General features: G+C 73.3%; 86 protein-coding genes, 1 other RNA gene and 1 riboswitch (2 of these 88 running past the window's edge). Of the genes, 36 read left to right on the forward strand and 51 right to left on the reverse strand.

What is annotated here, in order from left to right; translation table 11 throughout:
* A protein-coding gene (locus tag WMF29_RS31430; protein WP_437323818.1) for an FG-GAP-like repeat-containing protein crosses the window boundary here: on the forward strand, positions 1 to 1,035 show its final stretch. The gene continues 2,601 nt to the left of window position 1, outside the view; 1,035 of the gene's 3,636 nt are visible here — the last part of the coding sequence; its start codon lies off the left edge, out of view; its stop codon occupies positions 1,033 to 1,035.
* 41 nt (positions 1,036 to 1,076) lie between these two features.
* Here the strand turns inward: WMF29_RS31430 and WMF29_RS31435 are convergent, their stop codons facing one another.
* Positions 1,077 to 3,488, reverse strand: coding sequence for a protein kinase domain-containing protein (locus WMF29_RS31435; protein WP_437323819.1), 2,412 nt, complete (start codon positions 3,486 to 3,488; stop codon positions 1,077 to 1,079).
* A 227-nt stretch (positions 3,489 to 3,715) separates the two neighbouring features.
* Here WMF29_RS31435 and WMF29_RS31440 point away from each other — a divergent pair, with 227 nt between their 5' ends.
* The 3 genes from WMF29_RS31440 (at position 3,716) to WMF29_RS31450 (ending at position 7,741) form a co-directional block, all read left to right on the forward strand.
* Positions 3,716 to 6,433, forward strand: coding sequence for a vWA domain-containing protein (locus WMF29_RS31440; RefSeq protein WP_437323820.1), 2,718 nt, complete (start codon positions 3,716 to 3,718; stop codon positions 6,431 to 6,433).
* 154 nt (positions 6,434 to 6,587) lie between these two features.
* Entirely contained in the window at positions 6,588 to 6,830 is a 243-nt protein-coding gene (locus tag WMF29_RS31445; RefSeq protein ID WP_231864310.1) for a hypothetical protein, read from the forward strand.
* 158 nt (positions 6,831 to 6,988) lie between these two features.
* On the forward strand, positions 6,989 to 7,741 hold the full coding sequence (locus WMF29_RS31450) for a high-affinity nickel-transport family protein (protein WP_437323821.1): 753 nt from the start codon (positions 6,989 to 6,991) through the stop codon (positions 7,739 to 7,741).
* 46 nt (positions 7,742 to 7,787) lie between these two features.
* On the opposite strand, the gene WMF29_RS31455 is transcribed toward WMF29_RS31450, so the two are convergent.
* Genes WMF29_RS31455 through WMF29_RS31475 form a run of 5 tightly spaced genes read right to left on the reverse strand, consistent with a single transcriptional unit; the run spans position 7,788 to position 12,749 of the window.
* The gene (locus WMF29_RS31455) at positions 7,788 to 8,546 is read right to left on the reverse strand and encodes a response regulator (RefSeq protein ID WP_437323822.1); all 759 of its coding nucleotides are present in this window, start codon (positions 8,544 to 8,546) and stop codon (positions 7,788 to 7,790) included.
* A 4-nt stretch (positions 8,547 to 8,550) separates the two neighbouring features.
* Entirely contained in the window at positions 8,551 to 9,702 is a 1,152-nt protein-coding gene (locus tag WMF29_RS31460; RefSeq protein ID WP_437323823.1) for an ATP-binding protein, read from the reverse strand.
* On the reverse strand, positions 9,702 to 10,223 hold the full coding sequence (locus WMF29_RS31465; protein ID WP_437323824.1) for a Rab family GTPase: 522 nt from the start codon (positions 10,221 to 10,223) through the stop codon (positions 9,702 to 9,704). Before WMF29_RS31465 ends, WMF29_RS31460 begins: the two co-directional genes overlap by 1 nt.
* Positions 10,224 to 10,226: 3 nt before the next feature.
* Positions 10,227 to 12,005, reverse strand: a complete 1,779-nt coding sequence (locus WMF29_RS31470; protein WP_437323825.1) for an OmpA family protein — start codon at positions 12,003 to 12,005, stop codon at positions 10,227 to 10,229.
* 54 nt (positions 12,006 to 12,059) lie between these two features.
* A complete protein-coding gene (locus WMF29_RS31475) occupies positions 12,060 to 12,749 on the reverse strand; it encodes a hypothetical protein (protein ID WP_437323826.1) in 690 nt (229 codons plus the stop codon).
* A gap of 207 nt (positions 12,750 to 12,956) precedes the next feature.
* On the opposite strand from WMF29_RS31475, the gene WMF29_RS31480 reads away from it, so the two are divergent.
* Positions 12,957 to 13,940 (forward strand): hypothetical protein, encoded by a 984-nt coding sequence (locus tag WMF29_RS31480; RefSeq protein ID WP_437323827.1) that lies wholly within the window; start codon positions 12,957 to 12,959, stop codon positions 13,938 to 13,940.
* 42 nt (positions 13,941 to 13,982) lie between these two features.
* On the opposite strand, the gene WMF29_RS31485 is transcribed toward WMF29_RS31480, so the two are convergent.
* Genes WMF29_RS31485 through WMF29_RS31495 form a run of 3 tightly spaced genes read right to left on the reverse strand, consistent with a single transcriptional unit; the run spans position 13,983 to position 16,935 of the window.
* A complete protein-coding gene (locus WMF29_RS31485) occupies positions 13,983 to 14,678 on the reverse strand; it encodes a hypothetical protein (RefSeq protein ID WP_437323828.1) in 696 nt (231 codons plus the stop codon).
* Positions 14,675 to 15,943 (reverse strand): MbnH family di-heme enzyme, encoded by a 1,269-nt coding sequence (locus tag WMF29_RS31490; RefSeq protein ID WP_437323829.1) that lies wholly within the window; start codon positions 15,941 to 15,943, stop codon positions 14,675 to 14,677. Before WMF29_RS31490 ends, WMF29_RS31485 begins: the two co-directional genes overlap by 4 nt.
* Positions 15,944 to 15,948: 5 nt before the next feature.
* Positions 15,949 to 16,935 (reverse strand): MbnP family copper-binding protein, encoded by a 987-nt coding sequence (locus WMF29_RS31495; protein ID WP_437323830.1) that lies wholly within the window; start codon positions 16,933 to 16,935, stop codon positions 15,949 to 15,951.
* A 332-nt stretch (positions 16,936 to 17,267) separates the two neighbouring features.
* Between WMF29_RS31495 and WMF29_RS31500 the strand changes: the two genes are divergently transcribed.
* Genes WMF29_RS31500 through WMF29_RS31510 form a run of 3 tightly spaced genes read left to right on the forward strand, consistent with a single transcriptional unit; the run spans position 17,268 to position 21,222 of the window.
* Positions 17,268 to 19,463 (forward strand): TonB-dependent receptor, encoded by a 2,196-nt coding sequence (locus WMF29_RS31500; protein ID WP_437323831.1) that lies wholly within the window; start codon positions 17,268 to 17,270, stop codon positions 19,461 to 19,463.
* Positions 19,464 to 19,471: 8 nt separating this feature from the next.
* Positions 19,472 to 20,356, forward strand: coding sequence for a hypothetical protein (locus WMF29_RS31505; protein ID WP_437323832.1), 885 nt, complete (start codon positions 19,472 to 19,474; stop codon positions 20,354 to 20,356).
* Positions 20,357 to 20,358: 2 nt separating this feature from the next.
* Positions 20,359 to 21,222 carry a hypothetical protein gene (locus tag WMF29_RS31510; RefSeq protein ID WP_437323833.1) on the forward strand — a complete coding sequence of 288 codons (864 nt, stop codon included), beginning with the start codon at positions 20,359 to 20,361 and terminating at the stop codon, positions 21,220 to 21,222.
* A 30-nt stretch (positions 21,223 to 21,252) separates the two neighbouring features.
* On the opposite strand, the gene WMF29_RS31515 is transcribed toward WMF29_RS31510, so the two are convergent.
* The 9 genes from WMF29_RS31515 to WMF29_RS31555 form a co-directional block, all read right to left on the reverse strand.
* A complete protein-coding gene (locus WMF29_RS31515; RefSeq protein ID WP_437323834.1) occupies positions 21,253 to 23,031 on the reverse strand; it encodes a protein kinase domain-containing protein in 1,779 nt (592 codons plus the stop codon).
* A 113-nt stretch (positions 23,032 to 23,144) separates the two neighbouring features.
* Entirely contained in the window at positions 23,145 to 24,395 is a 1,251-nt protein-coding gene (locus WMF29_RS31520; protein ID WP_437323835.1) for an NAD(P)/FAD-dependent oxidoreductase, read from the reverse strand.
* Between the two features lie 48 nt (positions 24,396 to 24,443).
* Complete coding sequence (locus WMF29_RS31525) at positions 24,444 to 25,208, reverse strand: class I SAM-dependent methyltransferase (RefSeq protein WP_437323836.1); 765 nt, start codon at positions 25,206 to 25,208, stop codon at positions 24,444 to 24,446.
* Positions 25,209 to 25,288: 80 nt separating this feature from the next.
* Positions 25,289 to 26,314, reverse strand: coding sequence for a dipeptidase (locus WMF29_RS31530; protein WP_437323837.1), 1,026 nt, complete (start codon positions 26,312 to 26,314; stop codon positions 25,289 to 25,291).
* Between the two features lie 54 nt (positions 26,315 to 26,368).
* Positions 26,369 to 26,686, reverse strand: a complete 318-nt coding sequence (gene sugE / locus WMF29_RS31535) for a quaternary ammonium compound efflux SMR transporter SugE (RefSeq protein WP_272094762.1) — start codon at positions 26,684 to 26,686, stop codon at positions 26,369 to 26,371.
* A 21-nt stretch (positions 26,687 to 26,707) separates the two neighbouring features.
* Positions 26,708 to 26,773: riboswitch (guanidine-III (ykkC-III) riboswitch) on the reverse strand.
* A gap of 161 nt (positions 26,774 to 26,934) precedes the next feature.
* Positions 26,935 to 28,278, reverse strand: coding sequence for a pectate lyase family protein (locus tag WMF29_RS31540; RefSeq protein ID WP_437323838.1), 1,344 nt, complete (start codon positions 28,276 to 28,278; stop codon positions 26,935 to 26,937).
* Positions 28,279 to 28,920: 642 nt separating this feature from the next.
* Positions 28,921 to 29,055, reverse strand: coding sequence for a hypothetical protein (locus WMF29_RS31545; protein WP_437323839.1), 135 nt, complete (start codon positions 29,053 to 29,055; stop codon positions 28,921 to 28,923).
* 109 nt (positions 29,056 to 29,164) lie between these two features.
* A complete protein-coding gene (locus WMF29_RS31550; protein WP_272094764.1) occupies positions 29,165 to 29,902 on the reverse strand; it encodes a pyridoxine 5'-phosphate synthase in 738 nt (245 codons plus the stop codon).
* Between the two features lie 199 nt (positions 29,903 to 30,101).
* The gene (locus WMF29_RS31555; RefSeq protein ID WP_437323840.1) at positions 30,102 to 30,431 is read right to left on the reverse strand and encodes an SPW repeat domain-containing protein; all 330 of its coding nucleotides are present in this window, start codon (positions 30,429 to 30,431) and stop codon (positions 30,102 to 30,104) included.
* Positions 30,432 to 30,753: 322 nt separating this feature from the next.
* Between WMF29_RS31555 and WMF29_RS31560 the strand changes: the two genes are divergently transcribed.
* The gene (locus WMF29_RS31560) at positions 30,754 to 31,863 is read left to right on the forward strand and encodes a THUMP domain-containing class I SAM-dependent RNA methyltransferase (RefSeq protein ID WP_437323841.1); all 1,110 of its coding nucleotides are present in this window, start codon (positions 30,754 to 30,756) and stop codon (positions 31,861 to 31,863) included.
* A gap of 69 nt (positions 31,864 to 31,932) precedes the next feature.
* Here the strand turns inward: WMF29_RS31560 and WMF29_RS31565 are convergent, their stop codons facing one another.
* Positions 31,933 to 34,005: a protein kinase domain-containing protein gene (locus WMF29_RS31565; RefSeq protein ID WP_437323842.1), complete on the reverse strand. Its 2,073-nt coding sequence runs from the start codon at positions 34,003 to 34,005 to the stop codon at positions 31,933 to 31,935.
* Positions 34,006 to 34,527: 522 nt separating this feature from the next.
* Here WMF29_RS31565 and WMF29_RS31570 point away from each other — a divergent pair.
* The 4 genes from WMF29_RS31570 (at position 34,528) to WMF29_RS31585 (ending at position 41,940) form a co-directional block, all read left to right on the forward strand.
* Positions 34,528 to 39,498, forward strand: coding sequence for a zinc-dependent metalloprotease (locus WMF29_RS31570; protein ID WP_437323843.1), 4,971 nt, complete (start codon positions 34,528 to 34,530; stop codon positions 39,496 to 39,498).
* Positions 39,499 to 39,642: 144 nt separating this feature from the next.
* On the forward strand, positions 39,643 to 39,963 hold the full coding sequence (locus tag WMF29_RS31575; protein ID WP_437323844.1) for a hypothetical protein: 321 nt from the start codon (positions 39,643 to 39,645) through the stop codon (positions 39,961 to 39,963).
* Complete coding sequence (locus tag WMF29_RS31580) at positions 39,960 to 40,550, forward strand: N-acetyltransferase family protein (protein WP_437323845.1); 591 nt, start codon at positions 39,960 to 39,962, stop codon at positions 40,548 to 40,550. Before WMF29_RS31575 ends, WMF29_RS31580 begins: the two co-directional genes overlap by 4 nt.
* A 190-nt stretch (positions 40,551 to 40,740) precedes the next feature.
* Entirely contained in the window at positions 40,741 to 41,940 is a 1,200-nt protein-coding gene (locus WMF29_RS31585) for an MFS transporter (protein ID WP_437323846.1), read from the forward strand.
* Between the two features lie 181 nt (positions 41,941 to 42,121).
* Here the strand turns inward: WMF29_RS31585 and WMF29_RS31590 are convergent, their stop codons facing one another.
* Entirely contained in the window at positions 42,122 to 43,363 is a 1,242-nt protein-coding gene (locus WMF29_RS31590) for a M14 family metallopeptidase (RefSeq protein WP_437323847.1), read from the reverse strand.
* Between the two features lie 108 nt (positions 43,364 to 43,471).
* Here WMF29_RS31590 and WMF29_RS31595 point away from each other — a divergent pair, with 108 nt between their 5' ends.
* Complete coding sequence (locus WMF29_RS31595) at positions 43,472 to 44,023, forward strand: hypothetical protein (protein ID WP_437323848.1); 552 nt, start codon at positions 43,472 to 43,474, stop codon at positions 44,021 to 44,023.
* An 88-nt stretch (positions 44,024 to 44,111) separates the two neighbouring features.
* Here WMF29_RS31595 and WMF29_RS31600 read toward each other — a convergent pair whose 3' ends face one another.
* From WMF29_RS31600 to WMF29_RS31610, 3 genes are read right to left on the reverse strand one after another with little or no spacing between them, the layout of a single operon-like run.
* On the reverse strand, positions 44,112 to 44,993 hold the full coding sequence (locus WMF29_RS31600; protein ID WP_272094776.1) for an ABC transporter permease: 882 nt from the start codon (positions 44,991 to 44,993) through the stop codon (positions 44,112 to 44,114).
* On the reverse strand, positions 44,990 to 46,072 hold the full coding sequence (locus tag WMF29_RS31605) for an ABC transporter permease (RefSeq protein WP_437323849.1): 1,083 nt from the start codon (positions 46,070 to 46,072) through the stop codon (positions 44,990 to 44,992). The genes WMF29_RS31600 and WMF29_RS31605 overlap by 4 nt, the downstream gene beginning before the upstream one ends.
* Positions 46,069 to 47,670: an ABC transporter ATP-binding protein gene (locus WMF29_RS31610; RefSeq protein ID WP_437323850.1), complete on the reverse strand. Its 1,602-nt coding sequence runs from the start codon at positions 47,668 to 47,670 to the stop codon at positions 46,069 to 46,071. Before WMF29_RS31610 ends, WMF29_RS31605 begins: the two co-directional genes overlap by 4 nt.
* A 245-nt stretch (positions 47,671 to 47,915) precedes the next feature.
* On the opposite strand from WMF29_RS31610, the gene WMF29_RS31615 reads away from it, so the two are divergent.
* Positions 47,916 to 50,357: a fused MFS/spermidine synthase gene (locus WMF29_RS31615; RefSeq protein ID WP_437323851.1), complete on the forward strand. Its 2,442-nt coding sequence runs from the start codon at positions 47,916 to 47,918 to the stop codon at positions 50,355 to 50,357.
* Positions 50,358 to 50,465: 108 nt separating this feature from the next.
* Here WMF29_RS31615 and WMF29_RS31620 read toward each other — a convergent pair whose 3' ends face one another.
* Entirely contained in the window at positions 50,466 to 51,290 is an 825-nt protein-coding gene (locus WMF29_RS31620) for an OmpA family protein (RefSeq protein WP_437323852.1), read from the reverse strand.
* A 103-nt stretch (positions 51,291 to 51,393) separates the two neighbouring features.
* Here WMF29_RS31620 and larE point away from each other — a divergent pair, with 103 nt between their 5' ends.
* Complete coding sequence (gene larE / locus WMF29_RS31625; RefSeq protein ID WP_437323853.1) at positions 51,394 to 52,254, forward strand: ATP-dependent sacrificial sulfur transferase LarE; 861 nt, start codon at positions 51,394 to 51,396, stop codon at positions 52,252 to 52,254.
* 21 nt (positions 52,255 to 52,275) lie between these two features.
* Here the strand turns inward: larE and WMF29_RS31630 are convergent, their stop codons facing one another.
* The 3 genes from WMF29_RS31630 to WMF29_RS31640 form a co-directional block, all read right to left on the reverse strand.
* Positions 52,276 to 53,142, reverse strand: a complete 867-nt coding sequence (locus WMF29_RS31630) for a pyruvate, water dikinase regulatory protein (RefSeq protein WP_437323854.1) — start codon at positions 53,140 to 53,142, stop codon at positions 52,276 to 52,278.
* Positions 53,143 to 53,222: 80 nt separating this feature from the next.
* Entirely contained in the window at positions 53,223 to 54,323 is a 1,101-nt protein-coding gene (dnaJ, locus tag WMF29_RS31635; protein ID WP_437323855.1) for a molecular chaperone DnaJ, read from the reverse strand.
* A gap of 52 nt (positions 54,324 to 54,375) precedes the next feature.
* The gene (locus WMF29_RS31640) at positions 54,376 to 56,133 is read right to left on the reverse strand and encodes a class I adenylate-forming enzyme family protein (RefSeq protein WP_437323856.1); all 1,758 of its coding nucleotides are present in this window, start codon (positions 56,131 to 56,133) and stop codon (positions 54,376 to 54,378) included.
* Between the two features lie 49 nt (positions 56,134 to 56,182).
* On the opposite strand from WMF29_RS31640, the gene WMF29_RS31645 reads away from it, so the two are divergent.
* The 3 genes from WMF29_RS31645 to WMF29_RS31655 all read left to right on the forward strand — a co-directional run bounded on the left by WMF29_RS31645 (position 56,183) and on the right by WMF29_RS31655 (position 59,634).
* Positions 56,183 to 56,587 carry a PilZ domain-containing protein gene (locus WMF29_RS31645; protein ID WP_437323857.1) on the forward strand — a complete coding sequence of 135 codons (405 nt, stop codon included), beginning with the start codon at positions 56,183 to 56,185 and terminating at the stop codon, positions 56,585 to 56,587.
* A 64-nt stretch (positions 56,588 to 56,651) separates the two neighbouring features.
* Positions 56,652 to 58,895 carry a hypothetical protein gene (locus WMF29_RS31650; RefSeq protein WP_437323858.1) on the forward strand — a complete coding sequence of 748 codons (2,244 nt, stop codon included), beginning with the start codon at positions 56,652 to 56,654 and terminating at the stop codon, positions 58,893 to 58,895.
* A 175-nt stretch (positions 58,896 to 59,070) separates the two neighbouring features.
* Positions 59,071 to 59,634, forward strand: a complete 564-nt coding sequence (locus WMF29_RS31655; protein ID WP_437323859.1) for a hemerythrin domain-containing protein — start codon at positions 59,071 to 59,073, stop codon at positions 59,632 to 59,634.
* Between the two features lie 62 nt (positions 59,635 to 59,696).
* Here the strand turns inward: WMF29_RS31655 and WMF29_RS31660 are convergent, their stop codons facing one another.
* Entirely contained in the window at positions 59,697 to 60,677 is a 981-nt protein-coding gene (locus WMF29_RS31660) for a hypothetical protein (protein WP_437323860.1), read from the reverse strand.
* A gap of 286 nt (positions 60,678 to 60,963) precedes the next feature.
* Here WMF29_RS31660 and WMF29_RS31665 point away from each other — a divergent pair, with 286 nt between their 5' ends.
* Positions 60,964 to 61,269, forward strand: coding sequence for a PilZ domain-containing protein (locus tag WMF29_RS31665; protein ID WP_272094789.1), 306 nt, complete (start codon positions 60,964 to 60,966; stop codon positions 61,267 to 61,269).
* Positions 61,270 to 61,421: 152 nt separating this feature from the next.
* On the opposite strand, the gene WMF29_RS31670 is transcribed toward WMF29_RS31665, so the two are convergent.
* From WMF29_RS31670 to WMF29_RS31680, 3 genes are all read right to left on the reverse strand, one after another.
* Entirely contained in the window at positions 61,422 to 62,696 is a 1,275-nt protein-coding gene (locus WMF29_RS31670; protein ID WP_437323861.1) for a FecR domain-containing protein, read from the reverse strand.
* Complete coding sequence (locus WMF29_RS31675; RefSeq protein WP_437323862.1) at positions 62,693 to 63,628, reverse strand: RNA polymerase sigma factor; 936 nt, start codon at positions 63,626 to 63,628, stop codon at positions 62,693 to 62,695. Before WMF29_RS31675 ends, WMF29_RS31670 begins: the two co-directional genes overlap by 4 nt.
* Before the next feature lie 335 nt (positions 63,629 to 63,963).
* Positions 63,964 to 64,401, reverse strand: a complete 438-nt coding sequence (locus WMF29_RS31680; protein WP_437323863.1) for a hypothetical protein — start codon at positions 64,399 to 64,401, stop codon at positions 63,964 to 63,966.
* A gap of 58 nt (positions 64,402 to 64,459) precedes the next feature.
* Here WMF29_RS31680 and WMF29_RS31685 point away from each other — a divergent pair, with 58 nt between their 5' ends.
* Positions 64,460 to 65,311: a purine-nucleoside phosphorylase gene (locus WMF29_RS31685; protein ID WP_437323864.1), complete on the forward strand. Its 852-nt coding sequence runs from the start codon at positions 64,460 to 64,462 to the stop codon at positions 65,309 to 65,311.
* The gene (locus tag WMF29_RS31690) at positions 65,308 to 65,784 is read left to right on the forward strand and encodes a cytidine deaminase (RefSeq protein ID WP_437323865.1); all 477 of its coding nucleotides are present in this window, start codon (positions 65,308 to 65,310) and stop codon (positions 65,782 to 65,784) included. Before WMF29_RS31685 ends, WMF29_RS31690 begins: the two co-directional genes overlap by 4 nt.
* Positions 65,785 to 65,817: 33 nt before the next feature.
* On the opposite strand, the gene WMF29_RS31695 is transcribed toward WMF29_RS31690, so the two are convergent.
* Together WMF29_RS31695 and WMF29_RS31700 are read right to left on the reverse strand one after the other, a co-directional pair.
* Positions 65,818 to 69,084, reverse strand: coding sequence for a response regulator (locus WMF29_RS31695; protein WP_437323866.1), 3,267 nt, complete (start codon positions 69,082 to 69,084; stop codon positions 65,818 to 65,820).
* Positions 69,085 to 69,314: 230 nt separating this feature from the next.
* A complete protein-coding gene (locus WMF29_RS31700; RefSeq protein ID WP_437323867.1) occupies positions 69,315 to 70,439 on the reverse strand; it encodes a 6-phosphofructokinase in 1,125 nt (374 codons plus the stop codon).
* A gap of 329 nt (positions 70,440 to 70,768) precedes the next feature.
* Between WMF29_RS31700 and WMF29_RS31705 the strand changes: the two genes are divergently transcribed.
* A complete protein-coding gene (locus WMF29_RS31705; RefSeq protein ID WP_437323868.1) occupies positions 70,769 to 71,998 on the forward strand; it encodes a lysylphosphatidylglycerol synthase transmembrane domain-containing protein in 1,230 nt (409 codons plus the stop codon).
* Between the two features lie 72 nt (positions 71,999 to 72,070).
* On the opposite strand, the gene WMF29_RS31710 is transcribed toward WMF29_RS31705, so the two are convergent.
* On the reverse strand, positions 72,071 to 73,555 hold the full coding sequence (locus tag WMF29_RS31710; protein ID WP_437323869.1) for a Do family serine endopeptidase: 1,485 nt from the start codon (positions 73,553 to 73,555) through the stop codon (positions 72,071 to 72,073).
* 273 nt (positions 73,556 to 73,828) lie between these two features.
* Here WMF29_RS31710 and proC point away from each other — a divergent pair, with 273 nt between their 5' ends.
* Together proC and rnpB are read left to right on the forward strand one after the other, a co-directional pair.
* Positions 73,829 to 74,686 carry a pyrroline-5-carboxylate reductase gene (gene proC / locus WMF29_RS31715; protein ID WP_437323870.1) on the forward strand — a complete coding sequence of 286 codons (858 nt, stop codon included), beginning with the start codon at positions 73,829 to 73,831 and terminating at the stop codon, positions 74,684 to 74,686.
* 594 nt (positions 74,687 to 75,280) lie between these two features.
* Positions 75,281 to 75,745, forward strand: an RNA gene (rnpB, locus tag WMF29_RS31720) — RNase P RNA component class A.
* Positions 75,746 to 75,811: 66 nt separating this feature from the next.
* On the opposite strand, the gene WMF29_RS31725 is transcribed toward rnpB, so the two are convergent.
* Positions 75,812 to 76,663 (reverse strand): sigma-70 family RNA polymerase sigma factor, encoded by an 852-nt coding sequence (locus WMF29_RS31725; RefSeq protein ID WP_012238497.1) that lies wholly within the window; start codon positions 76,661 to 76,663, stop codon positions 75,812 to 75,814.
* 446 nt (positions 76,664 to 77,109) lie between these two features.
* Positions 77,110 to 77,433 (reverse strand): iron-sulfur cluster insertion protein ErpA, encoded by a 324-nt coding sequence (gene erpA, locus WMF29_RS31730; protein ID WP_272094801.1) that lies wholly within the window; start codon positions 77,431 to 77,433, stop codon positions 77,110 to 77,112.
* Positions 77,434 to 78,018: 585 nt separating this feature from the next.
* Here erpA and metH point away from each other — a divergent pair.
* Both metH and WMF29_RS31740 read left to right on the forward strand, forming a co-directional pair.
* The gene (gene metH / locus WMF29_RS31735; RefSeq protein ID WP_437323871.1) at positions 78,019 to 81,786 is read left to right on the forward strand and encodes a methionine synthase; all 3,768 of its coding nucleotides are present in this window, start codon (positions 78,019 to 78,021) and stop codon (positions 81,784 to 81,786) included.
* A 117-nt stretch (positions 81,787 to 81,903) separates the two neighbouring features.
* Positions 81,904 to 82,710 (forward strand): class I SAM-dependent methyltransferase, encoded by an 807-nt coding sequence (locus tag WMF29_RS31740; protein ID WP_437323872.1) that lies wholly within the window; start codon positions 81,904 to 81,906, stop codon positions 82,708 to 82,710.
* A 16-nt stretch (positions 82,711 to 82,726) separates the two neighbouring features.
* Here the strand turns inward: WMF29_RS31740 and WMF29_RS31745 are convergent, their stop codons facing one another.
* A complete protein-coding gene (locus WMF29_RS31745) occupies positions 82,727 to 83,431 on the reverse strand; it encodes a glutathione S-transferase N-terminal domain-containing protein (protein WP_437323873.1) in 705 nt (234 codons plus the stop codon).
* A gap of 94 nt (positions 83,432 to 83,525) precedes the next feature.
* A complete protein-coding gene (locus WMF29_RS31750; RefSeq protein ID WP_437323874.1) occupies positions 83,526 to 84,347 on the reverse strand; it encodes a DUF3025 domain-containing protein in 822 nt (273 codons plus the stop codon).
* A gap of 361 nt (positions 84,348 to 84,708) precedes the next feature.
* On the opposite strand from WMF29_RS31750, the gene WMF29_RS31755 reads away from it, so the two are divergent.
* From WMF29_RS31755 to WMF29_RS31765, 3 genes are all read left to right on the forward strand, one after another.
* Positions 84,709 to 85,590 (forward strand): MBL fold metallo-hydrolase, encoded by an 882-nt coding sequence (locus WMF29_RS31755; RefSeq protein ID WP_437323875.1) that lies wholly within the window; start codon positions 84,709 to 84,711, stop codon positions 85,588 to 85,590.
* Positions 85,591 to 85,664: 74 nt separating this feature from the next.
* Entirely contained in the window at positions 85,665 to 87,020 is a 1,356-nt protein-coding gene (gene allB, locus WMF29_RS31760) for an allantoinase AllB (protein WP_437323876.1), read from the forward strand.
* Positions 86,999 to 88,552, forward strand: a complete 1,554-nt coding sequence (locus WMF29_RS31765; protein WP_437323877.1) for an allantoicase — start codon at positions 86,999 to 87,001, stop codon at positions 88,550 to 88,552. The genes allB and WMF29_RS31765 overlap by 22 nt, the downstream gene beginning before the upstream one ends.
* A 96-nt stretch (positions 88,553 to 88,648) precedes the next feature.
* On the opposite strand, the gene WMF29_RS31770 is transcribed toward WMF29_RS31765, so the two are convergent.
* From WMF29_RS31770 to WMF29_RS31785, 4 genes are all read right to left on the reverse strand, one after another.
* A complete protein-coding gene (locus WMF29_RS31770; RefSeq protein ID WP_437323878.1) occupies positions 88,649 to 89,086 on the reverse strand; it encodes a CHRD domain-containing protein in 438 nt (145 codons plus the stop codon).
* 602 nt (positions 89,087 to 89,688) lie between these two features.
* Entirely contained in the window at positions 89,689 to 90,906 is a 1,218-nt protein-coding gene (locus WMF29_RS31775; protein ID WP_437323879.1) for a formylglycine-generating enzyme family protein, read from the reverse strand.
* A gap of 241 nt (positions 90,907 to 91,147) precedes the next feature.
* Positions 91,148 to 91,489, reverse strand: a complete 342-nt coding sequence (uraH, locus tag WMF29_RS31780) for a hydroxyisourate hydrolase (RefSeq protein ID WP_437323880.1) — start codon at positions 91,487 to 91,489, stop codon at positions 91,148 to 91,150.
* Positions 91,490 to 91,545: 56 nt separating this feature from the next.
* Positions 91,546 to 92,979: a DUF6986 family protein gene (locus WMF29_RS31785; protein ID WP_437323881.1), complete on the reverse strand. Its 1,434-nt coding sequence runs from the start codon at positions 92,977 to 92,979 to the stop codon at positions 91,546 to 91,548.
* Between the two features lie 230 nt (positions 92,980 to 93,209).
* Here WMF29_RS31785 and WMF29_RS31790 point away from each other — a divergent pair, with 230 nt between their 5' ends.
* Positions 93,210 to 95,453, forward strand: a complete 2,244-nt coding sequence (locus tag WMF29_RS31790; protein ID WP_437323882.1) for an alkaline phosphatase D family protein — start codon at positions 93,210 to 93,212, stop codon at positions 95,451 to 95,453.
* 91 nt (positions 95,454 to 95,544) lie between these two features.
* Here WMF29_RS31790 and WMF29_RS31795 read toward each other — a convergent pair whose 3' ends face one another.
* Both WMF29_RS31795 and WMF29_RS31800 read right to left on the reverse strand, forming a co-directional pair.
* Positions 95,545 to 96,810 (reverse strand): hypothetical protein, encoded by a 1,266-nt coding sequence (locus tag WMF29_RS31795; RefSeq protein ID WP_437323883.1) that lies wholly within the window; start codon positions 96,808 to 96,810, stop codon positions 95,545 to 95,547.
* Complete coding sequence (locus tag WMF29_RS31800) at positions 96,807 to 98,813, reverse strand: zinc-ribbon domain-containing protein (RefSeq protein ID WP_437323884.1); 2,007 nt, start codon at positions 98,811 to 98,813, stop codon at positions 96,807 to 96,809. The genes WMF29_RS31795 and WMF29_RS31800 overlap by 4 nt, the downstream gene beginning before the upstream one ends.
* A gap of 181 nt (positions 98,814 to 98,994) precedes the next feature.
* On the opposite strand from WMF29_RS31800, the gene hisF reads away from it, so the two are divergent.
* The 4 genes from hisF (at position 98,995) to WMF29_RS31820 (ending at position 103,509) form a co-directional block, all read left to right on the forward strand.
* Positions 98,995 to 99,807: an imidazole glycerol phosphate synthase subunit HisF gene (hisF, locus tag WMF29_RS31805; RefSeq protein ID WP_272094815.1), complete on the forward strand. Its 813-nt coding sequence runs from the start codon at positions 98,995 to 98,997 to the stop codon at positions 99,805 to 99,807.
* The gene (locus tag WMF29_RS31810) at positions 99,804 to 102,518 is read left to right on the forward strand and encodes a hypothetical protein (protein ID WP_437323885.1); all 2,715 of its coding nucleotides are present in this window, start codon (positions 99,804 to 99,806) and stop codon (positions 102,516 to 102,518) included. Before hisF ends, WMF29_RS31810 begins: the two co-directional genes overlap by 4 nt.
* Before the next feature lie 170 nt (positions 102,519 to 102,688).
* A complete protein-coding gene (locus tag WMF29_RS31815) occupies positions 102,689 to 103,072 on the forward strand; it encodes a DUF533 domain-containing protein (protein ID WP_437323886.1) in 384 nt (127 codons plus the stop codon).
* Positions 103,073 to 103,305: 233 nt separating this feature from the next.
* Positions 103,306 to 103,509 (forward strand): hypothetical protein, encoded by a 204-nt coding sequence (locus WMF29_RS31820; protein ID WP_437323887.1) that lies wholly within the window; start codon positions 103,306 to 103,308, stop codon positions 103,507 to 103,509.
* On the opposite strand, the gene WMF29_RS31825 is transcribed toward WMF29_RS31820, so the two are convergent.
* The 5 genes from WMF29_RS31825 to WMF29_RS31845 all read right to left on the reverse strand — a co-directional run bounded on the left by WMF29_RS31825 (position 103,510) and on the right by WMF29_RS31845 (position 108,919).
* Positions 103,510 to 104,418: an FAD binding domain-containing protein gene (locus WMF29_RS31825; protein WP_437323888.1), complete on the reverse strand. Its 909-nt coding sequence runs from the start codon at positions 104,416 to 104,418 to the stop codon at positions 103,510 to 103,512.
* Positions 104,415 to 104,897: a (2Fe-2S)-binding protein gene (locus WMF29_RS31830; protein ID WP_272094821.1), complete on the reverse strand. Its 483-nt coding sequence runs from the start codon at positions 104,895 to 104,897 to the stop codon at positions 104,415 to 104,417. The genes WMF29_RS31825 and WMF29_RS31830 overlap by 4 nt, the downstream gene beginning before the upstream one ends.
* Complete coding sequence (locus WMF29_RS31835) at positions 104,894 to 107,224, reverse strand: xanthine dehydrogenase family protein molybdopterin-binding subunit (RefSeq protein WP_437323889.1); 2,331 nt, start codon at positions 107,222 to 107,224, stop codon at positions 104,894 to 104,896. Before WMF29_RS31835 ends, WMF29_RS31830 begins: the two co-directional genes overlap by 4 nt.
* 112 nt (positions 107,225 to 107,336) lie before the next feature.
* Positions 107,337 to 107,975, reverse strand: coding sequence for a nucleotidyltransferase family protein (locus tag WMF29_RS31840; protein WP_437323890.1), 639 nt, complete (start codon positions 107,973 to 107,975; stop codon positions 107,337 to 107,339).
* On the reverse strand, positions 107,972 to 108,919 hold the full coding sequence (locus WMF29_RS31845; protein ID WP_437323891.1) for an XdhC family protein: 948 nt from the start codon (positions 108,917 to 108,919) through the stop codon (positions 107,972 to 107,974). The genes WMF29_RS31840 and WMF29_RS31845 overlap by 4 nt, the downstream gene beginning before the upstream one ends.
* A gap of 188 nt (positions 108,920 to 109,107) precedes the next feature.
* Here WMF29_RS31845 and WMF29_RS31850 point away from each other — a divergent pair, with 188 nt between their 5' ends.
* Entirely contained in the window at positions 109,108 to 111,024 is a 1,917-nt protein-coding gene (locus tag WMF29_RS31850) for a HEAT repeat domain-containing protein (RefSeq protein WP_437323892.1), read from the forward strand.
* A gap of 1,727 nt (positions 111,025 to 112,751) precedes the next feature.
* On the opposite strand, the gene WMF29_RS31855 is transcribed toward WMF29_RS31850, so the two are convergent.
* Positions 112,752 to 114,065 (reverse strand): hemolysin family protein, encoded by a 1,314-nt coding sequence (locus WMF29_RS31855; protein ID WP_437323893.1) that lies wholly within the window; start codon positions 114,063 to 114,065, stop codon positions 112,752 to 112,754.
* Between the two features lie 63 nt (positions 114,066 to 114,128).
* Positions 114,129 to 115,343 carry the 3' portion of a glutamate--cysteine ligase gene (locus WMF29_RS31860; protein ID WP_437323894.1) on the reverse strand. The gene runs 117 nt beyond the window's last position, so 1,215 of the gene's 1,332 nt are visible here — the last part of the coding sequence; the start codon falls outside the window, past its right edge; its stop codon occupies positions 114,129 to 114,131.

Below are 115,343 nucleotides of genomic sequence, written 5' to 3' on the forward strand. Positions count from 1 at the left end.
TCCGGGCCCGTGCTCGCGGGGTGGCCCGTCACGGTGCCGTCGCTCTCGCTCGACCCGCTCGCCGCGGAGGGGATCACGGCCTCGGGCGTCGTCGGGCGGTTCGACGGCGCGCTGGCGGGCGTCGTCCAGGGCAACGGCGCGCCGCCGCTCGTCCTACCGGCCTCGCCCGGCGAGCAGCTCGAGCTCCTGGCGACGCCGGCGGGCGCGCTGCCGCGGGCGAGCGACGGCTCACAGGCCGGGCTCGACCCGACGTTCGGGCCCCTGTCGCCCGCCGCCGGCGCCCGGACGATGATCCCGTTGCTGTCGCAGCCCGCGCTCGGCGACATCGATCAGGACGGCACCCCCGACGTCATCGCCGCGGGCGCGTCGAACGCGGCCGCGCTCGCCCTCACGGGCGCGCAGGGGGCGGCGCAGCCGGGGCCTCACCTGCTCGCCATCTGGAGCGGCAGGTCGGGCGCGATGCTGCCTCGCGCCCCGTTCGTGCTCGAGGACTACGCGATCTCGGGCAGCCAGGCGGTCGTCGATCTGAACGGCGACGGCTACCCCGAGGTGCTGAGCGGATCGAGCGGCTACTTCCTTCACGCCTTCGACGGGTGCGGCCGGGAGCCGCGCGGGTTCCCGAAGTTCACCGGCCAGTCGATCACCACGACGCCCGCCGTGGGCGACCTCGACGGCGACGGCACGCTCGAGATCGCGGTGGGCACGCGCGACGGCTGGCTCTTCGCCTGGCACACCGAGGCGACGACAGGCGCGCTCATCGCCTGGGAGAGCCTCCATCACGACAACCAGAACACGGGCAACCTCGACACGCCGCTCAAGCAAGGGAGCGCGCGGAGGGCGCCGCGGCCGCTCACGGTGGACCTGTGCGAAGGCCCGCAGCAGGCGCCGCTCATCCTCCAGCTGGGCGGAGGCTGCGGGTGCGAGGCCGCGGGCGCCGAGCCGCGGCACGGGTCCGGCGCTCGCGGCGCGGGCGCGGCGCTGGGCGCGGCGCTGGTCGGGGCGATGGCGCTGAGGGGGAGGCGGCGGAGGGCGTAGGCCGTGAAGGAACCGCGCACCGCCGCGCGGCTCAGCGCCGCTCAGCGCCACCCGACCTGCAGCACGCACGCCCCCGAGCTGCCGGCCCCGCAGCGCAGCTCGAGGAGGCGCGCGGTGGACCCTGACGTGGACGTTGCGAGCAGCGCCCGCAGGAAGCCGCTCACGTAGCGGCACATCACCGGCGCGAGCCCGTCGGGCAGCCAGAGATCGACCTTCGCGCTGTGGGTCGACGTGCGCTCGACCTGGACGCGCCCCCACGCGTGGAACCGGCGGAGCAGCGGCCCCGCCACCTCCAGCAGCGCCTCCGGCGTCCGCGCGACCTGGAGCCTGCGCAGCATCTCGGGGAGCGCCGCGCTCGCGAGCGCGCCGCCGGCCGCCTCCACGGTCCCGGGGGCCTCGTCGCCGAGCGCGCGCAGGTAGGCCACGAGGGGCGCCACCGGGTAGAGCGCGGCGTCGTCGGTCGCCGCGGCGATGGCGTCGCGGTCCGCCGGATCGAGGCCGCTCCACACGCGCGCCTCGCCCCCTTCACCGAGCCGCCGCGCCGCCTCGGCCCTGCAGAGCCGGAAGGCCAGGCCGCGGCTCAGCGGCGCGCCGTCGTGCTGCGCCGGGATCGGGGCCTGCGTGCGCTCGCCTGGGCCCGAGAGGAGCGGGCTCGAGAGGAGCGCGGCGGCGAGCGCGTCGGAGAAGGCGACAGGCGAAGCGATGCGCCGGGACGGCTCCGGCTCGAGCGCCCGCGCGAAGAGGGCGTCGACGCTCGGGGAGAGCCCCGGCCGCGCGCGCGAGGGAGGCGTGATCTCCCCGCGCTGCTGCATCGCGACGATGCCGTAGGTGCCCGCGGCCTCGAACGGGGCCCTGCCCGTCAGCATGGCGTAGGTGACCGCCGCGAGGGCATACGTGTCGAGCGCCGGCTGCGGGTCGGCTGCCCCGGGGATCAGCTGCTCCGGCGCCGCGAAGCCGCGCGTCCCGCCGACGAGATGAGGCCGCTCGCTGCCCAGCCGGGCCCCGAGCCCGAAGTCGATGAGCACCGCCCGCTCGATCCGCGTGTCGAGGAGGATGTTGCCCGGCTTGACGTCCGCGTGCACGTAGCCCTCGGCGTGCATGCTCGCGAGCGCGCCCGCGATCTGACGGACGACGCAGAGGACCTGGTGGAGGGGCATGAACCCGCCCTGCGGCGCGCGGTCGACGATGTGGCGGTGGATCGTCTCTCCCTCGACGTACTCGAGGAGGAGGTACATGCGCGCGCCGTCGAGCCGCCCCCAGCCGTACAGCTGGACGATGCTCGGGTGCCTCAGCCGCACGAGCGCCTCGGCCTCGCGGAGCAGCGCGCTGTCGTCCGGCTCCGTGACCACCTTGAGCGCGACGAGCTGGCCGAGGAGCTTCTCGCGCGCGAGGTAGACCTGCGACTGGCCGCCCTCGCCCAGGATCGCGGTGATCCAGTACTTGTCGTCCACGAGATCGCCGGGGGCGAGCCGCACGGGCAGCTCGCTCGCGTCGCCCCGGGCGGGCGGCGCGGGTGCGCCGGCGCTCTCCGGCGCAGGCTGCGACGTGGGCCGCTCGTTCGACTCGGTCACGTTCGGCGAGAGGCCGGAGCGCCGCGCGAGCTGCTCGCTCACCAGCCTGGCCGCGAGCTGGAGGGTCGCGATGCTCCCCGCGTCGAACTGCCGGGGCTCGCTGGACACCGCGCACACGCTCCCGACAGCCCCGACCCCCTCGAGGACGACCGGGAACCCGGCGTACGCGCGGACCAGGTTCATGGCCACGAGCGGGTTCTCGGACAGCACGGGGTGCGCCTGGGCGTCCTCGACGACGAGCGGGGCGTTGTCGCGCGCGACGTGCTCGCAGAACGACCACGAGCGCAGCGTCCCTCCGGCGATCGACAGGTCGCGGGGGAGGCCGGTCGCGCCGATGAAGATCTGCCTCGACGAGTCGATGATCGTGACGACGCTGGCCGACGTGCCCACGCCCCGCGCGACGAGCTCGGCGACGACGACGAGCTCGGGGTCGGGCGTCGTGCTGCGCAGGCCCCGCCGCTCGAGCTCGGCGTCGCGCGCGGGGTCGTCGAGGGGGTCGGCGGCGCCGGCCGCCGGCCCGTGGCTCAGGGTGGGACCGTGGCCCAGCGACGGGAGCAGCGCCCCGAGGAGCGCCTCCGCGGTGACCGGCTTGTGGACGACCGCCGCGACCTGCTCGTAGCCGCGGATCCGATGGAGGAAGCCGCGGAACCGCGACGTGACGATCAACCGCGCGGGCGGCGGCGTCCGATCGCCCGCTCGGACCCAGCCCTCGACCGCGGCGCGGTCCAGATCCGCGATGATGGCATCGGCGGCCGCGCACTCCTCGGGCGTGGGACGCGCGCCGGGGGGCGTGCAGACGGACCATCCGGCTCCCCGCAGCACCTCGGCCATGTAGTCGCGCTCCGTGGCGATGGGCTCCAGCAGCAGGACGTTGCGCGTCATCGAGCGGCGAGAGTACCTCGCCGGGGACGGGAGGAGCACGGGCGCTGCCGCGGCGCGTGAGGTTCGCGCCCCGGAACCTCCCCGCGCCGCCGCTGTCATTCCGCAGGCACGACGGACAGCCGGCCAGCGCGGCCGAGCGCCCGCCTGAAGGACGCGGATCCGCGCGTCCTCCGCGCGGTTCCCGAGGACGTGAGCGCGCCGCTCCGCGCGGCGCACAGGGGAGATCTATGCCCAGCGCGAACACGACGGACGCCGGGGATGGCGGCGCCGCAACCGATCCGAACCTCACCGCCGCGAGGCAGCCCGACGCGGCGAGCGCCGGCGAGGCCGAAGGCCCGGTGCGCTCCGTGGAGATCGTCATCTCCTGGGGCGCGACCGTGCTCTTCGTCCGGCACCTGACGCCGCCGCGCGCGTTCGACGTCGGCGAGGGGCGCGGCGACGGGCGCCCGTGCGACTGCTTCCTCCCCGAGCGCGTGCTCGGCGCGCGCCGCGCGCCGCTCCTCGAGGTCGACGGCGCCGGGCGCGTCGGCTTCGTCCTGCCGGGCGCCGCGACGGGGACGCTCACGCTCACCCCCGGCGGCGCGCCGCTGTCCGCGGCCGCGGCGCGGGAGCTGCATGTCGGCGTGGCGCGCGCGGCGATCCCCGGGGCCACGCTCGTGCCCCTCCCCGCGCAAGGCCGCGTGGACGTCGAGATCGCGGGCGTGCGGATCCAGATCCGCGCCGATGCCGCGGCGGGCGAGCGCGTGGGCCGCTCGCTCGTGAGCCGGAAGAGCCTCGCCCTCCACGCCGTCTCGGCGGCCCTGCACCTCGGGCTCCTCGGCGCCCTCGCGCGCTGGGCGCCGCCCCTCGTCGACCCGTCCGCCGGCATGAGCGCGGATCGGATCGCGCTCGTGCAGCAGTACCTCGCGTCCGCGGACGAGCGCGAGATGCTCGAGCGCGAGGGCGAGCGCGCCGCGGAGCCCTCCGCCGACGCGAAGGAGGGCGGCACAGGGACGAGGGCGAGAGGCGAGGAAGGGTCGATGGGCCACCCATCGTCGTCCACGCCGCGCGCGGGGGCGACGGGGAACAGGTGGGGGGTCCAGGGCCCGAGCGACAGCCCCGATCCGCACGTGGCGCAGCAGCAGGCGCTGCGCGACGCGGCCGAGTTCGGGATGATCGGGCTGCTCAACGCCGGGGGCGGCGGCGATCCGAGCGCGCCCACGGCGGCGTGGGGGCTCGACGGCGCCGCGTCTTCCGCAGGCGGCGCGGGCCTCCCCCTCCTCGGCTACGGAGGTCCCGCCGGCGACGGCGCGGCGCTCGGGGGCGGATCCATCGGGACGATCGGGCACGGCGCGGGCGCCGGATCGGGCCAGGGGTTCGGGAGCGGCCACGGGCGCGCCGGCGCCTCCTCGCCGCCGGTCTCGGCGCGGAGCGCGGCCGCCTACGCGCCGGAGCCCGAGGTCGCCCTCGATCCGAACGGCCGCTTCGCCACCACGTACCGGCCCGGGGGCGGTCACCTCGCGGCGTTCGAGGCCGCCCTCGCGCGCGGCGTCGTGCCCGCGGCGGAGCGCGAGCTCGTCGGCGACGTCGCCGCCCGCTACGCCCCGGAGGTCCCGCTCGCCCCCGACAAGGCGCTCGGCCTGCGCACCGACCTGGAGCGCGCCGCGCTCGGCCCGGGCGGCGGCGCCTTCCACCTGCGCCTCGCGCTCCGCTCCGCGGCGGCGGCGGCGCCCGCGCGGCCGCACCTCTCCGTGCACCTCGTCCTCGACACGAGCGGATCGATGGCCGGCGCGCCGATCGACAGCGCCCGCCGCGCCGCGCAGGCGCTCGTCGATCGGCTCGCGCCGACCGACGACTTCTCGCTCACCACCTTCTCGAGCGACGCCGAGGAGGTGATCGAGGACGGCCCTGTCGGCCCGCGCCGCGCGGCGATCCGCCGCGCCATCGAGGGGCTCCGCGAGGGCGGCGGCACCAACATCGGCGCGGGGCTCTCGCTGGGCTACGCGCAGGCGAGCCGGCCGGGCATCCCCGAGGACGCCGTGCGCGTGGTGCTGCTCGTCTCCGACGGTCGGGCGACGAGCGGCCTCACCCACGGCGAGCGCCTGGCGCGGCTCGCCCTCGACGCCTTCCAGCGCGGCATCCAGACGAGCGCGCTCGGGCTCGGCGACGACTTCGATGGCGAGCTCATGAGCTCGATCGCGAGCGACGGGGCCGGCGGCTACTACTACCTGCGACACCCGGAGCAGATCGCGCCCGCGCTGTCGACAGAGCTCGACAAGCGCCTCGACCCGGTCGCGACAGCGGTCGAGGTGCGCGTGCGCCTGAAGGCGGGCGTCGATCTGCTCCGCGTCTACGGCTCGCGCCGGCTGGACGAAGCCGAGGCCTCCCGCGTCCGCGCCCAGGAGATCGCGGCCGACGTCGCCGCCCTGTCGCGGGACCGGATCGCGGCCGACCGACGCGACGACGCCGACGGCGGCATGCGCTTCTTCATGCCCGTGTTCGCCCGCGATGATCGGCACGCGCTGCTGTTCAAGCTGAGCGCCGGCCCCGGCGCGGGGAAGCGAGCCATCGCGACCGTCGAGCTCAAGTACAAAGATCGGCTCTCCAGAAAGAACGTGATCGAGGAGATCCCCATTGAGGTGCGCTACGCGGACAGCGACGCCGCCAGCGCGGCGTCCGCCGACCCGTCGATGGCGCGCACGCTCCAGGGCTTCGCCGCGGGCGAGTCGCTCGCGGAGGCCGCTGCCCGCGTGGCGCGCGGCGATCGCGCCGGCGCCGCAGCGCTCCTCTCCGAGCGCGAGGGCATCCTGCGCGAGGCTGCGACCCGGCTGAACGAGCCGCTGTTCCTGGAGGACGCGGCGCGCCTGTCGCGCCTCCGCGCGCACATGGGCGCAGAGCAAGGCCTCGGCGATCCGCTCGTGCTCGCGATGTTGCTGGAGACGGCGGGGCGATCCCGCCTGCGCTGACGCGCAATCGCAGCGCGCTCACGGGCGGAGGTGTCGCCCAGGTGGTAGGCTGAGCGCGGCCATGACAGACAGAGTCTCATCGACCGGACGCGCTGCGCTGCGAGAGTCGCTGCTCCAGTTCTCCGCTTTCGCCGACGCGCTCGAGTCCCGATCCATGCGCGAGGCCATCGATGCCTGCATCACCGTCCTGGACGCACCAGGGCCGCTCGACAAGCGCGACCTTGCCCCATGGCTCAAGGTCGTCCACGAGCGCGCGGCCGATGTCTTTCGACGGGGCATCCGTCAGACCACGGGTGTGCTGCGCCAGCAGATGATGCATGGCCTGAAGCAAGCGGAAGAAGACGCGGTCTGGATGCAGCAGGCCATCGACGCGCTCAGTCGAGACCGCGCGAACTGACATGCTGGACTGAAACAGCGCTCGTCGCCCCGTGGACCGGTGGGCGTCTCCTGGCGGCCAGGAGAGCACGAGCCACGCTGGCGAGCCGGCCGGGAGACGGAGCAGGCGGCCGTGCACGGCGTGGCACGACGCTCGCCGTTCGTGCTACGAGACGGGGCATGTTCGCCTCGGCGTTTCCGCTGCTGCTCCTCGGCTTCTCTCTGGGAATGCGCCACGCGACCGACGCGGACCATGTAATCGCGGTGGCGACCGTCGTGAGTCGGGTGCGGAGCCTCGGGACGGCGCTGATGATCGGCGCGATGTGGGGTGTCGGCCACACGCTCACGCTGATGGTGATCGGCGGCGCCATCCTGCTCTTCGGGCTCGTGGTGCCGCCGCACGTCGGCCTGGCCATGGAGCTCACCGTCGCCCTGATGCTGATCGGGCTCGGGGTGTTCCACCTGGCGCGGCTCTACCGGGCGGTCCGCCGGGGCGAGCCGCCGGCCCACGACGTTGCTCCGGTGAAGCATGTCGCTCACCACGACGGCCACCGGCACGACCTCGGCTGGGCGGATCGCGTGTTCGGCGGCTCGCGCGTCTATGCGAGCCTGCGGCCGCTGGTCATCGGCGTGGTGCACGGCCTCGCGGGCTCGGCCGCGGTGGCGCTCCTCGTGCTCACCACGGTGCGCGACCCGCGGTGGGGCATCGGCTACATCGCGCTGTTCGGCGTGGGCACCATCGCCGGAATGACGCTCATCACCGGGGTGCTCGCGCTGCCGTTCGCCTATGCGCGCGCTCGCACCAGCGGGATCCACAACGCCTTCGGCGCCGCCGCCAGCCTCCTCAGCGTGGGCTTCGGCCTGTTCCTGGCCTACGACATCAGCTTCGGGTCCGGGCTGTTCACTGCCCACCCGCAGTGGACGCCAGGCTGACGGCGCCCTGGCGAGCCGCGCTCTCCGCCGGAGCGACGCCCGGCGCTCACCGGCTCGCGGTCGACCAGGCGCGCTCGGCCTCGCGCGACGACGCCGGCGCGAGGTGCGCGTCGATCTGGGTCATGAGCCAGTCGAGGAACTCGTCCTTCAGGATCGTTTGCGCCACGTGCAGATCGGTCCAGACGGGCGCGCGCGCGGCCGCCCGATCGCTCGTCTGCACCACGACCGGGATGGTGCAGAACCTCGCGTCGTCGCGCATCGCGCGGATGAACTCCACCCCGTTCATGACGGGCATGTGGACGTCCACGATGGCCAGCGCCACGGGCTCGCGCGCGAGCAGATCGAGGGCGTCGCGCCCGTTCTCGGCCTCGAGCACGCTGAAGCGCGGCTCGAGGATCAGCCGGTAGCACTCGCGGATGTCCGCGTCGTCGTCCACGACGAGGATGGCGACCCCCTCGACGGCGCCGAGCACGCGCTCGACGGCGGCGCGGAGCTCCCCCGCGGTGACGGGCTTGCGCACGTAGCCGGCGACCCCTCGCAGGATCGCCTCTGCCGGCTTGTTCACGACGGAGACGAGCATCACGGGCACCCGCTCGCGCGACTGCACGAGCCGGTTGAAGGCGAAGCCATCCATCTCGGGCATCAGGAAGTCGGCCAGGATGAGGTCCGGCGTCCACGTCCGGAGCAGCTCCAGCGCCGCGCTCCCGCCACGCACGGTCCGGACGTCGTACGCCGCGCCTTGCAGCGCCTCGGCCATCCACGCGAGCGTCCCCGAATCATCGTCGACCAGCATGAGCTTGGCCATGGCATCACTCCCCTTGCGCCCCGCCGCCGCCCGCCTCGCCCGCCTCGCCCGCGGCGCCGACGCGCCGCAACCGGAGCCAGAACCTCGCCCCTCCTTCCGGCCGCGCCTCGTACCCGATCGCCCCGCCCCACCGCTCCACCGCGATCCGGGCGCCGTAGAGCCCGAGGCCGCTGCCCGCGCCGGGGTCGCCGCCGTGCGCGAACTTCTGGAACAGGCGCGGCGCGATGGCAGGCGAGACGCCGGGCCCGTCGTCCTCCACCGTCACGCGAGCCCAGCTGGCATCGTCGTGCACGGCGACCCGCACCGACGCGCGCGCGGGCGTGAAGCGGAGCGCGTTCTCGACGAGGTTGGAGACCACGCGCGCGAGCCTGCGCTCCTCACCGACGACGGTGCACGACTGCGCGCGGCCGATCTCCGGCGGCGCCTCCAGGCGCACCCCCCGGCTGCGCGCCATGGGCAGGAGCGCCTCGACGACCCGAGCCACGGTGCCGCGCACGTCGACCACCGCGGCGAGGTCGCCGCTGGAGGCGTCGGACGCCATGCCCTCGGCGGTGAACACGTCGAGGATCTCCCGGATCAGCTCGCGCTGCCGCAGGGCGGCCTTCAACGCGACCGCGGCGAGCGCGCCGCTCTTCTCCGGGAGCGGCTGTTCGCCCAGCAGGGACAGCGCGCCGAGGAGGCTGTTCAGCGGGCCGGAGAGGTCGTGAACGATGCAGTGGACGAGGACGTCCTTGCGCTCGACCTCGCGCGACAGCGCCTCGTGCACGAGGCGGAGCTCGCGCGCCCGCTGGAGGACGCGGCGGCGCTCCTGGAACAGCGCGTCGTTCCGGGTGATCACGAGCAGCCGCGACGAGCCCACGCGGAGCGCCGTCGCCTCGAGGTGGAGCGCCTCGTCGTCGCCGATCATCTGCGTCCAAAAGTCGGATTGCACGCTCGGCGCTCCTTCCACGGACCAGGCCCGCTCCGCCTCGGCGAGGAACACCTCCAGAAAGGGCAGCGCGCGATCGATCGGGAGCGGCGAGTCGCGCCACGGCGGCGCGAACCCGAGCCGGCGGAACCACGGCGGCGGCTCGCCGCGGATGACGAAGGTCCCATCGTGCAACCGCTCGAGGACGAGCTTGTCCAGCGCCGCGAGGAGCCACGTGTCCACGTCCATCAACCCCGCAACGAAGGCGCTTCGCTCGCCAGCATGGCGCGCGTCAGCGCGTTGAACGCGCCCTCGACCCCGGCGCCGGTCTTGGCGCTCGCCCTCGTGATCCAGAGGCCCGCCCTCCTCAGCCTGGCCTCGATGGCGTCGTCGATCTCCCACGCCGCGGTGAGATCGGCCTTGTTCAGGACGACGACGGCCGGGACCTCTCCGACGATCGTCCGCGCAGCGGTGTAGAGGCGGAGCCCGGTCTCCGCCGTCAGGCGCCGCGTGCCGTCGATGACGAGGAGCCAGCCCGCGGAGCCGCGCAGGTACGACGTCTGGACGGCCTGGAACTCGTCCTCTCCGCTCAGGTCCCAGAGGATGAGGTCGAGCTCGCCTTCATCGCATTTCACGCGCCGTGTCTCGATCGTCACACCGATGGTCGTCCGGTAAGACTCGGAGAAGATGCTGCGCACGAAGCGGGCGACGAGGCTTGTCTTGCCGACCCCCGTCGCGCCCAGCACGCAGACCTTGCGCCTCTCCGCCATGACTCAGTCCTTGCTCTCGGCGCGCAGGTCCACAAGGAAGATCACGCTGCGCGCGCGGCGCTCGTCCGCGCCGGCGAGGCACCTGGCCCCGGCCGCGCCGCCGGAGCAGGACGGGGGCAGGACCTCACGCCGCAGTCCGCCGCCGCTCGCTCGCAGGCGATCCGCCGGGATGCCCCGCGCAACGAGCTCGGCCGCGACGTGCTCCGCGCGCGCCTGGCTGAGCGCTCGATTCGACGCCTCCGATCCGGCGGAGTCCGCGTAGCCGATCTCGCGGATGTCGGCGGTCATGCGGGCCTCGCGCGCGCGCGCGATCAGCCGCAGCGCCGCGGCCGCGATGGCGTCGATGCGCGCGGCCTGCTCGCCGGAGAGCCGCGCGGCGCCGCGGCGGAAGAGGAGCTCCATCGCCTCGAGGGCCCGCGCCGCCGCGCGCGCGCGGTCGATCGACTCCTGGGCCGTCAGGCGCTCGCCGTCGAACCCCGAGACGCCCGGGAGCACCGCCGCCGACCAGCGCGCGCGCTCGATCCAGCGCTCGGGCGCGACCCCGCTGGCCACGACGACGCCGCCGCGCAGCGCCAAGGCGACCCCGGGCGGCGGCTCCAGCATGCGCGCCACCCTGCGCTCGACGATCTCCGGGTGGAGCGAATAGAAGGGCGCGAAGCGCAGGGTGACCGCCGGGGGCACGGGGCCGCCGCGCTCGAGCACGGCCCTCGGGTCCGCGGCGAGCGGATCGCGGAGCCCCGTGAAGGCGATCTGGCCGGCGCGCCGCTCCGCCGCGGTGACCAGCAGGCCGGGCTCGCGCTGCAGCGCCTCGTCCCAGCCCTCGAAGCGGCGCTGATCCTCCTGCGAGGCGCGCACCCGGAAGGCGAGCGCGATCGCGACGACCCCGGCCAGCACCGCGGCCGCCGCGAGCAAGGCCCGAGCTCGGCGCGGGACCGGCTGGCGCTGCTGCTGGAGGCAGCGCGAGAGCAGCTCGCGAGCGCCCGAGAACGGCGTCCGATCGCCGCGGAAGCCGGCGAGCTCACCGCCGTACGCGAGGTGGACGCGCTCCAGCGTCTCGCACAGGACGAGCCCGTACGCGGGCGGCGCCACGCCGCGCACGATGGACACGAGGAGCGCCGACGGGCCGTGCTCGACCCACCCTGTCAGATCGCCGACGCGGAAGCGCTCCAGCCGCGCGTCGGTCCGGAACGCGTCGTGGGCGAACGCGTCGATGGCGGTGAGCATCGCCGTGACCTGATCGGGATCCCTGTAGGGGATCTCGTCGGCGCTGAGGTGCTCGAGGACGAGCCCCGTCCCGCGGTGGACGAGGAAGAGCTGCTCGGTCCGGTAGACCATCGAGCGGAGAAGCACCACCTCCGCGAAGGGACGCCCCGTGCGGCGCGCCTCGACGCGCCAGCGCATGCTCCGCCAGGACAGGCCGAGGGCGGCCGCCTCGTTGAGGCGCTGGATCATCGCCCGGAGAGCGCAGCGCACGGCCTTGCGGATGGCCGGCCCCATGGCGGGGGAGATCGCGTCCGCGAACGATCCCGGGTCCCGGCGCACGCGCTCCTCGATCGCGCCGGTGAGGAGCGGCTCCAGCGCCCACGAGAGCGCCTCGCCCTTCTTGCGGCTCTCGATCACCGCCTCGGGCAGCGCCCCCGCGACCATCTCGACCATCGACTGGTCGAGCCGCTCCTCGATCCGCTGGATCCGGTGCTGCTCGGGGCCCACGAGCAGGGGGCGGAGGTCTTCGAGTGTCTGTTTCGGCGGAGGCGCCCCGCGGCCCGCTCTCGGCTCTCGCATCGTTCTTCTCCGCACGGCCGCGCTCGCTCCGCCGGCCGGAGCGGCGCGACCGCCTCACGCGGCCTCGTCCGAGCGGCGCTCCGCCTTCTGGTACCGCTCCGATTCCGCGGCCGCCTCGCGCGGCGCCGGCGCGATCACGTCGGCGCCGTCGGCCCACACGGCGGCCAGCTCGCGCTCGAGCATCGCGCTGAGCTCGCTCCGCGTGCGCCGCGTCTCGTCGAGGAACGCTTTGGACTGATCCAGCAGCTGCTGCCGGAGCTCGCGCTGCGTGCGCGCCACGAGCTCCTCCAGGCGCTGGACCCGCTGCACGATCAGCTCGAGCGCCTCCCGCGACTCGCGCGCGACGCTGCCGAGCGCGCCATCGGCGGCCACGCGCTGGGCCTCGATCGAGGCGTTGAGCGCCTCGATCTCCCTGCGCATGTGCGCCTCCAGCACGTCCAGACGCCGTCGCGCTTCGCTCCGCAGCTCCTCCGCCTGGGCGGCGACCTGAGCGTCGGTGTGCGAGAGCCGGCGAGCGAGCTCGCGGAACTGGGCGCCGCACAGGATGTCGCGCACCTGCTCCAGGCTGTTGGTGATCGCGGACTCTGCGTGTCCTGCGGCGGCTTCTTGCTCCGCCCGCCCGCTCGTCCTCATGGTCATGATGAAGCTCCCCTCTCCGTGCGTGCCCCGCGTGTCGCGTTCTGCGGGCCGAGCTCGCTCGTCATCGCGCTCTCGTAACGCTTCGTCGCGCTCGCGACGCCTCACCGAGCTCGCTCCCCCGGGTTTCCTCTTCCGTCTGGACACGATGCCCCTCGCTCATCACGTCACGCGCTGCGGAACATGGGTCAGCACCGTGGGTGCGGGTAGCCCTCGGGAGGGCGCCGGGGCGGCCGCGGCTCGGCCGGGGAGCCGCTCGGCTGCTCCGAGGCGCCGCGCCGAACAGGAGCTCTCGGAGCCCGCTAAGATGCTCCCATGCGATCTCCGCGAACCTCCCTGGTGGCCGCGGCCTTCCTCGCCGCCTGCGGCGCTCCTTCCGCGAGCGCTCCGGCCGGCGGCGCTCCTTCCGCGAGCGCTCCGGCCGGCGGCGCTCCTTCCGCGAGCGCCGCCGCCTCGGGTTCCAGCTCGCCCCCGGCCGCCCCGCCGCCCGCCGCGCAGGCCACCGCCCCCGCGGCCGCGGCCTCCCCTGCGCCGGCGCCCTGCGGCGCGCTGGGCTGCCTCGCCTTCGATACGCCGGCCCAGGCGTTCGCCCACGCCCTCGAGAGCGGCCCGCGCGTGCTCGCGGTGGGCGAGGCGCACGCACAGCGAGGCTCGGAGGGCATCCCCTCGACGACCCGGCGCTTCACGGAGCTCTTCCTGCCGGCGCTCGCCGGCCGCGCATCCGACCTGATCGTCGAGCTCTGGGCCGTGGATCCGCGCTGCAAGAAGGAGCAGGTGGCGCGGGTCGAGGCGGAGCAGCGGACGGTCACGCAGGGCCAGGCGGCGCAGAACCAGGACGAGTTCCTCGCGCTCGGCCACGCGGCGAAGCGGCTCGGCATCCGGCCCCACCAGCTCACGCCCTCCTGCCAGGAGGTCGACGCCATCGTGCGCGCGGGGCCGGACGCGGTGACGGCCATGCTCGAGATGATCGCGCGCCAGACGGCCGCCGAGGCGAAGGCGCTGCTCGGCCGCGAGGACGCCGCGGGAAAGATGGTGATCGCCTACGGCGGGGCGCTGCACAACGACGTCGCCCCGCGCCCTGGGCGCGAGCGCTGGAGCTTCGGACCGGAGCTCTCCGCGATCACCGGCGGGAAGTACGTGGAGCTCGATCTCATCGTCCGCGAGTTCATCAAGGAGTCGGAGTCCTGGCGAGCGCTGCCGTGGTATCCCCACTTCGACAGGGAGAAGCAGCCGGACAAGGCGGTGCTCTTCAACCCCGCGCCGGGCTCGTACACGCTCATCTTCCCCCGCTCGTCCTGAGCCGGCACCGCCGCGCCGCGCGCCGAGCGCCGCGCGACGGCCTCAGGGCAGGATGGTGAAGGTGACCGGCTCGCCCGTGAAGGGACCGCCGCCCTGCACGATGCGGTTGTTCTCGAACAGCGCGCTGATCACGCTGACCGTGATCGGTACGCCGGCAGCGCGGAGCTTGTCCCAGGCCGCCGCGTCCGGCGTGTAGCTCAGCTTGGTCGTGAACACCCGGAGCAGCAGCTCGCGCTCCGCCGTCGTGAAGACCAGGAAGTAAGCGCGCCCGTTGATGGGCGTCCCGTGAGCCCAGGCGGCGCGCGCCGGCCCAAGGAGCGCCCCGAGCTCCGCGGCGATCGACGCCCCCGGCGCGGCGAGCTCCCGCGCCCCCGGCGCAGCGGCCGCCGCGAGCTGCAGATCCGGCGCGGCCCAAGGCGTCGTCCGCTGCGCCGCGCCCGCCACATGGAAGGTCAGCTCCGGCGCGGCGTCGCCGGGGATCATCGCGCCGTCCTCGGGCGCGTCGAACACCGTGCCCTGCGAGGGCTCGTCCTTCGGGTCCACCGCGAGCAGCTCCTCCAGGGCCTCGTCGGTCGCGCCGCCCTCGAAGATGACGTCATCCAGGCTCGAGTCCGACGACGTCCCGCTCGACGTGTGGTCGTGGCTGTGGCCACACGCCCCGGTGTACATCGCGGCCGATACGAGCGCCGCCAGCACGGGCACGAGGAGCGCCCGGCTCAGGAAGGGCCTTCGGCTCACGGCGCCTCCGTCCAGGGATCCGCGAAGCGCGGGTCCTTCAGAAACTCGTCGTCCGTCAGGGTTTGCAAGAAGGCGATCACGTCCGCTCTCTCCTCTTCTGTGAGATCGAACCCGCTGATGAGCTCGCTCTTGAACTTGTTCTCGCTGCCCACGCCGGCGTTGGGGCCATCCTCGATCGTGCGCCCTCCGGCGGCGTAATGGTCGAGCACCCCCTCGAGCGTCTCGATGCTGCCGTCGTGCATGTACGGCGCCGTGAGGGCGATGTTCCGCAGCGTGGGCGCGCGGAACCGGCCCATGTCCGCCTCTTTGTGGGAGATCTCGTAGACTCCCCCGTTGCCCTCCGGGTAAGCGCCGTTGCCGTCGATGTTGTAGAGCCCCGTGTTGTGGAACATCACCTCCGTGAAGGTGGTCCCGTCGTGCTCCACCGAGTCCGACAGGTTGAAGCCGCCGTGGCAATGGAAGCACTCCAGCTTCTCGGAGAAGAAGAGATCCATCCCGCGCAGCGCCGCGTCGGACATCCCGGAGGGGTCGCCGCCGTACCGGTAACGGTCGTAAGGCGCGCGGTAGGAGAGCAGCGATCGCTCGAACGCCGCGATCGCCTTCGTGATGTTCGCGAGGCGGAGGGGCTCGTCGTCGCCGGGGAAGGCCTCGGGAAAGAGATCCTGGTAGACCGGCTCGCCCTGCAGCCGCTCCAGCAGCTCGTCCTCCATGCCGGCGAGCCCGAGCTCGACAGGCGTCTCGCCGAACATCGGGAGGAGCGCCTGCTCCTCGAGCGCGTCGACGAGCGGATTCGCCCAGGTCAGCGTCGTGAGGTAAGCGACGTTGGCCAGGCTCATCGAGCTTCGCGAGTGCAGCTGGCCGGTCGAGCCCTCGGCGTTCGCGCGGTGGTCGGTGAACGCGAGCTCCTGGCGATGGCACGAGGCGCACGAGTACGTGAGGTTGCCGGACAGGCGCACGTCGTAGAATAGCCGCCTGCCGAGCTCGACCTTCACCGACGACATCGGGTTGTCCTCGGGGACCTTGGGCACCGGAAAGCCCGTCGGCAGCCCCCACGCGTAGGCGCTCGCGCCGCCTCCCCCGTCGCCGCCGCCGCCCTGGCCGCCGGCGCCCTCCCCCGTCGACCCACCGGCGCCCTCCCCCGTCGACCCACTGACGCCTTGCAGCCGATCGCCGTCGCCGCAGGCACAGCAGAGGGCCGCGAGCGCGGCGAGGGCAGAGGAGATCGCAGAGCGGCGGAGAGCGGTCATCGGAGCCAATATCGCCATGGCGCCTATTCTATCCTGAAGAACGACTGCTGGTCGGGCCGCGGCGAGCCGTCGGTGCTGTCGATGCCGAGATGGGTGAAGAGCGGCAGACACTCCGAATCCGACGGATCCGACATGCAGCCGGGGATGTCGTCGGCGCTCGCCGACAGGTCGCTGTCCGAGACGAGCGCCGCATAGTCGACGAGCACCTTCGTCGTGAGCGGGTCGATGTCCTGGAAGGCGATCTCGGCGATGTTGGGGTGATCGCACGCGGTCACCTTGCCGCCCGCATCGGCGACGCAGCCAGTGCTCCCGATGTGCACGAGGAACGGTTTGTCGTCTGCCGTGGAGACGCTGTCGAGGCGCAGGAACTTGTACCCGTCGTTCCAGCTCCAGAACAGCCCCGTCAGGTTGAGCGGCGACGGCGCGACCGACGCGTCGCCGTGGTTCAGGTCGAACGGGACGCCCAGCTTGAACGACAGCCCCTCGTAGTCCCCGACCGGGACCGTCCCGCGCACCACGCCGTTCGTCTCCTCCGTCCCGTTGGCGCAGGTGCCCGATCGGTCCTCGAAATCAAGCAGCGCGACGTCCTGGACCTGCCACAGCCCGTCCTGTTCGAGCGAGAGCGGCACCTCCTCGCCGTCCGCGCGGCGCAGGCGCACGTCGTGGATGTAGAGGCGGAAATCGTTCAGCCCCACCTCCGTCGCGGCGCTGCCGACAGCGTACGTCTCGCTGCAAGAGAACACCTCGTCGCGGACGCGGCCTTCGAACTGCAGCTCGACAGCGATCGTCTCGGCGCCGCCGCTCCCTCCGCCGCCGTCAGCCCCGCCGCTCGCTCCGCCGCCACCGCCAGCCCCGCCGTCACCGCCGCTCCCACCGCCGCCACCGACGCCCGTCGAGGCCGACGCGCCGTCGAGAGGGTTCACCACATCATCGTCGCCGCACGCCATGAGCGCGAGCACCGCCCCGACCAGCGGGAACCAGAGCCGTGATGCACGAAGACCGGATTCCATGAGCGTCCTCCCGAGGAACGATGCGCGCCACGATAGGCCGCGTCGCCCCTCGTTTGAATGCGACATGTTGTCGCTATCGCGATCCGCCCGAGAGCGCGAGTCGATCCAGCGTCGGAAGAGGGCTCGCGGACGGCCCCGGAGCAATCTTCGACGGCCAGCAGACAACGACGCCGACGACGACCGCACGACCGCACGACCGCACGACCGCACGACCGCACGACCGCGTTCGCCGCCTGCGACGTCGACCAAACCGCCGGCGCGCCCACCAGGCGAGCGTACGCATCCGCACGATAACACGAATTGAGAAAATCGTGCTACTGACCGGCCCACCTGTGGTCCGTTCCCTGAGCACGGCGTTCCCGCTGCTTCTTCTCATCGTGTCCGCCGCGCCTGCACGCGCCGGCGACAGCGCGGCGCCTGCACGCGCCGGCGCCGCGGCTCCGCCCGCGGCCGAAGCGGCAACCTCGGTGGGCGGCGATGCCTCCGGCAGCGCCGGCGCAGCGGCGCCCGTCTCCGGCGCAGCGGGCGGAGCGGCGCCCGTGCCCGACGCCGCGCCCATCACGGTCGTGGTGCAGGGCGCCGCGCCGCCGCGCAGCGCCTCGGAGTCGGTGCGCGGGCAGGCGGAGATCCGGGCCGCGCCCCACCGGACGGCGAGCGACGTGCTGCAGCTCGTGCCGGGCGTGTTCACCTCCCAGCACAGCGGCGAGTGCAAGGCGCACCAGATCTTCTTCCGCGGCTTCGACGCGGTCCACGGGCAGGACCTCGAGGTCTGGGTCGCGGGCGCGCCGGTCAACGAGGTCTCGAACGTCCACGGCCAGGGCTACACCGATCTCCATTTCGTGATGCCGGAGGTGATCGGCGAGCTCCGCGCGCAGCCGGGGTCGTACGACCCGCGCCAGGGCGACTTCGCGGTCGCCGGGACGATGCGCTTCGATCTCGCGTACGGCGAGCCGGGGATCACCGCCACCGCCTCCGCGGGCTCCTTCGGCGCGCGCCGGCTCTTCCTCGCCTACCACCCCGAGGACGCGGACGACGCCACGTTCGCGGCCTTCGAGGCGTACGGGACCGACGGCTTCGGGCCCGCCCGCGCCGCCGGCCGGGCGTCGCTCGTCGCGCAGGCCGTCTACCGGCCGCTCGCCGGCGTCTCCGCCCGGGTGATGGCGTCGGCGTTCGCCTCCCGCTGCGGCTCCGCCGGCGTCCTGCGCCTCTGCGACATCGAGTCGGGCAAGGTCGACCGCTTCGCCTCGTACGATCCCGATCAGGGCGGCGACTCGTCGCGCGCGCAGCTCGTCGTCGATCTGCGCGGCTCGGGCGACGGCGCCGCCCGCGGGGAGGGCCTCTCGCTCACGCCGTTCGTCGTGCTGCGCTCGCTCCGGCTGCGCTCGAACTTCACCGGGTACCTCGCGGATCCCACGAACGGCGACGCCACCCAGCAGCTCAACGAGACGATCACGGCGGGCGCCACCGCGTCGTACAGGCTCACCTTCCCGCTGCTCTCCGACCGCGACACGTTCGAGGCGGGCGTCGTCGCGCGCACCGACTGGATCGAGCAGTCGCAGCGGCGCCTCGCGGCCGTCGACGACAGGCCGACCGCCACGCTCGTCGACGCGGAGGTCCGCGCGACCAACATCGCCGGCTACCTCGACGCGTCGATCCGGCCGGCGCGGCGGATCACGCTGCGCGGCGGGCTGCGCGCCGACGGCCTCGCGTACCAGGTCGTCGACGACATCGGCCAGGGCGCGCAGGCGCGCAGCGCGCTGGGCGTCCACGTGGGCGGCAAGGGCACGGTCGACGTGGCGCTGCTCCCCGGGCTCCGCGCGCTCGCCAGCGTGGGCCAGGGGTTCCGCTCGCCCCAGGCGCGCAGCCTCGGCGACGGCGAGCGGACCCCCTTCACGCGCGTGCTCTCCGCCGAGGCCGGGCTCCGCTACGCCGACGAGCGTGTGCGGGCGTCGGCGGCGCTGTTCCACACGCGCCTCAGCGACGATCTCGTCTTCGACGAGGCGACCGCCCGCAACGAGCCCGTGCCCGCCACGGCCCGCACCGGGGTGGCCATCGACGCGGTGGCGCACCCGGCGCCGTGGCTCGTGTCGAGCGTCGGCCTGACGTACACCCGGGCCGCCTTCACGGCGTCCGGCGGGCGCTACGCGGCGGGCGATCTCCTCCCCTTCGTGCCCCAGGTCGTCGCCCGCGCCGATCTCGCGGTGACGCCGCGCCTCGGCGCGCTCTTCGGCCGGCGCCTCGAGGCCCGCGCCGGCGCGGGCGTGACGCTGCTCCACGGCCGCCCCCTGCCGTTCGGAGAGGTCGGCCACGACGCGCTCGTCACCGACGTGACGGCGCACGTCCGCTACCACCGCGTCGAGCTCGGGCTCGACGTCTACAACCTCCTCGACGCGTCGTGGTTCGACGGCGAGTTCGTCTACCCCTCGAGCTTCACCCGCGGCGCGGCGCCCGACCTCCTCCCCGCGCGGCACGTGACGGTCGGCGCCCCGCGCAGCTTCCTCGCTTTGCTCTCCCTCTACATCGGCTGAGGTCCTCGATGACATCCACCACCGCACAGACCCGATCCCGCCGGCGCGCCGCCCTCGCCGCGGCGGGGCGCCTCGCCGCGGCGCTCGCGGCGGGCGCGCTCGCCGCCGGCTGCGGCGCCGGAGGCGACGCCGCGACCTCCGGCAAGCGCCTGACCCTCGCGACGCAGATCGCGCCCGACGCGGCGTCGGTCGCGCCGTTCACGAACGCGCTCGGCTGGACCATCACGCTGTCGAAGGCGCACCTGGCGATCGGGTCGCTCCACTACTTCGAGGGCGCCCCGTTCACGGCGCGGCGGCCTTCGCCGGCCGGCGGCCCCTCGCTGCTCGAGCGGCTCGCCCGGTGGGCCGTGCCCGAGGCGCACGCGCACCCGGGCCACTACCAGGCCGGCGAGGCGAGGGGCCAGATGACGCAGCCGACGTCGGTCGACCTGCTGCAGGGGACGACGGCGCTCGCGGACGCGGACGCCGTGAGCGGCGTCGTGCGATCCGCGCGCTTCACGTTCGGCGCGCCGCCCTCAGGCCCGCTCGCCGCGGCGCTCGACGGGCACGTCGTCGCCGTGGAGGGCCGCGCCGAGAAGGGCGAGCTCGCGCGGGTGTTCCGCGCGCGCGCGCTGGCCGCCGACGTCCTCGACGACGCGACCGGCGAGCCGTCGGTGGAGGGGTGCGTCTTCGAGGAGGTCTTCCTCGACGGGCCCGGCGTCGTCACGCTCGTCGTGAAGCCGACGGTCTGGCTCGATCAGGTCGACTTCGAGGCCGTCGCCGCGAGCGACGACGGCGCGCCGGTCGACCTGGAGCCCGAGAGCGAGGCCCAGCGCGGCTTCACGCGCGGCCTCAAGAAGGGGACGGCCTACGCGCTCTCGTTCGCGCCCGGCTCCGCGGAGGAGAAAGAATGAGGATGAGGACCACGAGACGAATGGGGGTGGCGGCGGCGCTCGCCGCGGCGGCGCTCGCCGGCTGCGGCGAAGGCGAGCCTGGGGCCGGGAGCGTGACGTTCTCGACGTGGGGAGAGGACTACATCGAGCAGGAGATCCCGGCCGCGGATCTCGCGGACGGCTGGAGCATCCAGTACGAGAAGTTCCTGTTCGTCGTCCGGAACGTCACCGTCGCCGATCGCGAGGGGAACGTCGGAGCGCGCATGCAGGGCTCGATCCTGTTCGACCACACGAAGGCCGGCGCGAAGCCCGTGGTGACCTTCGACGACCTCGAGGCGAAGCCCTGGGAGGCCGTCTCCTACGAGATCGGGCCGGTGGACGCTGACACCGCGCTCGAGGGCGCGACGGCGGAGGACAAGGCGCTCATGCTCGCGGCGGGGGCGTCCGTGCACATCGAGGCGATCGCGCGGAAGAGCGGTGACGGCGGCGAGGTCGAGAAGCGCCTCGACTGGACCTTCTCGCTCGCGACGCGCTACGCCGACTGCAAGGGCGACAAGGCCGGCAAGGAGACCGAGGGCGTCCTCGTCACGAACGGCGGCACCGACGACGTGGAGCTCACCATCCACGGCGACCACTTCTTCTACGACGACCTGCAGGCCGCGACCGCCGCGCGCCGGTTCGCGCCCATCGCCGCCGCGGACGCCGACGACGACGGGGCCGTCACCCTGGAGGAGCTCGCCGCGGTGCGCCTCGTCGCGATCGAGGAGGGCACCTACGGGACGGGCAGCGCCGGAGACATCAATGATCTCGGCGCGTTCGTCGCGGCGCTCTCGCGCACGATCGGGCACTACCGCGGCGAGGGCGAGTGCGTCTCCGAAGGCCCCTGACGGGTCCGGCCGCGCGCTCGCCCGCGGCGATCACTCGATCCCGACCGTCGTCGTGACGTCCTGGAGCTCGCTCCCGGCGAACGCCGGCACCCGCGCGGAGCCGAGCAGCATCTGCACGCAGCCCCCGGCCGGGGTCATCGCGACCTGCGGCTCGATCGAGATGCGCTGCACTGCGCCCGCGGGGTTGAAGAACACCCGCGCCGTCACCGCCTTCGGCCCCGCCTTGCCCTTGCAGTGGATCCGCGCGGTGTCGGCCTTCGCTTGCAGCGCCGCGTGGGCCGCGCCGCGATCGAACGGCCTCGCCGCGATCGCCGTCGCCGCCGGCGTGGTGCCGCCTTCGCGCATGGGGCGCGGAGACCTCTGCGCGGGCGCCGGCACCGGAGCGTCGCGAGGGCCCGGCGACGGCTGCCGCTCGCTCGCGTCGCCCGCCAGCGCCGGTGAGCGCGCGTCGCCGCGGCCCGGGTTGACCACCGTCGGGTGCGCCGGCACCGGCAGGCGCTGCACCATCCGGACGTCGCTCTGCGCGCGGCCGGCGTAAAAGGCGATCGCCGCCATCGCGAAGGCGCCGGCCAGGCCGCACGCGAGGAGCATCGGCCCCCGCCGCGCAGGCCTGGGAGGGGCCTCCACCGGCCCGCTGCTCGCCAGGACGGGCGCGGGCGTCGACGGGGGGCGCGCGCTGACGGGTGCCGACGATGCGCCCGCACCGGCGGGTGCCGACGATGCGCCCGCGCCGGCGGGTGCCGACGATGCGCCCGCACCGGCGGGCGACGACGGCGCGCGCCGCGCGTCCGAGGCCACCTCGGTCGGTCCCGTCATCGACAGGCGCGAGGCAGACCCCGCCGAGGTGATCGCCGCCGCGGCGCCGAGCGGCACCACCGAGATCGCGGCGCCGGCGGCGCGCACGCTGCGCGGGTCGACGAAGAGCGCCGGGCCGAGCGCGTCGAAGGCCTCCTGCGCCGTCTGGAAGCGCTGCGACGGCTCCCGGGCGACGCAGCGCGCGAACCAGGCGTCGAACGGGTGCACGATACAGCCGGCGCGCCCGAGCGCGGTCGCGCGCACCGACGCCGGGTCGATCGGCTCGAAGAGGATCTCGCGGAGCAGCACCGGCATCGCGGTGCCCATCGGGTCGTTCGCGGCGCGCCAGTACATGCGCCCGGTGAGCAGGGCGAACGCGATCAGCCCGAGCGCCCACACGTCGGTCGCCGGCGAGATCTGCCCGCGCGCGTCGGTCTGCTCGGGCGCCATCCAGAGGGGCGTGCCGAGCGACGCGGTCGCCATCGTGCTCGCCTCCGCGGCGATCTTCGCGATGCCGAAGTCGAGGACCTTGACCGACCAGCGCGCCGTCGCGCTCTGCGTCTTCGCGAGGAACACGTTCTGCGGCTTCATGTCCCGGTGGACGACGCCCGCCCGGTGGGCGGCGCCGAGCGCGTGGCAGAGCTGCCGGAAGATCTCGTGAACGTCCTGCGCCGGGAGCAGCCCGCTGCGCCTCATGCGCTGCGAGAGGTCCTCCCCCTCGAGCAGCTCCATCGCGAGCCAGGGCACGCCGCTGGCCGCGTCCACGCCGGCGCCGATCACCTGCACGACGTGATCGCTCTCCACCAGCGCGCCGACGCGCGCCTCCTGCTCGAAGCGCTCGCGCAGCCGGGCGTCCGCGCAGAGCTGCGGGTGCATGAGCTTGAGGGCCCGCAGCTTGCCAGTGCTCGCCTGCTCGGCGATGTACACGGCCCCCATGCCCCCGGCGCTGAGGGGCCGAACGATCCGGAACTCTCCGAAGAGCATCCCGACCGCCGGCTGGAACGGCGCGACCATGGAGGGCGATGCTAGCATGGTGGCCGTCGCGGGGGTGTCGGGGCTCACGGGCGCGGCGCGCGGCGCGCACGGCCCGCCTCGCTGTCTCGCTGTCTCGCTGTCTCGCTGTCTCGTCAGGCGCGCGCGCCGTCGCCGCTGCCGGCGCTGCGCGCGCGCGGCGGGAGCGACGCGACGAGGCGCTCGATCCCGATCCGGCCCGCGACAAGCGCGCCCGTCGCCGCGGCGCGGAGCGCGTCGCGCGCCGGCTGGGCTCTGCCGGCGAAGTGCCGGACGCCGAAGCGCAGGAACGACGGCTCGCCGAGGAGGTAACGCTCGACGCGCTCCCGCGGCGCGCCGTAGAAGGCGCGCATCACCCGGCGCCGGAAGCGCAGATCGAGGCCCAGCAGCGATCGCTCGACGCGCCGGCCCCAGTCGTGGAACCCGAGATCGCGGGCCTCGAGCTTCTCGGCGAGGTACTCGCCCGCGAGGGCCCCGTACGCGATCGCCTGGGCGATCCCCTCTCCCAGCATCGGATCGATGCCCGCGGCCTCGCCGACGAGCAGGGCGGCGGGCCGCGCGATCACGGCCCGCTGGTCGAGGCCTCGCTCGGCGAAGCGCTTTCGCCGGTAGCGGTCCGGGTCGAGGCCGAGCGCCTCGAGCCTGCTCCGGAGCACGCGCTCGGCGTCGGGCGCGGGGCGCGCCATGCCGAGCGCGCCCTCGTGCAGCACGTAGGCCCCCCGGCAGACGAGCTCGCGCCCGTCGACGATTGTGGGGAAGTCCCACAGGTAGCCGGCGAACGAGCGATCCCGCATCTCGAAGTGCAGGAGATCGCGCGCCCGGTCCCTGGCGACGGGCTCGGTGTCGACCTCGACGGCCTGCGCGCGCAGCCTGCCGAACGGCAGCCCCATCGCGCGGCGGACGACGCTGCCGACGCCGTCCGCGCCGACGACGACGCGGCCGTCGAAGACCCCGGCCGAGCTCTCGACGCGGGCGCCGCGCTCGCTCAGCGTGGCGCCGGTCACCCGCGCCCCCTCGACGATGCGCACGCCCCGCGCCCGCGCGGCGAGCGCGAGCGCGCGATCGAACTCGACGCGCCGGACGACGCGGCCGATGTTCCCCTCGCGGAGCGCGACCTCGCCGGCCTGGAAGGCCGCGCTGATGCCGTGCACCACCACCGAGGGCACGTCGATCGTCACCCCGATCGCCGACAGCGCCCTGTCCGCTCGCTCGCCGAGGCCGCCCGCGCAGGACTTGTCCCGCGGGTAGCGCTCTTTTTCGAGCACCACGATCCTGTCGGCGAGGGCCGGGCGATGGTGGGCGAGGAAGAGCGCCGTGCTCACGCCCGCCGGCCCGCCTCCGACGATCACGACTTCATGCGCCGCCATGCGGGGGCCGCTCTAGCACGGCGCCCCCGTCGGCGGGCTCGCGGACGCTCAGCGCCGCTCGTACAGGGGCACCAGCGTCCGGTAGGGGAAGAGATACACGCTCTTCCCCGCGAGGTCCGGGTGGGTCGCGGCCAGCTCCCGGATCTCGTTCAGGACCGCATACCGCTCCTGCAGCGGGAGCGCCGAGATGTAGCTGATCGACGCGACGCGCTCGAGCAGCCCGTCGAGGTCGAGCTCCTGCGTATGGGTGAACTCGTGCTCTCCGAGCGGCGCGAAGAGGCGAGAGTCGGAGAACGTCCGGCGCCAGGCGCCGAACCTGTGTATCGGGGCATCCCGGCCGTGGCGGTCGAGGACGTGGGAGATGCGGGCGACCCAGTCGACGCGCTCGTCGCGCAGGTTGAAGAGCAGGGAGAGGCGCCCTCTCGGCCGGAGCACGCGGTGGATCTCGGCGAGCGCGAGATCGCCGTGAAACCAGTGGAACGACTGCGCGGCGACCGCGGCGTCGACCGATGTCTCGGGCAAGGGGATGGCCTCGGCGACCCCATCGAGCGCGATGGCGGACGGGACCATCTGACCCAGCTTGCGGCGCATCCCCTCGACCGGCTCGAGCGCGAGCAGCCGCGCGCCCGTGGGCACCAGGAGGCGCGTGAGCTTGCCGGTGCCGGCGCCGAGATCGAGCACCGTGCTCGTCGCGTCGATGCGGAGCGTGTCGCGCAGGAGCTCGATCGCGCCGCGCGGGTAGTCCGGGCGCCCCTTCTCATAAGCATCCGCTGCAGTCGCGTAGCCCTGTGCAGCGAGGCGATGGAGAGTCATGGCCTGCATCCGCTCCGCGTTAAGGAGGATCTCGCGCAGCGCCGGAGGGACCACCCACCCCGACGGCCCGTCGAGAGAGGCTACGCAACCGGGAGCCGTGTTGGAAGCGGGTTGTCGCTCAAAATGCGCATCACGTTCTCTCGAAGCACCTTGGCGATCACACGCTCGCTCAAGCCAGCTCGCAGCAGCGCATCCGTCAAGAGCGGAAGATGGGCCGCATCACGCAGCTCGCGTGTGGGAATGATGAAACCGTCCCAATCGGATCCGAGCGCGGGCGTGTCCTCGCCGGCAACGTTGATGATGTGCACGAGGTGCTTGACGACGGGCGCGAGCCCGTTTCCGCCGAGATAAAGCGGACAAAAGATGATCCCGGCGCACCCGCCGCGGTCGGCGAGGGCGCGGAGCTGGTCGTCATCGATGTTGCGCCAGTGCTCGAACGCGCCGGCGATACCCGTGTGGCTGACCATGGGTGGCCGGCGGGCGAGCGCGCATGCGTCGAGGAAGCCAGCCCGGTTGATGTGCGCGAGATCGACGATGACGCCGAGGTCCTCGGCGAGGCGCACGACCTCACGGCCGAAGGCGGTGAGGCCTTCACCATCCCTCCGGCCGCTGCCGTAGGCGGGATAACACGCTTCGTTGGCGCTGAAGTGGCAGAGCCCGAGGTAGCGCACGCCGCGCCGCGCGAAGCGAGCGAGGGTGTCGAGGTCGCCTTCGAGCGCGTGCGCCCCCTCGACGCCGAGCAGCGCCGCAACGGCGCCGCCGGCCCTCGCCGCCTCGATGTCCTCGGCCGTGAGCGCCTTCACGAGGCGGCCGGGCCGCGCGCGGACGGCCTGCTCCAGGAGATCGATCTGCTCCTCGACGACGGCGGCGAGCCCGCGCCGCTGCCCGATGGGCAACGAGACCAGCCCGAAGAACTGCGCGCCGACGCCGCCCTCGCGGAGCCGCGGGACGTCGACGTGCCCGCCGAGGGCCGCGAGCGGCAGCGGCGGCTCGTGCCGCTCCTGCAGATCGTAACCGACCCAGCGCGCCCACATGAGGCTGTCGGCGTGGAGATCGATGGCGGGGTACTGCGCGTGCAGGGCTCGGGCTTCCGGGGTTCCGTGCATGGAGGGAAGGCTAGTCGACCCGAGGCGTCCGGTCGCGCGCCGGGCGACGAGGGCTCAGGGGCTCGCCAGCTTGAGGCCGAGGATGGACACGACGAGCAGCGCGAGGAAACCGAGCCTCGCGGCCGTTGCGGGCTCGCCGAACAGGAGGATGCCCGCGATCGCCGCCCCGAACGCGCCGATGCCGACCCAGACGGCGTACGCCGTGCCGATGGGCAAGGTCCGCGAGGCGGTCTCGAGGAGCGCGATGCTCGTGATGATCGCGCCCACCGTGAGCGCCGTCGGCAACGGGCGCGTGAAGCCGTGTGTGTACTTAAGACCGATAGCCCAGCAGACCTCGAGCAGGCCTGCCAGGAGCAACGCCAGCCAGGACATGACGACTCTCCTCGTGATGCGGCTGCGTCGTCTTATCCTGACCGGGTACGGCGCGTCTCGTCCGGGACGCTCTGTCTGAACGAGCGCCGCGGGGAACCTAGCAGGGGCGACGGCCTACGCAACAGGCAGGCCGGCGCCGCGCCGCGTCGCGAGGCCGCACCGTCGCCGCCGCTCCCGCTTCGCTGGGCGGAGCGGCGCGGTACGCTGGACCAGGCCGCGGCCTCGCGATCGCGCGCTGCTGGGGCTCGCTACTCGATCTGCTCCTCGATTTCCCCCTCGTCCGGGAGCATCGCGGAGCTGCCCGCTGCCTTGTTGATCAGCGCGGCGGCGAGCTCGTTGATGTACTCCTCGATCGCTGTGTACCCGGACGGCATCACCTTGGTGTGGTCGTTCGCGTTCGACGAGCTGAGGCCGTGCGCCCGCTCCCACGCGTCCGCCATCCCGTCGCGATCGGCGTCCGCGGGGGCCGTCCCCGGGCTGAGCCCGTCCATCAGGTTGTTCACGTAGCGGGCGCCCCACGAGCCGTCGCGGCGCTCCATGTTCTTGAAGACGCCCTTCGTCACCACGTCGCGCGGCAGCGCGCCCGCCTGCGCGACGACGAGCCGATACGCGTCCTGCGCGCGCTGCGTCGTCACCGGGATGTACCCCGGGACCTCCCGCGTGAAATTGAACTGCGTCGCCGAGCGGTACGACTCCGGCTTGTTGAGCTTGCTGAAGCTCGGGTGGAGGTACGGCTGCTTCCAGGGGTTCTCGACGGTGCCCGTGAACTTCCCGGGATCATCGATGTAGTTGTCGCCGAGGAAGTACTTGAGCCCCGCGCCGGCGCTGTCGTCGAAGTAGAACGGGATCAGCTGATCGCTCGGCCCCTTGATGTACGTGTTGCCCACGATGTTGAAGTGGCCGGTCGCCGGGTTGTGGTGCACGAACCCGTGCCTCACGTTGTAGGCCACGTTGTTGAGGATGTCGGCCGGGCCGTTCGCGACCGCGGGGCAACGCGCCTTGTGGTGGGCGAACAGGTTGTGGTGGAGCGTGATCCGGTGGCCATCAGGGCCGTTGATGAGACCATAATTATGCATCCCCTCTGGATGCCCCGTGGTCGACGACGACTCGATGGTCGACCACTGGACCGTGACGTCATCTGCCTCATAGAGGTCCAGGGTCTCGTCGACGCCCCAGGAGATCGACATGTGATCGAGCATCACCTTCGAGTTCCGCGAGATCTGCGTCGCGTCGAACTGCTCTCCGGCCGAGCCGTCGTACACGGGCCGGACACGCAAGAACCGTGCGACGATGTTGTTGACCGCGGTGGAGTACTTCGCGGTCAAACGACCGTGGATGGTGATGCCCGCGCCTGGCGCCGTCTGGCCCGCGATCGTCACATCGCCGTTCCGGATGAGGACATCCCCTTCGATCACGCCGCTCACGTCGAAGACGATGATGCGAGGCCCGCTCGCGTCGAGGGCCGCCTGGAGGCTCCCCGACCCGCTCGTGCGCAGGTTGGTGACCTTGATGACGCGCCCGCCGCGCCCGCCGGTCGCGACGGCGCCAAAGCCCTCTGCCCCCGGAAACGACGGGAGCGCGCTGGCTGGCATCGATATCGCAGTGAACGCAGAAAACGCAGAAACCGCGGCGATCGCGCAGCCGAAGCGGCGAATCACCTGTGCGCCAATGGAAGAACAAGTGGGAAGGTATGCCATGTGTCTCGTTCCCCTTTCGTACGTATCAGGCGCCGAACAAGACCGGATCGAACAAGGAAGCCCAGGGTGGGCGCGGCGCTGGGCGCGACGATGTGCCCTGATGAAGCAGGGCGACGCGGAGCAGCGACGCGATGGGCCCGCCCTCGGCTGCCTGGCGCAGGAGGTCTCGACCGGCGCTCTCAACCGCAAGCCGTACTGTGATGACCCTACAGGACTCGATTCATCGATGGCAATCGCCAATTGCCAACCTGTGCGACAGGGCACATCAAAATCGACCTGGAAATTCCATGTCGCCAGACGAAGCGAGGTTGGTTATCCTGCACGAGCAGCGCACGAGCGGGCTCATGAAACGCCGAAGCGCCCCCCGCGACCTGAATCATCGCCTCGAATTGGTCGGAACAATTCACAGGGAGACGGGGAGATGGGGAGATGGAGCGATGGGGAGATGGAGCGATGGGTGGAATTGAACTCCCCGTCTCCTTGTCTCCCTGTTCAATTTCCCGCCAAACCTGCCTCGGTCGATTGAACGGCGCTCGCTCAGCGCGCCACGGGGTCTCCTGCCCGGCGCGGCGCGACCGCGCAGGCCGTCTCGTAGTGCACGACGAGGCCGGTCACATCGACGGCGTGGTCGACAGCGAGCGACGCCGTGTCGATGACAGGCTGGCCGTCCACGAGGGGCTCGAAGACCTGAGTTTCGCTCGAGCTGCCGCTGGCCGGCGACGACCGATGACGCGCCCTGCCGGCGCTTCGCTTCGGACGATGGGCGAGGCGCCTCGCCCCGCTACTGCGCCGGCGCGGGGCGCCCCTCGACGGCCGCGAGGTAGTCGCGCACGGACTGCTTCATCCCGACCTCGAGCGCATGCGCCACGAGGTGGTGACCGATCGACACCTCTTGAATCTGCGGCGCCTCGCGGACGAGCGGCGCGAGGTTCTCCACGGTGAGGTCGTGCCCCGCGTTGATCCCGACCCCGGCCGCCACGGCGGCCCTCACGGTCGCGACGATCTTGTCGAGCTCCGCGCGGTGATCGCCGCGATCGAACGCCTGGGCGTAAGGCCCCGTGTAGATCTCGATGCGATCAGCCCCCATCTCCGCGACCGCCGGCACCACCGCCGGATCCGCCTCGACGAAGAGGCTTGTCCGGATCCCCTCCTCCTTGAGCCGCTTCACCACCGGCTGGAGGACGAAGCGCCATTTCGCGACGTCCCAGCCGCGGTGCGAGGTGAGCTCGCCCGGCGTGACCGGGACCAGCGTGCACTGCGTCGGCCTGAGCTCGAGCGTGAGGTCCAGGAACTCCTCGCGGAGATCGCCCTCGAAGTTCGTCTCCACCGTGGTGATGTGGCGAGTCACCGCCCGCGCGTCGTCGGGCGTGATGTGCCGTCGGTCCGCCCTCGGATGGATGGTGATGCCATGAGCTCCGTAGTCCACGATCTTCCGGGCGAAGGAGAGGACATTCGGGGCATCGTGTCCCCGCGAGTTCCGCAGGAGCGCGATCTTGTTCACGTTGACGCTGAGCTTCATGGGACATCCTCTCGCCGGCTCGTGCGCGGCGCGCGCGACGCCGCTATACACGATCGACGCCGCGAGGCGAACACGCCGCGCGCCGGCGCGCAGCCGGGGGAGCGCCGCCGGCCCGCAGCTGGGGGAGCGCCGTTGGCGCTGCCGGCGCCGGCCCTCGGGCCGCGCGCGGCGCTCCCCGCGCTGCGCGGCCCTTCGCCGCCTACACGCGCGGCGCGGTCCGCGAGCCCCGCACCGCGGCCTCGGTCGCGAGGAGCGACACGACGAGGATGGCGACGGCGACGAGCGCGTTGTTCCACACCGTCGCCATCAGCAGCGCCGGGATCGTCCAGGCGCTGACGAACAGCCAGACCGCCAGGATCGCGATGGCGTAACGCGCCCTGGGCGCCCAGAGCGCGATCAGGGCGAGGGCGACGCTCAGCGCGCCCACCACCCAGGTGTTGGTGAACTCGTCCCGGCCGTGGCGCCAGAGGAACGCGGAGATGAACAACCAGATCCCGAGCGCGATGTTGATGCCACGCAAAGCCGCCATCCGATGCTCCATTGGCTTTCCTCCCTCGCGGATCGCCGTGCCGGCGCCTCCGCCGCGCGACGCCCTGGCTCCCTCGCTCTGCCCGCTCGCCAAGGCCTCGGGCCAGGCGTCCTGCCCCGAGCGGCCTCTGCGCGTCGAGCGCGGAGCCCGCTCACCCCACTTGCCGAGCGCCGGCGTCCCTGCGCCCGGTCCACACACCCGAGAGCTCGGCGAACGCCGTGCGAATCCAGTGCCACGCGCCTCACCCCGGGAGCGGCCGCGCGGCCAGAGGCCGCGTTCGTGAGGGCCGCCGCGCGGCGGTTCGGCTAGAAGCCCCGTCGCCATGGACTTCTTCGCGACCGCCGCCAAAGGAACCGAGCCCGCCCTCCGCGACGAGCTCCGCGAGCACCGGTTCCGCGGCGTCCGCGCGGATCGCGGCGGCGTCCACTTTTCCGGCCCGCCGGACGAGGGCTTCCGCGCGTGCATCGAGCTCCGCACCGCCGTGCGCGTGCTCGTCGAGCTCGCCTCCTTCGACGCGCCCAGCGGGGACGCGCTCTACGAGGGCGTCTCGCGCGTCGACTGGGCCCCTTACCTGAGCCCGGTCCACACGCTGGCCGTGCGCGCCTCCTGCCGCTCGAGCGCCCTGACCCACACCCAGTTCATCGCCCAGCGGACCAAGGACGCCATCGTCGACCAGATCCGGCGCCGCGTCGGCGCCCGCCCGTCGGTCGACCTCGAGGACCCGGATCTGGCCCTCTTCCTCCACGTCGTCCGCGACAGCGCGACGCTCTACGCCGACCTCGGCGGCGCCGCGCTCCACCGCCGCGGCTACCGCACGCACATCGGCGGCGCGCCGCTCAAGGAGACGCTCGCCGCCGCGCTGCTCCGCCTCTCCGGCTGGGACCGCGCCCGCCCGCTCGTCGACCCGATGTGCGGCGCCGGCACCATCGCCCTCGAGGCGGCGCTCTGGGCGCGGGACATCGCCCCGGGCCTGCGCGCGCAGCGCTTCGGCTTCGAGCGGTGGGCCTGCCACGATCAGGCCGCCGCGCGGCGCACGACCGAGCTCCGCGACGCCGCCCGCGCGCGGATCCGGCCCGAGGGCCCCGCGATCGTCGCCGCCGACATCGACCCCCGCGCCGCCGAGATCACCCGCGGCAACGCCCGGATGGCCGGCGTGCAGATCGAGGTCCGCTGTCAATCCATCACCGCGCTCGCCCCGACCGCGCCGCCGGGCCACGTCCTGACCAACCCGCCATACGGCGAGCGCCTCCCGGGCACGATGGCCCTCTACCGCGACATGGCGGCGGCGCTGTCCCGGCTCGCGGGCCACCGCGTCGCCATCCTCGCCGGCACCGAGGACATCGAGCACGCCATGCGCCGGAGGCCGGAGCGGTCGCTCGTCGTGTTCAACGGCCCTATCGAGTGCCGGCTGCTGACGTACGACATCCCCTGAAGCGGCGCGCGGCGCGCGGCGTCGGAGACGCGCGCCGCGCGAGAGGGCGCGTGCGAGACGTGCGAGACCTCAAGAGAGCAGGCGCATCACGAGGAACATGGCCAGCGCCGTGAGGAGCATCCCGGCGACGAAGCCGATGATGAGCCCCCGCTTGCCGGCGAGCCAGCTCGGCTCCCGCGCCGGCGGAGGCGCTGGCGCAGGCGGCGCCTGGGGCGCGACGACGTGATCGGGCATCGTCGCGCGGCGCTCCAGCGCCGTGCGCTGCTCTGCGATGGTCGCGGCGAGCTCGAACGGCACCGACGCCGCCGGGGTCGCCGGCGAGGCGTCGTCGGCCGCGGCCGGCGCTCGCTGTACGACCGCCGCCGGGGAGTCCCCGGCGGTCTCTGCGCTCGCCGGGCCGAACCCCATCGCCCCGAACCCCTGCGGGCTCGCCGCCTGGAGCTCGCCGGGGGTCACCGTGGGCATCTGGCTCTCGGCCGGGGGGTGGGACGAGACCAGCCGGAGCGTGTTGGCGACGCGCGGCGATCTCCTGTCCCACGCCCCCGCCGCGCCCCCGTCGAGCGGGCTCTGCGGCGTCGCCGGGACAGGCACCGAATCGACGCGCACAAGGCCGACCTCGGCCCGCCTCTCGGGTGTGCCCAGCCCGAAGTCCTCGGCGGAGCGGAGCGTCGCCTTCACATCGCGGCCAGGAGGCGTGATGTCGAGCTCGTCGCCCTCGTCATAGGCCGCCGTGTGGACTCGCACCTTCGCCGGAGCGAGGAGCTCGTCGCGACGGACCATGGTGAGCGTGCTGTCGTCGTCCCCGCTCACGTCGTCGTACGCGCCCGGCTCGGCCAGGCCGTTCCCCGAGAGCAGCGCCTCGCTGGGGCCGTGGGACCAGGACGGAAGCTGCAGCGAGATCTCCGGCACCGACTCCCCTGCCCAGCGCTGCGGCTCGGCGCCCGCCCCCGGCGGAACCGCCTGCGGATCGAGCGTCTGTGGGAGCTCCGAGGGGGGCGGCGCGTGGTGGAGCAGCACCGGCGGCGGAGGCGCGACCTCGGTCCCGCCCCCTCCGGACACGAGCGTCCGGGCCGATTCGATCGAGAGCTCCGACCTCGGCGCCGGGCCCGAGAGCGGCCCCGACGTCGAGCTCGGCAGCGACGTCAACGGCGGGAGCGACATCGGCCCCCGCTGCAGCGACGCGTCCCGCGAGAACAGCGAGCTCGGCTGCCTGCGCGAGATCGGCCCGAGCCCCACGGCCGTGTCAGGCAGCTCGGCCAGCAGGCAGTGCAGCGTGTACCCGAGCTCACGCGCCGTCTGATACCTGTCCGCCGGCTGCTTGGCGAGCGCCTTCACGATCAGCGCCTCGAGGCGCGGGTGGATCCCCGGCGCGCAGCTGCTCGGCGCCGGCACCGGCGCATGGATGTGGAGCGTCGCCGTGTGGAGCGGCGTCTCGCCCTCGAACGGCAGCCGCCCCGTGACGAGCTGGAACAAGAGGACCCCGCACGTGTACAGATCGGCCCGCTGATCCACCGGAAGCAGCCCGCACTGCTCCGGAGCCATGTAGGCAGGCGTGCCGACGAACGTGCCCGCGCGCGTCACGACGGACAGCGGGTCGGCGAGGAGCTCGGGCGCTTCGCCGGACGAGCCGGTGTCGAGGACCTTGGCGATCCCGAAATCGAGCACCTTCACCCGCTCGCCGTGAGGGTGCGTGGGGTCGGGGACCACCATGATGTTCTCGGGCTTCAGATCGCGGTGCACGACGCCCATCTCGTGGGCGACCGCGAGCGCCTCGCACACCTCCGAGAGGATGCGGACCGCCCGCGCCTGACCGATCGCGCCATGGCGCTCGAGGAGGACGTAGAGGTCGTCCCCCGAGAGCAGCTCCATCACGATGTAGCTGAGGGCGCCCTCGACCCCGTACTCGAAGATCTTGACGGAGTTCGGGTGCTTCACCCGCGCCGCGGCCTTCGCCTCGCGCTGGAAGCGCCGGATGAACGCGCGGTCCGCGGTGAACTCCGGGTTCATGATCTTGATCGCCACCCGGCGGGGCTCGGCGTCGCGCTCGGCGATGAAGACGCTGGCCATGCCGCCCTCCCCGAGGAAGCGGGTGATCGTGAACCGCCCGGCCACCTTGCGGCCGAGGAGCGCCTCATGCCTCATGCGCCCGGCACCTGCCGGCGTCTGCCCCGCTCGCCCGCTTCCGGGCGACCGCGCCGCGTGCCCGCCCCAGGGCGGCCCTGCCCCTCGCGCAGGAGAGCGCTGCGCCCATGGCCGTCCGCGCGCCCGCGCGACCCGCGCGTCCGATGCGAGGGAGAGTGCACGCGGCGACCATACCAAAGAACTCGACAGCCGACGACTTGTCGGCCCCCGGCGGCGTGCGGTTGAGGGCGCGCCGCGCGCGCCGCGAGCCCACGCGCGCGCGCCACGGACCGTCCCGAGTACCGCTCCCGGCCGCCGTCACCCCCGAGACGGGCGCCGGCCGCAGGCTCGTCCGGCAACAGTTAACTCTTTAACGCCACCCCCGGTGCGCATGTGCGACAGGTGCTTAACTTATCGAAAGAGCTCGCCTTCGAGGGTTGGCAACGTTCTTGCCTGAAGGGGACTGCCTCGCGCTGCGCCCTGTGCGCCGTGAAGGGTCAGCTTGTGCGTCGATCTCGACAGGCAGCTTCCGGAGGATCGTTGATGAATCGAATTTTTAGGCGCGCGGTGCTCCTCGGCACCGTCGCGCTGACCGTCGTGGGGGCGGGCTGCGCCGAGGAGCGGCCGTCCATCAGAAGGGTGCAGAGCGATGCGCTCGCCAAGTCCTTCTTCGTTGGAGGGAACCTGAAAGACATCGTCGATGACCCCGAGTTCTACATGCGGGGTACGGTCGTCGACGTCGGGTACGGCGCAGCCCAAGATGGCCTCTTCACGTCGACCTATGCTCAGCCCGTCTCCCGGATCAAGTGGGAGATCACCGAGCACCAGCTCAACGCTCGGCTCGCTTACGAGCGCATCGAGGGGACCGACGGCAAGGGCAACAGCTACAACGGGCTCGCCAAGAAGACGACGAACGACGGCCAGATCGTCGCGAGCTACGCGATCGAGTCGCATTTCGACATCGTCCGCGAGTACAACCCGTCGACCGGCGAGGAGTCCAACGTCATCTCCGAGAACACGAGCGACCGGCTCTGGTACGAGCGCGAGTACTTCCGCGTCGACTGGTCGCGCAACCTGGCCACCGACGCCTACAACTTCGACACCCTGTCGCAGGTCGGCCTCTACGGAGGTGTCGAGTACGAGCCGCTCGCCTATTACGTCAGCGACCCCGCGTCCGCCGACGCTCCGCGGTTCGACGGCGAGAACGGCTACTTCGACGTCACGACGAAGGCGTTCGCCACGCCTGTCCTGCTCGACCTCTCGAGCCTCGGCTGGGGCATCGACAAGTTCCCGGCCTGCATGCTCCCGGGCGACTTCGCCGGCGGCACCGACCCGTACGGCAACTGCAACCCGGTCGAGATCACGATCCGGCAGTCGTTCAAGAAGGTGGTCGACAGCGACTACGAGCCGGTCGACGTCGACGGCGTGAGGTTCCAGGCGTTCGGCATCTTCACCGCCGATTCCCGCTACGGCTACGAGCGCAACTACGGGATCGTGGACAACCAGTGGCGGCGCTTCGCGGCCCGCTACAACCTCTGGGAGCGCAGCCACTTCTACGAGGACCCCGAGGCGATGGAGGGCGCGATCGCCTGCGCGACCTCGGAGGCGGCCCAGGCCGCCGATCCGAACCTCGACGAGGACGGGGACGGTACCGCGGACGCGTGCGCCGCGGCCGGCGCGGGCTCGCAGTGCGACGTGTTCAAGCAGAAGTGCACGCTGCCCTACGGGGAGCGCAAGGCCGTCGTCATCCCCTGGTACGTCGGCGGCAACACGTCGGAGGACATCTTCGAGGCGACCGAGTGGGCCACCGAGGAGTGGGATCTCGCGATGAAGACCGCGATCCAGACCTCGCGCCTCGTCGAGTGCCGGAAGACGGGCGGCCAGGACTGCGAGGCGAAGTTCCCGATGTGGAAGGGCCAGCAGGACGACATCGACGAGGCCGTCGCGCTCTCGCGCGCGCTGAACGCGTGCCGCCGCGAGCAGGGCTGGGACGCGCCGGCGTGCGACGCCCAGGTCAAGCAGGCCGTGGAGCAGCTCGCTCAGCGGCGCGGCGGCGACCCGGCGACGCTCGCGATCGGGAGCGTCGTCACGCAGCCTTCGGTGATCGTGCTCTGCCACAACCCCATCGTGGAGGGCGATCACCCCGCCTGCGGCGACACGAGCGTTCCTCTCGAGGAGCGCGTCGCCCCGCGGCTCGGCGACCTCCGCTACAACAGCGTGCTCATCGTCGAGAAGCCGCAGACCCCGTCGCCCTGGGGCATCATGGTCGACGCCGACGACCCGCTGACGGGCGAGAAGGTGGCCGCCAGCATCAACATCTGGAGCCACGTCACCGACTCCGCGGCGCAGCAGCTCGTCGACATCGTCCGCTACATCAACGGCGAGATCCCGACCGCCGATATCACCGACGGCAAGTACGTCCGCGACTGGGCGCAGGCGAGCCGCATGTCCGGCGGCGGCCAGGGGCCCACGATGACGAAGCAGGAGGTCACGTCGCGGCTCGCGAGCGCCACGAAGCTCGACGCCGAGGCGTACGCGGGCCTCGTCGCGCAGGGCGTCTCCCCCCAGCTCAAGGCGCTCATCGAGCCGATGAAGGCGAAGGTCGCCGACATCGCGGTGCGGGGCGACATCCCCTCCCCGCAGCAGGCGGTCGTGGGCGCCCGCATGAAGGCCGCCCGGGGCAGCCTCGCCGAGTCGGAGCTCATGAACCCGGCGATGCTGAAGCGCGCGGGCGTCCCCGCCGGCCTGCCCATCGACGGCCCGCTCGCGGACGCGGCGTCGCCGTTCGCGATGAACAACCCGAAGATGCACTCCCAGCTCCGCCGCATGCACGACAACGCGCTCGCGGAGCGCGGCGCCTGCATCCTGCACGAGGCCCCCGAGGCCTCGGCGATGACGGGCCTCGCGGAGGCGCTCCGCGAGAAGTTCCCCGTCGGCGACGGCGAGACGGCCGACGAGAGGCGGGGGCGCTACGAGAAGATGTTCAAGTACATCCAGCGCCGCTACCAGTACGCGGTCATCGCGCACGAGATGGGGCACTCCATCGGCCTCCGGCACAACTTCGTGAGCAGCTACGCCTCGCTCTTCTTCCGGCCCCAGTACTGGCAGCTCAGGACGAAGAACGGAAAGGTCAAGGCGGAGTGCAAGGGTGAGGCGGACGAGAGCCCGGAGGCGTGCGTCGGCCCCCGCTACTTCGACGCGATCACGGACGAAGAGCAGAAGAACATGATCTGGATGTTCCAGCACTCCACGGTCATGGACTACCCGGGCGACGTCTCGCAGGACCTGGTGGGCCTGGGCGTCTACGACTTCGCCGCCGCGCGCTTCTTCTACGGCGACAACGTGAGCGTCTACGACAACGGCGACAGCAAATACCTCGCCGGCGGCAGGGTCGGCGGCGGGCTCCTCGCCGCGACCGACAACTTCGGCGGGCTGGCCGGCATCAAGTACGGCACGTTCGCGAAGGGCAACGCCACGACCGCGCCCAGCGTCAACGACTTCCACTACTCCCAGCTGCAGTCGCAGTACCAGGTCATCCGCGACTGCTACGACGTGGAGACGACCCCGCCCGCGACGTGGAACGAGCAGCTCGACGGCAAGTGGCACCCGCTCCTCGACGGCGGCATCGTCACGGTCGGCGGGGAGACGAAGCGCTGCCGCCAGCAGCCGGTCGACTACGTCGGCTGGACGCAGCTGCGCAAGCCGCAGGACAACGAGACATCGATCGGCGCCTTCCGGGGCGGTCCGGCGGTCGACGCCAAGAGCCGCGTCCGCGTGCCGTACGGGTTCGCGACCGACAACTGGGCCGACACCGGCAACGTCTCGGTCTTCCGTCACGACAACGGCGCCGATCCGTACGAGCAGCTGATGTTCCTGATCACCACCCAGGAGAACAGGCACATCCTCGACAACTTCCGGCGCAACCGCACGACGTTCAGCGTCCGCGCCGCGGCGGATCGGTCCTACAGCCGCTACAACGAGAAGATGCTCGGCATCGCCGGCGGCATCGGGTTCTACGGCACGATCTACCAGGATCTCGCGACGAACCAGGGCCTGTCGTTCGACACGCTGTGGCCGCTCCTCATCGAGGGCAGCCTGCAGGAGAACGTCGTGGCCGCGACGGTGGCCTTCGATCACTTCGCGAGGCAGCTCGCCCGCCCGGAGGAGGGGCCGCACTACCTGCGCGATCCGCTGTTCAACGACCCGGTCCTCCGCTCGAACCTCGACGGCGACGACTACGGCGCCGGCGAGGACTTCGGCGGCTTCGGCGGCACGACCAACAGCCCGGTGCTGGTGCAGATCCCAAACGGCTCGACCGGCTACCTGAAGGACGTCGGGTTCGGCGGTCACCCGCTCGAGAACAGGAACTCGGAGGACCACGGCGACTTCGACACCGACTACTCGTTCAACGCGGGCAGCTACTACGACAAGATCCACACGGCCATCCTGCTCTCCGAGTCGGAGGACCGGTTCGTGAGCCAGTCCCGCCGCGACTTCTACGACGCGCGCTTCCGCGCGGTCGGCATGGCCGACGTGCTTCCCGAGGGCTACCGCCGCGTGCTCGCCAACGCCCTCACCGGCGACCGCTCGCTCCTGGCGCCTCGCCTCGAGGCCGGCGAGGACGGCCTCCCGTTGCTCGACACGGAGAGCAAGGATCCCGACCCGCTGGCGAAGGAGTTCCCGGCGCGCGCGATGGGCTGGGTCAGCTGGTGGCCGAACGAGGGGCCGAAGGTCTGCTTCCCGACCGACGGGAAGAACCTTTGCACGAACTACACCGGCGGCGACTTCGACCCGGCCGTCGTGGACCGGACCATCGCGGTCGATCCGCAGATCGGCTGGGAGGTGCAGAAGTTCCTGATCGCGTGGACGCTCGCGAACATCCCCGCGAACGGCAAGACGAACTGGCTCGACATGATGCGCATCTACCGGCTCGGCAACGACGCGGACCCGGGCATCGAGCAGCGCATCGAGTGGCAGGACCCGACGTCCGGGCAGATCTACTACGCCCGCACGTACGGAATGGAGTGCCTCTTCGGGGCCGGCAAGAACAGGGCGGCCTGCGAGGACTCCGGTGGCAGGTGGGTGCAGAAGGGCATCGCGGCCCGCGTGCTCGAGTACGCCAACGCCCTCACCGCGAAGGGCTACCAGCTCGACCCGAGGCACGAGGCGCAGCCGGGCAACCCGGCGGACAGCATCCCCGCGGATCCCGCGTACGTCGGCGACTACGGCCCCGGCTTCAACAAGTACGGTCGCGCGATGATCACGTACCACCCGGACGGCACCGCGATCATCATCCCGGACCCGGCCATCAAGGACGTGCCCCCGGTCGGCGAGCTCAAGGACGTGCCGGCGTGTGATCAGAACATCAACCCGAACTGCACCCAGCTCACCATCTACAAGAACCACTACGCGTACGAGCTGAAGGGCTACAAGTCGGTGCCTGACTACCTGCTCAAGATGATGGCCCAGTTCGGCCTCGCCGACCCGGAGCAGCTGGGCATCTTCCCCGACTGATCCGCGCCTCCCCACGCCGGGGCCCCGCGCCGGGGCCCCGCGCTCCTCTCTTCTTCGCCTCTCCCCCTCCCTCTCCCCTCCTAGGCGTTAACCAAGCTTCGCGCCGCGTTCTCCTACCATCCGAACGTTTACGTGGTCGTAGTCGTGAACGTTTACGTGGTCGTAGTCGTGAACGTTTACGTGGTCGTAGTCGTGAACGTTTACGTGGTCGTAGTCGTGAACGTTTACGTGGTCGTGGTCGTTCACGGCCGAACGTTGACGACCACGACCACGACCACGACCACGACCACGACCACGACCACGATTACGGAAACGTTCACGTTGGTGACGCCCTGCGCGGCGCCGGACGGCCGCGACCCTCCGGCCCGAGATCGCCTTGCCGAGCCCGCCCTGCTGCCGTTGGAGGTCGCGCGGGCGCCAGGGCGGCACTACGCTCTCCATGGCGCCGCGCGCGCCGCGGCATGATCCCTTCCCCCGCCCTCCACGCCATCGCCCCGGCCCAGCGCTCGGACGCGCGGGCCTTCGCCATCTACCTCATCGAGCATGTGGCCGAGTCCGGCCGGCGCGGAGTGCCCCATTTCGCCGTCGCCACGTCGCTCAGCCGCGACGAGGTCGAGCACAGCGCGCGCGACCGCTGGGGCAAGGCGCTCGACGAGCCGCTCTGGGGGCGGGCCTGGCTGCTCCGGTCGAGCGAGCCCCGGGCGCGCGTCATCGGGCACATCGAGCTGCGCGGCGGCCGCGTCTGGTCCGAGGGCCACCGCGCCGTCGTCGCGATGGGCATCCTCGGCCCCCACACAGGGCAGGGCCACGGCCGGCGCCTGCTCGAGACCGCGATCGCCTGGGCCCGCGACGAGGCAGGCCTCGAGTACCTCGACCTCGGCGTCTTCGCCAACAACCAGCGCGCCAGGCGGCTCTACGCGGGGATGGGGTTCGTCCCGATCGGCACCCGGGAAGACGCGTTCCGGGTCGACGGCGCCATCCTCGATGACATCCAGATGACCCTCGCGCTCCGCTCTCCCGACCCGCGCGCGGTCGCCCCGCCGGAGCGCTGAGCCGCGGCCCGGGCGGCCCGCGGGCCGGCCCGTGCCCCGCACGAGCGCTGGACGCGCGCTGGAGGGTACCCGCCGCGGCGCAGATGCGTCATGAGGACAACGCCGTCCAGGCGCCCGTCCAGAGGCCCGGCCATCGCCGGCCCGGATCGCCGGCGGCCGTCACCGCAGTCCATCGCCACCGAAAGCCACCATGCTCCGCTCGCCGCTCTTGCCGATCTTCCTGACCGTCTTCGTCGACGTCCTCGGCCTCACGCTCGTCCTCCCCCTCCTCCCGTTCTACGCCGAGCACTTCGGCGCCAGCGAGCTCGTGGTCGGCGTGCTCGCGGCGAGCTACGCGGTCTGCCAGCTCGTCTCCGGGCCGATCCTCGGCCGGATCTCCGACCGGGTGGGCCGCAAGCCGACGCTGCTCGCGAGCCAGACCGGCACGTTCATCGGGTTCCTGGTGATCGGCTCGGCGAGCTCGCTCTGGATGCTCTTCCTCGGGAGGATCATCGACGGGCTCACGGCCGGGAACCTGACGATCGCGCAGGCGTACATCAGCGACGTGACCCGGCCCGAGGAGCGCACCAAGGCGTTCGGCCTGATCGGCATCGCCTTCGGCTCCGGGTTCCTCCTCGGCCCGGCCATCACGGGGGAGCTCGCGAGCCGCTTCGGCTACGGCGCGCCGGCGTACGGCGCGGCCGTGCTGTCGCTCCTGTCGGTCCTCCTCACGGCCACGCTGCTCCCGGCGAAGCCGCCCTTGCCCGCGGCCCAGGAAGGGGCGGCCGCCGGGGCCGCCCGGCCGGCGTCGATGCGCCGCGGGGACGCCTTCCGCCGGTACTTCGACCGGCCGCTCCCGCGCCGCCGGCTGCTCGAGTTCTTCGCCTTCTCCCTCTCCTTCTCGACGCTCATCGGCGGCCTCGCGCTCTTCCTCGAGCGGCGCTTCGCGTTCGGCGTCAAGGAGACGGGCTACCTCTACGCCTTCTCCGGGCTCATCGGCGGCAGCATCCAGGGCGGCCTGATCGGCCGGCTGGCGAAGCGGTACGGCGAGGAGCGGCTCGCGCTGCTCGGCTTCGGCACGATGGTCGTCGGCTACGGCCTGCTCGGCGTCGCGTACACCCTGCCCGTGCTGCTCACGCTCGTGGGGATCGCCGCGTTCGGCGCGGCGGTCGTGCGTCCGGCCGTCACAACGCTCCTCACGAAGAGCGTCGGCCGCGACGAGCAGGGCGCGGCGCTCGGCGTGAGCCAGTCGCTCGCGAGCATCTCGCAGATCATCGGCCCCATCGGCGCCGGCTGGCTGATCGAGCACCGCGCGCTCGCGGCGTACGGCCTGATGGCGGCGAGCTTCGCCGCCCTAGGCGTCCTCCTAGGCCTCCAGAAGATCCCCGTCAGCGAGCCCATCGAGCTCTGAGCCTGGTTCCCCGCGGAACCACACCGGCCTCCGCCCCCCTCTGCTACCTGCACAGCAGAGCGGCGGTCACCCGCACAGGAGACGGGCCCAGATCGGCGTTTTCGGCGCGCAAGCGCACTCCGGTGCGCTGAGCACCGAAAACGTCGAGGTGGGCCCGTATCCGAAGCGGGTGACCGTCGCTCTAGGCGCGGGCGCCTTTTACGAAGGGGAGCAGGGCGTCGACGAGCGGCGGCGTGGCGTCGTCGAGCCGGCGGGGGTTGTGCCAGGCGAACGGCTCGACGAGGCGCGACGGCCGGAGGCCGAGCTTGCCGCGCGAGCACTCCACGAGGAGCGACAGCGCCCCGTGGCGATCGTGGAGCCAGTCGATCTCCAGGCCCGCCTTGCGGACGCCCCAGGCGAAGCGGACGTAAGACATGGCGCGGTACGGCTTGCGGTCCGCGGCGCGCGCGACGCGCAGCGCGAAGGCGCGGTGCTCGGCGGCGTCGGCCACGGGCCAGAGGCTGTGCGCCGGCGGGTACAGCACGGCGCCGCCGGCGCTGTGCAGCGACAGGGCGCGGTCGATCCGGCGCGAAGACAGCGCATGCGCGATGGCCTCCACCTCCGGCTCGCTGGCGGGGCGGCTGCCGGGCGAGAAGAGGAGCCCGATGAAGCGCTGGATGAGGCCGCGCTCGTACCATCCGGCGTCGAAGTTCCGGTTCAGGTCGACGCCCCGGGCATTGCCCCGCACGTAGCGGTGTCGCCCGGCGCGGAGGTTCATCTCGACGCGGAGGAGCCCGTCCGGGTTCACGATCGGGACGGCGAGGATCGACCGGCCGCCGAGGTCCTGGGTCGCGAGGCGATCGAGCAGCGCGAGGTGGGCCTCGATGCCGATCCACTCGAGGGGGTGGATCCCGGACAGGATCACCGTCGTCCGCACGCGCTCGCGCGACCCGGCTCCCGTCGAGGGGCGCAGGCTGGCGCGCTCGGCCAGCGAAGCAATGGCGGCGTCGCTCGCCGCCGGATCGTCCGCGCCGCCCGGCGCGCGGCTGCCCTCGGCATCCGCATTGGCATCCGGCGTGCCACTGAGATTGAGATCGGGATCGAGCGGGCGGAGCGAGATGCCGTTCGCGGCGCTCCGTCCTCCGTGGCCGCTCGGCGCCAGGCGGCCCGCGGCTTGCTTCTCGCCGCGCGCAGCGGGCAGGCTGGCTGCGCCGAGGTGAACGGCGAGCAGCGGCTCGCCCCGGATCGAGCGCCCGATCAGCGTGACCTGCGCTCCGCGGTCGGCGAGCCGGTCGATCGCTTCCAGGAGCTCGCCGTACCCGCGGTAGGGACCGAGCCCTCGGCGAGCGAGCAGACGGGAGAGCGGCGCGCGTCGGTGTACAAAGAGGGCCGCCCTCAGGGCAGCCAGGCCTTGCTCTTCCGACGCCTGATCGGACTTCGGCATGCAGGGCTCACCTTTACCCTAGATGGCACGAACTATAGACCACCGGCCGCGCATTCGTGCGATCCGGACCAGGTCAAACCAGGGATTACCGTGGCAGCGGGCGCGCGTATGGAATTCGACGGCAGCGGGTGGGCGGAAGGACGTATCGAGCTGCTCCCTCCGAGCGAGGGATGGTCGCTGCTCTCGCCGGAGCCCGAGGCGAGGATCGACGAGCACCGCTGGGCGCATCAGGCGCGCGTCTTCTTCGGAGCGGAGCTCACGCTCGTGCAGAAGAAGGCGTACCCGTCGGGGACCACGCCGATGGCCGACGCCGTCGAGGTGGACATCGCGCGCACCTCCTCTTCTTCGTCTTCCACGCCGCGCGCGGCGAGCCGCGTGCTCGTCATGACGGTGCCGCTGGATCGTGCGCCGCTCGTGCGAGCGGCGGCCGCGGCGGGGGTGCGGGCGATCGGCGGGCGCGGGTTCGACGCGCTGCTCGCGCGGGCGCGGCGGGTCTGGCAGGTGCGAGAGCCGCCGAGCGCAGGCGACGACGCTCGAGCGCCGCTGGTCGTCACCGCGGTGCTCGCGGCGGTGCTGCTCGCGCCCGTCGTGCCGCCCGGCGAAGAGACGATCTTCGGGGTGAAGGGGGCCAGGGAGCGGCTGCAGCGGCTCGGCTGGTGACGGGGCGGCGCGGCGCTCGTTCGACCCGGTGCGCCCGAGGGCCGGGCGGGCGCATGCGAGGCGGCGAGGCGATCACGGCTCCGCGCGCTCACCGCGCGGCGCGGCGGGCCGCGAGCCCGAGCGCGACGAGCGTCGCGACGTACGGCAGGAGCTGCACCAGATCGCCCGCGCGCGACGCGCCCCGCGCCGCGGACTGGAGCGCGATCTGCAGCGCCTCCAGCGCGCCGAACAGGAGGCACGCGAGCGCCGCGCGGCCGGCGCGGAGGCCGCTCACGACGACGGCCGCGAGCGCGATGAAGCCGCGGCCGTTCGACATGCCGGAGTCGAAGCGGCGCTGGTCGTACGCGAGGTGCGCGCCGCCGATCGCGCAGATCGCGCCGGACAGCGCGAGCGCGGCGCAGCGGACGCGGGTCACGGGCACGCCCGCCGCCGCGGCCGCGGCCGGGTTCTCGCCCGCGGCGCGCACCCGGAGCCCGAAGCGGGTGCGGGCGATCCAGAGCGGCGTCGCCGCGATCGCGAGCGCCGCCGCGATCGAGACCGGATCGAGGAGCACGCGCGCGAGCAGCGCCGCGCCGCTCTTCCCGGTCGGGCCGGCGCGGAAGCCCTCGATCGAGGGGGAGCTCGAGGCGCTGTCGTACAGCCCGCGCAGGAGGAGGCGCGTCCCGGCGTAGGCGAGCAGGTTCATCGCGATGCCGCTGACGACGGGGTCCACGCGGGCGCGCTCGACGAGCAGGGCGTGGCCGAGCGAGAGGGCGGCGCCCGCGGCGATCGCGGCAGCGAGGCCCGTGGCCGCGCTTCCGGTCGCGTGGGCGACCGCCACCGAGGTGAACGCGGCGGCGAGCAGCACCCCCTCCAGGCCGATCTGGACGATGCCCGAGCGCTCCGCCCAGATGCCGCCGATCGCCGCGCAGGCGTACGGCGCGGCGATCCGCAGCGTCTCGGCGAACATCACCAGGGCGGAGGCGCTCACGCGGGCGCCTCCCCGGAGCGGCCCCCGCGCGCCGTGGCGGAGGCGATGAGGACGATGGCCAGCGCCTCCAGCACGTCCATCGCCTCCTTCGGCACGCGCGCGTTGATGGCGAGGCCGGCCTGATCGAGGGTGCCGAAGAGCACGGCGGCGAGGACGAGCCCGAGCGGCGTCCCGCGGCCGAGCAGCGCGACCGGGATGCCGGCGTAGCCCGCGCCCGCGCCGAGGCCGACCTCGTAGTACCCCTTGTAACCGAGCGTCGTCGCGGTCATGGCGGCGCCCGCCACGGCGCCGGCGGCGAGCATCGCCTCGAGGCGCCGGCGCGGCACGTCGATGCCCTCCGCGCGCGCGACCTCGGCGCCCTGCCCCACGAAGCGCATCTCGCGGCCCGCGCGGCTCCGCGACAGCGCGCGGTGCGCCGCGAACACGAGCGCCACCGCGAGGAGGAAGGCGACGCTCGCGGCGCTGCCGTGCAGCGCGGGGACGAGGCGCTCGAGCCGAGGCAGCCTCGCCGCGGGGATCGCGTCCGCGGTGCGCATCGCGGCCCTGCTGAAGACCGACGCGAGCAGCCACGGCGCGAGCACGTCGGCGACGCGGTTCATCATGATCCCGCTGATGATCTCGTGGGCCCCGAGGCGCGCGCGCAGGACCGCCGGGACGAGCGCGACGGCGGCGCCCGTGGCCACGGCGCACGCGATCGACGCCGGGACGGCCACGAGCCACGGCGTGCGCGCAGGGAGCTCGGCCGCGACCACGGCGCCCGCGAGGCTCGCCATCGTCACCTGCCCCTCGGCGCCGATGTTGAAGAGGCCCGCGCGGAGCGCGATCGAGAAGGAGAGCCCGGTGAAGAGGAGCGGGGTCGCCTTGAAGAGCACCTGGCCGACGCCGTACGGGGTGCCCCACGTGCCCTCGAAGGCCCGGCGCAGCGTCGACACGGGCGCCTCGCCGAAGCCGAACGAGATGAGGTTCAGGGCGAGGAGGATGCCCCCGAGCACGAGCGCTGCGGGGAGGGCGGCCCCCTGGAGGTCGCGCAGGCGGCGCCGCCAGCGCGCGGGCCCGGGCCGCTCGCCGGCCGGGCTCACGCCGCCTCCACGCCGAGCATCGCGCGCCCGATCTGCTCGTCGGAGCACGCGGGCGGGAGCGTCGCGACGATCCTGCCCTTGCGCATCACGAAGATCCGGTGGCAGAGCCGCCGGAGCTCGCCGAGATCCGCGCTGATCACGAGGACCGCGAGCCCCGCCCTGGCGGCCTCGGCGATGGCCGCGTGGATCACGGCGGCGGCGCCGACGTCGACGCCCCGGGTCGGCTGGGCGAGGATCGCGGCCGCGCGCCGCGGCGCCCGGGTGGCCTCGCCCGGGCCGGACGCGGCCGGCGCGACGCGATCGAGCGCCCGCGCGACAACGATCTTCTGCTGGTTGCCGCCGGAGAGCTCGCCCGCGAGGCGGGACGGATCGGGCGGCACGACGCCGAAGCGGACGATGCGGCGCGCGATGAGGGCGGCCTCGGCGTCGCGCCCCCGGGCGCCGCGCGGCAGCGCGGCGAGGTCGCCGAGGACGAGGTTGTCGCCGACCGACGCGTCGAGGAGCAGCCCCTCGGCGTGGCGATCCTCGTGGACCACGCCGAGGCAGGCCCGGCGCGCGGCGATGCCCCACGAGGAGAGCTCGACCCCGCCGACGGTGACGCGGCCGGCCGCGCGCGGCTCCATCCCGGCGAGGGCGCGCACGAGCTCGCGCTGGCCGTTGCCCTCGACGCCCGCAACGCCGGCGATCTCCCCTGCGCGCACCGTGAGGGTCACGCCGTCGAGCCGGCGCTGGCCGCCGGCGCCGGCCACGGTCAGCCCCGCGATCTCGAGCGCCGCGGGCGCGTCTTCTGGCAGCGGCGGCCGCTCGACCCGAGGCGGCGGCTCGCCGCCCATGATCGCGCGGGTGAGCTCTCCCTCGGCGTCCGCGGACCAGCCGATCGCGGGCCGCGACAGCGCGACCTGCCCGCGGCGCATCACGGTGACGTGGTCCGCGAACCGGATCACCTCGTCGAGCCGGTGGGTCACGACCGCGACCGCGCGGCCCTCGCGCGCGAGGCGCCGGAGGGTCGCGTACAGCGCGTCGGCCTCCAGCGGGGAGAGCACGGCCGTCGGCTCGTCGAGCAGGATCGCCCGGGCGCCGCGGTAGAGCACCCGCAGGATCTCGAGCTTCTGCCGTTCGCCCACGGTGAGCGACGAGGTGATGGCGCCGAGCGGGATCTCGAGCCCCGCGGCCTGCATGACCGCGCCGGCGCGGGCGCGGGCGCCGGCGAGGTCGAGCCGCCCGCCTCGGAGCACGGGCTCGCAGCCGAGCACGACGTTCTCGAGGGCAAGGAAGCTCCCGACGAGCATGAAGTGCTGGTGGACCATGCCCACGCCGCGGCGGGCGGCCTCGGTGGGCGTCGCCGGCCGGAGCGCGGCGCCGTCGACGCGGACGACGCCAGCGTCGGGCGCGAGCACGCCGGCCGCGAGCTTGAGGAGCGTGGACTTGCCGGCGCCGTTCTCGCCGATGATCGCGTGGAGCGCGCCGGGCGCGAGGCGGAGCGAGGCGGCGCGCACGGCGATCTGCGCGCCGAAGCTGCGGCTCACGCGGTCGAGCTCGATCGCCGCGCCGCCGTGGGCGGGGGGCGCGGGCATCCCGGGGGCCGGCTGCGCCGTCATGAAGCGGGGCTCCGCGGCGAGGGCGGTCGAGCGAGGGCGGGGCGGCGCTGGGCGACCACGCCGGGGATCAAGCGGCCCGACCTGTCGTGGCGCCAGTCGCGCCGGCGCTCCTTGGGCGTCCGGGCTCGCCGGAGGGGCGCCGCCGAGGACGGCGCGGCGCCCGCCCTCGGCCGCCTGGCCAGGGAGATCTCGCGCGGCGCTCTGAGGTGCCTGCTCGTCGGGCGCCTGTACTAGCGTGCGCGCCCGTGCGCTCCCGCTTCCCGCTCGTGGCCGCCCTGTTCTTCGTCTCCGGCGCGACCGGCCTCCTCTACGAGGTCGCCTTCTCCAAGCTGCTCGCCTACGTCTTCGGCGCCACCGCGTATGCCGTGAGCACGGTCCTCGCCGCCTTCATGGGCGGCCTCGCCCTCGGCGCGCACCTCGGCGGCCGCCACGCCGCGTCCGCGCGCCGCCCGCTCGTCGTCTACGGCGCGCTCGAGGCGATCGTCGGCGCGATCTGCGCCGTCTCGCCGTTCCTGTTCGAGGCGCTGACCTCGGCCTACGTCGCCGTCGCCCGCGCCGCGCCCGACTCGCTCGCGCTGCTCACCGCGGCGCGCGCCGCGCTGACCGCGCTCGTGGTCGTCGTCCCCACGGTCGCGATGGGCGCCACGCTCCCGGTGCTCTCGCGCATCCTCCGCGCCGGCGCCGCGGCGGACGGCGGCGCGCCCCCCGCCGAGCACGACGCCGCGCGCCGCCTGGCTTCGCTCTACGCCATCAACACGGCGGGCGGCGCGGCCGGCGCGCTCTCCGGCGCCTACGTGGTCCTCCCGCACCTCGGCATCCGGGGCGCGCTCTGGTCCGCGGCGATCGCCAACGTCGCCCTCGGCATCGTCGCGATCTCCGCCGGGCTGCGCGGCCCGGCGCCCGCTGCCGCCCCCGAGGCGCGCTTCCCCGAGGCGCGTTCCCCCGAGGCTCCCGTGGCGCGTTCCCCCGAGATCTCCGAGGCCCGCTCCGCGGACGCCCCGCTCGCCGCCTCCACCGACCGGGCCGAACCGCCGTTCCTGCTCGTGCTCGCGTTCGCGTCGGGCTTCCTGGTCTTCGCCGCCGAGGTGGTCCAGACGCACCTGCTCGCGCTGCTCATCGGCAACAGCGCCTACGCCTTCGGGCTGATGCTCGCCGTCTTTCTCGTCTGCCTCGCGGCCGGCGCCGCGCGCTCGCCTGCCCTCGCGCGCCGCCACGGCGAGGGCGCGCTCTCGCGGGGGCTCGCCGCCGCCGCGCTCTCGCTCGCCGCCACCGTCCCGCTCTGGGACCAGCTCCCGCGGCTCTTCGCCTTCGCCGGCAAGCACGTCGACGGGTGGGCCGGCCGCGAGGCGTGCCGCGCGCTCGCCGCCCTCGCGATCCTCGCGCTGCCCACGCTCTGCATGGGCACCACCTTCCCCCTGCTCCTCGCGCGCGCCGCCGCGCACGCCGACGTCGCCGCGCGCGTCGGCAGGCTGACCTCCGCGAACACCCTGGGCACGATCGCCGGCTCCATCGTCACCGGCTACTTCATCCTGCCCGCGCTCGGCTCCGAGCGCGCGCTCCTGGCGATCGCGCTCGCCTTCGCCCTCACGGCCGTCCTCGCCGCCGCGCGCGCCGGCGCGGAGCTCCCCCGCGCCCTCGCGCTGGCAGCCGCGGCGGGGGCCCTCGCAGTGCTCGCGCCCCGCTGGGACATGGCCCGCCTCACGAGCGGCGCGAACGTCTATTTCGCCATGGGGCCGCGCCCCGAGCGCATCGACTTCGTGCGCGAGGACGTGCACGGCGGCGTCACCACGGTCGCGCACCTCGCCGGCGTCACGACGATGTACACGAACGGCAAGTTCCAGGGCGACGACGGCCCCGAGATGACGGCGCAGCGGCGGTTCGCGCACTTCCCGTCGCTCTTCCTCCGCGACACGCGCGCCGCGCTCGTCATCGGCCTGGGCACCGGCACGACGACCGGCACCATCGCGGCCTACCCCTTCGAGCGCATCGACGTCGCCGAGATCTCGCCCGCGATCGTCGAGGCGTCGCGGCGCTTCTTCGCCGGCCCGAGCCTCCGCGCGCTCGACGATCCCCGCGTCCGCCTCTCGCTCAACGACGGCAGGAACGAGCTGCTCGTCGCCGCCCCGGGCCGCTACGATCTCATCGCCATCGAGCTCACCAGCGTCTGGTTCGCGGGCGCCGCGAGCCTCTACAGCCACGAGTTCTACGAGCTCGCCCGGTCCCGGCTCACCGAGGGCGGCGTCCTGCAGCAATGGGTGCAGCTCCACCACATCCGGCGGCGCGAGCTCGCCGTCGTCGTGCGGACGATGCGCAGCGCGTTCCCGCACGTCGCGCTGTTCGTGGGCGGCGCGCAGGGCATCCTCGTCGCGAGCGGCGCGCCGCTCGTCGCCTCGGGGGCGCGCCTCGCCGGGCTCGACGCGCGCCCGTCGCTCCAGGCGACGCTCGCCGGCGCGCGGCTCGAGGACCTCCTCGACGCCCTCGTGGCCTCGGACGACGATCTCGACCGCCTCGTCGCCGATGCGGCCGAGGACGGCGGGCCGATCGTGTCCACGGACGACAACCTCTACCTCGAGTACGCCACGCCGAAGGGGAACGTGCTCCCGTACGGCGCGTCACTCGACGCGACGCTCGCGCTCCTCGAGCGTTACCGGACGCGGTCGCCGCGCGCGCGGCACCTCGCGCCCTGAGGTCGCTCAGCCCCCCGCAGGCGCCTCGCCCGGAGGTCGCTCAGCCCCCCGCAGGCGCCTCGCCCGGAGGTCGCTCAGCCCCCCGCGGGCGCCTCGCCCGGAGGTCGCTCAGCCCCCGCCCGCGGGCGCCGCGCCGCCGCCGTCGCGTGGCGGCGCGCTCTCCTTGGCCGGCGCGCTCGGCGCCGGGGGCTCGCCCTCCTGCGCTTCCGACGTGGCCCGCGGCTTGACCGGCACCGGCTTGATCTCGTCGCCCGTCGCCACGAAGCCCTTGCGGGGCGGGGGCGCCTTGAGCTGCGCGGCCTGCTCCGCGCGCTGCTTGCGCTGCTCGAGGCTCAGCACCTCCAGCGCCAGGCCGCCCCTGTACGGGTCCTGCCCCAGGAAGGGGCGCCCGTTCACCTCGGCCACGTGGAACTCGACCCGCCGGTTCTCGCTGCGGCCTGCCGCGATCTCGTTCGGCCCGAGCGGGCGCGACTCGCCGAAGCCCACCGCGATCAGCCGATCGCTCTCGACGTCGTGATCGACCAGCCAGTCGGCGACCGCGAGGGCGCGCCGCGCGCTGAGCGACTGGTTGAGCTCCTCGCTCGACTGCGCGTCCGTGTGCCCCTCGATCCGCAGCCGCGTCACCTCGGGGTGCTCCTTGATGAACTGGAGCAGCGTCTCCAGCGTCTTCTCGCTGCCCGGCCGGATGGTCGCCTTGTTCGTGTCGAAGACGATCTTGCCCTCGATGTAGACCTGGCTCTCCCCGCCCTGCTCCGACCAGGGCTTCTCCGGGTACCATCGCGGGAGCGCGCGCTGCTCCTCGGCGCGCGGCAGCTCCCGCGGCGGCAGCCGGTTGTCGCTGCACCCCTGGCCGGCGAACGCGGCGGCCGCAAGCGCCGCCGCGAGCGCGAACGGCAGGGAGGTGCGGGCGGCCTGCTTCCTCTTCGGGTCCATCTCGCTCTGCAGCGTGTCAGAACCGGCGCTCGGACCGCAAGTAACCTGGCGGACGCCGGGCCGGCCGGCGCGGAACGCGGCTTGTGGTAAAGGGAGGATCGCCATGTCCGCGCTGTCGTCCACGCCCGAGGGCTCGCCGATCGATCCCAAGCTCGCCGGGCTGCGCGCCCGGCTCCGGGAGCTCGGCTCGGTCCTCGTCTGCTACTCCGGCGGGGTCGACAGCGCCTTCGTCCTCGCGGTCGCGCACCAGGAGCTCGGCCCGAGGGCCGTCGGGATGACCGCGGTCTCCCCGAGCCTCGCGCCGGCCGAGAAGGAAGAGGCCACCTCGATCGCCCGGCTGATCGGCGCCGACCACCGGCTCGTCGAGTCGTCCGAGATCGACGATCCGCGCTACATCGCGAACAACCCGGATCGCTGCTTCCACTGCAAGAGCGAGCTCTACCGGATCGCCGCGCGAAAGCGATCCGAGTGGGCGATCGCGGCGATCGTGAACGGCACCAACACCGACGACCTCGGCGACTACCGCCCCGGGCTGGAGGCGGCGCGGGAGGCGGGCGTGCTGAGCCCCCTCGTCGAGCTCGGCTTCAGCAAGGCCGACGTGCGCGCCGGCGCGGCGCGCGTCGGCCTGCCGATCTGGGACAAGCCGGCCGCGGCCTGCCTCTCCAGCCGCATCCCTTACGGGACCAGCGTCACGCGCGAGCGGCTCGCGCAGATCGGCGGCTTCGAGGCGGCGCTGCGCGGCCTCGGCTTCCGCCAGGTCCGCGTCCGCTACCACGACGACCTCGCGCGCATCGAGCTCGACGCGGGCGAGCTCGCGCGCGCCGCCGAGCCGCCCGTGCGCGCCGAGATCGTGGCCGCCGGCAAGCGGCACGGCTTCCGTTACGTGACGCTCGACCTCGGCGGGTACCGGACCGGCAGCCACAACGAGGTCCTCGTCGGCCGCGCCCTCAAGATCGTGAGCTGACCCCGCTGGAGCCGCGCGGCCTCACACGAGCGACGAGCGCGCGACCTTGGCGCGCTCGTCGCGCTCCTTCAGGTGCTCCAGGATGATCACCGCCGTCTCCTCGATGGCCCGCCGGGTGACGTCGACCACCGGCCACTCCGGGTGCGCGGCGAAGAGACGGTTCGCGAAGTCCAGCTCCTGCCGGACGTGCTCGCGCATCGCGTAGTTGGTCTCGGAGGGCATCCCGAGCTGGCGCAGCCGCGCCTGCCGGATCTCGCAGAGCTGATCGATCCCGATGGTCAGGCCGATGACCCGATCCTGCGGAGCCTCCATCAGCTCGAGCGGCGGCGGGACGCCGAGCACCAGGGGCAGGTTCGCGACCTTGAGGCCGCGCTGCGCGAGCAGCGTCGACAGCGGCGTCTTCGATGTGCGCGAGACGCCGACGAGGACGATGTCGGCCCTCCTGAAGTTCCGCGGCTCCTTGCCGTCGTCGCTCTTCACCGCGAACTCCACCGCCTCGATGCGCCGGAAGTACTCCTCGCTCAGCGGGAGCATCGCGCTCGGCAGGTTGATCGGCTCCCGGTCGAGGAAGGTGCCGAGCCGGACGATGAGCGAGCCGATCAGATCGATCGCCTCGATGTTCAGCTCGGCGGTGGACGCATGCACGAACTCGCGCAGCTCGGGGCTGACCACGGTGAACACGACGAGCGCGCCCTCCCGGGCCGCGCGCTCGAGCACCGGCCGCGCGACCTCCGGCGTGCGCACCCGGGTGTGGAGGCGGATCTGCACCCCCGCGTCCGGGTACTGGAGGAGCGCGGCGCGCACGGCCTTCTCCGCCGTCTCTCCGGTGGAGTCGCTCAGGACGTCGATGAACTTCGCCTTGTCCATGTCCCATCCCTCCGTCGCCATGTCGGCTCAGGCGCTCGAGGCAGGGCTCGTGCCTCGGCGTTCAGCACAGCGCGGAGGATCGCGCGCGGCCGCGCGCCAGGTCAACCAAACAGCCCCTTCAGCTTCTCCATGAAGGTGGCCTGCTGAGGCTGCACGTTCTCGCCGAGCTCCTTCGCGAGCTGCGCGATGAGCTCCCGCTGCGGCGCGGTGAGCTGCGTCGGCACCTCGACGCTCACCTCGACGAGCTGGTCGCCGCGCCCGCCCACGACGCGACGCGGTATGCCCTTGCCCTTGATCCGGAGCACCGCGCCCGGCTGCGTGCCCGGGGGGATGCGCAGCCGGCCCTTCCCCTCCAAGGTCGGGATCTCCAGCTCGCCGCCGAGCGCCGCGCGCGCGAACGAGATCGGCACGGAGCACACAACGTCGTCGCCGACGCGGCGGAAGAGCTCGTGCGGCGAGACGCGGATGGTGAGCTCCAGATCGCCCGGCCCCCGGTCGGAGCGGACGGCGTTGCCGCCGCGCTCCACGAGCCGGGTCGCGCCGTTCTCCACGCCCGGAGGGATCGTCACCTCGATGGTCTTCTGCTTCGCAGCGAGGCCGGCGCCGCGGCACGTCCTGCACGGGTCGGTCACGATCCGCCCCGTGCCACGGCACCGCCCGCAGGGGCGCTCGATCGCGATGGGGAACATCCCCTGCTGCATCCGGACGCGGCCGCGGCCCGAGCACGCCGAGCAGCGCTCGGTCGACGCGCCCGGCGCGGAGCCCGAGCCGGCGCAGTCGCCGCACGGCTCGACGCGATCGTAGGCGATCTCCTTCGCGCAGCCGAACGCCGCCTCCTCGAAGGTGATCCGAACCTCCTTCTGCAGCGTCCCGCGGTCGCCGACCCGGATGCCCAGGGCGCCGAGGAGATCGCCGAAGATGGCGTCCAGGTTGAGGTCCTGCATGTCGAAGGGCACGCCCGGGACCCCCGAGCCGGCGGAGGCGCCGACGGCGGCGGGGCCGAACCGATCGAACGCAGCGCGCTTCTGCGGATCGCTCAGGATCTGGTAGGCCGCGTTCAGCTCCTTGAAGCGGACGTGCGCGCCCTGATCCCCCGGGTTCTTGTCGGGATGGTGCTGGCCGGCGAGCCGCCGGAAGGCGCTCTTGATTTCATCCTGCGTCGAGGAACGCTCGACGCCCAATACTTCGTACGGATCCCGCACGACGTGCGAAATAGCATCGATCGCCCTCCCGGGACAGCGGCTACCGGGCCGCCTAATCCGCTGATTTCCCTTCAGGCCCGGCGAGTTCGCGCTTCATCACCTTGCCCGTCGGGTTGCGCGGCAGCGCGCCGACGAAGACGACCTCGCGCGGGACCTTCGGGCCCGCGAGCCGCGCGCGGCAGTGCGCCCTGATGTCGCCCTCGCTCGCGGCCGCGCCGGGGCGCAGGGCGACGACCGCGCGCACGCGCTCCCCGAAGTCGCGATCCGGGACGCCCACCACGGCGGCCTCGGCGACCGCCGGGTGCTCGTGGAGGACCGACTCCACCTCGGCGGGGTACACGTTCTCGCCCCCCGAGATGATGAGGTCCCGCTTGCGGCCCTCGAGGTGGTAGCAGCCGCGCGCGTCGCGGCGGGCGAGGTCGCCGACAGAGAAGTAGCCGCCGCGCGTCGACTCGCGCGTGGCGCCGGGATCCCCGTGGTAGCCGGAGACCAGCAACGAGCTCCTCACGTAAAGCTCGCCCACCTCGCCGTCCCGGCACGGCGTCCCGTCCTCGCGCAGGAGCAGCAGCTCGCTGCCGGCGACGGGGCGCCCGATGGTGCCCGGCGAGGCGCGCAGATCCTCGGGGCCCGCGATCGTCACGATGCCCGTCTCGGTCGCGCCGTAGAAGTTGAAGAGCCGGTCGCCGAACGCCGCCATCACCTCCGCCGCGAGCGTCGGCGAGAGCGGCGCGCCCCCCACGAAGATCGCGGTGAGCGACGACGTGTCGTAGGCGCGGAGCCGCGCCTCGCCGAGCTCGAGGACGCGGTGGAGCATCGTCGGGACGACCGCGGTGGTGGTCACGCGGTACCGCTGGATCGCCTCGAGGAAGAGCTCGGGCTGGAACTCCGGGAGGATCACGATCGTGGCGCCGACGATGAGCGACAGGTTGACGAAGCCGAGCGCCGTCAGGTGGTAGAGCGGGCACACGGCGAGGTGCACGTCCCCCGCGCGCATCGGGGTCGCGCCGATGGCCCCGAGCGCCGGCAGGACGATGCCGCCGCCGAAGCCGCGCACCGCGCCCTTCGGCTTGCCGGTGGTGCCGGACGTGTACATCACCACCGCGGCGCGCTCGCTCCGATCCGGCGAGGCGCCCCGCTCGGCGGCGAGATCGTCGAACGCGGCGAGGAGGTCGTCGAGGTGCGAGAAGCCCGGGACGCGCTCGCCGATCGCGATCATCTCCTCGGGCGGGATCCCCTCGAGCCGCGGCGCGGCCTCGCGGATCACGCCGGCGATGTCCGAGTCGAACAGGAGCAGGCGCGCCCCGGAGTGGCCGGCGAGGTAGGCGAGCTCCGCGGGGGCCGATCGCCACGAGGCCGTCACCACGGACGCGCCGACGCGGGCCAGCGCGACCTGGCACATCAGGAACTCGGGGCGGTTCTTGAGCGCGAGCAGCGCGGTGACGCCAGGGCCGACGCCGCGCCGGTCGAGCGCGCAGCCCAGCCGATCGATGGCCTCGTTCAGCGCGAAGAAGGAGTAGACCCGATCCTCGGCCGGCGGCCCCGCGCCTCGCTCCTCCGCGCGGGACGCCAGGCTTGCGAGGCTCAGCGGCTCGATCACGGCGATCCGGTGCGGGCTGTTCTCGGCGTGGAAGCGGAACAGGAGCGACGGGTTCGCCTTGCCCCTCGCGAGCTCGCGCGCGAGCACCCTGAGCCCCGGCCAACGCAGCGCGGCGAGGAGCCCCGCCTGCGTCACCGCCCGGCCGGCGGCGAGCGTCGCGCCGATCGTGCTTCGCCCGGCCGCCAGCGCGGCCCTGACCCCACCGAGTCCCATGGCCGGCGACTTTACTCTGGCCCGCATGCGCCGTGGTAGGGTGGGTCCCGTGACGGATGCTGACCGCCGCTCAGCCCAGCGCGCCGCGATCGAGCTGAGCGTAGAGTACAAACGGCTCAACACGTTCTTCGCCGACTACACGCGCAACATCTCGAAAGGCGGGACGTTCATCCGGACGGATCGCCCGCTCGCGATCGGCACCGAGTTCGTGTTCGCCCTCTCGATCCGGAACTTGACCGAGCCGCTCCGCCTTCGCGGGCGGGTGAAGTGGATCGTCACGTCCGCCGAGGCGACGGAGTCGGCTCCGGCGGGGATGGGGATCGAGTTCCAGTACGCGAGCGACGCGGAGCGCGCCGGCACCGAGGCGGTGGTCGAGCAGCTGATGATGAGCGAGCTCGGCGAGACGCTCGCCTCCAAGCTGCTCGGCCGCAAGCTCGGCGACGGCCCGCGGTAGCGCCGGAGACGGAGCGGCCCCCGAGGGGATGCGCTCACGCTTCCCCCGTGTACACTGGCTCGCAATGTCGCTGCCGCCCCTGTTCCCTCGGCGCCGTCTCGCTCGGGGTCTCGCCGCGCTCGCCCTCGCGCTCTCTCCCGTCGCCTGCGCGGCCTCTGGCTCGCCGGGGGCGAAGGGGCCGCCAGGCGCCGAGGGCCGCGTCGCTGCCGTCGAGGTCCGCGACGCCGATTTCTCCGCCAGCCTGTACACGATCGTGCGCGACGGCAAGCAGAGCCCGCAGCGCACCGGCCTGCTCATCGGCGTGGTCCGCAGGCAGCTCGCGCACGCCGCGGGGCGCTTCAACGCAGGGCAGCCCGACCGGGCCGTCGACAGCGTCCTCGGCGCGCTCTCCCTCGTCCGTCCAGGCGAGGGGCGCGCCGAGATGATCGACGCCGTGGGCGAGCGCGCCATCGCCGGCGCGATCGAGCGGCTGAGCCCGCGCGGCGACGAGGGGCGGGTGCGGGCCCTCATGGAGCTCCGCTCCGCCGCGCTGCCGAGCGGGAGCCGGGCCCGCGCCGAGAGCGACGAGCACCTCGCCGCGCTCGAGCAATGGATGAAGGAGACGCGCACCGGCGGGCCGCTCGAGCAGCTCGGCGCGGATCAGCGCGCGGCCGTCTCGCGCGCCCTCGTCGACGGCCGCGCGGAGTCCATCCAGCGCGCGGCCGCCGCCACCGTGGCGTGGATCGATCGGGCGATCGAGTTCAACATCGAGTACCGGCAAGGCGGCGCGAGGCCGGAGCGCGAGGAGGCGGTCGAGGCGGCGCGCGCGCTGGAGTCGGGCGGCGCGAGCCTGGCGGCGCTGTTCCTCCGCTTCGGGGACGCCAAAGGCGCGATCGACCAGATCGACCGCACGAGCGTCCGCCGGGTGATCCCGCCGGGCCTCTACCAGCGGCTCAAGGCCGCCGCCACCGACGACGACGCGGTCTCGTGGCAGGCGCTCGCCGCCGCCTTCGCGCAGCACGAGGCGCAGGAGCGCGACGCCGAGACCGGGATGCGGCAGGATCTGCTCGACGGGGCGATCTGGGGCGCGGCCCTCGAGGCCTACCGGCGCGACCCGCTGAACTACGACAGCGCCACGCTCCTCTCCCAGGTGATGATCCGCCTCGGCATGTCCGAGGCGACGCCGCTCGTGATCGCCGGCGCGCTCGGCGATCGGCCGAGCCCCGGCGCGCTCGGGGCCGCGCTCGGGCTCGTGCTGAGCGCGCTCTCGGAGGAGGCGTCGAACGACGATTTCGAGGCGGCCCGGCGCACCTACAACGCGGCGGGGCCGCTGCTCGTGCTCGCCGATCGGGCGGCGCGCGGCGGCGGCGCGCTCGATCCGTCGGGCGCGCGCGTCCGCTCCCTCATGGCGTCGGTCGAGCTGCGCGCCGGCAACCTCGTGGCCGCGCTGCCGCTGCTCCGCGCGGCGACGGCGGCCGAGCCGACGGTCAACGGGCTCACGCTGCTCGCGATGGCCGAGCGGCAGTCGGGCGAGCCCCAGGCCGCGCTCGAGGACGTGCGGCGGGCGCTGGGCGCGCCGGACGCGCGCAGCGCGCCGCTCGAGATCATCCAGGCGCACCTGCTCGCGTTCGAGCTCCACCGCGACGCTGGCACGCAGGACCGGGCGAAGGAGTCGCTCGACGCGGCGCTCGCCGCCGCGCTCGACACCCGGCAGCGCGCCCGGGATCCCGGCGCCAAGGCGCGGACGGAGCGGCTGCTCGGGCGCATCCTCGACGGCTATGGCGACGAGAAGGGCGCGACCCGGGCGTACGACCGGGCGTTCGCCCTGGTGGCGGCCGAGCCGCCGCAGCTCGGCGCCACGATGCTCGACGCCGTGGGGCGCGCGCTCGTGGAGCGCGATCTCCCCGCCGCGCGGCGCGCGCTGAAGCGCGGCCTCGAGGCGAACGTGGACGAGGAGGATCTCGTCTACGGCGGGCTCTGGGTCCTGCTGCTGGAGCGCGCCCTCGGCGTCGCGACCGACGGCACGGCGGGCCGCGCGCTGGACAGCGCGACGAGCCGCGCGTCCTGGACGGGAAAGCTCGCGGCCTGGGCGAACGGTGGGCTCAACGACGCGGATCTCGGCAGGCTCGCCCGGAGCGCGGCGCAGCGGGTGGAAGCGCAATTTTACACGGCGATGGCGAGGAAGGCGGCGGGGGATGCCGGCGCGGACGAGCGGCTCCGCGCGGTGTCGAAGAGCCCCGTGATCGACCTGCTCGAGGTGCACCTCGCGCGCGAGATGCTTGCGCCCGTGCTGCACCTCGATCTGCCCCGCAACGCGGGCCTTCCGTAGAACGCGCCAGCGATCCCGCGCGGGATGACCGGCGCCGGATGTGCGATGGGGTCTCCGCTGGTCAGGTGGCGAGTTGGTCGGATGACCAGCGCGGAGCGCGCGACGCTGCGCGCCAACAGCGCGCGGAAAAATAAAGGGCTTCCACGCGTGCGCCTTGTCGTTCGATCATCGATGAATGTCCGATGACCGGAACGATCCGCTCGAGAAGCTCACCGCCGCTCACCGGAGCCTGGAAGAGAACCTGAACGATCTCGCGCGCGCCGCGCGGGCGCTCAGCGATCCGCGCGGGCGCGCCGCCGCGCTCGAGGGTCTCTCCAGCGTGGTGGCCTACTTCGAGCGGTCGATGAGCCGGCATCGCGAGGACGAGGAGCGCTCGCTGTACCCGCGGCTCGCGGTGCTCGAGGCCATCGCGCCGACCCTCGAGCGCCTCCGGCAGGAGCACAAGGCGCAACAGCGCGCGATCGATGCGCTGCGCGCCGCGATCGACAGAGACGGCGGCCCCGAGGCCGTGGAGACGATCCCCCAGCTCATCGAGGACCTGCGCGCCGCGCACCATCGCCACGTCGAGTGCGAGGAGCAGGAGGTATTTCCGGCCGCTCGCCGGTTCCTGCAGGCCTCGGCCAAGCAGGGGATCTGGAACGAGATGGAGACGCGCCGAGGGCGCGGCGGGCAGGGCAACCCGGCCAAGGGCATCAGCGGGCGACCCTACCGCCCGGGCGGGATGCGCAGGGGCCCGTAGCACCGGCCCCGGGGGATGCGTCGCGGCCGCGATCGCTCGGCGCGGTCGACAGGAGCCCATTCCTAGAACTGCTCCTCGCGCGCGCGCTCGAGCGCGGCGCGCAGGTAGTTCTGCGCTCGAAGCGTGTACGCCCCGTCGGGGTGCTGGTCCAGGTGGCTGCGGAACGCCTCCGCCGATTGCATGAAGCTCCCCAGCCGATAGAGGGTGACGCCGCGGGCGAGGTGCCTGGGATAGGAGGGGTCGAGCGCGGCGATCTCGTCGATCTTCTTCAGGCGGTACTGCTCCTCGGCGCGCCGCGCCTCCGCTGCGCGGAGCGCCGCCGCGGGCGCGCGCGGCCCCGAACCGCCCGCCTGCTCAAGGCGCGCCGCCGTCTCCTCGTCGGGAGGAGCAGGAAGGGCCTGCGCGCTCCTCGCGGCGACGGTCGGGTGCGCGAGCAAGAACTTGAACAGCGCGCGCTCCTCGTCGAGCGCCGGGGCGAACGGCTCTCGCTGGACGCCGACGATGGCGCTCCAGCGCTTCTTGAAGAGCACGCCGAGCACGACGCCATCCATGGCGACGCGGCGGGCCCCCTCCCCGCCGCCGCGCTGCGCCGCCCCCTGCTCCAGCCAGGCGTTTCGGCGGAGCAGCCCGACGAAGTCGCCGCCGAGCTCGCGCAGCTCGTCGGACGCCTCGCCTGTCGCCTCGAAGCGGCGCACCTCGCGCACGAACGCTCTCAGCTGGTAGGCGCGCAGCCGGAGCACCGCCTCGTCCCCCTGGGCGAGGGCGGGACCGACGGCGCCGCTCACCCGCGCGCGCGCGGCCAGGAGCTCGGCCTCGGTATGATCCGCGTCGGCGTCCACGAGCCCGAACGCGCGGACGGCGGAGCCGAGCTCGCGCACCTCGGTGTCGAGCCCGAGCTCCTCGGCCTCGCGAGCGCGGGTGGTGTCCGCGTCTCGCACGCGCGCGAGGGCTCGCGCGTCCGCGAGCGGCAGCGGCAGCTCGGCCGGCTCGACCGACCGCGGCACGGCGAGGACCGCCGCGGAGCCCGCGATGAACACGGCCACGAGCCCCGGCTCCCAGCCCTCGAGGTGCCGCTTCCAGCCGCGGCGCGCCCCCGCGTCGGCCCTCGTGGACGACGCGACCGCGGGGGTGCTGCCGCTGCCGCTGTTGCTCGGGCGACTCGAGCGACTCGAGCGACTCGAGCGACTCGAGCGACTCGAAGAAGAACTCGAGCGCGGCTCCCGGCGCTTGACAGCGACGCTCTCGGCTCGCGACATTGATCGTCTCCTCTGCGCTCCAGAATACCCCACGCGGCGCGCCTCAGCGCCGCGCAGCTAGCCAGCGAGGAACGTGCGAGATCACCGGAAGCACCCGCGCAAGCAAATCGAGCTCTCGATCGCGTTCCGGATCGGCGACGGCCCGCGCGTCGACGCGATATGCCGCGACCTAAGCCTGGGCGGGATGTTCATCGAGACGAGCTCGCCGGCTCCCTTCGGCGCGACCGTCGAGGTGCTGCTGTCCCTGCAAGGACTGAAGCAGGCCGCCGTGATCCCGTCGGTTGTGCGGTGGACCACCCCCGAGGGGATGGGAGTGCAGTTCGGCGTGATGGGCGCGAGAGAAACCTACGCGCTCACCCAGCTCTTAGGCTCGCTCTAGAGCGGCCGTCTAGAGCTAGGCTCGCTCTAGAGCGGCGGTCACCCGCACAGGAGACGGGCCCAGATCGGCGTTTTCGGCGCGCAGGCGCACTCGAGTGCGCCGAGCACCGAAAACGTCGAGATGGGCCCGTATCCGAAGCGGGTGGCCGCCGCTCAGTCGTCGATGGTCAGGGGGATGTCGAGCTGCCTCGAGCCTCCGGCGAAGCGACCTCGGTAGAGGCCCTCGGCGCAGGACTGCAGCGCCGGGCGGAGCGGCGGGTTGAAGCGCAGGGCGGCGACGCTGCCGTCGGGGCGCACGGAGACGTGCAGCGTCGAGACGATCGAGCGGCGGACCGAGGACCTGCTGCCCGCGCTCTCCCGCGCGAAGCAGATCGAGAGCAGCGACTGCACGGAGGCCGGCGTGAGCGCCGGCGGGCTAGGTGCTTCCTGCGCCTCCGGGACCGGCGGCGCGAGGGCAGGCGCGGGCTCGGTCGTCAGCGGCGATAGCGGCTCATTCGGCTCGGCGACCGACGGGGCGGCGGGCTCCTCCGCGCGAGCCACGACCGCCGGGGCCAGAGCGGCTCCGCCCGGCGGACGCGCGCCGATGGCCGGCTGGGGCGGAGCAGGTGCAGGCGCCGGCTCCGGCGGCGCGACCTCGGCGGCGCCGTCCTGCGGCGCGGGGCGATCGAGGAGGCGCGCCTCGCGGCCGCCGTCGAGCGAGAAGGTGCCGCGCGACGGGCCGACGAGGAGGTGCGCGGTGGTGGCGCCGCGGTACGCCGCGGGGCCGACCGCGACGGTGCCGTGCTCCACGTCGACCTCCACGCGGCCCTCCAGCCGGGTCACGGTGAAGAGCGTGCCGTGCACCGCGACGCGGGTGCCGTCCACCTCGACGGCGAACGCCTCGACGAGCCCCTCCTCGGGCGCGCGCGTGACGACGTCGGCGCGCACCGAGCCCCGCTCGAGCGAGATCACGTGGCCGACCCCCGCCGCGCCCACGGCGCGCACGACGGCGCGGCTGTCCGGCAGGAGCGTCCAGCGCACCGAGCCGACGTCGACGAAGGAGACCGCGTGGTCAGCGGTCTCGATGGAGTCGCCAGGCCGGAGGGCGCGGAAGTCCAGGTCGCCGGACGCCAGGTCGCCGCCGGCTGCCGCGGGGACCTCGGCGAGATCGCGGGCGCGCGGCGGCGCCGACGTCGCCGTGACGGGCGGGGCGGAGCGCCCGGCCGCGAGGACCGCGAACGCGATGGCCGCCGCCGCCGCCGCGAACCCGAGCGCGCGCCCGAGCGGCGAGCGCCGCGGCGGCGCGGCGCGGTGGACAGGAGCGGCCCGCTCGATCCGCGCGAACAGCTCGCGCTCGATGGTCTCCCAGCGCGGCTCGGGCGGCTCCTCGGCGCGGAGCAACCGCTCCATGTGCTCGCGTGCCCGATCGTAGTGCTTTGCGCCGCTCATGCGTCCTCCGCGTCGACAGCCGATGGATCCGCCGCGGTATATCCCACGGCGGCGCCCCCCACGGAAACGCGCGTGCGCGCCGCTGCCGGAGCAGCGCCGTCCGTCTTGTCCGCGCCGCCCTCGGCCAGCTCGGCGGCGAGCTGGGCGAGCGCGGGCTCGGCGCGCATCATCGCCTCGATCTCGCGGCGCGCATAGAACAGGCGCGTCCGCACCGTCAGGACCGGCGCGCCGACGATCTCGGCGATCTCGGTCGGCGGGATCCCCTCGAGCTCGTGCAGGACGTAGACGACCCGCTTCTTCTCGGGCAGGCGCTCCAGCACCCGCCGAAAGGCGTCGATCCTGCGAGCGCGCGCGGCGTCCTCGTCCGGGAGCATGCCGCGGTCCACCTCGATATCGACGCCGAGCTCGCCCACGAACACAGGCCGGCAGCGGGCAGCGCGCCGCGCCATCAGCACGGCATTGACCGTCACCCGGTGGAGCCACGTCGTGAACTTCGATTGCCCCCGGAAGTCGCCCAGGCTCCGGTGCACCTGGATGAACACCTCCTGGATGACGTCCTCGACGTCGGCGGTCGGCCCGAGCATCCTGAAGACGAGCCGCGCGACGTCGCGGCGGTAGCGGCGGAAGATCTCCGCGAACGCCGTCGGGTCACCGCTCTGGAAGCGGCGGATCCACTCGCCCCCGTCGTCGGGCTCGGTCACCTGCGGAAGCCTACCCGCCCCCTCGGCGCTCATGGAGCTCGACGGAGAGACGACGAGCGCCGGAGCGCGGTCACCGCCCGCGAACGCGACGTCGAGCGCCGCGTGGGCGTCTCTGGCAGCGCACTCGGGCAGGTCGTCGCCACGGCCGTCCGGCGCAGCGGTGTCACCAGGGAAGAACGACCGCGAGAGGTGCACCCACAGCGCCCCCGTCTCGATCGCCACGGTATGCACGGAGGGCTCTGATGCGCCGAGCCGCCGGATCATTCATGGCGCCGCACGGTCGCTCCCCCAGGGGCGGCGGTTACGCCGAACGCAGAAAAGTTGTTCCTTGAGCCACATTGGCGCGACCTTCCGGCGCATGATCTTCATCGCCGTATCGCTGACCGTGGCCCTCGTCGCCGCCGACCTGCTCGATCTCGGCTCCCGCCGCCGCGATCGCGTGTAGCGAGCGCCTTCAGCCCCTGACAAAAAAGCCCGGCTGGAGCCCGCGCCGGCCTCAGGCCAACGAGCGCTCCAGCCGGGTGAGTCGAGAGATCACGGCGCCGTCCGGGTCGTCCCCGTCGGCTTCAGCCCGCGGCCTCGGCCCCCGCCGCGCCGCCCTTCTTCGGCAGGTCGAAGAGCGCCGACAGCTCGACCTTCTCCTGCTTCTTCTGCTCGAGGAGCCGGTTGACCGCGCGAAGCACGCGCGTCTTCGCGGGGCCGCTGATCGGCTTGCCCTGCAGCGCGGCGCTCAGCGTGCGGTCGGTCACGGGACGACCGCTGCGCGGCTTCTTGGTCCCGGCCGCCTCCTTCTTCTTGGCGGCGTCCTCGCTGCCACGCGCCAGCCGCTTGGTCAGGCGAATCGCCCGATCCTCCGGCTGCAGCCGCTCGATCTTCGCCGACGCCGCGATGATGCGGCGGGGGTCGATCTTCTTTTCCTTCAAGAAATCTTCGATCTTGGTACCCATCGTCGTCACTTGCCCCGAAAGGGCGGCGACCCTATCACGCGCGGCGCCGCCGTGCATCTGCGACGTTTACGCTGCGACGTTTACGCTTCGCGCGGCCCTGGGGTAGCTTGTCGGGGTGACCCTCCTGCCTGAGCTCGACGAAGCCGCGCGCGTCATTCGTGAACGAATTCCAGTGCCTCCGCGCGTCGGTGTGGTGCTGGGATCAGGGCTCGGCGGCTGGGGCGACGAGCTCGCCGAGCTCGTGAAGGTGCCCTACGCGGACATCCCCGGCATGCCCCGGCCGGCCGTCGCCGGGCACCCCGGCTTCCTCTGCGCCGGCCGCGTCGGGGACGTACCGGTCGCCTGCCTGCAGGGGCGCGCGCACCTCTACGAGGGGCACCCGCTGGCGAAGGTGGTGTTCGGCGTGCGGGTGCTCGCCCGGCTCGGCTGTCGCGCCGTGCTGCTGACCAACGCGGCCGGCGGCATCAACCTGGGGTTCGCCGCCGGCGACCTGATGCTGCTCACCGATCACCTGAACCTGATGGGAGCAAACCCGCTGGTCGGGCCGAACGACGAGGCGCTCGGCAAGCGCTTCCCCGACATGACCTACGCGCACGATCCGCGGCTGATCGAGCTCGCCAGGGCGGCGGCGGACGACGCGGGCGTCGCCCTGCGCGAGGGGGTCTACGCCGCGCTGCTCGGGCCGACGTACGAGACGCCCGCCGAGATCCGGATGCTGCGCACGCTCGGGGCCGATGCGGTCGGGATGAGCACGGTCCCGGAGATCATCGCGCTCAGGCACATGGGCGTGCCGGCCGCGGCCATCTCGTGCGTCACGAACCTCGCCGCGGGGCTGACCAAGCGCGAGCTCGACCACAAGGAGGTCGAGGAGACGGCCCGGGAGGCGCGCGCCCGGTTCACGGCGCTGCTCTCGGCGTGGGTCCGCCGCGTAGGCGCCGACGTCGCGGCCGGGAGCTCGGCGTCGTGAGCCGCGCTCCGCACGACGCACGCCACGACGCCAGCGACGCGCCCGCCTCCACCGAGGCGGCGCAGGCGATCGACTGGGACGCGCTCGACCGGGCCGCCCTCGCCGTCCGGACGCGGGCGCACGCGCCGTACTCCAGTTACCGGGTGGGCGCGGCGATCGTCGTGCGATCCGGCCGCGTGTTCACCGGCTGCAACGTCGAGAACGCCTCGTACGGGCTCACCATCTGCGCAGAGCGCTCCGCCATCGTGCAGATGGTCGCGGCCGGCGAGCGCGATCCGATCGCGCTCACCGTCGCCACCAGCGGGCCCGTGCTCGGGAGCCCGTGCGGCATGTGCCGGCAAACCCTCGCGGAGTTCGCGGTGGATCTCCCGATCCGCCTCATCGCCGCCGAGGCCGACGGCGTGCCGGCGCGGACCACCTCGCTGTCGGCGCTGCTCCCCGAGGCGTTCGGGGCGGCCGCGCTCTCGCGCTGATCGCCCCGAGCGCCCTCCAGGAGCGCCGAGGGCTCACTCGATCGAGAGCGCCTCGGCTTGATCGATCTGCGACAGCGCCGAGGCGAGCGCCTCCCGCGCGCGCTCGAGCGAGACGCGGTCCTCGCCCCACTTCGAGCGTGCCTTCTGCAGGCGGGCGCGCTCGACGGCGAGCTGCTCGGTGAGCTGCTCGCCGTGCGCCCGCAGGGTGTCGCGCTCCTCGGTCCGCTGCGAGAGCTGAGCGCCGAGCTCGCTCCCGCGCCGATCGGCCTCGGCGAGCCGGCCCTGGAGCGCCTCGATGGATTGCGCCCGCTCGGCGAGCTCGCCCTGCAAGCGCTCGCGCTCCGCGGCGGCCGCGGAGAGCTCGCCCGCGCGCTGCTCCAGCTGCTGATCGAGCTCCTGCGTCCGGGCCTCGAGGTTCGCGATCTGGCTGCGCGCTTGCCCGAGCTCGGTGGAGAGCCCGCGGGCGACCTCGTCCAGCTCGCTCCGCTGCGCCGCCCAGGCGGCCTCCCGCTCGGCGGTCTCGGCCTGGTGCGCCGCGCGCGTGTCGGCGAGCGCCTGCGCGTGCGCGGCCTCGAGCTGCGCCTGCCGCTCGGCGGCGCGCTCCTCGAGCTCGGCCACACGCTTCGCGTGGGCCTGCTCGGCGTCGCGGACGGCCTGCTCGCGCTCCTCGATGAGCTCGCGCTCCCGCGCCGCGAGCTGCGCTGCGAAGCTCTCTCGCGCGGCCGCGAGCGCCCGCGCGTGCTCCTCCGTCTGCTGAGCGATCGCCCGCGCGTGCTCCTCGGCCTGCCCCTCGAGGGCGCGCGCGTGCTCGGTCTGGAGGCGTTGCAGCGCGCTCGCGTGCTCGCGATCCCGCCGTCCGATCTCGTCCGCGTGCTCGCTCCGGAGCGCCTCGACGGCGCTCGCGTGCTCGCCACGCAGCGACTCCAGCGCGGACGCGTGCTCGCCACGCAGCGACTCCAGCGCGGACGCGTGCTCGCCCCGCAGCGACTCCAGCTCGGACGCGTGCCCAGCCTGCTGCTTCTCGAGCGCGGCGGCGTGCTCGGCGCGGACCCCCTGGAGCGCGGCGGCGTGCTCCGCCTGCGCGCGCTCCAGCGCAGCGGCGTGCTCGCTGCGCGCCGTGTCCAGCGCAGCGGCGTGCTCGCTGCGCGCCGTGTCCAGCGCGGCGGCGTGCTCCCGGTCGCGCCGCTCCGTCGCGGCTTCGTGCTCGCGCCGCAGCGCCTCGACGGCGGCCTCGTGCTCGCGCCTCGACGCGTCGAGCGCCCCGGCGTGCTCGGAGCGCAGCCCCTCCATGGCAGCGGCGTGCTCGCTCTTCGCCCCCTCCGCCGCCGCCGCATGCTCGGCCCGGAGGCGGTCCAGCGCCGCGGCGTGCTCGCCGGCCAGCTTCTCGGTGGCGGCGGCGTGCTCGCCGGTCAGCTTCTCGGTGGCGGCGCGATGCTCGGCAGCCTGCTGCTCGCGCCGGGCGGCGTGCTCGGCGTTGAGCCGCTCGATCTCCGCCCGGTGCCCCGCGGCCGCCTGCTCGAAGCGCTCGCGCTCCGCCTGCGCGCTCTCCTCGAGCTCGCGCTGCGCCGAGGCCTCGACGGCGGCGATCGCTTGCGCCTTCTCGTCCGCCGCCGCGCGCAGCGCCTCCGTGTGCGCCGCCTCCGCGTCCATCAGCGCCTGCCGGGCCGCCGAGAGATCCGCGTCGCGGGCGGCGATCTGCCCCTGCAGCTTCTCCGCGCGCGCCTTGAAGTCGTCGGCGCGCTTCGCGGCGAGCTCCTTGTCCGCGCGGAGCGACGCGACCTGCCCGTCGAGGTCCTCGCTCGCGCGCTCGAGCTCCAGGATCCTGTCGACCTGATCGGCCTTCTCCCGCTCGAGCGACAGCGACTGATCCCGGAGCTCCAGCAGCTCCTTGTCCTTGCGCGACATCTGGTCGCGAAGCGCGAGGATCTCCTTGTCCTTCTTGTTCAGCGCCTCGCGCAGATCCAGGAACTCGCGGCTCGACACGCCGCCGGGCCTGGAGCCGGCGCCGCCGCCGGCCGCGAGCTTCACCTTGAGCTCGTCGAGCTCGCGCCGCAGGCGGGCCGCCTCCTGGCTGCCGTCGTTCGCCGAGGAGAGCTCGCCCTCGAGGCGGAGCGAGGTCGCGCGCGCGGCCGCGACTTCCTTGGTGAGGCGGACGATCTCGCCCTTGGATCTGTCCAGCTCGCCACGCAGGCGCTCGATCTCGGCCGGGTCGGCGTCGGAGCGAGGCGGCGCGGGCGGCGCAGGGGTCAGCCGCCCGCGCTCGGAGATCGGCGCCCGGTACGCGGCCCCGCGCTCGGAGACCGGAGCCCGGTACGCGGCCCCGCGCTCGGAGACCGGCGCCCGGTACGCGGCCACCGGCGACGAGCTCACGGGCGGCGGCGCCGAGGCTGGTACGGGCGTCTTCGTGGGCGCCAGCGTCCGCGTCGACGGCGCGACCGAGGGCCTGACGTCGGTCCGCTCCTCCTCCTCGTCGCGGATCAGCCGGGTGAACGCGCCGCCGATGAACTCCTCGATGTCCTCGTCCGGCTTGCGGACGTCGGACCGCGGCGCGGCGCCCTGCGGGGGCCTCGGCGGAGCTGACGCCCGGGCGCGCTCCTGCGCAGCGGCGACAGGGGGTGCCGACGGTATGGCGGCAGGCGGCGGCGCCGCGGACGGCGGCCTCGGCGCCGCGGACGGCGGCCTCGGCGCGGCGGGCGGCGGCACCACGGACGGGGCGGCGGCGGGCGGCGGCGGCGCCGCGGACGGCGGCCTCGGCACCGGCGGCGGGACCGACGGCGCAGCAGCGGGCGGAGGCGCGACGCTCGCGGGCGTACCGTTCGAGGCCACGGCGGCCGTGATGATCGTGGGATCGCCCGAGTCCTCGTCGATGTCGGCCTCGAGCACCTCGGCCTCGTCGATCATGATCGGATCGGCCTCCGCGTCGTCCCCGTCGATCGGGACATAGTTGCGGATGTGCTCGAGGAGCTCGCCGAACGCGATCGGCTTGTGAATGTAGTCCTCCGCGCGCGTCCTGAGCTTCCGGTGCTGCTCGAACGTCTCTTCGCTCGACTCGCTCGACATGATGACGAGCGGGACGTCCTTGAGCTGCACGTCCTTCTTGAGCTTGTTGCAGACCGAGAAGCCGTTCATGCGCGGCAGCTCGATCGACAGCAGGATGAGGTCGGGGCGCTCGGCCGCAGCCGCCTGCAGGCCGACGTTGCCGTCGTCGACCACCTGAACGGTGCAGCCGAGGCGGCCCAATTCCGTGCGGAGCTCCCCGGCAAACGCCGGATCGCTCTCAAATACGAGGACTTTCGTCATGTTCCGGGGTGTGCGCGGGTTCGGAGGGGAAACCAAGATATCGGCCCCATTCGACGAGTGTCAAACACGAGGCTGGCGGCGCAGCTCAGGTCGCGCGGTCGCCGTCCGCCTGCCAATCCTGTCGACGGCGCGCCGAGCGGAAATCGCCCGGCCGGGCGCGATACCGCACAATCCTACATGGCCCTTGCCGGGAAGGGGGGAAGACCGCGGAAGAACCGCCCGCTCGCCGATCAGGGCGCGACGAAGTGGCCGGGCGCCTCGTCTCCGAAGCACAGGCCCATCTCACGGGCCGTGACGACCGTGTCCGAGTCGAGCGGCACCGTCTTCGTCTTGCCGGCGACCTCCTCGAGGGGGACGAGCTCGATCCGGTTCGCTCGCAGCGCCACCATCCCGCTGCTGCAGTCCTCGACGAGGCAGCGCGCCGCGGCCGCGCCGAAGCGGAGGGCGAGCAAGCGATCCGCCGTCGTGGGTCCGCCGCCTCGCTGGAGGTGGCCGAGCACCATCGAGCGCGCTTCCTTGCCGGTGCGGGCCGCGAGCTCCTTCGCCACGCGCTCGGCCACGCCCCCGAGCACGGCGGTGCGGCGGAAGGCGTCGCCCGCGTCCTTGATGATCAGCTCGCCCCCTTGCGCGTACGCCCCCTCGGCCGCCACGACGATGGAGAAGCGCCGCCCGCGCGACTCTCGCAGGCGGATCTTCTCGGCGATCGGCTCGAACCGGAACGGGATCTCCGGCATCAAGATGACGTCGGCTCCGCCGGCGATCCCGGCGTTGAGCGCGATCCAGCCAGCGTGCCGCCCCATCACCTCCACGACCATGATCCGCTCGTGCGCCTCGGTCGTGGTGTGGAGCCGGTCGAGCGCCTCGGTCGCGATGGAGACCGCCGTGTCGAAGCCGAACGTGAGGTCCGTGCAGCAGACGTCGTTGTCGATCGTCTTCGGTACGCCGATGACGAGGGGCAGCCCGCGCTGGAGCAGCTGGTGCGCGATCCGCATGGAGCCGTCGCCGCCCACCGAGATGAGCGCGTCGAACCCCTCCGCGCGGAACCGCCGCACGAGATCCTCGGACCGATCCCGGGGCACGAGCCCGTGCTCGCCTGGCGTCGGGTAGTGGAACGGATCGCCGCGGTTCGCGGTGCCCAGGATGGTGCCCCCGAGGTGCGCGATGCCCCGGACCCGCTCGCGATCCAGGCGGATGAGCCCGTCCGGAGCGTCGTCGAGCAGCCCGCGGTACCCCTGCCGGATCCCCCAGACCTCCCAGCCACGCTCGAGCGCGCCGAGCGTGGCCGCGCGGATCACAGCGTTGAGCCCCGGCGCGTCGCCTCCGCCGGTACTGATAGCGATCTTTCGTCCCGCCATGACGCTCGCAGCATCGCGAGCCGCCCCCGGATACGCAATAGACATCTCCTCGGCCTGGCCTCGAAAGGCACGGATGCGCGCAACGATGCGGCGGCGCGACGACGGAGGACGGCGGCGAACGCGGCGCGCTGGAGGAGCCCAGGGAGCGCGGCGAGGGAGGGAGTGCCTGCGCGAAGCGGCCTTCGCACCCGGCGCGCGCGTGCGTCGTGTGGTCGGGTCCGCCGCGGGAGGGATGTCGACCTGGAGGAGCGCAGGCATGACGGTCGCGAGCGCCGGCGACAGGGTATAGGGGGCGTGCGCATGCGATCACCCCGGCTGCGTGCCCCTGTATGAACCGCGCCACCCTGATCCGAGGCATCCAGCTCATCGTCACGCTGACGCTCGCGTCGTTCGCTTACGTCCTCTACAACGAGATCCACGACAAGCAGGCGAGCCTCACCGCCGCGTTCGCGCACGTGCGCCCGGGCTGGCTGCTCGTCGGCGCCGTGCTGGCGCTGCAAGAGGGCGTGTTCGGAGGCCTCAGGATCTGGAGCCTCGGGCGCGTCCTCTGGCCCGAGCTCCGCCTCCGCACCGCGGTGACCTCGGAGTTCGTGCTGATGTTCTGCGCCGGGGTGACCCCCGGGCAGGCCGGCGCGGCGCCGTCGCAGGCCGCCGTGCTCGTGCACGGCGGCATGCGGCTCGTCGACGTGGCCACGGCCGAGCTCCTCACCGCCTCGTGCACGATCACCTTCTTCCTCCTGTCCGCTCTCGTCATCTTCGCGCTGCAGCAGGGCGGGATGCTGGTCGTGCAGGCGGGCCCGCAGATCGAGTGGCTGCTCATCTTCACCGTCGCGATGTTCGGCTCGGCCCTCGTCGCGCTGATCGCCGCGGCCGCGTACCCGCCCCTCCTCAAGGGGATCGTCCGCGCGCTGTCGGTGCCGCTCGGGAAGCTCCTGCGCGCCGTCCTGCTGGGCGCCCGGCGCGTGCCCCGGCTGCGGGCCCGCGCCGAGGCCGCGCTCGCCGCCCCCGGCGCCACGACCGCGCGCCTGCTGCTGAGCGTGGACGAGTTCCACCAGGGCTTCCGCATCTACATGCGCCGCGGCAAGCGCGCCTACGCCGCCGCGCTGCTGCTCACGTTCGGCTTCTTCTGCTCGCGGTTCGCCGTCGCCTACTTCATCCTGCTCGGGCTCGGCATTCCGACCTCGCCCTCGACGTTCGTCGCGGTAGGCCCGCCGATCGTGCAGGTCGTCCTGATCCAGACGCTGCTCAACTTCGCGCTCTACATGACCCCCACGCCCGGCGCGAGCGGCGTCGCCGAGCTCGGCTCGAACGCGCTCATGTCGCCCTGGGTCCACGGCGCGTTCGTGGTGCCGTACGTCGTCCTCTGGCGGGTGCTCACCCTGTTCCTCTGCATGTTCGTCGGGGGGGTCTACGTCTTCCGCTACCTCGGCACCGACGTGCTCGAGGAGCGCGTGAAGCAGACGGAGGCAGAGAAGCGCGCGCTCGCGGAGGCGGCGCGCGCCGGGAGGGCGCCGCTGGATGGCGAGGACGCCGCCGACCGGCAGCGAGGCGTGGGGTGACGCGAGAACGGGGTTGGCGCGGCTGGCGCAGGCCGGCTCACGCCAGCCGCGCCAGCCACGCCCGGCGCAGGATCAGCGCGCGGGGATCGGCACGGCCGCGAACTGGACGAGCTTCCCGCGCCGCACCTTGAGGAGGGCGACCGACCCGTCCTTGAGCTTGCCGATGGCCGCGCGGAGGCCGGCGACATCCTTCACGGGGGCGCCGTTCACCTCGAGGATCACGTCGCCCACCTCGATCTCCTGGACCTTGCTGCCCGAGGCGAACCCGTCGACCCGCACCCCGCCGCCCGGGGCCTCGGAGACCTGGATGCCGAGCTTCTCGGCGCTCAGCTGGCGCTCGGGCCGGGCGCCCTGGCTCGGCCGCTCACGGCCCGCCGCGTCGCCCTCCTCGTCTTGCAGCGCGTCCAGCTTGGCCGTGACCTGTTGCTGCTTCTGGGCGCGCACCAGCGTCACCGCGATCTCGGCGCCGGGCGCGTTGCGCGCCACGTTGCGCCGCAGCTCCTCGGCGTGGTTGATGGGGACGCCGTTCACGTTCACGATCACGTCGCCCGGCTTGATGCCGGCGCGCGCGGCCGCGCCGCCCGGCTCGACCTCGGCGACGAGCGCGCCCCGAGGCCCGTCCAGGTGGAGCGCGCTGGCAAGATCGCGCGTGACGGGCTGGAACAGGAGGCCGAGCTTGCCGCGCTCGACGAAGCCCTTCTCACGGAGCTGCGGGAGCACGTCCTTCAGCGCGTCGATCGGGATCGCGAAGCCGATCCCGTTCGCGCCCGCCCGGATCGCGGTGTTGATGCCCACGACCTCGCCCCGCCAGTTGAACAGCGGGCCGCCGCTGTTGCCCGGGTTGATCGACGCGTCGGTCTGGATGAAGTCGTCGTACGGCCCCGCGCCGATCGCGCGCGCCTTCGCGCTGACGATGCCGAGCGTGACCGTGTGGCCGAGCCCGAAGGGGTTGCCGACCGCGAGCACATGCTCGCCGACCCGCAGCTGCTCGCTCGCCCCGAGCGGCGCCACAGGCAGGCCGCTCGCGCCCTTCAGGCGGAGGAGCGCGAGATCGAGCTTGGGATCGCGGCCGACGACCTCGGCATCGAACTCCCGCTCGTCGGCGAGCCGCACGCGGACGCCGGACGCGTCGTGGATGACGTGCTCGTTCGTCACGACGTAGCCGCTCGGATCGATGATGAAGCCGGTACCGAGCGCCGTCTGGGTCGGCTGCTGGCCCCGCGGGTTGAGCCGGCCGCCGCCTTGCGGACCGAAGAAGAACTGGAAGGGGTCGAGCCCTTCGGGTCCCTGGACCTCATGCGTCGTCGTGATGTTGACGACCATCGGCTTGACCCGCTCTGACAGGGCGGCGACATCGAAGGTGGCCGGCACCGGCGCCGTCGCCGGCGGGAGCGTCACGGTCGCCACCGGCGGCGCCGCGGCCTGCGGCGAGGCAGCGGCCTGGGTGGAAGGCGGCGCGGCGTGGGCCTGTTGACCGCAGCCGCCGAGGGCCAGCCCCGCTGCCATGAGCAAGGCGAGGGCCGAAGCGCGCGAACGATAGGAAACCGCTTGAATCATGAAATCTCCGTCAGGCAGTCGAAAGGTCCCGTCCTGCCATCGACGAACATGGGAGCGACTGCGTTCATTCCGCCGCACCAATAACGCCGCAGCCTCGGCTGACAAGGGCGCTCGCCTCGGTCCTGGCGAGCGGGCCCCGCGCCTGACTGCCCGTCCATGGCGGCACGCAGCCGGACCATGGCGGCACGCAGCCGGACGGCGGTGTCCGTCGAGATTTGAGCCGCGAGCTCGGCAAGGCTGCTAGGGTGCGCTCTCCTGGAGGAGAGGCGAGCGATGGCGAGCGATGAGGGTCTGCTGCGAGGGCGCAAGATCGGGTTTCTTGGCGGCGGAAACATGGCGGAGGCGCTCATCCGCGGCCTCGTCCAGGGGGGCGCCGTGGGCGCGGAGCAGATCCGCGCGAGCGATCTCAAGGGCGAGCGGCTCTCGTTTCTCCGCGGGCGTTACGGCATCGAGACCACCGAGGACAACGAGGCGCTCTGCCAGTGGGCCGACGTCCTCGTCATCGCCGTCAAGCCGCAGATCGTCGATCGCATCCTCGCCCCCATCTCGTCGGGGCTCGGCCGCTCGGACGTCGTGATCTCGGTGGCGGCCGGCGTGCCGATCGACGCCATCGAGGCGCGCCTGCCCGAGGGGGCGCGCGTCATCCGCAGCATGCCGAACACCGCGGCGATCGCGCTCGCCGGCGCCACGGCGATCGCCGCCGGGAGCCACGCCACGAGCGAGGACGTCGAGATCGCCCGGACCCTGTTCCAGGCGGTCGGCCGCGTCGTCGTTCTCGACGAGTCGCTGCTCGACGCGGTGACCGGCCTGTCGGGCAGCGGCCCCGCCTACGTCATGCTGATGATCGAGGCGCTCGCGGACGGCGGCGTGAAGGTCGGCCTCGGCCGGGACGCGGCGCTGCTGCTCGCGGCGCAGACGGTGTACGGCGCCGCCAAGCTCCAGCTCGAGACCGGCGAGCACCCGGGCCGCCTGAAGGACATGGTGACGAGCCCCGGCGGCACGGCCATCGCGGGGCTCCACACGCTGGAGGCAGGCGGCCTCCGCCGCACCTTGATCGACGCGGTCGAGGCGGCGTCCAACCGCTCGGCCGAGCTGGGCGCCCAGATGGCGCAGAAGCTCCGCCGCACCTGAACCTGACAGGGAGCGCGCCTGTCCCTGATCGCTGGATACGAGCAGGGGAGCAACCCCAGGCGGAGCGTTTGCACCTCTGTCGAAGTGCGGTGTGTCCACGAGGCACGCTGAGCAAGCACGCCACACAAAGAGCGTTTCACCCAGGATCTCGACAGCGCTCCCGCCCACGCCCCTCCTGAGAGTTCGACCACGCGGAGCCGACGTTCGCCGGGCATCCTCATGATCGATCGATGTGGACTCGCGTCGAGATATCGCTCTCTCGTTCAGCCGTACTTCCGCTCCCCGTCGACCGCACCACGCGCGGTGTCACCGCCGGAGCTTGGCCTCGAAACTACGAGACGAGACACTCCATGGCATGCCGATAACACGACTTCTCCTTGCAGAGGTGGGTTGACGGGTCCAGCGGCGGCGATGTCTGTCGTACCGCATACCGCGTACCGCGATCGAGGCGCTCTGCGAGGTCGCGCCCGTGACGTGCCCCGAGGTCCACGACGCGCGCACGCGCGCTGCGCGCTCCACCCCCTGGCTCGCGCCGCCCGTTCTCCGACCTCAGGTGTTGGCGTTCGGCCGGCTCTTGACTATGTTCGCCGCGTCGCAGCGGGACAGGCGATCGCCGGCGGACGGGGAAACCCGGCCGCGGGAGGAAAGTCCGAGCTCCGCAGGGCAGGGTGCCGGGTAACGCCCGGTGAGAGCGATCTCGAGGAAAGTGCAACAGAGAACAGACCGCCGCGCCGCGCGCTTCGCGAGGGCAAGGAGCCTCCTGCCCGGATGGGCTGGGCTCCGAGCCTCCGCTGGCTCGCCGCGCGGCAAGGGTGAAACGGCGGGGTAAGAGCCCACCGCGCCCTTGGCAACAAGGGCGGCACGGCAAACCCCACCTGGAGCAAGGCCGCGTAGGGAGGCGTCCGCGACGGCGACAGCCGGCGCGGCAAGGGTTGCCCGCCCCAGGCCTCCGGGTTGGCTGCTTGAGGCGCGCGGCGACGCGCGTCCTAGAGGAATGATCGCCAGCGCGAGGGGGGCGACTCCCCGCGCAACAGAACTCGGCTTACGTCTCCTGCGACCACGAAGCTCCGCCCCGGCGGGGCTTCGTGCTTTTGTGCTCGCCCGCCGCTCACCTGTGGCAAATCGCTACGCTGCCAGCGGCTGGAGGCGGTCGCGCAGCTTTTTCTTGGCGCGCGCCTCGAGCTGCCGAGCCCGCTCGCGCGACACGCCCAGGCGACGCCCGATCTCGGCGAGCGACAGCTCCTCCTCGGGATCCGCCATCATCCGGGTCTCGACGATGTACCGCTCGCGCGGGTCCAGGTTCTCCACCGCCTGCGTCAGCCGCTCCCGGAGCAGGGCCCCCTCCTCCGCGCGCGAGAAGCGCTCCTCCTGGTCCTGATCGTCCGCGGGCAGCGTGTCGACAAGCGACCGGGCGCCGTCCTCGAACACCTTCGTGTCGAGCGAGACGTCCCGGGCCTCCAGCCGGTGAGCCATCTCCAGCACCTTCTCCGCGGGCGCCCCGAACTTCTCGGCCAGCAGCCGATCCCCCTCCTCCCCCTCGCCCACGAGGCCCGCGATGCGCGCCCGCTCCCGCCGCAACCGGAAGAACATCTTCGAGCGGAGCGGGCCCGAGCCCACGCCGACCAGGCTCCAGGAATGGATGACGTGGTTCAGGATGTACGCCCGGATCCAGTAGGCCGCGTAGGTCACGAAGCGGTTTCCGCGGTCCGGGTCGTACTTGCGGATCGCGTGGACGATCCCGAAGTTCCCCTCGGCGATGAGATCGGCGAGCGGGATCCCGTAACGCCGGTAGCTGATGGCTATCGAGACAACATGCCTCAGGTTTGCGAGCGCGAGCGCGGCTGCGGCCTGCTCGTCGCCGTGGTCCCGCCACCGTCGAGCGAGCTCGACTTCTTCCTCGCGCGACAGCTCCGGGATCTGCCGAACATGCGTGATGTAGCGCGAAACCGCGCTGGCCTGATCTCGGGACGTTTGCACAGGGTTTCCTTCGAGGTCCGAAGACCCCGGTTCGGTTGATGAGGCCGGCCGACGCCGGACCCCGGCTCCTGCTGTCGAGGTCGGCCGGGGCCGGACCTCGATCGCGTTGATCGCCTCGCCGGCACTTGCCGCCGAAGTGGTTGGTTCGAGATTCCGAAGAGAGCAGCCCACCCAGGCTGCGATGCAGCTGGCATGCCGCCCCGGGCGGGCAGCTTGTACACCATGGCTGCGAAGCGCTGGCGCATGCGCCTCAGGCTCGCCCGCGCGAGGGACGAGCCAAACCGGAGGCGCTAGAGAGCCAGGAAGTCCGCGATGCTCCGGGCAGACGCGCTCACGCGGCCCGTGTGCATCTCGCGTCGGCCGCTCCAGAGACGAGCGGCGCGAGCCAAGACGGAAGCGACGCCCGCGAAGAGGGCGGGCGCCTGATCAGACGGAATCTGACGGAATCAGACGGAGAACGAGGAGCCGCAGCCGCAGGTGCTCTTCACCGACGGGTTGCTGAACTTGAAGCCCGAGCCGTGGAGGCCTTCCACGTAGTCGATCTCCGTGCCGTCCAGGTACTGGAAGCTCAACGGGTCGATGTAGAGCTTGACTCCTCTGTCCTCGAACTCCTCGTCGAACTCCGTGGGCTTGTCCTCGAAGTACAGGTCGTACGAGAAGCCGGCGCACCCACCGCCCACGACGCGCAGGCGCAACCCCTGCCCCAGCAGCTCCTCCGCTGTCGCGATCTCCATCACCTTCTCGGCTGCCTTCTGCGTGATCGTGATCATCCTGGAATCTCCTCTGCGTGCTTTGTCGGCGGGGGACGGCGGGTCCTGTCTCTGACGGGGCGCTCGCCCCGCCGGAAGGCGAACCGTGCGGTGAGCCCGGCCGGCCGTGCCCTGGGTGGGGTGCTCAGAGCTCACCAAGGATACGCACCTTCAGCGATGTCCGCCAGTGCCTCAGCCGGAGCGGCGTCGGGCGGCGCCCTGGCCGCCCGTTCGTCCAGAGAGAGCCACCAGCCCGCCGTTCGCCCTGCCCGTGCGCCCCGCTCGTGCGCCCAGACGCGACCACCGGGCCACTCGTCCAGCAGCGTCGCAGCATCGACAGATGAGTCCGCTACCAGGACCGCCGCCGCCACCCGCTCGCAGCCGACGCTTGACACCGGCCGGCAGGCCCGGCATTGATCAATCTGTTAATACGGATTGAGAGATTAAACATCTCGGTCCACACCCGCCACGTGGGACCGGCCTCGACCGCCCCTCGGACCGCAAGCCGGACGACGGCGGGCCCCGAGCCGCCCTGCCCTCGCAGCAGAACGGCTGCCCTGCGGCCGCGGCACCCACGGGAAAGAAGCGCAGGAGATGAGCAGAGTCATGAACGGAAGCGAACGCCCCGCGCGCATCGAAGAGATCCTCGAACACAGGATCCTGTGCCTCGACGGCGCGATGGGCACGATGATCCAGCGCTACCGCCTGGACGAGGCCGACTACCGCGGCGAGCGCTTCCGCGATCACGCGATCGACCTCAAGGGCAACAGCGATCTGCTCGTGCTGACGCGGCCGGACGTCATCTCCGAGATCCACGGCGCGTACCTCGACGCCGGCGCCGACATCATCGAGACGAACACCTTCACGGGCACCTCGATCGCCCAGGCCGACTACCGGCTCGAGTCGCTCGCCTACGAGATCAACCTGACAGCGGCCCAGATCGCCCGGCAGGCGGCCGACGCGTGGACTGCGCGCACGCCCGGCAAGCCGCGCTTCGTCGCGGGCTCGATGGGGCCGACGCCGAAGACGCTGTCGATCTCGCCGAGCGTGAGCGACCCGTCGTTCCGCGCCGTCAGCTTCGACGAGCTGCGGCGGGCGTTCGCGGAGCAGGTGCGCGGGCTCGTCGACGGGGGGGTCGACGTGATCCTCGCGGAGACGTTCCTCGACACGCTGAACATGAAGGCGTGCCTCGTCGCGATGGAGGAGGTCTTCGCGGAGAGGGGGCGGCGCCTGCCGATCCTGCTCAGCGTGACGATCACCGACAGGAGCGGCAGGACGCTCTCCGGCCAGACGATCGACGCCTTCTGGACGAGCGTGGAGCACGCGAGCCCGCTCAGCGTCGGCCTCAACTGCGCCCTCGGCGCGAGCGACATGCGGCCGTACCTCGTGGATCTCGCGAAGCTCGCCCGGGCGCGGGTGAGCTGCTACCCGAACGCGGGCCTCCCCAACGCGTTCGGCGAGTACGACGAGCTCCCGGAGACGACGTCGCGGCTGCTCGCGGAGTTCGCGGAGAGCGGGCTCGTGAACATCGTGGGCGGCTGCTGCGGGACGACGCCGGATCACATCCGCGCGATCGCCCGGGCGACGGCGGAGCTCCGGCCGCGGCCCGTGCCCGCGGAGCGCGACGGCTTCGGGCGCTTCGCCGGCCTGGAGACGCTCGTCATCCGGCCCGACACGAACTTCCTGATGATCGGCGAGCGGACCAACGTGACCGGCTCGGCGCGGTTCATGGAGCTCATCAAGAAGGGCGACTTCACGACCGCGCTGGAGGTGGCGCTCGATCAGGTGCGCGGCGGGGCGAACATCCTCGACGTGAACATGGACGAGGGCATGCTCGACTCCGAGCAGGCGATGACGACCTTCCTCAACCTCGTCGCCACCGAGCCCGAGATCGCCCGCATCCCGGTCATGGTCGACAGCTCGAAGTGGTCGGTCATCGAGGCGGGGCTCAAGTGCATCCAGGGCAAGGGGATCGTCAACTCGATAAGCCTCAAGGAGGGGCCCGAGGACTTCCTCGAGAAGGCGCGCGCCGTGCGGCGCTACGGGGCGGGGGTCGTGGTGATGGCCTTCGACGAGATCGGCCAGGCCGAGACGGTGGAGCGCAAGGTCGCGATCTGCCAGCGCGCGTACAGGCTGCTCACCGAGGAAGCGGGCTTCGATCCGCAGGACATCGTCTTCGACCCGAACATCCTCGCCATCGCGACCGGCATCGAGGAGCACAGCGACTTCGCGAAGAGCTTCATCGAGGCGACGCGGATCATCAAGGCGACCTGCCCGGGGGCCCGCGTGAGCGGCGGCGTGTCGAACCTGTCGTTCTCGTTCCGCGGGAACAACGTCGTCCGCGAGGCGATGCACTCGGCCTTTCTGTTCCACGCGATCCGCGCCGGAATGGACATGGGCATCGTGAACGCGGGGCAGCTCGCGGTCTACGAGGACATCCCGAGGGACCTGCTCGAGCGGGTGGAGGACGTCCTCTTCAACCGGCGCCCGGACGCGACCGAGCGGCTCGTCGAGCTCGCCGAGCAGGTGAAGGGCAAGGGCAAAAAGAAAGAGCTCGACCTCGCCTGGCGCGACGGCCCGGTCGAGGAGCGGCTGTCGCACGCGCTCGTGAAGGGGCTCGTCGACTTCATCGAGGCGGACGTGGAGGAGGCGCGGAGGAAGTACGACAAGCCGCTCTCCATCATCGAGGGGCCGCTGATGGACGGGATGAAGATCGTCGGCGAGCTGTTCGGCGCCGGGAAGATGTTCCTGCCGCAGGTGGTGAAGAGCGCCCGCGTGATGAAGCGCGCCGTCGCGCACCTCCTGCCGTTCATGGAGGCCGAGAAGGCCGCCGGGGGCTCGTCGTCGCAGGGGAAGGTCGTGATGGCGACCGTGAAGGGCGACGTGCACGACATCGGCAAGAACATCGTGGGCGTGGTGCTCGGGTGCAACAACTACGAGGTGATCGACCTCGGCGTGATGGTGCACCAGGACAGGATCCTGGAGGCGGCGCTCCGCGAGAACGCCGACATGATCGGGCTGAGCGGCCTCATCACGCCGTCGCTCGACGAGATGGTCAGCGTGGCGCGCGAGATGGAGCGCCGGGGAATCCGGCTGCCGCTGCTCATCGGCGGGGCGACGACGAGCCGGCAGCACACGGCGGTGAAGATCGCGCCGGAGTTCAGCGGGACGGTGGTGCACGTGCTCGACGCGTCGCGGGCCGTGGGCGTGGTGTCGAGCCTGCTCGATCGGGCGAACCGGCCTGCCTTCGACGCGCAGAACCGGGAGGAGCAGGCCCGGCTGCGCGAGCTCTTCGCGAGGAAGCGGGCGAAGCCGCTCGTGACGCTCGCGGCGGCGGACAGGGGGCGGCTCGAGCTCGCGTGGCGGCCGGAGGACATCGCGAGGCCGTCGTTCACGGGGCGCCGCGTCGTGGAGGTGCCGCTCACGGAGGTCGCGAGGTACATCGACTGGACGTTCTTCTTCACCGCATGGGAGCTCAGGGGGCCGTTCCCGCAGATCCTGGAGCACCCGCAGTACGGCGAGGCGGCGCGCGAGCTGTTCGATCACGCGCAGAAGGTGCTGCAGCGGATCATCGATGGCCGGTTGCTCACGGCGCGGGGCGTCTACGGCTTCTGGCCGGCGAGCGGCGAGCAGCGGGACATCGTGCTCTACGCGGACGAGGCGAGGGCGCGGGAGCTGCTCCGGTTCAACATGCTGCGCCAGCAGCAGGTGAAGGGGCAGGGCGGCGCCGAGGAGGACGGAGACGGCGGCGACAAGGCCGCGGGCGGGGTGAGGCCGCACCTGTCGCTCGCCGACTTCGTGGCGCCGCGGGAGAGCGGGCTCGCCGATCACGTCGGCGCGTTCGCGGTGACGGCCGGGCTCGGGCTCGACGAGATCGTGCGCGCGTACGAGAAGGACAAGGACGACTACAGCGCGATCATCGCGAAGGCGCTGGCGGACCGGCTCGCGGAGGCGTTCGCCGAGCTGCTCCACGAGCGCGCGCGCAAGGACTGGGGGTACGGCGCGGGAGAGACGCTGACGAGCGAGGAGCTCATCGAGGAGAAGTACCGGGGGATCCGGCCGGCGTTCGGGTACCCGGCGTGCCCGGATCACACCGAGAAGCGCAAGCTGTTCGCGCTGCTCGACGCGCCGTCGGTCGGCATCGAGCTGACGGAGAGCTGCGCGATGACGCCGGCGGCGAGCGTCAGCGGCATCTACCTCGCGCACCCGAAGGCGCGGTATTTCATGGTGGGGCGCCTCGGCAGGGATCAGGTCGCGGACTACGCGAAGCGCAAGGGGATGACGGTCGAGGAGGTGGAACGGTGGCTGTCGCCGAACCTGGGGTATGACCCGAAGGCCGCTGTCGATGAGGTGAGCGCCGTCGTGGCGGCGTGACGACCGACGTAGGCGGCGATGAGCCCAGGGGCGCGCGTTCCAGCGCACGGGCGGCGTCCGAGCGTGGCAGCAATCCGACGCAGACCGCGCGACGTGCCTTGTGATAACAACATCCCCATGTCCGAAGCCGACTGGTTTGCGCTGAACCGCGCCGCCTGGAACGCGCGCACCCGCGTGCACCTGGCGTCCAAATTCTACGATCTGGCCTCGTTCCGGGCCGGAGCGAGCTCTCTCAAGCCGATCGAGCTCGAGCAGGTCGGCGATGTGCGCGGAAAGACGCTGCTCCACCTGCAGTGCCATTTCGGGCAGGACACGCTCTCCTGGGCGCGGCTGGGCGCCCGTGTCACCGGGCTGGACCTCTCCGACGAGGCCATCACGGCGGCGCGCGCGCTGGCGCAGGAGCTCTCGGTGGAAGCGCGCTTCGTCGAGGCCAACGTCTACGACGCTCCCGAGGCCCTCGGCGGCGAGACGTTCGATATCGTCTTCACCTCGTACGGCGTCCTCGGCTGGCTCCCGGACATGAAGCGCTGGGCGCGCGCGGCCGCGGCGTGCCTGAAGCCGGGGGGCGTCCTGCACCTCGTCGAGTTCCACCCTCTCGTGTGGACCTTCGACAATGCGTTCGAGCAGATCGCCTATGCATATGACGGCCACGGGGAGCCGATCGTCACCGAGGAGACAGGCACGTACGCCGACAGGAGCGCGCCCGTGACGCTGAAGGAGGTCGGGTTCAACCACGGGATCGGGACGGTGGTGTCAGCGCTCCTCGACGCGGGCCTCACGCTGGAGCGCCTGCGCGAGCTCGACTGGTCGCCCTACGACATCTTTCCGGACATGGTGGAAGGACCGCCAGGGGAGTTCCGCATGAAGAAGTTCGAGCGCCGACTGCCGCTCGTCTATGCGCTCGCGGCGCGACGGCGCCCCTGAGAGCGGGGCGCCGCCTTCAGGCGGCGATCGCGTTCAGCGGGCTCGTCCGGCCGAGGCCGCCGTAGAGGTCCTGGACGCGGCCGAGCCACACGAGGAGGGGATCGTCGGCTTTGAGGAAGGGGGCGGTGGCGATGGACCCCACCCAGAGCAGGAGGCCCGCGACGATGTAGTCCGCATAGCCAGGGTTCGCCCCCGCGAGGAACGGCGCGCCCCCCTTGAGCGTGAGCCGGACCGAATCGAAGCCGGCTCGCGCCGCGTCGAGCCGCGCCGCGCGCCCGCTGGCGAGCTCCTCCAGCGTGGAGCCGAGCAGCTTCTCCCGGGTCTGCCGGAAGTAGGCGCGATCTCGCTCGTGGGCGTGGTCGTGGATGTCCTTCACATAACTCATCAGAAGCGACCTGCCGGCGCTGACGAACAGGCTGGCCTCCACGAAGCGACAGAGCTCACGCTCGGCCGGCGAGGCGAAGAGACGCAGCCGGTCGGGATAAGCCTTGTCGAGGTGGTCCGCGATCGCCCAGGAGTCGGAGACTGTCTTTCCGCTATCCTCGATGATCGGCACAGTCTTGTGCGCGCCGCCCTCGATCGCTGGGATGTCCGTGAGCCCGATCGGCACGGTGTCGAACCGGAGGCCCTTGTGGGCCAGCGCGTACTTGGTCCGCCAGCAAAAGGGGCTCGGCCGGCGGTCGTCCCGCACCTGGAGATCGTAGAGTCGGATCGCTGTCATGGCGGCGGCCATCTTCCGGTCGAGCTGCGCGCCGCTGCAAGCCCCTCGCACGCTCAGGGCGCCGTCGTCCGCCGGCCGCGGCCGTCACTTACCATCACCGGCACAGGACGCGCTCGTCCAGGGGGAGGCGCGGGCTGCGCTCCGGGCGCGAGAAGCTGTCGGGCGACCGCAGCACGTCGCCGAGGCGCGCGTCGGCCAGCGCCACGAGCGCGGCCGGCGCGGCGGGCAGCGGTCCGTCGCACGGGATGGGCTGCACCATCGCGTGGACCATCGGCCCGCGCTGGAGGAGGCTCTCGTACAACGCATGGCCGAAGACGAGCGCCGCGGCCTCGCCCCGCTGCACGGCGTCCCGCACCTCGTCGGCGCAGCGCTGCAGATCGGAACCGTCGCCGAGGAGGGGCGCCGCGCGCGTGTCGGCGAGCAGCAGGAGCCCGCCTTCGTCGAGGAGCGCGAGACCATCCAGCTCGCGCGTGCGCGCCGGAGGGAGCGCCTCCGCGCCTGGATGGAGGCGCGCGGCGATCGCCCGGTGCTGGCGCGCGTGGAGCTCGGCCTTCGCGCGCGGGAAGGCGGCCCACACCAGCATGTTGAGGAAGTCGTGCCAGTTCCTCGGACGCGTGGGCACGCAGCCCTCGACGTGGATGCGCGCGTCGTAGAGCGCCGAGGGGTCGACGGGCCCGCGCCGCCCGCGCCGACGAGGCCGCGGCTTTTGCTCCGCAAAGCGCACGGGGAACCCCTCGCCGAGCGCCCGGTTGTAGTCCTCGACAGGCGGCCAGCCGGCGCACCCCGCGAACGCCTCGGCCAGGGGGCGGATGGGCCAGTAGAGCCGGCTCTTCTCGTAGAAGAGCGGCTCCCAGGGAGCGGGGGTGCTCCCTGGCGCGCCGCTCGAGTGCGGCGCAGCTCGGTCGGCGGCGCTCACGCGACGCAGGGTAGGAGCAGCGCGGCGAGAGCTCAAGCTGCGCGCAAGGCAAGGCGGCGCCGGGACGCGCCGAGCGCGAGGCGGCGGCCACGCGCCGGGACCCGGGCCGCCCAGCCGCCCGGCAGGCCCGCGGTGGACCGAGCGCACGGAGCTGGACAGCAAGGCGCCGGTATCCCGAGACTCCCTGTTTCAACTCACCCGGTTTCCCGGGATATCCATGCTCGCCATCACGCAGCCATCACGCAACGAGGCCTCGCGCCACGCCTGGAGTGATGCTGGAGTGATGGCTGTTCGCTGTAGACGTGGTTGCGACGGATCTGCCCCCACGCCCGCCGTCCGCGTGTCATCCTGAGATAACGAGATGGCTCGCCTCGAGGACCGACTGCCAGAGAACGCCCCCGGCGATTACTTCGTCGACCGGTCGTGCATCGACTGCGACGTATGCCGCCAGCTCGCCCCCTCGGTGTTCACGCGCGCGCCCGCCTTCGAGCAGAGCATCGTCGCTCGCCAGCCCACGACGCCGGACGAGCACCTCCGCGCGGCCATGGCGCTTGTGTCGTGTCCGACCGCCTCCATCGGCACCGCCGCACCGGCGGCTGGAATGGCGGCCGCCACCTTCGCCTTCCCCGAGCCGATCAACGAGGATGTCTATTATTGCGGCTATACCTCGTCGTCCTCCTTTGGCGCGGCGAGCTACCTCATCCGGCGACCCGAGGGCAACGTGCTCGTCGACTCGCCCCGCGCCGCCAGGCCCCTCATGAAGCGCATCCGCGAGCTCGGCGGCATCCGGACCCTGGTGCTCACCCACCGCGACGACGTCGCCGATCACCGGATCTTCCGCGACACATTCGGGTGTGATCGCGTGATCCACGAGAGCGACGTCGACGACGGAACAGCGCTCGCCGAGGTGAAGATCAGGGGGCTCGACCCCGTGGCCCTCGCGCCCGATCTCACCTTGATCCCCGTCCCGGGCCACACGCGGGGCAGCGTCGCGCTCCTCTTCCGGGACCGATACCTCTTCACCGGGGATCATCTCTTCTTCTCCGGCGAGCTCGGGCGACTCATCGCGTCGCGCGATGTCTGCTGGTATTCCTGGGCGGAGCAGATCCGCTCGATGGAGCGCCTCCTCCAGCACCGGTTCACGTGGGTCCTGCCCGGCCACCTCCGCCGGTACCGCGCTCCCTCCGAGGACGCCATGCGCGCCGAGCTCGCCGAGCTCATCGATCGCATGAAGATGGCGTGACGCGCGGACTGGCGCGCGCTTCGGCGAGCGGCCCGCCTCGGTCCGCCGGGCGCCGTGGTACGATCGCGTCCCTGATGACGCCGGACCTCATCGTTCGCGGGTTGCGGGTGGTCACCGGGGGCGCCGTGCGGCCGGCCTCGGTGCACATCCAGGGCGGCACCATCGTCTCCGTCGCCGGCTACGACGAGCTGCCCGAGGGCTGCCCCGTCGTCGACGCTCAGGGCGCGGCGGTGATGCCCGGGCTGGTCGACGCGCACGTGCACATCAACGAGCCCGGGCGGACCGAATGGGAGGGCTTCGAGACGGCGACGCGCGCGGCGGCCGCGGGCGGCGTCACGTCGCTCGTCGACATGCCCCTCAACAGCATCCCGCCGACGACAACGGTCGCGCACCTGGAGAAGAAGGCGCGCGCGGCGGAGGGCCGGTGCGTCGTCGACGTGGGCTTCTGGGGCGGCGCCGTCCCGGGCAACGCGGGAGAGCTGGTCCCGCTGCTCGAGGCCGGCGCGCTCGGCTTCAAGTGCTTCATGGTCGACTCGGGCGTGGCGGAGTTCGGCCACGTCGCCGAGGCGGACCTCAGGGCGGCGCTCGAGGTGCTCGCGGGCACGGGGGCGCCGCTGCTCGTCCACGCCGAGCTCCCCGGCCCCATCGACGCGGCGCGCGCGGCGATCGCCGGCCTGGATCCGCGCACGTACGCCGCCTACCTGCGCTCGCGCCCGCGCGAGGCGGAGGACCAGGCGATCGCCCTGCTCGCGTCGCTCTGCCAGGCGACGGGCGCGGCGGCGCACGTGGTCCACCTCTCGTCGGCCACGGCGCTCGACATCCTGCGGAGGGCGCGCGACGGCGGCGCCGCGCTGTCCGCCGAGACGACGCCGCACTACCTGCACTTCGCCGCCGAGGAGATCCCGGACGGCGCGACGCCCTTCAAGTGCGCTCCGCCGATCCGGGAGCGGCAGAACCGCGAGGAGCTCTGGGCCGCGCTCGCGGGCGGCCTCATCGATTTCGTCGTCTCCGATCACTCCCCGTGCACCCCCGAGCTCAAGCGGCTCGAAGCCGGCGACTTCGACGCCGCGTGGGGCGGGATTTCGAGCCTGCAGCTCGGCCTGTCGATCGTCTGGACCGACGCCCGCCGCCGGGGCATCCCGCTCGAGCGGCTCGCGGACTGGCTGTGTCGCGGGCCCGCGAGGCTCGCCGGATTGCGCCGCAAGGGGGAGATCGCGCGAGGCTTCGACGCCGATCTGGTGATCTGGGATCCCGACGCGAGCTTCCGGGTGGAGCCGCCGATCCTCCAGCACCGGCACAAGGTGACGCCCTACGCCGGCGAGGAGCTCCACGGCGTCGTCCAGACCACCTACCTTCGCGGCGAGAAGGTCTATGAGCGCGGGAGCTTCCCCGCGGAGGCGAGAGGGCGATGGCTGAAGCGAGAGGGGTGACGGGGCCGGCGTTCACCGAGGCGCTCGATCTGGCCTCGGAGCGCCTGGGCGGGGCGGTGCTCGCGGCGAACGACGAGTTCTTCGCGCCGAAGGAGAACCTGCTCAAGGCAGGGAAAGCGGTGTTCCTCGAGCACGAGTACACGGATCGCGGGAAGTGGATGGATGGCTGGGAGACGCGCAGGCGCAGGACTCCCGGGTTCGACTGGTGCCTCGTCCGGCTGGGGCTGCCAGGGATCATCCGCGGGGTCATCGTCGATACGGCGTTCTTCCGGGGCAATTACCCCGAGCACTGCTCCATCGAGGCGTGCGCGGCGCGGCCCGACGCGCGGGTCGAGGACTTGCTCGATCCACGGACGCGCTGGGTCGAGATCCTTCCGCGCTCGCCGCTGGCCGGCGACTCGCAGAACGCGTTCGAGCTGAGCTGCGCTTCGCGGTTCACGCACCTCCGCCTGAACATCTACCCGGATGGCGGGGTGGCGCGGCTCCGGGTGCATGGCGACGCCCTCTCCGACGTTCGCCGCCTCGATCGCCCGGGCGCGGAGATCGACCTCGCCGCCGCGGAGAACGGCGGGCGCGTGCTCTCGTGCAGCGACATGTTCTTCGGGGTGCGCCACAACCTCATCATGCCCGGCCGGGCGGCGAACATGGGAGAGGGCTGGGAGACGCGGCGCCGGAGGGGGCCCGGGTACGACTGGGCGCTCCTGGCGCTCGCGGCTCAGGGCGAGATCGCGCGGATCGAGGTCGACACGAACCACTTCAAGGGCAATTACCCCGACAGCTGCATGATCGAGGGGATCGACGCGGCGGGGCGCTCCGCGGCGGAGCTCGCCGGCGCGGGCGAGTGGCGGGAGATCGTGCCGCGGACGAAGCTCCAGGCGCACACGCGTCATCTCTTCGAGGAAGAGCTCCGCGCGGCGGGGCCGTTCACGCACGTGCGCCTGAACATCTATCCTGACGGCGGCGTGAGCCGGCTCCGCATCTTCGGCAAGGCGACCCGGAGCGGGGCGGCCGAGCAGCGGCTCCGCTGGCTCAACGCGCTCACGGAGCCGGAGGCCGAGGCGGAGCTCCGGGTGGCGTGCGGCTCGCCGGCGTGGGCGTCGCAGATGGCGGCGGCGCGGCCGTTTCGCGACGAGGAACACCTCTCCGCGGCGGCGGGGCAGGCCTTTGCGCGGCTCGCGCCGGAGGACTGGCTGGAGGCGTTCCGCGCGCACCCCCGCATCGGAGAGACCAGGCCCCAGGCGGAGGCCGCGGAGGCGAGCGCGACGGCGAGGCGCTTCTCCAGCCAGGAACAGGCGGGGATGAGCGCCGCGGCGCAGGAGACGCGGGAGGCGCTCGCGCGCTTGAACCGCGTCTATGACGAGAAGTTCGGGTTCATCTACATCGTCTGCGCCACAGGGAAGAGCGCGGACGAGATGCTGGAGGCGCTGCGCGCGCGGCTCGAGCACACGCCGGAGCAGGAGCTGCCCATCGCCGCGGACGAGCAGCGGAAGATCACGGCGATCCGGCTGAAGAAGCTCCTGTGGGGCGGATAGAGCCCCGGGGCGCGGCCCCCGAGGCGGGAGCGCGTCGGGCGATGGGAGCGCCGGCGCATCGGGTGTCCGGGCGATCGGCGTCCGAGCGTGGGGCGCTCAGCGCGAGAGCTGGCCTCGCAGCGCGCCGTCGGGGAAATCGGCGGTGCGCACGGCGACGTAATACCTCTCCGGATCATCGAGCAACGCGCTCAGCTCGTCGCGCGTCGCGCTCACGCAGCCGTTGGAGCTGCCGCCGGTCGGCGGCATCAGCGTGATGATCCCGCGGCCCGCGCGGCCGATGGGGCCCTCGTGGATGCGCGCCGCGGTCGCCGGCGCGATGCCGGCCACCGCGAGGTCGAAGCAGATCTCGCCGCGGTCGAGATCGAGCGTGACGCGGGCCGTGCCGCTCCCCTTCGGATCGCCGGGGCCGGGCACTTCGTCTTGCCCCGTGAGCGCCGCCGTGAGCGAGGGGACCGGGCGCTCAGGCAACGCCGCGCGCGCCAGCGCCGTCGCGAGCAGGACGGCGCCCAGCGCGAGCATCTTGAGGTGCTGCATGTCTCCCTCCTGCACATCGCGGGGATGCGCGGTTCGAGGGCGCCACGAAGAGCAAGGACGACGCCGCCCACGCGCCGCGAGCCGCCCCGCACGTCGGCCGATCGCGGCAGCGGCGAGGGGGCCGCGACGGACACGGCGACTCGCGCCGATCGCCGAAGCGCGCTGGAGAGAGATTGCGGCGGACAGCGGACCCGGACCCGGATCAGCACACGACGCGGGGAGCCGGCGTCGCCTGCCGGAGGTGGCAAGACGGCCGCTGCTCCACGCGGGCGGACAGGCCACGGGCGCGGCCAAGAGCAGCGGCGGAGGCATCCGCATGAGCACGCCCGGTCCGTCGCGGGCGGGGGGGTCAGGGTTGACGACGAGTCCGCCTTCTGCCAGGAGACGGACGCGCGCGAGGCGCGCGGAGAGCACGGCGGAGGCACACGATGAGCACAGAGATCTCGAAGACCGACAACGACGACTGGACCATGCCCAAGCTCATCGCGCTCGCGTTCACGACGCTCGTCGTGGCCTTCTCGGTCATCTACCTCATCTCTCCCTGAACGGCGGCCGTTCGCCCGTTCCCCGGCGCGCGCCAACCCCACGAAGGGCGGCGTGCGCTACAGCTTCCTGGCGCAGCGCACGCCGAGCGCGTCCGTCACATCGGTCGGGTCCCAGCCGGTCCGCAAGCGAGAGGAGAGGTCCGCCGCTTCAGGCTGCCACCAGCTGCCGCCGCGGATCACCCGCGCGGAGCCGCGCTCGACGTTCGCGCAATCACGGCACGGCTCGGGGTACGTCCCCTCGAAGTCCAGGGTCCACTCCCACACGTTCCCCGCGAGGTCGGCCTGCCCCCACCGGCCATCACCCCTCGGCGATCTCGATCCGACGACGGCGCTGCCCGCGACGTCGAACACGGCGTAGGTCGAGTTCGGAAACGCGTTGCCCCACGGATACACCCGCTGCTCGCTCCCGCCAGCCGACGCGTAGTTCCACTCCGCCTCTGTCGGGAGCCGCCCGCCGTCCCAGGCGCAGAAGGCGAACGCGACGAACCAGCTCACGCAGCTGATCGGCTTGAGCTCGTTCCCGCCCACGTCGTCAGTCCACGAGTGCAATCCCGGGTTGCACTTCAAGTCTTCCTTCAGCGCGGCCTGGCTCGCGGGCAGACGGGAGTCCCACGCCGCGTCCCAGCCGCTCCGCACGATGGCCGGGTGAGCTCCAGCGCCGGCTGCGGGTCGGCTCGCGGGATACGCCTCGACGAACTTGCGGAACCGTCCGACGGTGACCTCGTAGCGATCCAGGCGCAGCTCGCTCACCTCCGCGGGATACGCCGCGTCGTTGCTCCGGTCGTACCGGCCGCCCGGAACGCGCAGGCTCGCGCAGCAGGGCTGGCTCCGATCCGGCCCGCAGGTCTCGCCCGCCCCGGTCTCGCCCAGGCGGCAGCTCGGCGGCAGGATGCACCGGCCCGCGCCGCACCAGCCGGCGCAACCCGCGAGAGCCCACCGCCCGTCGCTGCCGCACACCTCGATGAGATCGCCGGCGCACCGCGCCTCGTCGGGAGAACACTCGAGAGGGGTCCCCCCGCCCCCGCCTGCATCACCGCCGCCGCCGGCCTCGCCGCCGCCAGCCGCTGCGCCGCCGGCCTCGCCGCCACCCGCCGCGCCGCCACCCGTTGCGCCGCCGCCGCCGGTCGCACCGCCACCTGTCGCGCTGCTGCCAGCCTCGCCACCGCCGACCGCCGTGCCCGACCCACCTGCTCCACCGCCGGCGGCGCCAGCGCCTCCGTCGCCATCGACGAAGCTCCGCACCTTCTGCTCGCACCCCGGCCCGAGCGCTGCCATCACGACGGCCAGCCAGCCGGCACAGCGCCGGCGATCCCGAGCTTCACCCGAACGAGTTCGTAGAGCGCCCACCGTTCACCCTCACAGTCGCCCACCGCGGGGCACCCCCCATCGTATCATGTGGGACACCGCCTTCGCTCCGCCGGACCGTCGCCCTCGCGGCGCCTCCGGGCGCACCACGGACGGCAGGCGCACGCGTCCCGCTCGCCGCGCGGGACGGCGCTCTCGCGCGGATGCGCGCTCAGCTGCCGCGGTACGTGGTGTAGCCGTGAGGGCTGAGCAGCAGCGGGACGTGATGGTGCTGCGCCGGGTCCCGGATCTCGAAGAGGATCGACACCGTGGGATAGAAGCTCTCGCCTCCGAGCGCCGCGTAATAGGCGCCTGTGTGGAAGGTGAGACGGTAGCAGCCCTGGAGGAGCCTTTCGCCGGGCGGCAGCAGCCCCTTCTGCCGGCCGTCGCCGTCGGTCGTGCCCCGTCCGACCTCCCGGAAGCCGCCGCCGTCGCCGACCTCCAGCACCACGAGCACGCCGCTCGCCGGGCAGCCCCGTGACGTGTCCAGTACGTGCGTCGTGATCGCGCTCATCGGTCCTCCTCGCCGCTCGGGCCCTCCGCGGTGCGGTCCATTCCGGTGCTCTCGTATCACGCGCTCCGGCGCGCCACGATGGCTTGAAAGGATCGGCCCCTGAGCTCGTCCGGCGTGAGGCCGGTCCTCTCCGCCGCCTCGCCCTCCGTCATCGCCCCCGCGCCGATCGCGCGCAGGAAGAAGCCCAGGAGCCCCTGCCCCGTCGCGGCGTCGTCGAACACCGTCCCGGCGACGGTCGCCTGGGCGGCCCGCTCGACGAAGCTCCGCAGCCGCGCGGCGGCCGCATCGACGCCCTCGAGGAAGAACGCGTACGTGGCGGCGTAGCGGACCGGCAGCTCCGCGGGGTGGAGGTCCCAGCCCTGGTAGTAGCCGCTCTCGAGCGCGCGGCGGACCTGCCCGTACTTCAGCCGCCACGCGCCCACGACCGCGCGGCGGTTCTCCTCGCTCTGCTGCGGCGTGAGCGGCGCGCCGCCGGGGCGCGCGCGGTGCGGGCCGACGGGCAGGAGGTTGCTCGCGCCGTCGGAGAGCCAGAGCCCCGAGCCGGCCAGCGCGACCTGCATCACGTGCCGCGCGAAATCGCACGCCGGGTGGGCGAGGTGCTGATGGGCGGCCGTGATCTCGCAGCTCGCCGTGTAGTCGTAGGCGCCGAAGTGCGCCGCCACGCACCGCCCGCGGGCCGCCTCGACCAGCCCGGGCAGCGCGACCTCCCCGCGCGGGCCGAGGATCGACGCCGGCGTCTCGACCATCAGCTCGATCCGGATCGAGCCGGCCGGCAGCTGCAGCGCGCCCTCGAGCGCGTCGAGGGCGTCGGCCAGGGCGGAGACCTGCTCGGGCGCGACCACCTTCGGCAGCGTCACCGCGAAGGCGGGCGGGAGCGCGCCGCCCGACGCGGCGACGAGCGCGGAGAGGAAGACGTCGAGCGTCCTCAGGCTCCGCTCGGCGCACCCGTCGCCGAGCGGCTTGATCCTGATCCCGAGGAACGGAGGCAGGCTGCGCGCGGCCATGCCGAGGGCGACCTCGCGCGCCGCGGCCGCGGCGTGCGCGTCCTCCTCGTGCCCGGGGCGCACGCCGTAACCGTCCTCGAAATCGATGCGCAGGTCCTCCACGGGCTCACGGCAGAGCTTGTCGAGCACGCGCGCGTGCACCGCGTGCGCGAGCCGCGCAGCCCCGGAGGCGCTCTCGGCCGCGCCTCCGCCCGCCTCGATCGCGGCCGCGAGCGCGAGGGCGTCGGCGCGCCCCTCCGGGAGCCCCTCGGCCCCCGGAAGGCCGATCGCCCGCGCGAAGGCCGCGAAGTCGGGCGCGTGCTCCTCGACGGCGCGGAGCGCCACCGCCCCGAGCTTCCGTGCCGTGTCGGCCTTGAACAGGTGGGCGCCGCCGTAGACGGTGTGGACCGGCTGGCGCGCGCCGGTGTGGTCGAAGACAGAGCGCCCGCTGGGGAGGCGCGAGAGCGCGCCGCGCAGCGCTTCGGAGGAGAGGCTCGTCTGGAACATGGTGTGCTTTCAGCAGGGTGGGTGCACACGAGATGCCGCCTGACTCGGCACGTCAAGCGGCGCTCGCGCTCCTCGCGACGAGGCGCCATGCTGCGACCCGCGCCGCTCGAGCGAGCGCGAGGAGCGCCGCGCGCGGCGGCGCCGGCGAGGACGGCGGCGCTGGCGAGGGCGGCGGCCGCCGTTGCGCGCGCAGCGCTCGGGGTGTATCCGTCGTTGGAGGACTTGAATCGATGATGAGACGCCGAGACTTTCTTCGCGCGACCCTGGTGACCGCTGGTTCGGTGGTCGTGCCGACGGCCTGCTCCGATGATGGGGACCCCATCGGCATCTGCGACGTGCACGAGGATGACCGGTTCTTCCCGCAGTCGGTGGCCTCCGGCGATCCGAGGCACGATAGCGTCGTGCTGTGGACCCGGCTCGTCGATCGCAAGCATCCGCAGTCGGATCTCACCCTGGCGCTCGTGGTCGCGCTCGACGAGGAGTTCACGCAGCTCGTGGTGCTCAACCCGAGCTCCGACAACGTGGCCACGGTGGGGTCGGGCAGCACGCAGCTCCGCGTGACCGCCCGGGCGGAGTTCGATCACTGCGTCAAGATCAAGGTGAACGGCCTGAGCCCCGGCACCACGTACTATTACCGCTTCTACTACATGACAGGAGACGGCTGCGTCAGCTCGCGCGTCGGCCGGACGCGGACGGCGCCCGCCCTCGACGCGGACGTGCCGGTGCGCTTCGCGTTCGTTTCCGGCCAGGACTACATCGGTCGCTATTACAACGCTTATGTGGCCCTGGCGAAAGAGGAGCTCGACTTCGTCGTCCACCTCGGGGGCTACATCTACGAGACGACCGGGAACCCGAGCCTCCAGGCCGCCCCGGGACAGCGCAGCATCTCGTTCTCCGACGTGGACGGCGCCATCGCCTTCCAGCCGGCGGAGGGCGCGGCGTACCACGCAGCCAAGTCGCTGAGCAATTACCGGGAGCTCTACAAGACGTACCGGTCCGACCGGGCGCTGCAGAGGGTGCACGAGCTCTTTCCCATGATCGCTGTCTGGGGCGATCACGAGTTCTCCGACGATTGCCACGGCGCGACGGCGGCCTATCTGGACGGCCGAGAGCCGGAGACGGACGAGGACCGGCGCAAGGCGGCGAACCAGGCCTGGTTCGAGTACATGCCGGCCGAATACCCGAACGATCCGAAGGGCGACGACTTCCGCTACGACAGCGCGGTCGAGTACCCGGACGATATCACCATCTACCGGGACTTCTCGTTCGGGAAGCACGTCCACCTCGTGATGACGGATCTCCGCTCCTACCGGGCGGATCACCTGATCCCGGAGGACGCCTTTCCAGGAAAGGTCGTCGTTCAGGAGGAGCAAATCGTGGACAGCTTGACAAGCTTGCTGCCCTATACGAGCCGCTACATCCTGGACATCAACGAGGACAACTGGGTGATGACCTACAAGAGGGCGCTGGACGAGGCCGCGGTCCTGTTCGGATTCGACCCGAACCTCGGTTTCGCCCAGGGCGAGCCCCGCCCCGTCAGCGCCAAGGTCGTCGACGAGATCGTGGTGAAGCTGAACGAGCACAAGGCCGAGCAAGGGGAGGAGCCGATTCCCCCCATCCCGCCGAGTGAGCTCGCCTTCATGCAGAGCGGGTTCGCCTACGCCGATCTCGGAAAGACGGACTATTACAGCGCGTTCGGGTCGCGCTACTTCGTGATCAAGGACGCCTTCGATCCCTACTCGACGCTCGCCGCCAAGGCCGAGGTCATGGGCGAAGCGCAGAGAGCCTGGTTCCAGAAAACGATGGAGGACTCGAAGAGCACCTGGAAGGTATGGGGGAACGAATACCGCCTTTCACAGCTCACCGTCGCCCACACCACGGAGCCCGCGGAGCCCGACCAGGAGTCGTTCACCCGGCACTTCTACCTGAACTGCGATGGCTGGGACGGCTTCCGCGAGGAGCGGAACGAGCTCATCGAGATGCTCGCCGGGGTCGAGGGCAACGTGGTGTCGATCACCGGCGATCTCGGCGCCTTCCTCGCCGGAACGCCCGCTGTGGAGGGCGCCACGTCCGCGGCCAAGATCGTGGAGTTCGGCGGCTCCGCGATCTCGTCGGCCACGTACCGCTCGGTGCTGACGAAGCAGCTGGCGAGCCATCCGACGCTGAAAGACGTCCTGAAGGCGGAGGCGGAGGACATCGACGGCAGCATGAAGACGGCCAATCCGCACCTCGCCTTCAGCAACTCCACGAGCAACGGGTTCTGTATCGTCGAGGCGAATGCCGACGAGTTCGTCGTGAGCATGCACATGATCCCCGAAGACGCGCTCGCCGCGCCCCTGTACGAGGAGGCTCAAGCGGCAGCGCTCGACGAGCAGATCACGATCACGCGGTACAAGACGGTGGCGGCCGAGTCCGAGCTGTACTGGGACGACAAGGGCACCTGGAAGCAGTGGATCCCGGCCACCGCGAGCTAGGACGCAGGAGCCACCGGCCAGGATCGTCGGCAGATGCTGCCGGCCATCTCGGCCGGCGGCGCTCAGCCCTGGCCATGTGCGACGGCTGGCGCTAGCGCGCCAGCATCACCACGGTGCCGTCACGGCAGGCGATCGCCATCCGCTCCTCGCCGGCAGGGACGACGGCGACCGGCGCGGAGCAGACGCGCTCGGCCGCGATGGAGACGTTGCCGTCCGCCTCGACGACGCCGGCGCGCCCGCCCGCACGCACGAAGCCGACGCGGCCGGTGCGATCGAGGACGATCGGCGGGCTCGGCTTCGCGTCCCCCGCGCCGAAGAGGCCGGAGAGCCCGCCGTCGGCGGGCTGGGCGCCCGGAGGCCTGTCGATCGCGACCCGGAACGCCAGGTCGCCCGACGCGTTGACCCCGAGGAGCAGGCCGGTCGTCGACAGGACCACTGCCACGCCCCCGGCGCCGATGGCGGGCGGCCCGTCGAGCGCGCTGAAGGCCGCGCCGGCGCGGACCCCGGCGGTCCCGGTCGGCAGATCCAGCGCGACCAGGCGGCGGGCGTCGACGACCGCGAGCAGCGTGCGGGCGTCGGCGAGGGCCGCGCCGCGGCGAGGCACGCCGCCGAGAGAGCCGAGCCGCCGCGGCGCCCCGGGTGGACGCCAGGTCAGCACCGCGCCCGACTCGGTGGTCACGAGCGTGCCTTCAGGGCCCGCGAGCAAGGCGCCCGTCGCGCGATCCGCGATCTCGGCGCGGGCGCGCACGGTCCCGTCCGCGGCGAGCTCGACGAGGGAGCGCCCCAGGGCCGCCACGAGCCCGCCGTCGTCGAGCGCGAGCGGCGTCACGTCGGCGTCGCGCCCGCGGAGACCGAGGGGGACGGCGAAGCGCACGCTCCCCGCAGGCGTGAGCCCGACGGCGACGCCGGACGAGGTGATCAGCGCGAGGGTGCCGTCGCTCGTGAGCACGGCAGGCGCGAGCGGCGCGCTGTCGCCGATGCGCACGCGCCAGCGCTCCCGGCCGTCCGCGCCGAGCTTGACGACCTCCGGGACCGTCAACGTGAGGAGGAGGTCGCCCGCGGCGTCCACGAGCGGCGCGGCGTCGATCCCGCCGCGGAGCTGCCTTCGCCACGCCTCGCGCGCCGGGAAGGGCAGCCGCGCGGAGGAGCGGCCCGTGCGGCGCGCGTCGAGCCGCTCGCTGGGCGCGAAGCCGCGGGGCGCGCCGACCACGATCGTGTGCGGCCGGCTCGTGTCGACGGCGTCGGCGAAGGCGAGCGGCGCCGCAGCGGAGAGCAGGAGCCCGGCCGCGGCGAGGCCCGCCGTCCGGGCGCGACGCGGCCTTCGCGGGCCGGGCGCCGTGGTGCGCGCGGCGCTCATCGGCCGCCCTTCACGGTGAACTCGACCTGCACCTCGGGGATCTCGGCGCCGCCCGGCGCGACGAACGGCGGCGCGACGCTGCCGTAGGCGGTGAGGATGTCCCCGCGCTGGGCGGGGTTGTCGGCGCCGTGGACGAGGCGGACCTTGCACGCCTCCGGAGCGCGCGGCGCGGCGCCCGGGCTCGCGCTCGCGGCGGCCGCGCCGCCCTCCTTCCCGCCCGCGCAGCCGGACGCGGGCGGGATCGAGAGCAGGATCAGCGTCGAGTATCCCTGCCGGCGCACCTCGACGACCTCACCGGTCAGCGCGATCGGCTTGCCGATGTGGTCCTTCCCGCCGGCGGCGAGCTCGGCGTACCCGATCGGGCCGCGGCCGGCGAACTCCTTCGCGGCGGTGTCGAGCCGGTCGACGCGGCGCACGGCGAGCTTCGCGATGCGCGGCGCCATCCCCTGCATCTTCGCGCGCACCTCGAACTGGGTCGCGCCCACGGACGAGAAGTTCATCACGTGCGCGAAGGTGCCGTCGGGGCGAACCGCGATCGGGTGCGCGCCGGCGAAGATCTGCGCGCCGCGGGCCGTGCGCCCGGCGAGCACGAAGCTCTCCTTGTCGATGACCACGCTCGGGCCGGGCGCCTCGATGGTGAGCGGGACGATGCCGACCGCGACGCTGACCATGCCCTGCTCGCGCGGGCCGTCGGGCGGCGTGACCGTGTACGGCACCTGCCGGCTCAGCGTCTTCGTCTCGTCCGAGGGCCCCTCGACCGCGTCGGTGACGTCGATCGACTCGATGGCCCGGCCGCTCGTGAGCGCGACCTCCTTGCCGTCGAGGATCACCTGCGTGCCCTTGCTCGCCTCGACCACGACCTGGATCGAGGGCCGCTCCCCTTGCAGCGTGCCGAGGTCGGGCCGGATCCGGTAGGCGACGTGGATGGAGACGCCGACCGTCTCGTCGCGCCCGCTGCCGGGGCGGTCGATGGCGACCTTCATCCGGTTCTCGCCGACCGAGAGCGGGCTCGCGAGCGGGATCTGCGCGACGCGGCCGGCCGTGGTCGCGCGCCCCTCGCCGATGGAGACCGCCGTGCCGTCAGGACAGCTGTCGCACCGGAGCTCGATGACCTCGCGGCCCCCGGCGTCGGCGCGGGCGCGCGCGGTCACCGGGGGCGCGCTCGGCCAGAGGAGCGCGAACAGGACAGCGCCGAGCGCGAGCACGCCGCCCGCGACGACGACGGCGACGGCCCGGCGCGACGTGCGCGGGCGCCGCTCGCCCTTCGGCGGCGGGAGCCGATGCTTCAGGCGATGAGGGCGCATGAGCGCCGGGTTCTGCAGCGGAGGGGCGCGGAAGCGCGCCGGCGCGATCGTGGCGCCGAGCTCTCCGGCCGGCTGGTAGCGGGAGTCGAGCTCGGGATCGGGCTCGGGATCGGCCGGGGCGCCGGGCGCGAGCGGCGCGATGCCCGGCCGGGCGACGCCGACCAGCGTCCGGGACACGGCGGGCAGCGGCACCGGACCGCGCGCCGCCGCGAGGCCCGGGGCGATCGGCACGGTGTGGTCGAGGCGCAGCTCGCCCGGCGCTGCGTGGAGCGGCGCGGCCGCCGCTGCATGGAGCGGCGCGGCCGCCGCTGCGGGCACGTCGAGGCGCGCTCCCGGGGCCACTGCAGCCGGGGTCCCGACGACGAGCGTGCCCCCGGACAGGCGCGGATCGGCCGGCGCCGGCGCGGGCGCCGCGCCGAAGATCGCGGCGGGCATGCCGACGATCGTGCGCGAGGCGGCGCCCGGCGCGCCAGCCATGGGGGGCAACGCGGCCTGGCCGGGGCCTGCGCCGCCCGGATCGGCCGGGGCGGACGGCGTCTGCCGGAGCAGGTCGGGGAGCGTGACGCCGACCATGGTGCGGGCCGCGGGCTTCATGCCGTAATAGCCGGCCGCTCCGCCCGGCGGCGCGAGCGCGGCGCCGCAGTGCGGGCACGCGATCGAGCCCTCGGGTACGGGTCTCCCGCAGTGCGGGCAGTGCATGGCGCCATGGTAGCGAGGAACCGCGGCGCGGTCAGGCTCCGGGCGCAGCGGCCGGCGTGCGGCGCCTCGCCGGCAGCCAGAAATGCCGTCAAAAAGCGCGCAAGCACGCCCCGCGCGGCGCCGGAGCGGGCGCACAGCGCAACAGTTGGCCCTGACGCGGCAGGTAGGCTAACGCGGACGTATGCTCGCGAAGCGCATCATCCCGTGCCTCGACGTCAAGGACGGCCGCGTCGTGAAGGGCGTCCGCTTTGTCGGGCTGCGGGACGCCGGCGATCCCGTCGAGGCCGCCCGCCGTTACGACGCGGAGGGAGCGGACGAGATCACGTTCCTCGACATCACCGCGTCGCACGAGAAGCGCGGCATCATCCTCGACGTCGTGGCGCGCACGGCGGAGGTGCTGTTCACGCCGCTGACGGTCGGAGGCGGCGTCAAGTCCGAGCAGGACATCGAGGCGCTCCTCGACGCGGGGGCGGACAAGGTCGCGATCAACACGGCCGCCGTCAACGATCCCGACCTCGTGCGGCGCGCCGCGGACCGCTGGGGTGCGCAGGCGATCGTCGTGGCGATCGACGCGCGCCGGATCGCGGATCCCTCGCGCGTGGCCTGGACGGTGGTGACCCACGGCGGCCGGCGGGACACGGGGCGCGACGCGGTCGCGTGGGCCGAGGAGATCGCGCGGGCGGGCGCGGGCGAGCTGCTCGTCACGAGCATGGACCGCGACGGGACGCGCGACGGCTACGACCTCCTGCTCACCGCCGCCATCGCGCGGGCCGTGCCGGTCCCGGTGATCGCGTCGGGCGGCGTCGGGACGCTGGATCACCTGCGCGCCGGCCTCGTGGAGGGCGGCGCCGACGCCGCGCTCGCCGCGTCGATCTTCCACGACGCCGAGTACACGATCGGCGAAGCGAAGGCGTACCTCGAGGCGGCGGGGGTGCCGGTCAGGCCGGCGCGCGCGGGCGGGCCGGGCGACGCGGCGGGCCGGGGGCGGTCGTGAGCGCTTGCGTCACGCTGGAGGAGGTCGTCGCGGCGGCGCACGCGCGGAGCGCCTCGCTGGTGCCGGAGACCTCGGGTTACCTCGCGCTCGCCGTGAGCGACGCGACGTCGCGCCTGCCCCTCAGGCTCGACGATCGCGCGGTGCTGCTCACGACCGAGGGCACCGTCACGGTGCGCACGCGCGGCGAGGCGGTGGCGCCGGCCGAGGCGGCGAGGCTGCTGCGCGACCTGCTCGCCAGGCTGCTCGCCGCGTCCGCCGGCAGCATGCCCAACCTCACGGCGACGGCGCGCCCGCGCCCCGCGCACGAGCAGGACCCGGAAGCGGTCGCGCGGGAGCTCGAGGCCGCGCTGATCCCGGTGAACCGCAACGCCGCCCGGCGGGCGCTGGCGCGGCTCGCCCGTGAGACGCTGCGCGCCAAGGAGGCCGGCCGGCTGAGGCGCCCGCGCACGGAGGTCCAGGCGAAGCCTGCCGCGCCGGAAGCGGAGGAGATGCAGCCGCCGCCGCAAGCGGAGCACGCGCGGCGCGATGCGACCGTCGCTGCCCCGCGCAGCGACGCCCCCGCTGCCCCGCGCAGCGACGCCCCCGCTGCCCCGCGCAGCGACGCCCCCGCTGCCCCGCGCAGCGACGCCCCCGCTGCGCCGCTGCAGCATCCCATCGTGGAGCTCACGCTCAGCCCCGGACCGATCGCGCCCGCCATCGTGGAGCTCACGCTCAGCCCCGGGCTGGTCGCGTGCGCGACCTCCGGGGCAGCGCTCCCGGCGCCTGCGACCGCAGGCGATGGTGCCGTGGCGGTGGCAGTCGAGCCGTGTCCCGACGTCGCGACGGCGCCTGCGCACGCCGGCCAGCAGGCCGAGGCGCCCGAGCGCGCATCGCACGCCAGCGAGCACGTCGAGGCGCTGCCGGAGCCGACCCCGACCATCGTGCAGGCGGTGGTGGAGCTCGATGTCGCCCCGGCGCCGGCCGAGATCCCGATCATCCCGGAGCTCGTCGAGCCAGCTCGGTCGATCGCGCCCGTGGCGCCGATCGCGCGCGCGGCCGTGGAGATCGCGCCTGAAGGAGCGCGGCCCGTGCCAGCGCCATCGCTCGTCGCCTGCGGTGCCTCCGCTTGCAGCGAAGCGCTCACGAGCCCCGAGGGGCTCGAGGTGCTCCTCGTCGACTTCTCCCCTGGCCCTGCTGCCGTCGCGCTGTCTTCCCGGGAACCGACGCCGACCGCGTCGATCCTCGTCGAGTTCTCCCCCGAGCCTGCCGACGTCGTCCCGCTTTCGCAGGAGCCGACTCCGACCGTGGCCACGGCCGTCTGGGAGGAGAGGGAGGCGGCCGGCGAGGCCGTGCTCTCCCGCGTGGCGGAGGCGCCCGCCGGCGCGACCGACGTCCCGGAGCCCATCGAGACGTCGCGCGCGCCCGCGATCCATTTCATGGCGCCGGACGCGGCGCTCCAGGTCACGCCGGCCTATGGCGCCTGGCCGCTCGTCCGTCGGTCGGACCTCGCCGTGCCAGCGGGTCCTCGAGCGGCCTTCGCGCCGTTCGAGGAGACGCCCGCAGCGCGGCACACGCTGCCCTGGCCCGTTCCGACGCGTTGCGACGACGACGCTCCGGCTGCGCCGATCCCGACGGCTCTGGCCGCGCCGGTCGAAGCCTTGCTGACGGCGGACGCCGACGGTCCGGAAACCGCGCACGCCGGCACGCCCGCCGAGGACACTCCGGCCGCGCCGGTCGAAGCCTTGCTGACGGCGGACGCCGACGGTCCGGAAACCGCGCACGCCGGTACGCCCGCCGAGGACGAAGCGCCCGAGCAATCGCCCGCTGACGCGGCACTCGAGCAACCGCCCGCCGTTCTGGCTTCCGAGGAACTGCCCGCGGATGCAGCAGCATCCGAGGAACCACCCGCCGTTCTGGCTTCCGAGGAACTGCCCGCGGATGCAACAGCATCCGAGGAACCGCTCGCTGTTCTGGCTCCCGAGGAACTGCCCGCGGACGCAGCTCTCGATCAGTCGCCCGCCGATCTGGCTCCCGAGCAGCCGCCTGCTGATCTCGCTCGCGAGCAGCCGCCTGCTGATCTGGCTCCCGAGCAGCCGCCTGCTGATCTGGCTCCCGAGCAGCCGCCCGCCGATCTGGCTCCCGAGCAGCCGCCCGCGGACCTCGTGCCCACGGATGCAGCTTCAGCGCAGTCTACCGCCGACGCAGAGCCAGAAGAAACGCCGTGCCCGGCGGAGCTCGGTCCCATCGATGCGATCGTGTGGAACGCCTCGCGGCGATCCCGGAGCGCGCGCCCTCCCGCGGAGGGCGTCGACGCAGGCGCCTCGCGGGTCGACGAGCTCGTCGCGCGCTTCGTCGCGCAGTCCGAGCACAGCACGCAGCGCCGCGCGGCGCGCAGCATGAAGGCGCTCGCTGGCCTCGATCTCACCCGGACGCCGCCCCCGGTCGCTGCTGTCTCCGCGACGTCCGCGCTAGCGGTCGCCGGCGCGCGCCCGCCGCTCGCCGGGGCGCAGCGCCCCGTCGCACCCGAGCTCGCCCCCCCCGAATCTGCTCATGTCGTCCCAACGGACGCCGGCAGCAGGCCGCCTGTCCCGCTGGTGGCCCCGCGCCGAAGGGGTCTCTCCTTGTGGCTTGCGCTCCTCGCGCTCGCCCTGCTCTGCGCCGGGCTCGCCGGAACGCTGCGGCCCGACGTCTTCGCCTCGCTGACGGAGCCGCTCGCACGCGGAGCGCTCTAGAGCGGCGGTCTCCCGCTTCGGATACGGGCCCACCTCGACGTTTTCGGTGCTCAGCGCACTGGAGTGCGCTTGCGCGCCGAAAACGCCGATCTGGGCCCGTCTCCTGTGCGGGAGACCGTCGCTCCCCTCGCGATTGACGTTGGCCCGGGGGAGCGACGACACTCGTCGCCATGCAAGAGCAGAGCATGGCGATCGTGAAGTCGCTCGTGAGCGTTGCGTGGGCGGACGGCGAGTTCCACGAGGCGGAGCGCGAGATGGTGGAGGGGCTGATCGCGGCGTTCGAGGCGAACGAGGACCAGGCGAAGGAGATCCGCGCCTATGCCTCCCAGCGAAGGACCCTGGACGACGTCCCGGTCGGCGAGCTCGGCGGCGACGACCGCCGCGCGCTGCTGCAGCACGCCGTGCTGCTCACGTTCGTCGACGGCGAGCAGCACGACGCGGAGAAGCAGTACATCGCCGCGCTGACCAAGAAGCTCGAGCTCCCCGAGCCGGAGTCCGCGCAGATCATCGAGGCGGCCGAGGCCCGCGCCCGACGCCTCCTGACCTTGCTCTGACGCAGCCCGAGCGGCGCGCGCTGCGGGCCTCGCCGTTACCGATCCGCCGTTCCCGGAACAGGCCGGCCGCCAGACCGAGGGCGCTTCTCCGCTCGTTCTGGAAAGCCCCGGAGCCTGGCATCCACACTCCCCCTTGCACGCGATGTTGCCGCGCCGTCGCCCACACGTCGCCCCATCAGCGCATCTTCCCGCCGCTCGGACCGCCCCGGAGCGTTCGTCGTCGAGGAGTGCTCATGAATTACGACATCGGCATGATCTGCCCAGCCTGCGGCTGCGTCACCATCTTCCAGGCCGGCACCACCACCCCGCGGCGATGCGCGCGCTGCCACGACATGGACGTGGAGACGCCGCTCCCGCCGCCGTCGTACGAACGCCCGACACACCCCGGCGGGCGCAGCCGAAGGCCCGACGTCGCGCAGCTCGACTGGATGGAATGATCAGACCGGCGCGCCGAGCTGCCGAAGGAGCTCCCGCACCACCCCGCGAGCGCAGTGCTCCCGGTAAGCCCTCGTCGAGCGCACGTCGTCGATCGGCGAGACGTCCTGGGCCACCGCTGCGTCGACCTCCGCCCCGGTGAGCTCGGCGAGCGGCCGGGACACGCAAAGCGCGCGCACGCTCGGCAGGAGCGCCGTCGTCGGCGCGACCGACGCCATCCCCAGCCCGAGCCGCGCGGCGCGCCCGGACCGCACCTCGGCCACGCCCGCGAGCGCGACCTTCGAGATCGCCTGCGCCCGTCGCGCGCCGATCTTCCGCCAGTACCAGGGCGACCCTGGCGCCGGCAGCGCGATCTCCACGGCGACGATCACCTCGTCCGGCGCGCGCGACGTGCGCTTGTAGCCCGTCTGCAGGGCGCTCATCGGGATGCGCCGCTCCCCGCGGACGCTCTGCACCACGATGGTCGCGTCGTAGGCGGCGAGCGCGGCGACGCCATCGGCGGCCGGCGAGGCCGTGGCCAGGTTGCCGCCGAGCGTGCCGCGCGCCTGGATCTGCACCGCGCCCACGTCGCGGCTCATCCGCGCGAGGAGCGGCGCCCGCGCGGCGATCGCGTCGCTCCGGAGCATCTCCAGGTAGGTCGTCGCGGCCCCCACCCGGAGCGTGTCGCCCGAGAGCGAGATGCCTCGCAGATCAGAGAGCCGGGACACGTCGACGACGAGCGGCGGCGCCGCCGGGCCCCCTGCCGCGACCTCGAGCGGGGGCCTGAGCTCCTGCTCGACGACCCAGTCGGTGCCGCCTGCCAGGAGCGTGACCGGCGCGCCGAGCGCGGCCCGCTCCGCCACGATCTCGCACAGCGGACCGAGCCCGGCGACGTGCCGCATCTCGAACAGGCGTAGATCCGCGAGGCTCACGGCGCCGCCCCTCCCCCGCCGCGGCGGAGCGCCGCAGCGGCGCGGACGCTCTCGACGATCCGCTGGTACCCGGTGCAGCGGCACAGGTTGCCGGCGAGCGCCTCGCGCACCTCGAGCTCCGACGGATCCGGGCTCCGCGCGAGCAGCGCCTCCGCCGAGAGGAGCATGCCCGGCGTGCAGATCCCGCACTGCGCGCCCCCCTCCTCGACGAAGCAGCGCTGCAGCGGCGACAGGTGTCCGGCGCAGGCGAGGCCCTCGACCGTCGTCACGCGCCGCCCCTCGCACTGCCCGATCGCGACGAGGCACGCGTTCACGGGGTCGCCGTCGAGCAGCACCGTGCACGCGCCGCACTCGCCCTCCGCGCACCCCTCCTTCGTGCCCGTGAGCCCGAGCGGCCCCCTGAGCGCGTCGAGCAGCCGCGAGAGCGGCGGCAGATCGACCTCGCGCGGCGAGCCGTTGACGACGAGCGATACCTTCATAGACGCTCCCCTCTCCCCGTCGACCACGCCGCCTCGAGCAGGCGCTCCGGCGTGAGCGGCAGCGCGCACGCGGCGATCCCCGTCGCGTGCTCGATCGCCGCGGCCACCGCGGGCGCGCCGCCATCCATCGGCATCTCGCCGATGCCCTTGGCCCCGCCGCCCGGACCGAACGGGAACGGCTCCTCGACCAGCACGACATGGAACGGCGGCGCGTCGAGCGACGTCGGGATGATGTAGTTGGTCATCCGCGGGTTCTTGATCTTGCCGCCCTGCCAGACGATCTCCTCGGAGAGCGCCCAGCCGATCGCCTGCAGGCTGCCTCCCTCGATCTGCCCCTTGCACATCACCGGGTGGATCGCCTTGCCCACGTCGGTGGCCGACCAGAAGTCGACGACCGTCACCTCGAAGGTGTCGAGGTCCACCTCGACCTCGGCCACGTCGCACGCCCAGCCGAAGCACGGGTACGCGTCTCCCTTGTAGGCCTCGTCGTCCCAGCGCACGTAGCCCGGCGGCTCGTACTGCTTGAGCGACGTCACCTGGCCCTCGCGGGCCAGCAGCCGGTCGGCCGCCTCCTCGAAGCTCAGCGCCGGCAACGCCGCCGCGGCGCCCGCGTCGCCCTCCCCGGCGCCCGGCTCCTGCGCCGCCTGCTCCTCGCGCACGCGGCTCGCCAGCTCCCGCGCCGCGGCCTCGACGATCGAGCCGACCACCATCACCGTACGCGACGCCACCGTGGGGCCCGAGTCAGGCACCGTCGTCGTGCACGGCACCGCGAACTCGACCCGATCGAGCGGCAGCCCCGCCGCGTCCGCGGCGATCTGCCGGAACACCGTCTCCGTCCCCTGGCCGATGTCCGTCGACGCCGTGCGGATGCGGAGCCGCCCGCCGGGCGCGAGATCCAGCGCGACCTTTCCCTTGTAGTAGCGCTCCCCCGACCCGGTGAAGCCCGCGCCGTGCTTGAACACCGAGAGCCCGATCCCCCGCGCCACGCGCCCGCGGACGACCGGCCCGGCCGCGCGCTTCTGCCGGTAACCGCTCGCCGCGATCGCCCGCGTGATGCACTCCTCGCCCGCGACGCTGACGCGGAGCACCTGCCCCGTCGCGGTCGAGTCGCCGGGGCGCAGCACGTTCTTCGCCTTCAGGTCGAGCGGATCGCAGCCGAGCTCCCGCGCGACGCGGTCGAGGTGCCGCTCGATCGCCCAGATCGTCTGCGGCGCGCCGAAGCCGCGGAAGGCGCCGTTCGGGGGCGTGTTCGTGGCCACGGCGGTCGCCTCGATCCACACGTCGTCCCAGCGGTAGGCGCCCGCGGCGTGGAGGGCGCCGCGCGACAGGACCACCTGCGTCAGCGTCGCGTACGCCCCGCCATCCATGAGGATCCGGATCTTCAGCGCGCGCAGCGCGCCGTCGCGATCGCAGCCGCTCGTGATCTCGCACGACGCCGGGTGGCGCTTCGTCGTCGCCTCGATGTCCTCCGTCCGGTCGTAGATCATGCGCACCGGGCGGCCGCTCTTCCTCGCGAGCAGCGCCGCGTGGAGCGCGATGATCGACGGGTACTCCTCCTTGCCCCCGAAGCCGCCCCCCGTCACCGACTGGGTGATGTGGATCCGATCGGGAGGGAGCCCGAACGCCTTCAGGAACGCCTTGTGGACGTAGAACGGGCACTGGATCGAGCCCGTCGCGTGCGCGCCTGCCTCGTCCCACCAGGCGATGACCCCCTGCGGCTCGATGTAGAGCTGCTCCTGGTGGTGCGAGGCGTACGTGCCGGTGACGACCACCTCGCAGCGCGCGAGCGCCGCGTCGATCGCGGCCTCGCTCGCCTCGCCGCGCTCCCGCGCGGCGTCGGCGCACCCGTTCGTGATGAGGTACCGCTTGATGACGTTGTCGGCGCCCCAGATGATCTCCCCGCCGCCCCGCGCGGCGCGCGCGTCGAGCACCGGCGGCAGCGGGTCGATGTCGAGCGCGACGGCCTGGACCGCCCGCGCGAGCTTCAGCCGGTCCGCGCAGCCGAGCAGGACGATCGGCTCGTAGGCGTGGTTCACCTTTCCGGTCGCGAGGATCGGCTGATCGTCCAGGATCAGCGCGACCACGTTGACTGGGACATCCTCGGCGAGCACGACGGTGACGTCGCTCCAGTCGAACGCGGGATCGAGCCGCACCCCCCTGAGGATCCCGCGGGGCACGGGGCTCCGCACGGTGCGCCCGAAGATCTCCCCCGGCATCGCCGGGATGTCGTCGACGTAGCGCGACGCCCCCGTGACCTTGAGAGGGCCGTCCGTGCGGGGCACGCTGCTCCCCACGGTGCTCGTTGACGCTGGAGGGCTCGTCGCCATTCGTATGCTCCTCCTCACCGACGATAGCCCGGTCACCCGGGAGGCGTCGACCCGAGCGCGCCGCGCGCGTGCGAACCGCGCAGGTGGACGTTCGATCATCGCCCGGCCGCCTTCAGGCGAGAAAACGCGGCGGGCCTCCGAGCACGCGGAGCACGTCGACCGGCACATTCAGGTCGTGCAGCACCCCTGGATCGTCCACCTCCTCGTCGACGCACCTGTCGCCGAGCGCCCTCAGGTGATCCCGGAGCGGCGGCGGATCGGCCTCCAGGTAACGCTGGAGCGCCTCGGTGCGCAGCACGACCGGGTGCCCGCCGCGGCCGAGGTGCCGCGGCCGCACCGCGAGCGGCGGCGTCGGCAAGGACGCGCCCGCCTCGAGACGGGCGAGCAGCCGCGCCACCGTCGCGGCGCGCGCGGGGGGCACGTCGACCGGCGTCACGATGACGGCGTCGGCGTCGCCGATGCGCGGCGCGGCGACGGCCAGCGAGCCCGCCGGCCCGAGGTCGTCCGGCGCGGACCACGAGACGAGGTCGATGCCCGGCTGCACATGGGCCAGCAGCGCGTGAAAGACGGAGCTGCGCACCACCACGAGCACCTGCGCGCTCTCGGCCGAGAGGCGAGCCTCCGCGTGCGCGATCGCCAGCGGCCGCTCGGCCCCCCCCTTCGTCGATGACGGCCAGGCCAGGAGCGCCTTCGGCCCCCCGAGCCGCTTGCCCGCGCCAGCGGCGAGCACGATCGTGGTCACACGGTTCATCGAGCCTGCTCCTCTCCGGCGGGCGTGGGTCCGCCCGGTGACCATCGAGCGCGCTGCCGCCCCGCGCGCCACGCGACGAGCTCCGCGGCCAGGGCGACGCCGATCTCGGCCGGCGTGCGCGCCCCGATATCGAGGCCGACCGGCATCCTGACCCGCGCGACGTCGCCCTCCGGCACCCCCTTCGCATCGAGCCGCGCGCGCGTGCGCGCGGCCTTCGCGCGGCTCCCGACGCCGCCCACGTACCCGAAGCCGCGCGCGAGCGCCCACGCGAGCGCCTCCTGATCGAGGGCGTGGTCGTGCGTCATCACGAGCGCCGCCGCTTCGCCGAGCTCCCTCGGCAGGCCCGTCAGCACCTCCGGGTCGTCGTGCTCGGCGAGGACGAGCCGCACCTGCTCCGCGAGCGCGCCGGGCAGGGGCCCCTGCCGCGCGCCGTCGTCCAAGAGCGGCACGCCGGCGAGCGGGGCGGCCGGCAGCACGCGAGCAGGGTCGACGGCGGCGACGCGCGCGTCGCAGAGGGTGACCCGGAAGCCCAGCGACGCGAGGAGCGGCGCGGCGAACGCGCCCACGTGCCCGGCGCCGATCACGAGGACGTGCATCGCGGGAAGCATCGGCTCGATGAGGACCTCGACCGAGCCGCCGCAGCACATGCCGAGGCTCGGGCCCAGGCGGAAGGTCTCGAGCTTCGGGGTGCTGGCGAGCTCGTCGAGCGCGCGCGCCATGATCCCGAGCGCCGCCCGCTCGATCGCGCCGCCGCCGATCGTGCCGATCGCGGTGAGATCCTCGAACAGGCAGAGCTTCTGCCCCGGCGTCGACGGCGCCGACCCGTGCCGCGCCACCACCGAGGCGAGCACCACCCGCCGCCCCGCCTCGAGCGCGCCCAGGGCCGCCCGCAGCACATCGTGCGGCAATGCCGTCCTCGGGATGACCTGGCTCAGATCCGGCATGATGAAACTCTAGCGGCCCGGCGACCGAAAACGAGAGGGCCGGAGCCCCCGCGCCGAAAGAGCTTGCTGGAACGCCGCGCTTGTCGCGAAAGTCGAGCGCGCTCGGAGAGCGGCGCAGGCGTCCCCCCGAGATCCCGGCCCGCTGTGACCGCCAGGATCCAGATAAAAACGCGGAGTTACAAGCCACGATGACCCCCCCCGCCACGCTCGACCCCGACCTACAGCGCGCCCTCTCCGATCCGGGCTTCACGCCGGGCCGCCGCCACTTCGCCGCCCTGATGGGTCTGCTCGAGACGTCCGGTGAGCCCGCCGAGCTGGCGGAGCGGGCGCTGCGGCGCGCCGGCGCTGCGGCGTTGCCCGCCGCGCTGGAGCGCGCCGCCGGCGCGGCGCCGGCGCTGCGCGCGCCGCTCACCCGGCTCGTCGGCAAGCTGATGGCCTCGGGGCCGATCGATCCCGAGGTCTCGGAGCGGGCGCGCGACTACCTGCTCGCCTGCCTCGGCGACGAGGATCGCCGCACGCGCCGCATGGCGGCGGTGGCGCTCGGCAAGCCGTACGCGGCGGACGCCGGGCGATCGCTCGTCGAGCAGGCGCTCGCCGAGGCGGCGCGCAGCGAGCGCTCGCCCGACGTCCGCCGCGCGCTGATCGAAGCGCTCGGCAAGGTCGGCGGCGGCGCCGCGCTCGACGCGCTGGCCGAGCTCGACGGCGACGACATCGCCGGCGTGCGCGCGCGCGCCGAGCTCCTGGCCAGGAGGACCCTAACGCGCGGCGAGCCGTCCGAGATCGCCGGCGATCGCGCGCCGGAGCGCCCCCTCCGGGTGGCGGTGCGCTGCCGGCGCGGGCTCGAGGCGATCCTCGCCGAGGAGCTCGCGGCGCTCGACGCGGGCTCTCCCGGCGGGGCGCTCGTCCCCGAGCTCCGGAGCGATCCGTGCGGCGGCACGCGGGTCGAGGTGGTGCTGAGCGGCCGCCTCGACGTCCTGTTCGGGGCGCGCACGATGCTGTCGTTCGCGCTCCCGCTGCCGCTGCGGAAGCTCGACGAGGGCGCCGACCTCGCCGCGGCGGTCGCGGAGCGGCTGCTCTCGCGGGAAGCGCGCGAGATCCTGCGCCGCTTCACCCAGGGCGCGATCCGCTACCGCATCGACTGGGCCGGCGGCGGCAAGCGCCGGGCAGCGGTGTTCCGCGCCGCGGCGGCCGTGGAGGCGGAGGCCCCGGAGCTCGTGAACGATCCGACCCAGAGCACGTGGGACGTGGTCGTCTACGAGGGCGCGGGCCGGGCGCGGGTCGAGCTCGCGCCGCGCCTGCCCGACCCGCGGTTCGCGTACCGCCGGGGCGACGTGCCCGCGGCGTCGCACCCGACGATCGCGGCCGCGCTCGCGCGCATCGCGGGGGCGCGCGGCGACGACGTCGTCTGGGATCCGTTCGTCGGCTCCGGCCTGGAGCTCTGCGAGCGCGCCCTGCTCGGACCGTACCGGCGCCTCGTGGGCTCGGATCGCGATCCGCGAGCCCTGCAGATCGCGCGCGAGAACCTCGACGCCGCGGGCGCGCGGGGCGCGGAGCTCCTCCAGCGCGACGCGCTCGGCGCGCCGCCCCCGGGCGAGGCGCCCACGCTGATCCTGACGAACCCGCCCCTCGGCCGGCGCGTCGAGCGCACGGGAGATCTCGACGCGATGCTCGACCGCTTCGTCGAGGGCGCCGCGCACGCGCTCGCGCCGGGCGGCAGGATGGTGTGGATCTCGCCGTTCCCCGAGCGGACCGAGGCGATCGCGCGCCGCTCAGGCCTCCGGCCCGAGGCGCTCCTGCGCGTGGACATGGGCGGCTTCGACGCGCAGATCCAGAGCTTCCACAAGGAGGCGCTCCGGCCGCAAGCGGGCAACGATCGACGCGACGGCCGGCGCGGGGACCGGCTCGACCACCCCCCGGCCGGGCGCGGTGGGCGCGGCCCCCAGCAGGCCGAGCTGCGCGGCGAACAGCATCGCCCCCACCGCCAGGAGCAGCGCCACCACCACCGCGATGATGATCCCGAGCCGCCCCGAGCGGTCAGGCGGCACGTCGGTGATCAGGCCGAAGCCGTCGGCCGCGCCGAGGGGCGACGGGGCCGGCGCGGCTGAGCCCTGCGCCGCGCTCTGAGCGGGCGCCGCGCTCTGCTGCGCGGCGACGGCGCTGCGCGGGGCCGGCGAGGCCTGCTGCGATGGGCTGAGCGCGCCGGCTGCGGCGGAGCTCGGTCCGAGGAGCGCGCCGCTCCCCGCGTCGGCCCTCGTGGACGACGCGGCCGCGGGCGCCCCCGCTGCTCGTTCGAGCGGCGCCGCGCCGGAGCGACCTGTCGCCGCCGCATCGGCGAGCGCCAGGGGAGCGCCGAGCGTCGGCGTCGCGTCGACCGGGTGCGGCGCGACCGGCGTCGGTGCCTCCCGCGTCCGCGTGGGGACGTCGTCGTCGTCCTCGTCATCGTCGCGATCGTCGACGACCGTGGGCGCATCGAGCGTGGGCTCGTCGAGCATGTCCCCGTCGAGATCGCCGAGGAAAGGCAGCTCGCCGCTCCGTGGCTGAGGTCTCGCGACAGCGTCGGGCTCTGCGTCCGGGCGCTCGCGCCCCGGGAACGCCGGCGCTGGCGCCCCGACCGCGGGCGGCTCTCGAGGCCCTCCAGCCGGCGGCGCCGCGCCCGGAGCGGGCCGCCCCGCGTCGGGCGCGCGGTATGCGGCGGGCGCCGCTCCTCCGGAGCGCGCGGGCGCTGCGGCCGCTGGCCCAGCAGGCCCGCGGAGGTTCAGGGGCGTCGCCTCCCGCGCGGCCATCCTCGGCTCCGAGCCCTCACGGGCGTCGCCGGACGTCTGGGTCACCGGGACCGCCCCCACGCCCGGGACGCGCGCTCGCGCGACCGGGGCGCGCCCTTGCGTGGCCGGAGCCGGGGCGGGCGCCCTGGGGATCGGGGCGGCGCCCGGCCTGGGAGCCGGCGCGCCGGGCTGCGCCGCCGGGGGCCGCGCGCGCTCGGCCGGGAGGGGCGGCGCCGGTTGACCCGCGGCCGCCGCCGCCGCGCGCTGCGCGATGACCTCGTCGAGCTGGCTCGAGCTGAACGGCGAGACGCGCATCAGCGTGCGCACCTCGTCGTCGTCCTCGTCGTTCGTCGCGTCCTCGTCGTCGAGCGGGAGCAGCGCGCGCACCGCGGGATCGGGGTGCCACTCCTCGAGAGCGCGCCGGAACGCGGCGGCGTTCGTCGTCCGCGCGGAGCGATCGCGCTGGAACGCATCGTCGAGGACCCGCTGGAGATCGTCGTCGCCCACGTCGAAGACGGCGAGCGGCGCCGGCGAGGAGCTCGAGATCCGTTGCCGCGTCTCGGCGTCGCTCCCGCCGCCGAAGGCGCTCGCCCCCGTCAGCACCTCGTAGAGCGTCGCCGCGATGGCCCACACGTCGTCGCCGGCCGAGAGCGTCCCGCCTCCGACGCGCTCGGGCGACTGGTAGGCGATGCGGCTCGGCGTCTGGCGCAGGTCGGCCAGGATCGCCTTCGAGGTGCGATCGACCGCGGTCGTGAGCACGCACTCCGGGGAGATGGCGCCGTGCGCGACGCCGAGGGCGTGAAGCGCCTCGATCCGCTTCGCAAGACGAATGGCCCAGCCGACGGCATCGAGCTCGTTCAGCGGGCCATCGCGCAAGATCCGAGTTGCAAGCGTTTCCACTTACGAAGCCAGGGTAGTACCGGTCCGCCGAAGTTTGTACCTGGATCCGCGCGCCGCTCGTCCCCGGGGCGACCGATTCCAGGGTGCGCGCCTCGCCGCGTACGTTCGGGGGCGGCGCCCCTGACGGACGGCGCTGGCGCGCGGATCCCCGGTGCGGGGAGCCGCGCTCGTCATGACCGCTCGCCCCCTGCCGCGTCGGTCGGGACGATGCGGACGCGCCGCACCCGCCGACCGGCGACATCCATCGCGACGAGCGTGTAGCCCTCGCACTCGACGCGCTCGCCCGCCTCGGGTGGGTGCTCGAGCCGGCCGAGCATGTAGCCGCCGACCGTCTCGACGGTCTTCACCTCGGGCAGCAGCACGATGTGCGCGTCGCGCTCCAGGTCCGCCAGCAGGACGCGGCCGTCGACGTCGACGATGCCGCCGCCGCGGCGGTGGATGGGCGGCACCTCCTCGTCGTTCTCGTCGCGGATCTCGCCGACGATCTCCTCGATGAGGTCCTCCATCGTCACGAGCCCCATGAACTCGCCCGAGGCCGACGTGATGATCGCCACCGGCACCTGGCGCGCCTGCATCTCGAGGCGGAGGCGCTCGACCGAGGTGTTCTCGCGCGCGAAGATCGGCTTGCGGAGCAGCTCGGCGACGCGCGCCGCGCGGCGGCGGTGGCTCAGGACGTCGAACAGGTCGCGCAGGTGCAGGTAGCCGAGCACGTTCTTGCCCTGCTCGTCGAGCACCGGGTACCGGGAGTACCCGGCGTCGGCCACGATCCGCACCGCCTCGTCGATCGTCATGTTCGCGCGCAGGGTCGCCGCGTCGGAGCGGAGCGACATCACGTGCCTCGCCGTGCGCCGGCGCAGGTCGAAGATGCGCACGAGCATGCTGCGCAGCGCGGGATCGAGCCCCGCAGGGCTCTTGGTCAACAGCAGCCGGAGCTCCTCCGACGTGTGCGCGATCTCCTCCTCGCCCACCGGGCGGAGCCCGAAGAGCCGGACGAACCCGTTCGCCATCGAGTTGAGCACCCAGATGACCGGCCACATCAGGACGAAGAACCCGTGCAGCGGCCGCGCCGCCCAGAGCGTAACCTTCTCCGTCCGCTGGATCGCGAGCGACTTCGGCGCGAGCTCCCCGATCACGGTGTGGAGCGACGTGATCAGGATGAACGCGATGCCGACGGAGATGGCGTGCGCGCCGACCCCCGACCAGGCGTCGAGCGGCGCGAGCAACGGCTCGATGAGCTGGGCGATGGCCGGCTCGCCGATCCAGCCGAGCCCGAGGGACGCGAGCGTGATGCCCAGCTGGTTGGCGGACAGGTACGCGTCGAGCCGCTGCGACATCTGGAGCGCGAGCCGGGCCCGCGCGTCCCCCTCGCGCACGAGCTGCTCCAGCCGCGTCGGCCGCATCTTGACGATGGCGAACTCGGACGCGACGAAGAACGCGTTGAGGAGCACCAGGAGCGCGGTGCCCAGGAGATAGACGAGCGTCATGCCGATCGACGTCCTCCCCCGGGCGCGCCCGCCGCCCCGCGCCTCCTCGGCGACGAGCCGCGGCTAGATCCTCGCACGTTCGAGGATCTTGCTTCGCAGGTCCGGGTCGTCGTTCCTGAGTCCATCGACGAGAGCATCGGCCGGGGAGTTCCCCTTGGCGATGAGCGCGCTGAGCCGATCGAGGTGGACGCGCTCGTCCTTGCCGTTCTTGTTCAGGCGCGCGCGCCGCTCGAGGCCGCCCGAGGCGATCGAGACGAGCCGCTCGGCCAGCGCCGCGAGCGGCTTGCCGCGGAACGTGGCGCGGAGCGCGCGCTCGGCGATCTGCGGGCGCACGGCCTCGAGCTCGTCGAACCTGAAGCTCTCGGACAGGGCGTCGGCCTCGTCGAGCGCGCGCGCGTCGTAGAGGATGCCTGCCCAGAGCGCCGGGAGCGCACAGACGAGGTTGGCCGGCAGCGAGTCTGCGCCGCGGACCTCGATGGTCCGCTTCAGCCTGACCTCCGGGAAGAGCGTGTTGAGGTGCATCTCCCAGTCGCCGCGGGTGGCCCGGTGCCCCTCGAAGCCGTGCTCCAGGAAGTCGCGGAAGGTCTGCCCCGTGTTCTCGATCACCGCGCTGTCGCGCTTGATGAGGAACATCGGCGCATCGACCGCCCACGCGACGTAGTCCGAGAAGCGGCGCCCGCGCTCGAGCACGTTGCGGATCAGCCCCTGCCGCGCGGCGTCGACGTCGAGCCAGACCTTGGCGCGGTAGCTCCGCCCGCCGAACAGCGCCCCCTCGTAGAACGGGGAGTTCGCGAAGATCGCCGTCACGAGCGGGGAGAGCCGGAGCGACACGCGGAGCGCGCGCATCGCCGCCTCCTCGCTGGCGTAGTCGAAGTTCGCCTGCACGGTGGCGGTGCGGCGCATCATGTCGAGGCCGTGCGCGCCGCGCGTCGGCAGGTAGCGCCGCATGATCGCGTAGCGCGCCTTGGGCACCCAGGAGAGCTCGGCTTGCGACGCGAAGGGGTGGAACCCGATGCCGAGCCAGGCCAGCTTGAGCTCGGCGGAGATGTCCCGCAGCTCCGCGAGGTGCCCGCTCATCTCCATGCAGATCTGGTGGATGTTCTCGAGGGGCGCTCCGGACAGCTCGAGCTGCCCGCCTGGCTCGAGGGTCACCGAGGCGCCAGCCCGGGCGAGCGCGATCAGCGGACCGCCGGGGACCTCGTGCTCGGGCGCCCAGCCGTGCCGCTCGACGAGCGCCTGGAGCACGGCGAGGACGCTCCGCGCGCCCTCGTACGGGAG

The sequence above is a fragment of the Sorangium sp. So ce381 genome, from assembly GCF_051473845.1.
GTDB lineage: Bacteria > Myxococcota_A > Polyangia > Polyangiales > Polyangiaceae > Sorangium > Sorangium atrum.

Coding starts and splice junctions, on each gene's coding strand:
- WMF29_RS31435 (WP_437323819.1), bottom strand. CDS start 3,488: ATGACGCGCAACGTCCTGCTGCTGGAGCCCATCGCCACGGAGCGCGAC.
- WMF29_RS31440 (WP_437323820.1), top strand. CDS start 3,716: ATGCCCAGCGCGAACACGACGGACGCCGGGGATGGCGGCGCCGCAACC.
- WMF29_RS31445 (WP_231864310.1), top strand. CDS start 6,588: ATGCGCGAGGCCATCGATGCCTGCATCACCGTCCTGGACGCACCAGGG.
- WMF29_RS31450 (WP_437323821.1), top strand. CDS start 6,989: ATGTTCGCCTCGGCGTTTCCGCTGCTGCTCCTCGGCTTCTCTCTGGGA.
- WMF29_RS31455 (WP_437323822.1), bottom strand. CDS start 8,546: ATGGCCAAGCTCATGCTGGTCGACGATGATTCGGGGACGCTCGCGTGG.
- WMF29_RS31460 (WP_437323823.1), bottom strand. CDS start 9,702: ATGGACGTGGACACGTGGCTCCTCGCGGCGCTGGACAAGCTCGTCCTC.
- WMF29_RS31465 (WP_437323824.1), bottom strand. CDS start 10,223: ATGGCGGAGAGGCGCAAGGTCTGCGTGCTGGGCGCGACGGGGGTCGGC.
- WMF29_RS31470 (WP_437323825.1), bottom strand. CDS start 12,005: ATGCGAGAGCCGAGAGCGGGCCGCGGGGCGCCTCCGCCGAAACAGACA.
- WMF29_RS31480 (WP_437323827.1), top strand. CDS start 12,957: ATGCGATCTCCGCGAACCTCCCTGGTGGCCGCGGCCTTCCTCGCCGCC.
- WMF29_RS31490 (WP_437323829.1), bottom strand. CDS start 15,943: ATGGCGATATTGGCTCCGATGACCGCTCTCCGCCGCTCTGCGATCTCC.
- WMF29_RS31495 (WP_437323830.1), bottom strand. CDS start 16,935: ATGGAATCCGGTCTTCGTGCATCACGGCTCTGGTTCCCGCTGGTCGGG.
- WMF29_RS31505 (WP_437323832.1), top strand. CDS start 19,472: ATGACATCCACCACCGCACAGACCCGATCCCGCCGGCGCGCCGCCCTC.
- WMF29_RS31510 (WP_437323833.1), top strand. CDS start 20,359: ATGAGGACCACGAGACGAATGGGGGTGGCGGCGGCGCTCGCCGCGGCG.
- WMF29_RS31515 (WP_437323834.1), bottom strand. CDS start 23,031: ATGGTCGCGCCGTTCCAGCCGGCGGTCGGGATGCTCTTCGGAGAGTTC.
- WMF29_RS31520 (WP_437323835.1), bottom strand. CDS start 24,395: ATGGCGGCGCATGAAGTCGTGATCGTCGGAGGCGGGCCGGCGGGCGTG.
- WMF29_RS31525 (WP_437323836.1), bottom strand. CDS start 25,208: ATGACTCTCCATCGCCTCGCTGCACAGGGCTACGCGACTGCAGCGGAT.
- WMF29_RS31530 (WP_437323837.1), bottom strand. CDS start 26,314: ATGCACGGAACCCCGGAAGCCCGAGCCCTGCACGCGCAGTACCCCGCC.
- sugE (WP_272094762.1), bottom strand. CDS start 26,686: ATGTCCTGGCTGGCGTTGCTCCTGGCAGGCCTGCTCGAGGTCTGCTGG.
- WMF29_RS31540 (WP_437323838.1), bottom strand. CDS start 28,278: ATGCCAGCCAGCGCGCTCCCGTCGTTTCCGGGGGCAGAGGGCTTTGGC.
- WMF29_RS31550 (WP_272094764.1), bottom strand. CDS start 29,902: ATGAAGCTCAGCGTCAACGTGAACAAGATCGCGCTCCTGCGGAACTCG.
- WMF29_RS31555 (WP_437323840.1), bottom strand. CDS start 30,431: ATGGCGGCTTTGCGTGGCATCAACATCGCGCTCGGGATCTGGTTGTTC.
- WMF29_RS31560 (WP_437323841.1), top strand. CDS start 30,754: ATGGACTTCTTCGCGACCGCCGCCAAAGGAACCGAGCCCGCCCTCCGC.
- WMF29_RS31565 (WP_437323842.1), bottom strand. CDS start 34,005: ATGAGGCATGAGGCGCTCCTCGGCCGCAAGGTGGCCGGGCGGTTCACG.
- WMF29_RS31570 (WP_437323843.1), top strand. CDS start 34,528: ATGAATCGAATTTTTAGGCGCGCGGTGCTCCTCGGCACCGTCGCGCTG.
- WMF29_RS31580 (WP_437323845.1), top strand. CDS start 39,960: ATGATCCCTTCCCCCGCCCTCCACGCCATCGCCCCGGCCCAGCGCTCG.
- WMF29_RS31585 (WP_437323846.1), top strand. CDS start 40,741: ATGCTCCGCTCGCCGCTCTTGCCGATCTTCCTGACCGTCTTCGTCGAC.
- WMF29_RS31590 (WP_437323847.1), bottom strand. CDS start 43,363: ATGCCGAAGTCCGATCAGGCGTCGGAAGAGCAAGGCCTGGCTGCCCTG.
- WMF29_RS31595 (WP_437323848.1), top strand. CDS start 43,472: ATGGAATTCGACGGCAGCGGGTGGGCGGAAGGACGTATCGAGCTGCTC.
- WMF29_RS31610 (WP_437323850.1), bottom strand. CDS start 47,670: ATGACGGCGCAGCCGGCCCCCGGGATGCCCGCGCCCCCCGCCCACGGC.
- WMF29_RS31620 (WP_437323852.1), bottom strand. CDS start 51,290: ATGGACCCGAAGAGGAAGCAGGCCGCCCGCACCTCCCTGCCGTTCGCG.
- larE (WP_437323853.1), top strand. CDS start 51,394: ATGTCCGCGCTGTCGTCCACGCCCGAGGGCTCGCCGATCGATCCCAAG.
- WMF29_RS31630 (WP_437323854.1), bottom strand. CDS start 53,142: ATGGCGACGGAGGGATGGGACATGGACAAGGCGAAGTTCATCGACGTC.
- WMF29_RS31640 (WP_437323856.1), bottom strand. CDS start 56,133: ATGGGACTCGGTGGGGTCAGGGCCGCGCTGGCGGCCGGGCGAAGCACG.
- WMF29_RS31650 (WP_437323858.1), top strand. CDS start 56,652: ATGTCGCTGCCGCCCCTGTTCCCTCGGCGCCGTCTCGCTCGGGGTCTC.
- WMF29_RS31655 (WP_437323859.1), top strand. CDS start 59,071: ATGTCCGATGACCGGAACGATCCGCTCGAGAAGCTCACCGCCGCTCAC.
- WMF29_RS31670 (WP_437323861.1), bottom strand. CDS start 62,696: ATGAGCGGCGCAAAGCACTACGATCGGGCACGCGAGCACATGGAGCGG.
- WMF29_RS31680 (WP_437323863.1), bottom strand. CDS start 64,401: ATGCACGGCGGCGCCGCGCGTGATAGGGTCGCCGCCCTTTCGGGGCAA.
- WMF29_RS31695 (WP_437323866.1), bottom strand. CDS start 69,084: ATGACGAAAGTCCTCGTATTTGAGAGCGATCCGGCGTTTGCCGGGGAG.
- WMF29_RS31700 (WP_437323867.1), bottom strand. CDS start 70,439: ATGGCGGGACGAAAGATCGCTATCAGTACCGGCGGAGGCGACGCGCCG.
- WMF29_RS31705 (WP_437323868.1), top strand. CDS start 70,769: ATGAACCGCGCCACCCTGATCCGAGGCATCCAGCTCATCGTCACGCTG.
- WMF29_RS31710 (WP_437323869.1), bottom strand. CDS start 73,555: ATGATTCAAGCGGTTTCCTATCGTTCGCGCGCTTCGGCCCTCGCCTTG.
- proC (WP_437323870.1), top strand. CDS start 73,829: ATGGCGAGCGATGAGGGTCTGCTGCGAGGGCGCAAGATCGGGTTTCTT.
- erpA (WP_272094801.1), bottom strand. CDS start 77,433: ATGATCACGATCACGCAGAAGGCAGCCGAGAAGGTGATGGAGATCGCG.
- metH (WP_437323871.1), top strand. CDS start 78,019: ATGAACGGAAGCGAACGCCCCGCGCGCATCGAAGAGATCCTCGAACAC.
- WMF29_RS31740 (WP_437323872.1), top strand. CDS start 81,904: ATGTCCGAAGCCGACTGGTTTGCGCTGAACCGCGCCGCCTGGAACGCG.
- WMF29_RS31745 (WP_437323873.1), bottom strand. CDS start 83,431: ATGACAGCGATCCGACTCTACGATCTCCAGGTGCGGGACGACCGCCGG.
- WMF29_RS31755 (WP_437323875.1), top strand. CDS start 84,709: ATGGCTCGCCTCGAGGACCGACTGCCAGAGAACGCCCCCGGCGATTAC.
- allB (WP_437323876.1), top strand. CDS start 85,665: ATGACGCCGGACCTCATCGTTCGCGGGTTGCGGGTGGTCACCGGGGGC.
- WMF29_RS31765 (WP_437323877.1), top strand. CDS start 86,999: ATGGCTGAAGCGAGAGGGGTGACGGGGCCGGCGTTCACCGAGGCGCTC.
- WMF29_RS31770 (WP_437323878.1), bottom strand. CDS start 89,086: ATGCAGCACCTCAAGATGCTCGCGCTGGGCGCCGTCCTGCTCGCGACG.
- WMF29_RS31775 (WP_437323879.1), bottom strand. CDS start 90,906: ATGGCAGCGCTCGGGCCGGGGTGCGAGCAGAAGGTGCGGAGCTTCGTC.
- uraH (WP_437323880.1), bottom strand. CDS start 91,489: ATGAGCGCGATCACGACGCACGTACTGGACACGTCACGGGGCTGCCCG.
- WMF29_RS31785 (WP_437323881.1), bottom strand. CDS start 92,979: ATGTTCCAGACGAGCCTCTCCTCCGAAGCGCTGCGCGGCGCGCTCTCG.
- WMF29_RS31790 (WP_437323882.1), top strand. CDS start 93,210: ATGATGAGACGCCGAGACTTTCTTCGCGCGACCCTGGTGACCGCTGGT.
- WMF29_RS31795 (WP_437323883.1), bottom strand. CDS start 96,810: ATGAGCGCCGCGCGCACCACGGCGCCCGGCCCGCGAAGGCCGCGTCGC.
- WMF29_RS31800 (WP_437323884.1), bottom strand. CDS start 98,813: ATGCACTGCCCGCACTGCGGGAGACCCGTACCCGAGGGCTCGATCGCG.
- hisF (WP_272094815.1), top strand. CDS start 98,995: ATGCTCGCGAAGCGCATCATCCCGTGCCTCGACGTCAAGGACGGCCGC.
- WMF29_RS31815 (WP_437323886.1), top strand. CDS start 102,689: ATGCAAGAGCAGAGCATGGCGATCGTGAAGTCGCTCGTGAGCGTTGCG.
- WMF29_RS31820 (WP_437323887.1), top strand. CDS start 103,306: ATGAATTACGACATCGGCATGATCTGCCCAGCCTGCGGCTGCGTCACC.
- WMF29_RS31830 (WP_272094821.1), bottom strand. CDS start 104,897: ATGAAGGTATCGCTCGTCGTCAACGGCTCGCCGCGCGAGGTCGATCTG.
- WMF29_RS31835 (WP_437323889.1), bottom strand. CDS start 107,224: ATGGCGACGAGCCCTCCAGCGTCAACGAGCACCGTGGGGAGCAGCGTG.
- WMF29_RS31840 (WP_437323890.1), bottom strand. CDS start 107,975: ATGAACCGTGTGACCACGATCGTGCTCGCCGCTGGCGCGGGCAAGCGG.
- WMF29_RS31845 (WP_437323891.1), bottom strand. CDS start 108,919: ATGCCGGATCTGAGCCAGGTCATCCCGAGGACGGCATTGCCGCACGAT.
- WMF29_RS31850 (WP_437323892.1), top strand. CDS start 109,108: ATGACCCCCCCCGCCACGCTCGACCCCGACCTACAGCGCGCCCTCTCC.
- WMF29_RS31855 (WP_437323893.1), bottom strand. CDS start 114,065: ATGACGCTCGTCTATCTCCTGGGCACCGCGCTCCTGGTGCTCCTCAAC.